This window comes from Streptomyces sp. NPDC107546 (genome assembly GCF_055639175.1).
Window position 1 is genome coordinate 341730 of record NZ_JBVKBA010000001.1, and the last position, 112818, is coordinate 454547.

Here is a 112818-nt window from a genome sequence, read left to right on the forward strand (position 1 = left end):
GGGGCCGACGACCCGGCCGCCCTCCTCGCACACCGAGGCCATCATCTTCAGTTCCTCGTCGACCACCATGTACAGCTCGTCCGACTCCTTGGTGTCGGCGAGGAACTCGAGCGTTCCGGCGAGGCTCGGACCGTCCTCGGGGAACCGGTAGGTGCCGCTGATCGGATTCATGACGGCCGTACCGTCCCGCAGGCTGATGTGGCGTTCGGGGCTGGCGCCCACGAAGGTGTGCTCGCCCGTGTACACCGCGAACGTCCAGTAGGCGCCGCCCTCCTGGAGCAGCAGCCGGCGCAGCAGGGCGCAGGCGAGCCGGGGGGAGTAGCCGTCGATGCGGGCGGTGAAGGAGCGCCTGACGACGAAGTTGGCGCCCTCGCCGCGCCCTATCTCCTGCGCGATCAGCCGGCGGACGGTGTCGGCGTACGTGTCGTCGTCGACGTCGAACCCGGCGTCCGTCAACGTGATCGGCTCGTCGGGGAGTCCGCGCAGCGCCTCCTGGAGGGGCAGCGTCCACTGCTCGTCCACGGCCAGGGCGAGCAGCGGCGCGTGGTCCTCCGGGAACGCGAAGCCCCGCTCGCCGATCTGACGGTACGGCAGCACCGCGAGCGTCTGGTGACGGCCTCCACGGGGGTCGGGTGCGGGCAGTCGGTCAAGGCTCCGCAGTTCGCTGACGTCGCCGGTGAGCACCTCGACGACTCCGGGGGCGGACTCCGGACGGTGGAGCAGCGCGAAGGGACGGACGTCCGGCCCCTGCCACAGGGTCTGAAGCGGCCTCATTCCGCCCCCTCCCCGCGCAGCAGGGCCTCGACGACCTGCTTGGTGGTCGGTGTCGCCGCGCAGGCGTGGCCCGCGTACGACACGGCCAGGCGGTGGTCCTCGGCGCTGAAGTCGGCCACCGCGTCGGTCACCAGGAACGGCTGGATGTCGTGGCCGAAGGCGTCCACGGCGGTGATCAGACAGCCGAGGTGCGCGTAGACACCGCAGACGATGAGCTGGTCGCGGCCCGCGGCGCGCAGCAGGTCCAGGAGCGGGGTCCGCTGGAAGGCGCTGTAGCGCCACTTGGTCAGCACCCGGTCAGCCGCGGCCGGTGCGAGCTCGTCGACGACGAGCCGGTCCTCGGGGGCGGCGGCCATGCCGGGACCCCAGAACGCCCCGAGCAGCCCGCGCTGTTCCTCGGTCATGCCGCCGGGCTGAGCCGTGTAGAAGACGGGCACGCCGACCGAGGCGCACGTCTGACGCAGCAGCACCGCGTTGGGCAGCGCCACCGACAGCGGCGGGACGTCCTGGCGGAACGGGCGCAGGAAGTACCGCTGCATGTCGTGGACGAGCAGCGCGGCACGGCGCGGGTCGGGACGCCAACCGGTGCGGTCGGCTCCGGTGAGGGCCTCCACGGGCAGGTCGTAGGGGGCGATGGGGTCGATCGAGGTCATCGGACGTCCTCCTCGGTCCCGGGCGCGCCGGCGCACCGCCACGCCTCCACGGCGGCCAGCGCCTGGGCGCGGTTGAGGCGGGGATCGCACAGTGTCGTGTAGGCGGCGGGGTCGTCGGGCCGTGCCTCCGAGGCGTGCCACAGGCATTCGGCGACCGGTTCGGGGGTCGCCTCCAGGTGCAGGCCGCCGGCCACGCCGCCCGACGCCTGGACGGCGGCGCAGAAGGCCCGTATCTCGGCCACGGCCGTGGCGACGACGCGGGTCTTCAGACCGTCCGGCGCGGTGATCGTGTTGGCGTGCAGCGGGTCGCACAGCCACAGCACCGGGTGGCCGGCCGCGCGTACGGCGGCGACGAGTCCGGGCAGCCGGCGGGCCGCCTGGCCGGGCCCCATCCGGGCGATCAGGGTGAGCCGGCCCGGCGTGCGGTGCGGATCGAGCAGGGCGCACAGCCGCAGCAGCGCGGCGGTGGTCATGGTGGGGCCGACCTTGCACGCCACGGGGTTGGCCACCTCCGCGAGCAGCCGCACGTGGGCGCCCTCCGGGTCGCGGGTGCGCTCGCCCACCCAGGGCCAGTGGGTGGAGGTCAGCAGCAGCCGGCCGTCCGGGGTCCGGCGGGCGAGGGGCAGCTCGTAGTCGAGCACCAGGGCCTCGTGGCTGGTCCAGATCCTGCGGTGCGGCACACCCGGCGCGCCGTGCTCACGCAGGAACTCCACCGCGGTGCGGGCCGCCGCGTAGCAGGTGAGCAGCCGGCCGGGGTCCGGTCTGCGGGCCGCCGGGTCGGGGTCGGGGGCGTTGACCATCAGGCCGCGGAACGACGGCAGGGCGACACCGTCGACCACTTCGGTCGCCCGGGACCGCGGCTTGGCGAACTGGCCGGCGATGCGTCCGACCGCCACGGTCTCGCGGCCCGTCGCGGCGCTCAGCGCAGCCGCCAGGGTGCTCAGCAACTCCGCCTTGGCCGAGAGCCGTTCGGGTACGCAGTGTCCGGGGTCCTCGGCACAGTCCCCGGCCTGGACGACACCGAGGGCGCCGGAGGCCGCCTCGGCGAGCAGTGCGCCGAACGTGTCGGCCTCGTCCTCGTCGACAAGTCCGGGGAGTTCGGTCAGGGTCTTCACGGCGGGTTCCGCCGTCTGGTGCCACTCCGGCTGCTGGTGGGCCGGGAACCGCCGCCAGTGCCGGATCTCGTCGTCCGGCAGGGGCCTCAGGCCGACGCCGGAACCGGCGAGCGCCTGTCCATTCACCTCATGGTCTCCTCGATCGACCGGGCGGAATACGCACCGGAAGCCTACGGAGGGGTGATCCGAAAAGCACCTACTCACTTGGGTAGGTGGGCGGTGATCCGCCTTTCTCCCGACCTACCCGGTCGAGTAGTTGCTGGAATTCGAAGGGCCCCTGGATCCTGTCCTTCGGCGTCGGTCGCTCACAAGGCGGAACCTTACCCGGAGGCAAGCACGACAATGGCCAAAATCATCATCGGAAACCAGCTGACCGAGGAGACCGTCGAAGGCGACCGCGCTCTCCCGGCCGAGTACCTCACGTACCTCGCCGCGGTGACCCACCGCCTGGCCTGGTGCGCGGGGGCGAACGACATCATCGTGCTGCCCACCGAACCGGACCCGGAATTCCTCTCGTACGTGTGGCGGAGGCTCGGCATCGAGGATTCCCGCCCGGTTGTGCTGGTGCCGCCGCCGGGCCGCCAGGGAAGTGCACTGCTCTACGACGACCGGCTGCATCATCCGGAATTCATCGGGCAATTGCAGAAGCTCGCGGCCGAACGCGGCGCCGACCGGCTCTTTCCCTTCTATGTGGATGCCGCGACAACAGGCCTTGCGGAATCCCTGGAACTGAAGGATCCACTGCCCGCGGCCGCCTTCCTGCGAGCCGGCGGGAACGAACTCGTCAACAGCAAGACGTTCTTCCGTACGCTGGCCGCCGGGATCGGCATACCCGTGCCCCAGGGCCGCACCGTCGCCTCCGTCGACGAGGCGGCGGAGTTCGTCCGGCCGCTGCTGCGCGCAGGGCAGCCGGTGATCGTCAAACAGGACGTGCACGGCGGCGGATACGGCAACGAGATCCTGACACCGGCCGAGGGCCTTCAGGGGTACGGCGCCGAGCGCGTCACCGTGCTCGACCCCCTCGACGACACCGCCCTGCTCCGGCATCTGGCCGGGTCCTGGGACCGCTACAGCCACGACGGCCGCCGCCGGGTCGTCGTGGAGGGGTACATCGACGGCTCCGTCCCCATCTACATCGAGCTGTACATCACCGACGAGGACGTCACCACCGTCGGCTACGGCGAGATGCGCATGGCGCCCGTCAACAACGGCCTGGTCATCCCGCCGCCCTCGGCGGACCTGCCGTCCTTCCCGGGCTTCCTGGACCACGCCCGGCGCATCGGCGACACCGTGCGGGCCCTCGGCTACCGGGGGCCGATGAGCATCGACGCGATCGTCGTGCCCTCCGGGGAGATCCTCTTCAACGAGTTCAACGGACGCGTCGGCGGCTCCACGCACATCCACCGTATCGGCGCCCATCTGCTGGGCCCCGAGCACTGGCGCGACCGCGCCCTCATCGCCCGCAGCCGCTGCGGCTGGGACTCCCTGGCCCGGGCGGTGGCGACCCTCGAGGAGCACGGCCTGGCGTTCGACCCGGCGACCAGGACCGGGGTCGTCATCGCCGGTGACAGCCACGGCACGCCCGGCCCCTCCGGGCAGTGCCTGATCGTGGCGCCCGACCTGCCCGAGGCACAGGCCATGGAGGCCCGGCTGATCCGGGTCCTGGGCCTGGAGGACGACTGATGCGGACGGCCCTGGTGACCGGGGGTGGTTCCGGCATAGGACGGGCCACGGCCGTCGCCCTCGCGGCCCAGGGGGCGAAGGTGGTCGTGGCCGGCCGACGAGCACACACGCTGATCGAGACCGTCAAGGCGATCGAGGAGAACGGCGGCACCGCCTCCCACGTCCTCGCCGACATCACGCTCCCCGAGGAGGCGGCCCGCGCGGCCGGTGCGGCCGTCGACCGCTACGGCAGCCTGGACACCGCGGTCAACTGTGCCGGGCTGCCGTCCTGGGGCCTGGCGGCCGACATGGCGCCCGCCGAGTGGGAGGAGGTCGTCTCCGTCAACGTCAACGGCACCTGGCTGTGCATGAAGTACGAGATCGAGCACATGCTGCGCCAGGGCGGCGGCACCATCGTCAACGTCTCCTCACGGATCGGCCCGCACATGCGCGTGACCCACCAGTCCGCGTACGCGGCCAGCAAGTCCGCGCTCAGCACGCTCACCCGCTCCGCGGCCCGCGAGTACATCCCGCACGGCATCCGCATCAACGCGGTCAGCCCCGGCCCCACCGACACCGCGATGGCCGTCTGGCCCGGTGAGACCCCCGCCGACCGGGACGACCGGGTGGCCCGCGACATCCCCGCCGGCCGTCTGGCCCGCCCCGAGGAGATCGCCGCCGCGGTGCTGTGGCTGGCCTCGCCGGCCGCGGCCTTCGTCGTGGGCCACGACCTGGTGATCGACGGCGGACTGAGCGCCTAGGGCCGCTCGCCGGATCATGCCATGCCCCGGTCTGACGCACACGAAAGACCCTGGCCACCCACGTGCGCGTCACGGGGCGCGCCCCCGCCCGCGACCGGCCCGATCCACCGCACACCGCCCGGCCCGCACCAGAGAGGACGACCATCCATGTCCGCACTCCGTGTGGCCGTCGTCGACGGCTACTCCACCGGGGCGCAGCTCGTGAAGGAACTGCTCGACCGCGGCGCCGAGGTGCTGCACGTGCGCAGCGGCCCCACCGTCGCCCCGTACTACGCTCCCACCTTCCATCCCGCCGACTATGCCGAGGACCTCGGCTACGACCCCGACCCGCAGGCGGTCGCGGCCCGACTCACCGAGCGCGGCGTGCGGCACGTCGTCGCCGGCACCGAGAGCGGCGTCGTCCTGGCCGACCGGCTGGCGCAGCTGGCCGGCCTGCCGGGCAACGACGTCGGCCTGGCGCCCGCCCGGCGCAGCAAGTTCCGTATGGCCGAGGTGCTGCGCGCGGCCGGCCTGGACGCCCCGCTCAGCACGCTGGTGACGTCCGCCGACGAGGCGGCCCGGTGGTTCACCGGCAGCGGACTGGACGCCGTGGTGGTCAAGCCGGTCGACAGCGCCGGCTCCGATCACGTCCGCATCTGCCGTACGGCTGCCGAGGCGCGGCGGGCCGCCGCAGCCGTGCTGGACACGGCGAACCTCTTCGGCCACCGCAACGACACCGCCCTGGTCCAGGAGTTCCTTCAGGGACCGGAGTACTACGTCAACACGGTCTCCGTGGGGGGCCGGCACATCGAGGTGGAGACCTGGCGGTACACCAAGGACCGCACCCCCGAGGGCGCGCCGGTCTTCGACTTCGAGGAACCCGCCGACCCCGGGGCACCGGAGATCCGCGACCTCCACGCCTACCTGTGGCGGGCGCTGACCGCGCTCGGCATGCGCACCGGCGCCGCCCACAGCGAGGTGGTGCTCACCGCCCGCGGTCCGGTGCTGATCGACCCTGGCGCCCGGCTGGGCGGGGGAGTGCTGCCCTGGGTCTCCGCGAAGCTCGCGGGCCACTCCCACGCCGGCCTGCTCGCCGCCGCGATCGCCAACCCGGCGGAGCTGTCCGCGGCCCGGTTGCCGTTGCGCTGGGAGCAGCCCGTCCGCTACGTCTCCCTGATCAACCACTTCCCCGGCACGGTCCGCGACCTTCACTGGACGTCCCGCTTCAACGGGCTGCCTACCGCGGTGGCCGTCGCCGCCGTCGCCCGTCCCGGGGACGAACTGCCCCGCACCCGCGACCTGTTGACCTCACCCGGCTTCGTCTATCTCAGCGCCGCCACCCGGGAGCGGATCGAGGCGGACTACCAGACGATCCGCACCTGGGAGCGCAGCCCTCTGTACACGTCATGACGCAAGGAGGCGAGGAGCGGCATGGGGACGCTTGTGATCAGCAATCTGGGCAGGCTCATCACCGGCCATCCCGACGACGTCGGGGTCCTCGGGCCACCGGCGGCCTTCCAGCCGCCCTACCTGCGCTATCTCCAGGCGCAGTCCCATCGCACCGTGTGGTTCGCCCGTCCCGGTGACGTGCTGCTCGTCCCGACCCCCGTCGACGGCGCGTTCCTGAGCCATGCCACGGCACTGCGCGGCTTCACGCCCGACGATCTGGACGTGCTGGTGCACGAGCCGGGCGCCGGCTTCGCAGACCGGCTGCGGGAGGCGGTGCGGCGCCGGGGCGTGGACCGTGCCTGGCCGTACTACTACGACCGTACGGCGGCCGCGCTGATGCGTGGACTCGGCCTGCCCGTGGCCGACTTCGCGGCACAGGGCGGCGCCGAGCTGCTCAACAGCAAGGTGATGTTCCGCGCACTCGCCGCGGGCGCGGGCGTACCCGTCGCCGAGGGCCGGGTGCCCGTCTCCCGGGCCGACGCCGAGGAGTTCGTCCGGACACTGCTGGCGGACGGGCGCAGCGCCGTCGTGAAACAGGACTTCCACGTCGGCGGGCTCGGCAACGAGATCGCGAGCCCGGCCGCGGGGCTCCTCCCGATCGGCGCCAACCGGGTCGAGACCTGCACGGACGAGGAGGCCGTGGCGCGGTTCGTCGCCCGCCAGTGGGGTGCCGACGACACACCGGGCCGCCCCCCGATCGTCGTCGAGCACTACGTCCCCGACTGCCGGTCGGTCTACGCCGGCTACCGGATCGACGAGAGCGGGGTGTCCCTGTACGGGCACGGCGAGATGCGCATGACGCCCGTCATCAACGGGCTGATCACACCGGGCCCTTCGGCCGGCACGGCGGAGTTCGCCCGCTTCCTGCGCCACGCCGAGCGGCTGGCCGGTGCTGTGCGCGCCCTGGGCCACCGGGGGCAGCTCAGCGTGGACGGCGTGCTGACGCCCGACGGCGACACGTTCCTCACGGAGATCAACGCCCGCTCCGGCGGCGCCACGCACGACCACTGCATCCTGCGCACACTGGTCGGCCGGGACGACCGGGTGCTTCTGGACCGCCGTCGCTGCGACTTCCCTCCCCTCGGCACACTGCTGTCGGAGCTCCACGCGCAGGGCCTGGCCTTCGACCCGGTGAGCCGCACGGGTGTGGTCGTCACGGTCCACGACGGCGGCACCGGCTCGGAGACCGGCGAGTTCGCCGTGATCGCGGAGGACCTGGCGGCCGCCGAACAGGCGGAGAAGGCGGTCGAGGCCCTGCTGCACGGGTGGGACGGTGACGCGGCGGCGGGGAGTGCGGGCCGGGGCAAGGGCACGGGCACGGACACCGACACCGACACCGACACGGCGACAGGGGACACGGCATGAGGATCGGCATCTCCACCTTCGTGACCGACGAGGGCATCGGCCCCGTCGACCTCGGCAGGGCGCTGGAGGAGCGCGGATTCGAGTCGCTGTTCGTCGCCGAGCACACGCACATCCCGGTCAAGCGGGAGACCCCGTACGTCCCCAACCGCGAGATGTACTGGCCGGCGTACGGCGAACTGCCGAGGATCTACTACCGGACCATTGATCCCTTCGTCACGCTCACCGCCGTGGCCACCGTGACCCGGCGCCTGCTGGTGGCCACCGGCGTCGCTCTCGTCGTCGAGCGGGAACCGATCAACCTGGCCAAACAGGTGGCCTCCCTGGATCTGCTCTCGGGGGGACGGCTGCTCGTCGGCGTGGGCGCCGGCTGGAACCGCGAGGAGATGCGCAACCTCGGCACCGACCCGCGCACCCGCATGGCCCTGATGCGTGAGCGCGTCCTCGCGATGAGGGAGATCTGGATGCGGGAGGAGGCCGAGTTCCACGGCGAGTTCGTGGACTTCGACCCCATCAGGTCCTGGCCGAAGCCGGTGCAGCGGCCGCATCCGCCCGTCCTGGTCGGCGGCGACGGGCCCGGTGTCCTCGACCGTGTCCTGGAGTACGGCGACGGCTGGGTGCCGATCCTCGGCAAGTCGGTCGACGCACTGGCCGCCCGGATCGCGGAACTCGGGGTGCGCGCCGAGGAAACGGGCCGCGCCCCCGTTCCCGTGACCGTCTACGGCGTACCGCCCGACCGCGAGGTGCTGGCCGGCCTCGCCGAGGCGGGCGCGGACCGGGCGCTGCTGCAGCTGCCGACCGCACCCAGGGACGAGTCGCTGCGCGAACTCGACCGGTTCGCGGTGTTGAAGGACAACCTCTGAAACCGGTGCGACGGAGAGGAAGAAGACCGATGCTTCCACCGGTCGACTACAGCCGACGCCTCTTCGCGGGCTACGCCCGCGGACGCGCGCTGACCGAACGGACCGCGGCCGTGTGGCGGGCGGCGTTCACCCGCCACGCGCCCCCCGAACGCCCGCTCACCGTCCTCGACCTGGGCTGCGGAGTGGGCCGCTTCACCCCGCTGCTCGCCGAACTGTTCGGTGGCCCGGTGTACGGGGTGGAGCCCGCCGGCCGGATGCGCGCGGTCGCCGAGACCGACAACGCGCACCCCGCCGTCACCTATCTGGCCGGCGACGCGGGTGCCGTACCGCTCGGCACGGACACCTGCGATCTGGCGCTGCTCTTCCTGGTCTTCCATCACGTGCCGGACCGGGCCGCGGCCACCGCAGAACTCGCCCGCGTGCTGCGTCCCGGCGGCAGGGTGCTGTTGCAGAGCAGCTTCTCGGGCCGTCTGGAGGAGCGGACGTGGTTCCGCTACTTCCCCCGCGCCCGCGAGGTGGAGGACGCGATGTTCCCGACGTACGAGGAGGTCGTCGCGGTGTTCACGGCCGCCGGGTTCGCACTCGACGGCGTCGACCGCGTCGAGTGCGAGGTCGCGCCGTCCCTCGCTGCGTACGCGGACAAGCTGCGGCATCGCGCCGTCCCGACCTTCGAGTACCTCGACGAGGACGAGATCCGGGCCGGCTTCGCGGCCCTCGACGCGGACGTCGCCCGGGCCGGTGACACGGGCCCCGTCCGGGAACCGGCCGACCTCCTGGTGTTCCGCCTGGCATGAGGTGCTCCGCGCCCCGGCCCAGGCGCGGCTTGATCTCGGCAGCGGGTGCCGTTGCGGCCCGCCGCGATCAGGGTGACGTGGTGGCCTCGGGCGACCAGCGCGTCGGTGAGGTCGGCGCACATCGCCTCGATGCCCCCGTAGCCGCGCGGCGGGAGCTCGAACCACGGCGGCGCGACCATGGCGATACGAAGCGGCCGGTTGCTCACGTACGGCTCCTTTCGTCATGGGTGAGCCTTGGGGTCGCGCCCCTGCCGCTCACGGTCGCGCCCGGGCCTCCGCGCACGGCACGGCGACGCCTCGCCACGGCGTGCCATGTCATGCCCGGATGCGCGGGCGGCGGATGTGGGTGTCACCGGCCGCGGACGGCGTCGACCGCGGCGGCGGTTCGGGAGGAGGGAAAGTCGCCGGGGGAGTGCGCGGTAACGCCGCGGTGTGTCAGCGTGGCGGGTCCACCGCCGTGCAGGCGCACCGCTCCCGGGTCACCGCCACGCCGGACGGCAGCCCGGTGACCTCGGCGGTGCCGTCCTCGGTGTCCGTCACACCGACCCGTGCCGTGCCCAGCGGTACGTCGGTCAGGCGCAGGGCGCCGAAGCGGGTGGGCAGGTGCGGGTCGAGGCGGACCATGCCGTGCGGAACGCACACCTCGGTGCCCAGCAGCACGCGCAGCAGGTACAGGGGCGTGGCGGACGCCCATTCAACTTTCCTGCAAGTCCGTGCACTGCTTCCGCGGTTCGCCGGGATCGGGACCCGAGCAGCCGAACCCGCAGGCCACTTCCCGTAATGGTTTGACGAAGTCCTGTCGGATATCTTGACACCTCTGGCCGACTGCGGCGAGGCTCTCGCCCGAAAGGTGATCGTCCGAGCGTGACCGCACGTCAGGCTGCCATGGCTTCGGCTCCGTGCCTGCCGTGCCGCCCCAGGGCGCCGCAGGTTCTTCCTCCCCGGTCCGCGGTTTCGCGCGTCCGTACGCCGTCTCGCACCCCACCCGCACAGGAAGGTCCCCGCACATGTTCCGCTCCGCCCGCAGGGCCGCACAGCGCACCAGCAGGATCACCCGCACCGTCATCGCAGCGGCGGTCGCCCTGAGCAGCGGTGCCCTCATCGGCCTGGCCACCGTCCCGGCGTCGGGCGCCGACCGACCGGCCGCCTCCCTCAACCCCAGCCAGTTCAACGGCGTGAACTGGGCCGACCCCCGCGACAACTACGCCAACGACCCCGTGGTCCTGTCCGGTCTGAGCCTGTCCGACGACTACGCCACCACCTACGCCAAGGCCGGCGGCGTCATCAAGGGATTCCGCAAGAACCTCCAGGCCAACACGGTGCGGCTGCCGATCAACCCCTACACCGTGAACGGCTCGTACTGGAACTCCTACCGCGCCGTCATCGACGCGGCCACCGCCCATGGCTTCAAGGTCATCCTCAGCTACTGGGAGGGCACCGGGGCCCAGAAGGACGGGTTCGTCGACAACCTGCCGCACTTCTGGCGCATGTGGGGCACCGTCACCAGCGCCTACCAGCGCAACCCGCTGGTCTACTTCGAGCCGATGAACGAGCCGCACGGCTACACCGCGCAGGAGTGGGCCGACCTGGCGGCACAGTGGATCGGCACCTACCCGTCCGTCCCCAGGAACAGGATCTTCGTCAGCGGCAGCGGCTACAACGACAGCGTCGTCAGCGTCTGCGCGGACCACCGCCTCGACGGCACGTACCTGTCCCTGCACCACTACGGCTTCTGGAAGCAGAGCGCCACCTACTCGCAGTGGGTCAGCGACCTCAAGGCGCGCATCGGCTCGTGTGCCCCCCGCACGGTCGCGGACGAGTTCGGCGCTCCCATGACGACCGGCCTGGACTACAACCAGCCCGCCTCGGTCAGCACCGACCCGAACTCGGTGGCCTTCATCCAGGCCGACACGGACGTCTTCCGGGAGCTCCACATGGGCTCGGTCTACTGGCCCGGGCTGCGCACCGGCGACATCTACAGCATCCAGACCCTCACCGGCAGCGGCACCCACCTGGGCCTCGCCACCACCAACGCCTCCGGCGCGGACCGCCTGGCCTGGGCGTGGGGCAAGGGGCACCCGGCGACCGAGAACTGACGCGAGAACTGATCGAGAACCAGCGGGGCCAGTGTGTGAGCGCCACGTGCAGGGCATCCACGGCCTTGCCCCAGGACGCCTGTACGACACGTGGCGCTCGGAAGCCGCCGGTCGCCTCCAGGGCGCGGCAACCGCGCGAAGGCGGCCGGCGCTCCCCCCGGCGCGTCCGGCGACGGCGGCCGCGATGTGGTCGGTCATCTCGCCGCCTGCCGGCAAGGCGATGTGGGTGCGCAGGTCCTGCACATTCCTGACGTGCAGACAGAGGCCGGCGTCCTTCACGCCGAAGTGGCGGGCCACGCGCTACACGGCTGCCAGGAGTGCCCAGGCGGTCGTGCCATGCCGCGTGTGATGCACTCCGCAGCGCTGGGTCAGCGTCTCCACCATCCACAGGCCCCTGCCGCTCTCCGTCATGCTGCCGTCGCGGGCGGGCCGTGCGTTCGGCCGTCGCCACCGCCCGCTGTCGACGACCTCTATCCTCAGCTCGGAGGGGCCGCGGAAAAGGCGCAAGGTGAGTTCGGAGGCACCGCTGTGCACAACGGTGTTGGTGACGAATTCCGAGATGACGACGTCTGCCGACTCGGCCGTCGCTTCCCCGACGCCCCATGCCGCCAGCCGGCTGCGTGCGAAGGCCCTGGCCCGCGCCGGCGTACGCCGCTCGGCGGGCCAGGTGCAGCACGCGGTCGCCGACGCCCTGGCGTCCTCGGGGCGGCGCGGGGGAGTGGGCAGGGGTGACCCGCCGCCGCGGTTCGGCAGTCGGTCAAGCGCGGGCATCACTCTCACCTCCCTGGCGCACCGGCCCTGGACGCCGGTGGAGAGGTTCCCTGCACGACAAGGACCTCCAACGTGCGCGGGCCGTGCACGCCTTCGACCCGCTCGAGTTCGATGTCACTGGTCGCCGACGGGCCTGAGACGAACGTCAGCGGCCGTGTCGGGTCCAGCCCGGCGAGTGCTTCGGGCACGGATGCCACGACCTGCTCGGTGCGCACGATGCACAGGTGGTAGTCGGGCAGCAGGGTCAGCGCGCGCCGTCCCTGGCCCGCGCCGCCGTCCAGCACGAGCGTTCCGGTCGAGGCGATGGCGGAGGCCGCCGTGGTGACCACCCCACCGGTGCGCTCCAGGTCGGCCACCGGAAGCCGGGGAGTGTCGCTGAGCACCCGGTCCGGATCCAGCGCGGAGCGCCACGGACCGGGGAAGCCCTCGGGGACCACCACGCAGTCGGCCCCGCGTGCGGCGACGGCCTGACGCACGGCCCCGGCGACCTCGTCCGGGGCCACCCGCCGCACGACGGCCCCGTAGTCGCCCAGCCGCTCGGCCAGGAGGTCCACCGCGGCGGACGACCCGGGCGGCGGCATGCCGCCAAGGGAGTAGTCCCGCGGCACGGGGACGTCCTCGGGGCGTTCACCGGCCGGGACGTCCGCCAGTGCGCGGCGGATGCGGTCCAGCACCTCGGTGCGTGCGTTCATGGGGGTCTCCTCACGTACGGAGCGGCCTGGAGGCCGGCAGTCAGCGGTCTTCGCCCAACGGGGAGGGGCCCGCGGGTCCTTGGTCCTCGGGCCGGGAATGTCGGTGGGTTCTCCTCCACCAGGCCCGGAAGCTCTCGGCGGCCGGGGCCGGCGCGTCACGGGCGTCGGTCCACCCGGCCGCCGGGCCGGGCAGGCGTCCCACCTTTCCGCCACGGGTGACCAGCCGCCCGGCCACGGAGGCCGTGCGCTGCGCGGCCGCCAGGCGGGACGGGCCGGAGAGCACCCAGCGTGCGGCCGCCATCGCCATCCGCTCCGGGTTCGGCAACAGCCGCCCGCGCTGCTCGTCGACGACCCGGGCCCGCAGATGGACCAGCACCTCCGGGATGTCGATCTTGACGGGGCAGACCTCATAACACGCGCCGCACAAGGTGGAGGCGTACGGCAGCGAACGGTCCACCGCCGAGGCCGTGCCCCTCAGTTGCGGGCTGAGCACGGCACCGATCGGGCCGGGGTAGACGGACCCGTAGGCGTGACCGCCCACGCGCTCGTAGACGGGGCAGACGTTCAGGCAGGCCGAGCAGCGGATGCAGTTCAGTACCTGCCGGCCGATCGGGTCGGCGAGTGCGTCGGTCCGGCCGCCGTCCACAAGCACCAGATGGAAGGTGCGCGGTCCGTCGTCGGCAGTCGTTCCGGTCCAGGTGGAGGTGTACGGGTTCATCCGCTCCCCGGTGGAGGAGCGGGGCAGCAACTGCAGGAAGATCTCGAGGTCCTGCCAGGTGGGGACGACTTTCTCGATGCCGGCCACCGAAATCAGCGTCTCCGGCAGAGTCAGGCACATCCGCCCGTTGCCCTCCGATTCGACCACGACCGCGGTTCCGGTCTCGGCGACGAGGAAGTTCACGCCCGAGACGGCCACCTTCGCCCGCAGGAACTTCTCCCGCAGGTGCGACCGGGCGGCCGCTGCCAGCCGCTTGGGGTCGTCGTTCAGATCGGCGGGTGCGGCGGTGCCGTGCGTGCCCATCGTCTGAACGAAGATCTCCCGGATCTCCGCACGGTTGCGATGGATCGCGGGCACCAGGATGTGCGAGGGGCGGTCCTCACCGAGCTGGACGATCAGTTCAGCCAGATCCGTCTCGTATGCCGCGATACCCGCCTCGGCCAGCGCGGCGTTGAGGCCGATCTCCTGGGTGACCATCGACTTGACCTTGAGGACCTCCCGTTCACCGGTCGCGCGTACCAGGTCGACGACGATCCGGGAGGCCTCCTCGGCGTCCCGCGCCCAGTGCACCTGCCCGCCGGCCGCCGTGACCCGCTCCTCCACCTGCAGCAGATAGCGGTCCAGATGGCGCAGCGTGCGCTCCTTCACGGCCCGCCCCGCCTCGCGGAGCTCCTCCCAGTCGGCCAACTCGCCCACCGCCTCGGCCCGCTTGCCGCGGATGGCGGTGGTGGCGTGCGCGAGATTCCCGCGCAGCCGGGTGTCGGCCAGGGCAGTGCGGGCGGCGTCGGGGAACGCCGGCATGCCCAGGAACGTCGTGTCCTTCACCGGGCTTCCCTCCCTTCGGGGTTGTCGCAGGACGCCGGCGCGTGCGGCGCAGGCGTGCCGGCCGGTGCCGCCGCGGTCTCGGTGGCGGCCAGGATCTCCGCGAGGTGCAGGGTGCGGACCCCCGTGCGCAGTCGGGACAGCAGCCCGCCGATGTGCATCAGGCAGGAGTTGTCGCCCGCGCACACCACCTCGGCGCCGGTGTCGAGCACGTGCCGTACTTTGTCCGCGCCCATCGCCACGGAGGTGTCGGCGTTCTTCAGCGCGAACGTGCCGCCGAAGCCGCAGCACTCCTCGGCTGCCGGGAGTTCGACCAGATCGATGCCGCGGACAGCACGCAGCAGAGTGAGCGGCCGGTCGCCCACGCCGAGCATCCGCAGCGAGTGGCAGGTCGGGTGATAGGTGACCCGATGCGGGAAGTACGCCCCGACATCCGTCACCCTCAGCACGTCGACCAGGAACTCCGACAACTCATACACCCGCGGCATGCCCTGGACGGCCGCCGCGAGCCGGGCATCGCCCGCCGCCTGGGCCACACGCCCGTGGTACTCGCGCACCATGGCCGCGCACGAACCCGACGGGGTGACCACCGCGTCGTATCCGGCGAACACCTCGGTGAAGCGCTGCACAAGAGGCACGCACTCGCGCTGGTAGCCGGTGTTGAAGTGCATCTGGCCGCAGCAGGTCTGTCCCTCGGGGAAGTCCACTTCGCAGCCCAGACGCTGAAGCACCGTCACCACCGCCCGTCCGGTCGCGGGGAAGAGGGTGTCGTTGAAACAGGTGATGAACAGGGCGATCCGCATGTATTCCTCCTATGCGCGGCGGCGCGTTACGGCAGCATCCACGCCAGGACGTTGGACTGCAGGAAGACCAGCAGGCACAGAGCCAGCAGGAGCAGCAGGCTCCATCGGATGGCCGCTCTGAACAGCTCCGCCTCGCGGCCCGTCAGCCCCACGGCGGTGGCCGCGATGGTGAGGTTCTGCGGACTGATCATCTTGCCGACGACGCCGCCGGAGGTGTTGGCGGCCACCAGCAGCGTCGGATCGAGGCCGGCCTTGGTGGCGGCGGTCTGCTGCAGCGTCGCGAACAGCGCGTTGGCCGAGGTGTCCGATCCGGTCACCGCCGTACCGAGCCAGCCGAGGACCGGCGACAGGAACGCGAAGGCCGTACCCGCGCCGGCGATCCAGGTGCCGATGGTGATGGTCTGGCCCGACAGGTTCATCACGTACGCCAGCGCCAGGACGGCTGCCACGGTCAGCATCGCCCAGCGGAGTCTGGCGGCCGTGTCGGCGAACTCACGGCCCGCACGCGCCGGGCTCACCCGGTACAGCACGGCGACCACGATGCCCGACAGGACGAGCAGGGTGCCGGGTGAGGAGAGCCAGGGAAAGACGTAGACCGTGGCGGACGACGGCTTCCCGGCGGCGGTGAGGACCTGCCCGTCGAGTCCGGGCCAGGCGATCTTGAGGTCGGTGGAGGCGAGGAATTCCTTGACCGGGGCGACCAGCTTGGCCACCGAGAAGATCACGATGATGATCAGATAGGGAGCGAAGGCCATCGCGATCCGCTCGGCGTCCGGGTGCTGCGCTCCCGTCCGGCCGGGTGCGGGGAGGGCGTGGGTGGTGGCGGCGCCCCCGGTTCCCGGCCGGGCGGGAACCGCGGCCGGTCCGCCCGTGGCGTCGGCGGGCGAGCCAGGGCCGCCCGCTGCGCTCTCCGCGTCGCCGCCCTCGGCCTGGGCACGCAGATCGGCGCTCGCCCGAGCCCCGCCCTGCGGCCGCCAGACACGCAGGAAGAGGACGGCGGCGACCAGCCCGGCGAGCGAGGCGACGATGTCGGTCAGCTCCACGGACAGGTAATTGGAGCTGACGAACTGGGCCAGCCCGAACACCGCACCGCACACCAGCGCCGCCGGCCAGGTCTGCCGCACGCCGCGCCGACCGTCGACCAGAGCCACCAGCAGCAGCGGCACGAACAGCGCGAGCAGCGGCGTCTGGCGTCCCGCATAGGCGCCGATGTCCGTGTAGGGGATCTTGGTGAGGTTGCCGGCGGTGATGATCGGGATCGCGATCGCGCCGAATGCGACCGGGGCCGTGTTGGCGACCAGGACCGTCACGGCCGCCCGCATGGGGGCGAAGCCGAGCCCCATGAGCATCACTCCGGTGATCGCCACCGGTGCGCCGAATCCCGCCAGTGCCTCGAGGAGCCCTCCGAAACAGAAGGCGATGATGATCGCCTGAATGCGGGGGTCGTCGCTGATCAGGCCGAACGCTCGGTGCAGGTCCTCGAACCGGCCGCTGACTTCGGTCAGCTGATACACCCAGATCGCCGCCAGCACGATCCACATGATCGGAAACAGCCCGAAGGCCGCTCCCTCACTGGCCGACAGCAGGGCGAGACCTCCGGGCATGCGGTAGCCGAACACCGCGACGGCCACGGCCACGGCGAGCGACGCCAGGCCCGCCCAGTGGGCCTTCCAGCGCGCGCCTCCGAGCAGCGCGAACAGCGTGAGCAGGGGGAGCGCCGAAACGAGCGAGGACGCCGCGAGGCTGTCGGCGACCGGGGAGAGATCAGGCTGGAACATGCAGCACCTCACATGCGGCCTTGGTCGGACCGGCTTTGGTCAGACCATGCTTTGGACTTCCACGCTAAGCAGCGGTTTCCGGCCATGTCTAGATGTCGATCCAGGAAACTTACTTTGGTCAGACCAAATACTGGGCGCGCCAAGCTATGATCGGAGGCGGACGCGGCTGAGCATGCGAGCCGCCAACGCGCTGAGAGGGCATTCCATGGCTGAGACGACCGCGGCGTGGGAGCCGGTGCCGCGCTCCCGCACCTTCGAGCTCGTCCTCGCGCGGATCGAGGAGCAGATCCTCTCGGGCAACCTCCGCGTCGGCGACCGCCTCCCACCCGAGCGCGAGCTGGTCGATCTCCTGGGCGTCAGCCGTGCCGCGGTCCGCGAGGCGCTGCGTGTCCTGGAGGCTCAGGGCGTCCTGCGCTCGCGCGTGGGCACCGGCCCCACCTCGGGCAGCATCATCGCCGCCATGCCCAGCCACGGCCTCACGCAGTTGCTGCGCCTGCACATCGCGCTGGCCAACTTCCCCCTGGGCGACGTCGTCGAGGCCCGTGCCACCCTCGAGCGCAGCAGCGCCCGCCTCGCCGCCACCAAGGCCACCGAGGAGGACCTCGCCCGGATACGCGAGCCGCTGGAGCGCATGGACGCGATCGGCCTGTCGCGAGAAGAGTTCAACGACTACGACACCGATTTCCACGCCGCCATCGCCGAAGCCGGCGGCAACCGGCTCATGACCGACATGACCGTCGCCGTGCGCAGCGCCGTCCGCCACACCCTCCTGACCGTCTTCCACAAGATCGACGACTGGGAGGAGGTCGCCTCGCGGCTGCGTGCCGAGCACCACGCGGTGTACGACGCCATCGCGGCGGGAGACGCGGAAGCGGCCGGCGACCTGGTGGAGGCGCACGTGCGCGGCTTCCATCACGACATCGTCCGCGCGGTCGTGGAGGACCCGGAAGGCGGTATCGCCGGGGTGTGGTGAGGGCGCTACGCCTACGGACCCGGGCATGGGCTCGTTGGCCGCGTCTGCGGTTCCTGCGATCAGGTACCGGTGACGTCGGCGGCGGCCAGTGCGCCGATCAGAAGCCTCGCGAACTCCTCCGGGTGCTCCGCCATGCCCACATGGCCGCCCGGGAACTCCGGGAACGCCGCGCCGGTCAACCCGGCCGCCGACGTGGACGTGCGGTGGAGGAGCCCATGGCGGGAGTCGACTCCGGCGCCGAGGGTGAGACGTGCGGAGGCGGCCGTCTGGGCGGTGATGTCACGGCGAGGTGGTCCGTCATGCGGTCGAGCCCCATGGGGTGCCCGGCGCCACCGGGGACGACGAGCAGCACGGGACCGCTGCCGCGCACGTCGTAATGGAGGTCAGTCATGGTCCTCGGTCTCCTCACGGGGCCAGTTCTCCAATGCGACATGCAGGGCGTCGACGGCCTTGCTCCAGGACGCCTCCACGTCGCGGGGAGCACCGAATCCGCCGGTCGCCTCCAGGGCGCAGTAACCGTGGAAAGTGCTGCGCAGCAGGCGTACGGCGTCGGTGAGATCGGGCTCGTCAAGGCCGTAGGCGCGGAGCATGCCGTAGGTGATCTCGGCGGTGCGCTGCATGGCCGGGGAGTCGGCCGCGAGCGACTGGTCGATGCGGATCTGGGTGGCCGCGTACCGTCCCGGGTGCCGGTGGGCGTACTCCCGGTAGGCGCCGGCGAAGGCGGCCAGCGCCTCCTTGCCGGCGCGCCCGGCGACGGCGGCGGCGATGTCGTCGATCATCTCGCCGCCGGCGAGGAGCGCGACGCGGGTGCGCAGGTCCTGAACGTTTCTGACGTGCGAGTACAGGCTGGCGTCCTTCACCCCGAAGTGGCGGGCCAGTGCGGAGACGGTGACGTTCTCGAAGCCGGCCTCGTCCGCGAGGTCGGCTGCCGCCGCGACGATCCGCTCGACGGTGAGTCCGGCACGGGGCATGGCAAGTCCTTAAACCTAGGGGTCCTAGGCAGCAGCCTAGCCTAGGTAGGGCCCACTCGCGCGCGGATTGCGGTGCCAGGCCGAACGGCACTGGTCGCTCGCGCGGCATGGTGTTGTGATGGGTGGGTGGAACGGCGTGGACGTGCCGGCGGGGGCGGCGGGGGCGACGCGTCGTGCGCCGTCCGCTCCGGCGGTCCGACCGCTGCCGCCTCGTCGCATCGTGGAGGAGGCTGATGTCATGCTGCACCGCCGCACGGTCGGTGACGTGATGACCGAGGAGGTGGTCACCCTGCGCCCCGACGCATCGTTCCACGAGGTCGCCGCCCTGCTGGACGCGAACGACATCGCCGCGGCACCGGTCGTCGACGAGGACGGCGCTCCCATCGGTGTCGTGTCCGCCTCCGACGTGCTGCGGCACGAGACCGGGATGCCGGACCCGCGGGGGCGGGACGGGGACGACGAACGTGCCTGGGGAAAGGCGCGGGCCCGGGCGGCGGGCGCGCTCATGAGCAGTCCCGTTCACACCGCCCGCGCCGACTGGACGATCCCCCGGGCCGCGCGGGAACTCCGCAGGCGGCACGTGAAGCAACTGCCGGTCGTCGACGACAACGGCCTGCTCACCGGCATCGTCAGCCGCAGCGACCTGCTGGACGCCTTCATTCGCCCCGATGTCGAGATTCGCAACGAGGTCGAGCAGGATGTCCTGGGACGCATCCTCGGTCTGGACGAGGGGACCATCGCGGTCGAGGTCCGGGAGGGTGCCGTCACCCTGCGGGGCCAGGTGCCGGAGCCGCGCCTCGGACCGGTGATGGTGGGGTTGTGCCAGGGCGTCGACGGTGTCGTCGACGTGGACGCCCGTCTCGTCACCGCCCGGGCGCGTTAGGGTCCCTGCGGTCGGCGTGGGCGCTGCGTCATTCGCCTGTGGCGAACTCTATGAACTCCGACCAGGCGGTGGGGGAGAGGGTGAGCTGCGGGCCGGTGGCGTTCTTCGAGTCGCGGACGTGGATGGTGGTGGGGCGGGTGGCTACTTCGACGCAGTCGCCGTCACCGCTGCTGCTGTAGCTGCTCTTGAACCAGGCCAGTTCGGTGGTGCTCATAGCGCTCCTCGCATCCGCTCCAGCAGGCTCCGGGAGTCGCCCGGGGAAAGAGCCTGTGAGCGCAGTTTCGCATAACGCATGTGGAGCACACTGATCGATTTCGGGTCGGCGACGAACTGGCCGCTTCGCTGCCCTTCGCAATACCCGAACCATTCGTTCTCTGGGGTCTCGAGCAACTGGATCGGGCCCGCCATGCCCGCGTGGGCCCCCAGGCCCATAGGCAGCAACTGTGCCTCCACGTTTCGGCGTTTCGTGATCTCCAGGATGTGGTCGATGAGTTCACGAGTGACGTCCCGACCGCCGGTCTCCCGTTGGATGACGTACTCCTCGATGATGAAGCTGTACGCAGTGTTGGGCCGCTCGACAAGCAGGCGCTGGCGCTCCTCGCGGGCGGCGAGCTGAGCCTCGATCTGCGAGTCGGTCAGCACAGGCACCTGCTCGTCGAACAGTGTGCGCGCATACGCCTCCGTCTGTAGAAGCCCCGGCACCAACCGGCACTCGTACGTGTACAGACTGATCGCCTGCTCCTCCAGGTCCGCCCACTTGCGGAACCACGACGCCAGCCCTGCCTCGCGCCCCACATGCTTGTAGACCCCGCGCAGCGCCCCGAACGCGTCCAGTACCTCTTCCGCCCGCTCGACGAAGGCGCGCGGCGGGAAGCGTCGGCCCTGTTCGATGGACGCCACCGTCGCCGGTTGGTAGCCGACGAGTGGCGCGTACTCCTCCTGCGTGTAGCCCGCCCGCTTGCGGAACGCCTTGTGTGCCGCCCCGAACGCCTTCATGCTGTCGGACGGTTCGGGCTCGCTCGTGGGCGTGGTCGTGCTGCTGATGGTGCTTTCGGTCATTGGCGTAACCCCCCGTGCACTGGTGACAACCCCGCAAGTGCCCCCAGAGTCACGCACCGTGACTCCCACTGTCCACGCCGTGAACTCGTACGGTGTGCAGCGTACGAGTGCCGCGCCTGGTCATGCCCCTGTGACCTGCGGAACCGTCGGACCATGCACGCAGATCCCGAGCTTCAAGCACCCGTCACCGTACGTACGTTCACCCAGCTGTTCAGCTCTACACCGAGAGGTGCCCGGCTCGCGCGGCGGCTCGTGGCGCACCGCTTGGACGCGTGGGGGTTCCCGTACGACAGCGACGCCGGCCGGAACGTGGCCCTGGTCGTCGCCGAACTCGCCGCCAACGCCGTCCGGCACGGCCGCGTCCCCGGTCGTGACTTCCGGGTCCGGCTGCTGTGGCAGGGCACCGGTGTCGTACGTGTCGAGGTGGCCGACGCGCGGAGTGAACGGCTGCCCGTGCTGCGGGAACCGGACGGCGAAGGCGGGTACGGGCTCAGGCTCGTGGCCGCGGTCTGCGAGCGGTGGGGCACGGAACCGCGGCCGGGTTGCCCGTACAAGGTGGTCTGGGCGGAGGTGAGCGTCAGGCGTTCGGGTTGAGGCCGTTGGACTGGCCCGTGCAGGCGGAACACGATGCCGTTCGACGGCACGCCGTCGGCCACCGTCGCCCATGGCCGCCCCAACGGAAAGGTCGCCGTGTCGCAGACGGCACGAGCGTGGTGAGACGGCGCCAGGCCGCGGCCGGGTCGGCGTACGGTGGTACCTCTTGATCGTTCGTCACGCTCGAACGTGTGTGTGCGGGGGGAGCTGCCGGTGCGGGAGGCCGAAGGTGCGGGATCGCCGGGGCGGAACCGGGACTTCGGGATCTTCTGGGCCGCGCAGACCCTCTCCGTCCTCGGTGACTCCTTCGCCCTGATCGCGCTGCCGCTGTTGGTGTTGGAGGCGACCGGGTCCGTCGCTCGCATGGGGCTGTTGACGGCGGTCGGAGGTGCGGCGTCGGTGCTGGCCGGGGTGTTCGCCGGTGTGGTGGTGGACCGGTTGGACCGCAGGAAGCTGCTGATCGCCTGCGACCTGGTGCGGATGGTGCTGTACGGGCTGGTTCCCCTCGTGTGGCTCGCCGGACCGCGGGTCTGGCTGCTGTACGCGGTGCTGCCGCTGTGCGAGGCGGTCGGAATGGTGTTCTCGGTCGCGTACGTCACCGTGGTGCGGGGCCTGGTCGACGGCGAGCGGATCACCGCCGCGAACGGCCGGCTGAACGCGACGGCCGCGGCGGCGGGGGTGGTCGGCCCGCTCGGCGCGGGTGTCGTGGCCGCGTGGACGGGGCCGGCCGGAGCCGTCGCGGTGGACGCGGTGAGCTTCGGCGTGTCGGCGGTCTGCCTCACCCTTGTACGGCTCCGGCAGTCCCCGCCGCCCGATGCGGCAGCGACCCGGCGGGGACTGTGGAAGGACCTGCTGGCGGGGGCGTCCTTCCTGTGGCGCCACCCGGTGCTGCGCGCCCTGACCGTGCTGCTGTCCCTGTTCAGCTTTCTGGAGCTGGGCCTCAACGACGTGCTCATCTACCACCTCAAGCACGACCTCGGGCAGAGCGACGGCACCGTCGGCACCGTCCTCGCGGTCGGCGCTCTGGGAACCATCGCCGGGGCCCTGCTGGTGGCACGCGTACGGCAGGGGCTCGGTTTCGGGCCCACCTGGATCGGGGCCGTGACCGTCTGCGGCTGCGCGCTCGCCGGCATCGGCTGGGCCCGTCACGTACCGGCCGTCGCCTTCCTCATGGCGGCGTTCCTCGGATGCGTCAGCATCGCCGGGACCTGCTCCATGTCCCTGCGCCAGCAGGTGACCCCCGAGCACCTGCTGGGCCGGGTCACCTCCGCGTTCTGGACGCTCCACTACGCGGCGGCCCCGGTCGGCGCGGCCGTGCTCACCTGGGGGGCCCAGCACCACGGCACGGCGGCGGTGGGGGCGGTGGCCGGGTCCTGCTGCGTGGGCATCGCGGCCCTGGCCCTGCTCACACCCGTACGGACCCGGGACCCGGAGACGGCCGCCGAGGCCGCCTGAGCGGCCCCGGCGTCGTCAGAGCCTGTGACACCCACAGGCTCTCAGCCGTTCACCCCCGTGTAGTGCCCAAGGCTCCAGCGCCACAGCAGCCGCGACCCCAGATACGCCAGCAGCCCGAGCAGCGGTGAGGCCGCCGCCAGCCAGTACGGGGCGCCGGTGTCGTGGCCGTGGCCGGTCAGCACCGCCGCCGGGAAGTACGCCACGAACGCGAGCGGCAGGCCGAAGGTCAGAAAGCCCCCCACCGCCTTCGGCAGGACGTTCAGCGGATAGCTGCCGAAGGTGCCCAGGAGCTCCTCCAGCCAGCGACCCCAGTAGTCGGCGGCCGGGAACCGCAGTGACGCACAGGCCACCGCCGTGAACAGGGCAGCCTCCAGGAGCATGCCGCCGACGAGCGAGAGGATCAGGTAGGTGATCCTGCCCGCCGTCCAGTCCAGCTGGCTGCGGCCGAGCGCGCCCGCCATCAGGCCCGCCGCCACCGTCAGGTCACCGATGGCGTTGGTGGGGAAGAACTGCAGCTGGACCTGGCGGTACACGGGCATGGGGCGCAGCAGGTACGCGTCGATCCTGCCCTCCTGGATGTGCCGGCCCAGTCCGTGTACCCGGCCAAGGAACAGCACGAACAGGCCGTGCGCCAGCATCCGCGTCGCCGGGATGAGGAGCACGTCCGAACTGTCCCAGCCGCCCATCCCGGTGAACCGGGTCAGTAGCACCGTCGCGAACACGATCACCGAAACCTGCCAGACGGCACCGATGGCGATCATCATCAGGAACTCGGTTCGGTACTCCAGCTGGGCACGGAAGTTGAGACGGGTGATCCGCCATGCGATGCGCAACGCCTTCACCGACACGGTCAGCCTCCCTGCGAGATGACACGCCGGGCGGCCCGCCGCCACAGCAGCCGGGTGAACAGGGACAGGGCCACCACCCACCCCGCCTGGACGGCGAGTTGCGCACCCGCGTCGGACAGCGGGATGCGACCCACGTACAGGGACAGCGGCACGCTCAGCGTCGCCTGGAACGGAAGGAATCCGCTCATCGTGACGAACCAGTGCGGGAAGAACCACAGCGGCGCGTACACCCCGGACAGCAGGTTCTGCGCGAAGAGGAGGATCAGCATCGCCGCGGTGTTGCGCAGCGTCCAGAAGCACAGCTGATCGATGACCAGCGTGACGTAGTGCAGCACCCACTGGCCGAGCAGCAGGCTCAGCGCGAACACCCCGACAACGGACGCCGACTTAGGGGGTTCCACCACTCCCGCCGCGAGACAGACCGCGTATCCGGCCAGTGCCCACACCAGACCGTACAGCTGCTCGCCCATCGCCCGCAGCGCGTAGTAGCGCTGGGGCGGCAGCGGGCGCAGGTACCAGTACACGATCGTGCCGAAGTGCATGTGCTGGAGCACCGAGTCCCGGCCCGCGTACTGGTCCAGCTCCCGCAGCCGGGAGGCGAGAACCGCGAGCACCGCGTAGGTGACCGCCTGGTCGCGGTCCAGCCCGGCGGTCGTGCCGGTCGCCTGGTACAGGCCGCGCCACAGCGACGCCACGAGCACGACCTGCACGGTCAGCCGCAGCAGGGCGGCCGTGATGCGGGGCGGGGTGAGCAGCTCGCCGAGCGGGGTGACCCGGGCGGCGCGCCAGGCGTGCAGGACGGCCATCAGACCCCCTCGGCCTGGAACTCCGCCGGGTATGCCGCCTGGACGTAGGCCGCGCGCATCACGTCCTCCAGGTCCGCCTCGTCGATCCCGAGGTCCGTGACCTCGTACCGCTCGATGATCTGCTTCAGCGCCTGGTGGACCGTCGGCGCACCCGACCCGTCCGGGCCGAACACCGCCTGCGGTCCCTCCCGCCGCAGCAGTGCGATCCCCGGCAGCGGCTCGACCGTCGCGTGCGGATCGGCGAGGGTCGCCCGCACCTGCCACGTCGAGCCGAACCTCCGGCGGATCTCGTCCAGGGTGCCGTCCAGCACCAGCCGCCCGTGGTTGACCAGCACCACCCGCTCGGCCAGCCGCTCGACCTCCGTCATGTCGTGCGTGGTCAGCAGCACGGTCCGGCCGCGCTCCTCCACCTGGTGCCGCAGGAACTCCCGCACCTGTTCCTTGACCACCACGTCCATGCCGATCGTCGGCTCGTCGAGGAACACCACCGGCGGGTCGTGCAGCAGCGCCGCCGCCAGGTCGCAGCGCACCCGCTGGCCGAGCGAGAGATGCCGAACCCGCGTGTCCCAGAAGGAGGAGAGATCGAGCAGGTCGTCGAACTCCTTGAGTCGTGCCGCGTGGTCGGCCTTCGGCACCTCGTAGATGTCGCGCAGGATCGCGAACGACTCACGCACCGGCAGGTCCCACCACAGCTGGGTGCGCTGCCCGAACACCGCGCCGATGTTGCGCGCGTTGCGCTCGCGCTCCTCGTACGGCACCACGCCCGCGACCCGGGCCTGGCCGGCCGTGGGGGTGAGGATGCCGGTCAGCATCTTGATCGCGGTGGACTTGCCTGCGCCGTTGGGGCCGAGCAGGGCGAGCAGTTCGCCCGGCGCCACGTCGAAGGTGATGTCCGTGACGGCGTGTTTGGTCACCTTTTCCGGGTTGACCAGGGAACGCAGGGCGCCCGTGAAACCGGGGCGGCGGACGGTGGTGAGGAAGGTGCGGGTCAGTCCGCGGACCTCGATGCTCCCGCTCACTCGACGAACCTCCGGGTCAGTTGGATCAGCCGTACGGTCGCCGCGAGCGAGGCGGCCGACAACGCTGTCAGCAGCCAGGGAACGGCATGGATGCCAGAGGCCTCGATGCCCAGGCCCAGCAGGGGTGGCGCCGCCACCCCGCCGACCATCGACGCGGCGATGACCCAGGCGCCGGCGCGCTGTGCCTGGGGAAGAGCCCGGTTCAGCCAGGGCAGGCCGGTGGGGAAGACGGGCGCAATGAACAAGCCAACACCCGCATAGGCCACCGGCGCCACACCTTTTACGAGCGACATCAGCAGACACGCCGTCATCCCGGCCGCGCACACGGTGAGGATGCGCTCGGGGGCGTACCTCAGCGTGAGCGGGACGACGAGGAAGGCGGCGGCCAGGGCGAGCGGCCAGCTCGGGGCGAGCGCGAACGCCGCGCCGCCCGCCGCCGTCAGCCCGTAACTCGCCCCCAGCAGCGTCCGGTTGCTGATCCGGGAGTGGATGGCGTTGAAGGCGAGGACGCCGGCGACGCCGCCCGTGAAGTGCAGGCTCAGGCCGAGACCGGCGCCCGACGGCGACAGGCCGTACTCGGCGCGCAGGCCGGGGACCGCCGGACCGTAGAGCGCCTGGAGCATGCCGATGAGGACGAAACCCGCGCAGGACGCGGCCGCGGCCGGACGACTGAACAGCCGTCCGGCCGCGGAGGTCCTCAGGACCGTGTCCGTCAACTGACCTCCGAGAACACGAAGGAGAAATCCGCGGGCTCGGCCCGCAGGAAGTACTGCGGCAGCGGGCCGGGACCGCACGACTGGGAACCGATGCCGTGCTGGCCGTGGTCGAGGTTGACCCACACCGTGTCGCCGGGCGTGAGGTCGGTGCGGTGCCGGGCGGCGTCCAGCTGCTCTGTCGTCCAGCGCCGGGCGCTGAAGAAGAACTCCGGGTCGCCCTCGATGCGCAGCCCGCCGATCTCCGCCCAGCGGACGTCGGCCCGGGCGCCGTTCTCCTGCGGGCGCACGTACGGCGTCTGCAGGGCGTCGACCGTGGACTCCCAACGGCCCAGCTGAGCGGCCGACCTGGTGTCCGGGTAGGCCTCGCCGGGGCCGCCCCCGAACCAGGTGACCCGGTCCGCCGCGCCGGACAGCCCGAACCGGATGCCGAGCCGGGGCAGCGGCACCGTCCAGTCGCCCTCGGGTGTGACGGACACGGCCAGCCGCAGCCTCTCCCCGTCCGACGACCAGCGGTACACGGTGGCGAGGCCCACCTCCCAGGCGGCGGGCGCCACCCGGGTCCGCACGGTCAGTGCCCCGTCGCCGAGCTCCACCGCGTCCAGACGGTGCCGCATGCGGTGCAGGCCCAGCTTGCGCCACATGAAGCCGTGGCGGAGGTCGGTCTGCCACTCGGCGCCGTCGTCGTTGTCGGTGGTGGCCCGCCAGACGTCCAGGCGCAGGCCGGTCACGTCCACGCCGCCGACGGCCGTCAGCGCGCCCGTGCGAGCGTCGAAGGTGCCGGGGCCGAGGGTGATCCGGCCGTCGGTGAGCACGGGAGCCGTGCCCGCGGCGGCCGGGACCGGCACACGTCCGGTGACCGGGAACTGGCCCCACGCCACCTGGTGGCCCTTCGCGCCCCACGTGGTGTCCGACGCCAGCACCGCCCGCACCGTCCACTGCGTCTCACCGCGGCGCACTCCGGGCGGCTCGGGCAGCTTGACCTCCGCCGACTCTCCGGCCGCGAGCACCGGCACCGACAGCGAACCCGACTCCACGGTTTCGCCGTCGACCTGGAAGGACCACTCGAAGGCGAGTGCGGAGAGGTCCGCGAAGTCGTGGACGTTGCGGATCCGCACGGTACCGCCGTCGCCGTCGCCTTCCATGCGGACCGGCTCGATCACCTTCTTGTACTCGACGAGGCCCGGCGACGGCTCGCGGTCCGGGAACAGCAGACCGTCGCAGACGAAGTTCCCGTCGTGCAGCTCCTCGCCGAAGTCGCCGCCGTAGGCGTAGCCCAGCTCCGGGTGCTTGATGCCGTGGTCGATCCACTCCCAGATGAAGCCGCCCTGGAGCCGGTCGTAGGACTCGAACAGCCGCTGGTAGTCGGCCATGCCACCGGGGCCGTTGCCCATGGCGTGCCCGTACTCGCAGAGGATGAAGGGCAGCCCACGGCGCTTGTGGGTGCCCCCGTCCAGTCCGTGGCCGATCTGCTCCACCTCGGCGTGGCTCGCGTACATCCGCGAGTACACGTCCGTGTCACGGCAGTTGATGTCCCCCTCGTAGTGCACCAGCCGCGAGGAGTCCCGCCCGTGGATCCACTCGGCCATCGCGGTCAGCCCGCGCCCGGTGCCGGCCTCGTTGCCGAGGGACCAGATCACGACCGACGGGTGGTTCTTGTCGCGCTCGACCATACGGGCGGCACGGTCGAGCAGCGCCGGGGTCCAGCGGTCGTCGTCGACCGGGTTGTCCCGCCAGGCCTGCTCGACGAAGCCGTGGGTCTCCAGGTCGCACTCGTCGATGACCCACAGGCCGTACTCGTCGCACAGGTCCAGGAAGGCCGGGTGCGGCGGGTAGTGCGAGGTGCGCACCGCGTTGATGTTGTGCCGCTTCATCAGCAGCACGTCCTCGCGCATCGTCTCCAGGTCCAGCGCGCGGCCGTTCTCCGGGTGCCACTCGTGCCGGTTGACGCCCTTGAAGAGGACCGGCCTGCCGTTGACCTTGATCAGGCCGTCCTCGAGGACGACGGTCCGGAAACCGATCCTGAGCGGCACGTGCTCGCCGTCGGTGGCCAGCACGCCGTCGTACAGCGTCGGCGTCTCAGCGGTCCACGGCTCGACGGGCACGGTCACGGTCTCACCGGTGGCGACATCGATGTCCAGCGCGGGCACGGTCACCCGGCCGTCCACGTCCGAGTCGACCTTCAGCGTGCCCTCGCCGGTCGTGTGGTCGTAGGAGGCGTGCACGAAGAAGTCCAGGACACCGCCCGCCGGACGGTGCAACAGGGTGACGTCCCGGAAGATGCCCGGCAGCCACCACTGGTCCTGGTCCTCCAGGTACGAGCCCGCCGACCACTGGTGGACCCGGACGGCGAGCACGTTGCCGGCAGGCTTGAGCAGATGCCCGACGGCGAACTCGTGCGGCAGCCGGGAGCCCTTGAACTCCCCGATGTCCGTGCCGTTCAGCCACACCCGGGCACAGGACTCGACACCGTCGAAGCGGAGCACCGCCCCGCCGTCCGACGGCCAGTCGGACGGCAGGTCGAAGACGCGCAGATGGTCACCGGTCGGGTTCTCCGTCGGCACGCGCGGCGGGTCGACCGGGAAGGGGTAGAGGTGGTTGGTGTAGATGGGAGAGCCGTGCCCCTGGAGAACCCAGTGGCCGGGGACCGAGACCTCCGCCCAGTCCCCCGTGTCGTATCCGGGCTCGGCGAACGCGTCGTCCTCGGCGTCCGCCGTCGCCGACAGGCGGAACCGCCAGCTGCCGTTCAGCGAGAGGGACGCCGCGTCCGAGGACGCGTACCAGGCGCGGGGCGGCAGAGTACCGCTGCCCGGGGAGACGTCCTCGACGTATTCGGTGGAGGAATGGGTGCGGAAAGTCATCGGTCTCCAGGTCGTGAGAAGAGGGTGTCAGCCCTTGATACCGGTCTGTGCGATGCCCTGCACCAGCCAGCGCTGCAGGAACAGGAACACGAACACCAGCGGCAGGATGGAAATGGCCGTGGCCATGAAAATCAGATGGAAGTTGACGGTCTGGTTGGTCATGAACGACGAAAGCGCGACCTGCACGGTCCAGGCGCTCGGGTCCTGACCGATGACCAGCGGCCACAGGAAGGCGTTCCAGCCGCTGATGAAGGTGATGGTGGCGATCGCCGTGAAGAAGTTCAGCGAGTTGGGTACGACGATCCGCCAGTACGCGCCCCAGTAACCGAGTCCGTCCACGCGTCCCGCCTCCTCCAGTTCCTTCGGGAATCCGAGGAAGTACTGCCGGAAGAGGAAGCAGGTGAAACCACTGAACAGACCCGGGATGATCATGCCGCGGTAGGTGTCCACCCAGCCGAGGGAGGAGACCAGCACGAAACTGGGCACGAAGGTGACGGCCGTGGGGACCATCAGGGTCGCCAGAACGGCGTAGAAGACCTTGTTCGCGTGCTTGTACGGGATGCGGGCGAGGCCGTATCCCGCCATGGAGCAGAACAGGAGGGTGCCGATCGTGCTCAGCACGGCGATCACCGTGGAGTTCCACAAGGAGCGGCCGAACTCGACGGTGGGGTCGTTGAAGAGCTCGGAGATGTTGCCCCACTGGAAAGTGGGCAGCAGCTTCCAGTTCTCGCCCGTGATCTCCGGGTCGGTGGACAGGGAGTTGCGGATGATCAGGTAGAAGGGGATCAGGAAGAGGACGGCGGCGACACTGACGGCGATGTACAGGCCGGTGTTGCCGAGGACGCCTCCGCGCTTCTTGCGGTTCTTGCCGACGTGCGGTGTGCTGGTGGTCATTTTTCCTCCCCCCCTCCGAAGCCCATGATCTTGCCCTGAGCCAGCGTGACGATGCAGATCAGCAATGACAGGATGACCGCGCCCGCACTGCCGGCGCCGTAGTCCTGGCTTGTGCCGAGAGCCGCTTTGTAGAGCACCATGAGCGGTGTCTGGGCCCAGGTCGCCTTCTGCCCGATGAGGTTGAAGAACTCGTCGAACGCCTGGTAGGCAGCGATGAGCAGCAACAGGATCACCGCGGTCGAGGTGGCCCGCAGCTGCGGCAGCGTGATGTGGCGGAAGGTCTGCCAGCCCCGCTTGGCGCCGTCGATGGCGGCGGCCTCGTACAGCTCGGGCGGGATGTTCTGCAGCGCCGCCAGGAAGAGGATCATGTAGAAGCCGGCCTGGATCCACAGTCGCAGGGTCACGATGACCAGCCAGTACCAGGGCGGGGTCGGGTTGGACAGCCAGGCGATGTTGTCGGCGCCGAACCAGCTCAGGACGGTGTTGGCCAGTCCGAAGCGGACGCCGCTGAAGATGGACATCTTCCAGATCAGGGCGGCGGCGACGTAGGACACGGCGGTCGGCAGGAAGAACACCGACCGGAAGAACGCCCGCATGAACCGCAACCGGTTCACCAGCAGCGCCAGACCCAGCGACAGCGCCCAGGTGGTCGGCACGATGAACGCGGCGAACACCGTGAACGTCAGGAGCGAGCCGGGGAAGTCGCTGTTGGTGAGGATCTGCTTGTAGTTGTCGAAGCCGATGAAATGGCTCGGCGTGACGGTGTAGCGCGCGTCGAAGAAGCTGAGCCAGACGGACCAGATGATCGGCACGAAGACGAAGATCGCCAGGCCGATGAGGAACGGCCCGGTGAAGAGCCAGAAGTTGAGCGTCGGATTGCCCCGCAGGCCCCGCCGCGGCCGGACCTTGGAGGCCTTGGCCGGGGCGGGCTGGGCGACCCCGCGTGTGGTGGTGGTCGACATGGTCGTGGTCTTCCCGGCGGCCTATCCGAAGAGCTTCTTGAGCTCGACGTTGACCTTCTTGTCGCAGGTGTCGAGCGCGGCCTCGGGGTTGCCGTTCTTGCGGACGGAAGACGCGAGCACCTCGCTGAAGGCGTTCTGCATGGTCTGGTCGAAGGCGATGTTGTCGAAGCGGCCGTAGTCGGTGAAGAGCTTGACGCCCTCAGCCGGCAGACCGGACTTGAGCTTGGTGGCCTGGCCGGCTATCGAGGTGCGCGGCGGGATGTGGAAGCCGTACGAGGTGGCCCAGTCCTCCTGGTACTGCTTCTGGTCGATCCACAGCCACTTCACGTACTCCTTGGCCGCGTCCACGTTCTTGCCCTTGGCGTTGACGAACATCGACCAGCCGCCGTTGTAGACCGACTGCTTGCCGGCGCTGCCGATCTTCGGGAACGGGAAGATGCCCAGGTCGTCGCCGAGAGCCTGCTGCATGGCCGGCATGGACCACATGCCGCCCCACTGGATGGCGCACAGGCCCTGGTTGAGCGAGGACGGGTCCCAGAAGTCGGTCGGGGCGTCCAGCAGCACGTTGCCGCTCGTGAACAGGGTCCGCAGCTTCTTCAGACCCTCGACGACGCCGTCCGTGTGGTAGGCGATCTGGTTCTTGGCGTCGAGGGTGTCGGCGCCGGCCGACCAGATGAGGGTGTTCTGGATCGCTGTGAAGTCGTTGCCGAGGAAGAGGCCCTTGACCTTGCCCGTGGTGAGCTTGGCGGCGGCCTCGATCAGTTCGTCGAGGGTGGTGGGGACGTCGACTTTGGCCTTCTCCAGCATCGACTTGCGGTAGTAGAAGAACTGCGGGTCGTCGATCATCCGGAGCCCGTAGATCTTCCCGTCGACCGTGTGGGACTTGATGTCGTTCGGGTTGAAGTCGTCCTTGACCGGGTCGATGATGTCGCTCAGGTCCGCCACCTGGCCGCTCTTGACGAGCTGCAGCTGCGGGTGGAACTCGAAGACATCGGGCGCCTTGCTGCTGAGCAGGGCCGCGAAGAGCGCCGACTCGAAGTTGTTGCCGGTGATCCAGCTCGTGCTGACGTCGGCATTCTTGTACGCGGCGGCGTACCGCTTGATGGCCTGCTCCGTCCCCGCCTCACCGTAGGCGTGGAAGTACTGCACCAGCTGCTTGCCCGAACCGGACCCGCCGGACCCGCCCCGGCCGTTGTTGCTGCCGCACGCGGCAAGGGTGCCGGCGGCGGCAATGCCCGCGGCGGCCCGGAAGATTGATCGGCGGTCCCAGTTGCTGCTGCTCGTTGCCGACATGCTGACGTCCTTGTCTCGAAGCGCGGCTGCGGCTCTTGCGGCTCAGCGCGAGGTGGTTCGAAGGAGATGCGGTGCGGGGACGTTAGATCTTCGGCTAAGGCTTCAGCAAGGGGTTGGACGAAGCCTGCGCGAAACGTTGTGTCAGGTTCGGAATGACGAACAGGGGGGTGGGTCCCGGGGGTGAGGGCCGCCGGGTCAGGGTGCCGGCGGCCCTCGGTCCGAGGGGTGCTACCGCGGTGTCACTGTCCGGTCCAGGCCTCGTTGGAGCCGCCGTTGCAGCTGTACAGGATCACTTTGCTGCCGTCGGCGGTCGCCTGACCGCTGACGTCCAGGCACTTCCCGGACGCCTCGCTGACGATCCGGCCGCTCGCGTCGAGCAGCCACCGCTGGGTGGCGTCACCGGTGTGGTCGGTGGCGGTGGTGAGCCCCGAACTTCCGGCGGTCAGATAGCCGTTCGCGCCCTTCAGGGCGCCGTCCGCGCCGTACGACCAGGACTGCTCGGGCCCGCCCGTGCAGGTGCTGATCGCGGTACCCGCGGAGCTCGCCGTCAGGCACTTGCCGGACTGCGCGCCCTTCCAGGCGCCCGTCACGGCCGTCGTGGCGTGCCCGCGCTGGTCGAGGACGAAGGTCGTGATCGAGCGCGCGGCGAGCGTGGCGGAGACCGTGGAGCCGTTCACGGCCGGCTTGCCGACCGAGGCCCAGCTCTCCGTGGCCGACGTCCTGACCGCCTTCTCGGATCAGGGCGCCCGTGACAGCCAGTGCCGATGCGGCTGTCGCGAGGACCGGTCTGCGGAGGGAACGGATCGTGGATCTGTCGGTGCGCGTCAACGTGCATCCCTTCCGTCGTCATGAAGGTGGTGCGGTACGGCTCCTTGTGGGGGTGGCGCTTCTGGGCCTCTGGCTGACCGACTGAAGCGCGCCTTCGAGGGCGAAGGTCGCGGCTCCGAGGCAGACCGGGTCGGTGGGGATCGGGGACAGGACGATCTCCGTGGCCGTGAACGGCCGCTTCAGCGCGTGCCGGGCGACGGCCTCGCGCACCTCGTTCAGCAGCGGCTCGCCGAGCGTGGCCGCGACCCAGCTGCTGAGCACGACCACCTCCGGGTTCAGCAGGTTGACCAGGTCGGCGATCCCGGCGCCGAGGTAGCGGGCGGTGTCCCGCACGACCTTCAGCGCGACCGGGTCCTGCGCGGCGACCCCGCGCGCGAGGGCGTCGATCGTGGCGGTCTGGTCCTCGGGATGCAGCAGGGGGCTCTGCGGGCTCAGCTCCCGCAGGTTGAGCATGATGCCGGGCGCTCCGACGTACGTCTCCACACAGCCGTGGTTGCCGCAGTGGCACAGCCGCCCGTCCAGCACCAGCGTGGTGTGGCCCCACTCGCCGGCGCTGTTGCTGACCCCGCGGTGCAGGCCGCCGCCCAGCGCCAGGCCGGCGCCCACGCCCGTGCCCAGATTGACGACCACGGCGTCCCCGCGTCCGCGCGCCGCGCCGAACCACAGCTCGGCGACCGCGCAGGCGCGCAGCGGGTTGTCCAGGTAGAGCGGGTAGGCGATGTGCTCGGAGAGCAGGTCGAGCAGCGGCACGTCGTGCCAGTCCCAGTTCGGGGCGTACTCCGACACGCCCCGGTCGCGGTCGACCTGGCCCGGGACGCTCACGCCGACGCCGAGGACGCGGGCGCCCTCCACCCCGGCCTGGGTGACGACCGAGCCGACGGCCGCGGCGACATGGGCGACGACCTGCTCGGGGCGGTTCTCGCCGGGGCGCATGTCCTCGTCGGCGCGGGCGAGCATGTTCAGTGCCAGGTCGAACAGCTCGACCCGGACGTACGTCTCCGCGATGTCGACGCCGATCAACGCGCCCCCCGACGCGTTGACCGCGACCAGGCCGCGCGGCCGGCCGCCCGCCGAATCCTCGAAGCCGACCTCGGTGAGCATGCCGAGGTCCAGCAGCTCACCGACGAGGGTGGCGACCGTGGCCAGACTGAGCCCGGTCGCCGCAGCGAGCTCCTGACGGGACGTGGGGGAGCGGGCGATGATCTGGCGCAGCACCTCGTAACGGTTCGCTGTGCGAATGTCGCGTGAGGTGCGCTTGACCGGCACGTCCCCCATCCTCCCCAGGTCACGGCGAGGCCTCGTGCCTCGGCGCGGCAGGAGCCTATGCCGGAGCCGGACTTTCTACAAGGGGTTAGGAAAGGGGGTTTATGAAGTGGGACGCGCCCCTGGCTCAAAGGCCGAGCGCCTCCCGCACGAACGCGTTCCGGAACTTGCCCGCGGGGTCCAGCTCCGCCGTCAGGGCCATGAAGTCGTCCAGCCGCGGGTAGCGCTCGCGAAGCACCTGCGGAGGCACGGTGAAGATCTTGCCCCAGTGCGGCCGTGCCTCCAAACCGCCCAGCGCCTCCTCGACGCGCCGCACCACGGGCAGCACGGCCGCGGTGTCCTCGATCCACGTGAAGTGCAGCGCCACGGTGTCCCGCCCGTACGCCGGACTCAGCCACTGCGCGTCGGCGGCCACCGTCCGCACCTCGCAGGTCTGCAGCACGGGCGCGACCGTCGCCCGGATCGCGTCGAGGGCGTGCAGCGCGGCCGGCGCGTACGGGCGCGGCAGCAGATACTCGGACTGCAGCTCGGCGCCGCTGCTCGGGGTGAAGTCCGCCCGGAAGTGCGGCAGCCGTTCGTGCCAGGGGCCCGGGACGCCGAACTGCTCGGTGCAGTTGACGGCGGGCATGCCCGGCACCGGGTGCATCGCCTCGGTGGCGGGGGAGGCCCACGGGAAGTCGGGCAGCGGCTGGTCGGTGCGGCGCTTGAGCCACACCTGCCTGAAGCCCGGGGTGCGCCAGTCGGTGAACAGGCTCACGCTGTACGCGGTCGCCGCCACGGTCTCGAAGTCGAGGCCCTCCAGGGGCAGCTCGGTGAAGACGTGCTGTTCGACCTCGTACGACGGCTCCAGGTCGAGGGTGAGGGCCGTCACCACGCCGAGCGCGCCGAGGGAGGTCACGGCACCGTCGAAGCGGGGCTCACCCCGGGAGATCCGTACCGTGGACCCGTCCGCGGTGACCAGTTCCACCTCGCGCACGGCCGAGGCGAGCGAGCCGTTGGCGACGCCCGAGCCGTGGGTGCCGGTCGCCACCGAGCCCGCCACCGAGATGTGCGGCAGAGAGGCCATGTTGTGCAGCGCCAGTCCGTGCTCGTGGACCACCCGCGCGAGCTCGGCGTACCGGACCCCACCGCCGACGCGCACCGTGCGGGCCGCCGTGTCCACGTCGACCTCGTCCGGCAGGGCGGCGAGGGAGAGCAGGACGCCGTCGGCGCCCGGTTCGGCGATCGGGTTGAAGGAGTGCCCGCTGCCGAGCACCCGCACGGCCGCGCTGTCCGCGACGAGCGAGCGCAGCGCCTGAAGCGAGTGCGGGCGGTGCAGTTCCTTGGCGGCGTAGGTGATGTTGCCGGCCCAGTTGGTCACGGTCTCGGTCATGCCGTCGTCCCTCCCCGGGATATGCCAGTGGCTACCGGAATCCCAGCCGAACGGTACCGGGTGATCAAGACCCGTTCGCATGCTGAACCCGACCTGCGAACAGGATGAAAAGCGGCAGAAGTGGGCAACGTGCGCGTCGGACGGGGACCCGGCACGTCCGGCCGTCCGACGGAGGCATACCGTGAGGAGTCGAGCAATACACGCCGGGAGCGAGGAGAACGGGATGGGTGACAGTCGCACCGCGCTGGTCGAGGACCTGATGGAGCGTTTCCCGCACGTGCCGCGGGAGGCCGTCTTCAAGGAGGACCTGCTGCGGGGTGGAGTCGCCTTCGACCAGTCGGCGCTCAGCGACAACGAGGACGGTGACGTCAAGCCGAAGTCGTACTTCATCTTCTCCTTCGACCACGGCACCCTGCCGGAGCTGGGCGAGGCCGCGCTGCGCCGTCCGCCCGAGGAGATCATCCTCACCGGCGGCCCCTACGACCTGCGGCGGACCGTCGTCTCCGTACGGGTCAACCCCGCCTCGCCGTACCGGGTCGCCGCCGACGACGAGGGCCTGCTCGGGCTGTACCTCGACGGCAGGCGGATCGCTGACGTCGGCGTGCCGCCCATGCCGGAGTACTACCGGCACACCCTCTCCAACGGGAAGTCCGTGATGGAGGTGGCCCCCACCATCCAGTGGGGCTACCTGATCTACCTGACCGTCTTCCGGGTCTGCCAGTACTTCGGCGCCAAGGAGGAGTGCCAGTACTGCGACATCAACCACAACTGGCGCCAGCACAAGGCGGCCGGGCGGCCGTACACGGGTGTGAAGGACGTCGAGGAGGTGCTGGAGGCGCTCGAGATCATCGACCGCTACGACACCCAGAAGGCGTCCACGGCCTACACCCTCACCGGCGGCGCGATCACCTCCAAGGTGGCCGGCCGCGACGAGGCCGACTTCTACGGGCACTACGCCAAGGCCATCGAGGAGCGCTTCCCCGGACGCTGGATCGGCAAGGTCGTCGCGCAGGCGCTGCCGAAGGACGACGTGCAGCGGTTCAAGGACTACGGCGTCCAGATCTACCACCCCAACTTCGAGGTGTGGGACCGCCGCCTGTTCGAGCTGTACTGCCCCGGCAAGGAGCGGTACGTCGGCCGGGACGAGTGGCACCGGCGCATCCTCGACTCGGCGGAGGTCTTCGGCGCGCGCAACGTGATCCCCAACTTCGTCGCGGGCGTGGAGATGGCCGAGCCCTTCGGCTTCACCACGGTCGACGAGGCCATCGCCTCCACCACCGAGGGCCTGCGCTTCTTCATGTCGCACGGCATCACGCCCCGCTTCACCACCTGGTGCCCGGAGCCCACGACCCCGCTCGGCAAGGCCAACCCGCACGGCGCGCCGCTGGAGTACCACATCCGGCTGCTGGAGGCCTACCGCGCCACCATGGACGACTTCGGCCTCTCCTCGCCCCCCGGCTACGGCCCGCCCGGCCCGGGCCGGGCGGTGTTCTCCGTCAGTTCGTTCATGGACAGTCTCCCGGCGGAGGAAGTCGTGGGTGAAGGGGTCGAAGCGCCGACGCACGCGTAACGATGCGATCACGTGCCCCGCGCGCCGAGTCGCAGCGGGGCCGTGATCCGTACAACTCCACAGCGCGAACCACCGGCAACGGCATTTGAATACGCCGCTTGTCACTTGTGTGGGAGCCGTGAAAGGCTCTGGGTCTGTCGTTGAGAAGGCCCTCAACTCCCTTGTTTTCCATGCGAGTTGACCTTGCTTGCGGAAGCAGTTGACGCAGGAGCCCCCATGCCTGACCTGCCGACCCCCCAGGACGCCGCCGAGGCCGCACTGTTCTCGGAGTGCTGGGACGCGGTCCTGTCGTACGCCGACCTGTGCACGTCCGGTTCGGCCGTCGGCAGGCAGCTGGCCACCGATGCGTTCTCCCACGGCATCCAGGAGGTCCGCGCGGGCGACGCCCAGGGGAAGGCCACCGGGCGCCGCGTGCCACGCCTGCCCCGGATCCCCCTGCTGCTGACCGCGGTGCGCACCACCGCCGCGGCCTGGGAGACGGAGGGCCGGGGGCACCACCTCGACCCCGACCTGCGGCTGTGGCTCAACTCCGACAACGCCGCCCGCTACACCGGTCCGCCCCTCCAGCGCCCGCTCGCCCTGCGCGGTCTGAAGGACATGCAGGAGCCGGACGCGGCCCTGCTGTGGCTCGCGGAGGTCGAGGCGATGCCGCTGCCCGACGTGGCCCGCCGGCTCGGCCTGGATCCGGCGGCCGCGGCCGGGGAACTCGCCGAGGTGCGCGCCCTGTTCCGGGACCGTTGCCGGCGCAACCACCTCGACACGCCCATGGACCCCGATTGCCGCAGCTACGCCCGGCTGCTCGACGCGGTCACCCGCTCCTCGGGCGCGGAGACACCCGAGGACCTCTCCCGGCACCTCGCGACCTGCGTGGAGTGCGCGGAGGCGGCGGCCTGCCTCAGGCTGCACGGCGGCGGCACGCCCGCCGCACTCGCCAGCGGGGTGATCGGCTGGGGCGGGCTCGCCTATCTGGAGCGGCGCCGCCGGGCGGCGGAGGCCGGACTGAGCGGCGGGCGCGCGGACGCGGGCCCGGACCGGGGCATCACCGTGGGCGCCCAGACACGACCCCGGATCGGCCGCACCGGGATCCTCGCCGCCGCCGTGATCGTGTCCGCGCTCGCGCTCACCGTCTCGCTGCTGCAGCTGGGCAGCTCGGGCGGGGACGACACCACCGCGGGCAGCGCCGTGACCGGCCAGTCGGTCACCGCGCCCGGGCTGTCCTCGTCGCCCGGTGGCCCGTCGTCCGGCAACGGCACGGCCGGCGCCTCCGCCACCTCCCGTCCGGCGGGCTCCCACAATGCGACGAGGAGCGGGGACTCCGACACCGAACCGCAGGGCACGTCGACGAGCCCGGTCGCCGACCCGTCCACCGCCTCCGGCCCCGACAAGGCCACCCCGCCGACGTGCCGGGTGAAGTACGAGGTGGTCAACCAGTGGCCGGACGGGTTCCAGGCCACCGTCACGGTGACCTCGACCAGGGCGCTCGCCGACTGGCGCATCCGCTGGACGTTCCAGGACGGCCAGCACATCACGCAGATGTGGGACGGCACCTACACCCAGGACGGCCCCGAGGTCACCGCGAAGGCGGCCGACTACAACAAGCAGGTCGCCGCGAACGGCACGTTCGCGGTCGGCTTCCTCTCCTCCTGGCACGGCGGCAACGCGCAGCCGCGCGCCTTCACGGTGAACGGGGCGCGCTGCACTACGGTGAGCTGAGCCCGCCGGAAAAGGTGCTGCCGGGTTCGGTACTCGACTCCGCGGAGCGCCTCTCAGCGCACCTTGGACTCCACGAAGGCCGCGAGCCGCCCGAGGGTGTCGAAGGTGTCACCGACGATCTCTTCGGTCTCGATCTCGATCCCGAACCGTTTCTGCAATGCGACGATGAGCTTGACGACGGTGAGCGAGTCGAGCTCAGGAAGATTGCCGTACAGCCCCGTCTCCGGCCCGAGGTCATCGGCCCGGTCCTCGATGCCCAGCGTGACCACCACGACGGCCTTGACGTCCTCGAAAACCGCCTCAGAGATCTCTGGCGAGCGAGTCATATGGCTTCTCCTCATCGGTCGTGCAGACCCGGCGGCCTGCGATCCTCGACACGCCGGGTGAGGCCGGTGCGCTCGTAGATGGAGAACGGGGTGGCAGCGGCGCGCTCAGCGAGCGACCCGACCGGGAGGCCGCCGATGTGGAGCATGCCGTCGGCGATCGCGAACCGGCTGATCGTGGGGTGCGCGTAGGCGCCTGCGTTCATGCGGGGTCCTGAGGACGGGAGGCGGTGAGTTCGTGGCGAAGGAATGCCCGGTCGAGCTTGCCGTTCGGCGTTCGGGGCAGTGCACTGAGGACCACCACCTCGGCGGGCACCATGTAGCCGGGTAGTTCCTGCCGCAGGCGTGCGGTCACCGCGGCCGGGTCGAAGCCGGCGGGATCGCAGGGTGTCACGACGAGGACGATTCGGTGGCCGAGTGCCTCGTCCTCGAGGCCGAGCGCGACGGCATCGTGGACCAGGCCGGTCTCGTACGCCACTTCCTCGATCTCTTGCGGGCTGACCCGATATCCCCGTGTCTTGATCATGTCGTCACGCCGTCCGACGAAGTACAGGAAGCCCTCCTCGTCGCGGACGACGACATCGCCGGACCAGACCGCCAGCTCGGGCGTACACAGCTCGACCGGACGGTTCGGCGGCGGCCGGAACCGCTCGGCGGTGCGCTCCGCGTCATTCCAATAACCCAACGTGACAAGCGGGCCGCGGTGCACCAGCTCACCCGGCTCTCCCGGACCACACAGGCTGCCGTCCTCCCGGACCACGAGGATCTCGGCGTTCGGGATGGCCTTGCCGATCGAATCGGGCCGCCGGTCGACCTCCCGGGGATCGAGGTAGGTGGAGCGGAACGCCTCGGTGAGGCCGTACATCAGGTATGGCGTTGCGGTCGGGAAGATCGCTCGCAGTCGTTGCAGGGTGACGCGCGGGAGTCGCCCCCCGGTGTTTGCGAAGTAGCGCACCCCGGCCACGGCCTCGGACGGCCACGTCTGGGCTGCGAGCTGGATCCACAGCGGCGGTATGCCCACCAGCCCGGTGATGCGGTGCTTCGCGCACGGCCGGACGACATCCCCCGGCAACAGGTAGTTGGCGAGCACCACATGGGCGCCGACGCAGAAGCCGGTCGTCAATTGGCTCAGTCCGGCGTCGAAGCTCAGCGGGAGAACGGCCAGGATTCGGTCCTCTGCCGTGTTGTTCAGGTAAGTGCTGACGCTCTCCGCGCCGACGACGAGGTTGCGGTGCGACAGCACGACGCCCTTCGGGGCCCCGGTGCTCCCCGACGTGTAAAGGACCGCGGCCACATCCGTGTCGACACCGCCCGTCGGAGGGCACACGGCCTGGCTCGCGCGCTCGGCGACCTTCGACCAGGGGAGCACGCGGTAAGGGGCTTCCTCGTCCTCACCCAGCGAGTCGCCCAGCACGAGGACGTGGGAGAGTGACTTGCAGGCGGGGAGTTCGGCGCGCAGGGTCCCCAGCCGGTCCGTGGAGGTCACCAGTACCCGCACGGCGCAGTCGTCGAGGATGTGCCTCACTTGCCCGGCCCGCAGCGCGGGATTCACCGGGACGAACACGCCACCGGCCCGCGAGCAGGCGAGCAGCGCCACGACGGTCTCGATCCTCTTGTCGAGGAAGATCGCGACGCGCTCGCCACCATCGAGGCCGAGGTCGCGCAGGCCGGCGGCCGCGAGTTCCGTCCGCTCGTGCAGCTCGGTGTAAGAGATCGTGGTCGTCCGTGCGGTCAGGGCGGGCGCGCCGGAGTCGCGTTGGGCGGACCTGGCCACGAGGTCCGGCAATCGGGTGATCATCTCGGCGGATTCCTTTCGGTCGCCTTCGCCTGGCAGCCGACGAATCCCAGCCCTCCGCCCTGCGCCGGCTCGTCTCCGAGGGCAGGCGAGGGCAGGGCCGGGATCGCCTGCGCGCTGGACGCGGGGTTCGACAGCTCGCGCGGTGGACCTGGGCACCGAAGGGACGTGGTCATCCGGCGGTCACCTCGACGGTCGGTGAGCAGTCGGCCAGACGCACCGGGTCGACCATCCCGACCAGGACTTCACGCGGTCCGGTGAAGGGCTCCCTGCTGTGTGCGCTGCGGATGTTGTCGACGAGCATCAGATCGCCCGCCTGCCAGGGCTCCCGCGTGGTTGTGGCCTTGTACACCTCGTTGAGCAGCTGCACGACATCCTCGCCTATCGGGTCGCCACCCCCGAAGCGGGTGGTGAACGGCAGCCCCTCGGCGCCGTAGGTGTCGACCAGGAACTCGTGCACCTCGGGGTCGAGCGTCCACTCGTTGAGGAAGGCGAGCTGGTTGAACCAGCAGCGCTGCCCGGTGACCGGGTGCCGCACCACCGCGCTGCGGCGCTGCCAGGTGCACAGCCCCCCATCGGGTTGCCACTCGAACTCGATGGCATTGGCGCGGCAGTAGCTCTCGACCGCGCCACGGACCTCGGTGCCGAACGCCTCGGCGACCGACGTGCCGATCTCCTCGGTGTAGTTGCGGACGAGCATCCAGCCCTCCCGCTCGAGCCGTTCAACGAGGTCACCGGGCAGCGCGTCGAGCGTGGCCGTCGAGTCCGCCACACCGGTCGCCCCGCCCTCGGTGGGCGCGGACAGGCACGCGAAGAGCATCAGGCCGGGAAACTCGAGCCGGTAGCTCAGTTCGTGATGCATGCACATCGGCTGGTTCGGCGGCCACTTCGAGGAGGAGTACACGCCCTCCGCGTAGCTCCGCCGAGAGGCGAAGGCCTCTCTCTCGGTCATCAGACCGGTGCGGGCCAATTGGTGGAAGACGGCGACGGTCTCGGCCGCGTCGCGCAGCCCGAGGCCACGGACGAGGACCGATCCGTGCTCGGCGACCACCGCGCGCAGCGCCGGGCGGTGCTCGGCTGCCCAGCGCACCGCGTCGCCGGCAGACGTGGTGCGCAGGATCGGCGGTTTGCCAGGTTGCAGGTCCACCTCGAGCAGCGCCGCCTGGGAAGAGGACGACATCTCATTTCTCCTTGATTCCTCGGTGTCCACTCAGGAAGGAGCCACGGATTCGGTGACACATGGCACGCCCGGTGCTGTCTCGAGCCTGTCGTCGACCAGCACGGCCGGATCGGCGAGGACCGGGTGGAGGCTGATCCTGCGCACCTGAAAGGTCGACCGACTGCTCGCGCATCTTCTTGGCCGGGTTCCCGCCCCACAGTGCGTGCGGTGGCATTTCCTCGCCCTTCATGAGGAAGGAGCTGGTGGCAAGCACCGCGCCGTCGCCCATGGTCACCCCGTAGTGGACGAATGCGCCGACACCGAGCGTGCAGCCGGCACCGATCACGATGCGGTCCGACTTGAATCCTCCGTCCTCCTGCGAGTGGCACTGAATGACGGTGTCCGCATTGAGGGTGCAACCATCCCCGATCGTGGTGAACGTCCGCTCGGGCACGCGAAGGCCGTCGTCGAAGACCCGGCGGCCGATCCGCATACCCAGCAGCCGCCAGATCACGTTCTTGAGCGGGGTGCCGTTGAAGAGGAGGACATAGGCGAGGGAACTCACTTTCCAGAAGCGTTCGTGCCGCCAGAAGGCGCGGTCGTAGATCGAGCAGCCCTGCGGCCGCAAGGTCTGCAGCGGCCGGACCAGCCGGTCGACCAGGACGTTGTAGGCGACGGTGAAGACGAAGACCCCCGCGGTGGCCAGTGCAAACGCGAGTACACCCAGGGAGCCCCAGAGGTCGATGGCGGCCAGGTAGAGCACGGTGACGATGAAGATCAGGAGCCAGCGCACCAGTAGGAAAAGCGCCATGCTGATGGTGTTGTAGACGTTCTTGGCCCGGAGGCGGCGGCGCAGCTCCTCCTTGTCCCCCACGTCGAGCTGCTTGTCACGCTTGACCGACCGCGGGATCACGAAGCTCGGCGCGCCCAACAGGCCCACGCCTTCCCGCACCTGTCCGTCGACCGGAGCCATGACCTTCGTCGCGAGGAGGCAGTTGTCGCCCGTCTTGCCCTGCGCGGGATAGGCGATCATGTTCCCGAGGAAGTTCTCTGCCCCAATCGACACGCGGGACACCCGGAACGACGTGTTCGAGAAATCGGCATTGATGATGGACAGCCCATCCGCGACCATCGTTCCGCTGCCGACCGCGCTGAGGAACGGGGTGTCGTGCTTGACCATTTCGCCGAAGTTCGAACCGGTCTGCCGCACCCCGCGAAGGTCGTAGCCCAGCCAACGCAGGTAGTGGACGATGTAGGAGGTGCCACCGAAAAGAGTTATGTGGAACCTGCTGTTGCTAGCGCGGGCGATCGCGCGGTGGATCCAGTAGTGGAATCCGTACAGCGGGTAGACCCTGTCCGGCTTGATGAAGAGGTTCAGCACGCGCGGAACGGTTCCCACGAACACGAGGCCGACGAGCACGGCGCCGAAGAAGAGCACGGCGGATATCACCAGCGCGTCGTCGCGGTAGAACGCCCAGCTCGTGAAGGAGACCGGTCCCGCGTCCAACAGCGTGGCGAGCTGCGGGACCTTCGTGAGCGCGAGGACCACGACGACGAACGTCAGCGGCGTACCCACCAGAAGCAGGTTCACCAGCTGCACGGTCGCGAAGACGACCCGTCGCCGGGTGCCGACGTCCATCGTGGGGATCCGCCGGCAGTCGACGTCGGTCGGCTGCGCGGGGGAGCCGTGCCAGCGCTCCCCGTCGGGCGCGGTCTGTCCGGCGTGCAGCGAGGAGGAGTGCCCCAGCTGGGCCCCGTCACCCAGCGAGGTCCAGATGTCGAGCACCGTCATCTCGCCGACGAGCGCGTCCTTGCCGAGGCTGACCGCGCCCGTCTGGATGATGCCGTTGCGGGCCCGGTAGCCGTTGAAGAACGAATCCTTCCGGATCACCGCGCCGTCGCCGATGCTGAGCAGGTCGGTGCACACGGGCACGTTCCTGGAGAAGATGACGGCGCCGCGCCCGACCTTCGCGCCCAGTGCCCTCAGGTAGAGCACGTAGAGCGGTGAACCGACGAACAGCGCCATCGGGTTCCGCTGGACCAAGGTCTTGACGAGCCAGAAGCGGAAGTACGCCATGCTCCAGACCCGGATCTGCTGCGGCCTCCACCGGCCGATAAGCACCCACTTGAGCAGGATCGGAAGGGCGCAGAGGCCGAGGAACATCGCGCCGCCGTACGCGACCGCCCGCAGGTAGGTGTCGACCAGGTTCGGGCCGGCCGAGACCCATGCGTAGCCCTTCACCGCGACGATCGCGGTAAGGGCGGGGTAGCCGAGGAGAAACAGGAGCTGCAACGCCCCGCAGAGGAGGTACTCACCATTGCGTGCCCGCATCGGCGGCTCAATGAGAGCCACCGGAGTTGCAGGCTGCGAGGCAGGCCTGGTTCTGGTGTCGGTTCTGGTGTCGGCGACGGCGGCTGCGAGCTTTCGAATCGTCGGGTGCTTGTAGATGTCCGGCATCGACACGGGCGGCAGGTCGGCCTGCTTGCGCACTCGGGCGCAGAAACGGGCCATCGTCATCGAGTCTGCGCCGAGGTCGTTGAAGAAGTGGCTGTCAGCTGACAGGTTTTCGGTGCCCACGATATCGGCGAGCACCATCGCGAAGCGTTGCTCGCATGTGGCGAGGGTGGTCGGATTGTCAGCCGGATCGGTGGTCGAGGCGTCGTTGGCGAGGGCGGCTGCAAGGCTTCGAATGGTCGGGTGCTTGTAGATGTCCGGCATCGACACGGGCGGCAGGTCGGCCTGCTTGCGCACTCGGGCGCAGAAACGGGCCATCGTCATCGAGTCTGCGCCGAGGTCGTTGAAGAAGTGGCTGTCAGCTGACACGTGTTCGGTGCCCACGATATCGGCGAGCACCATCGCGAAGCGTTGCTCGCATGTGGCGAGGGTGGTCGGATTGTCAGCCGGACCAGCGGTCAAGACGTCGTGAGAGTTCCCCATCAGCTGGGTCCCTTGAAGGAAAACAGAGTGGTCGATGCAGGCGCTTACGCACTTGCCCGGACTGCTATGGGAGCTGGGGCCGGAACACCGCTAAGTGATCGCCCACCTTGACCGTGGCGGTTTTGACTGGCCTACTCAACGGTCTGATCCGGCCGACTGGATCGACTCTATTGCTTAGGCGCAACGCCTCCCTCGACCGCAGCGGCAATGGCTGGCCGATGGATTTCCGTCCCCATCAGCAACCGCCGCTGCCGTTCATCCAGGTGTGGAAAGACCACACCGGACTTCGCGGCCAGTCCCGCCTCGATCCCCTGCCCCGTCCCCTTGGAGCAATCCTGGTCTCCTGAACAGTGGCCGCCGGAACAGAAAATCACGGGTCTTTTCTCAGGGTACGACTGTGTGCGCAAGGGGGCGAGCTGACGCCCGCGGAGCCGGAGAGGCGGGAGCCAGGGCCCCGGCAATCCGTGTGCGCGCTGACTCTCCGGCGGGCCACGACTCGCTCACCGCGGCGGCGAAGTGGTGCTCAAGCTCGCCGGCTGCGCCGACATCGCCGCCACCCGACACGTCTCACGCCGACCGGCGCCGCGTCCTCGCGCTCTACGGACTCACATGATCACAACCCGGACATCCAACCTGAACGCCAGGGGCCCTGCACCAGCACGGCCTGAGCCTGCCGAAAATTCGGTGGCGCCCGAATCCGGGCGCCTCTAGAGTGAAGTCCGCTTCACGCGGTGGCCGTTGGCCGCTGCTGTCGGCCGAGTGAGAAACGGGAGGTGTGACCGATGGCTGTTTCTGTGATGGGCGCTGCCCGCAACCAGAAGTTCATCCACTCCACCTCCGTGGTCTCCGGCTGATCTTTCCTGTTTTCTTCGCGCCTGCGAGTGCGCGCGGCCGGGGCCGCCCTTGTGAAGGGTTCCCCTTGAATCTCTCTCCTCTTTCGGCTTCTTCCGCTTCGTCGCACCTTCTCCCTCTTGCCGCCTACGGCTGGGACGAGGGATGGGAAGCGGAGTTCGCTCCGTACGCCGAGCAGGGTCTGCTGCCCGGCCGTGTCGTACGCGTCGACCGCGGTCAGTGCGACGTCGTCACCCCGGTCGGCATCGTCCGTGCCGACACCGAGTTCGTCGTCCCCCGCGACCCGATGAAGGTCGTGTGCACGGGGGACTGGGTCGCCGTCGACCCGGAAGGCAGCGATCCGCGGTACGTGCGGACGCTGCTGCCGCGCCGCACCGCCTTTGTGCGCTCCACGTCCTCCAAGCGTTCCGAGGGCCAGGTGCTGGCCACCAACATCGATCACGTCGTCATCTGTGTGTCGCTCGCGGCCGAACTGGACCTCGGGCGGATCGAACGGTTCCTGGCGCTCGCCATGTCCAGCTCGGCGGACTCCTGGGAGTCCGGGGCGCAGCCGGTCGTGGTGCTCACCAAGGCCGACGTGGTGCCGGACGCGACGACGCTCTCGTACTTCGTCCAGGACGTGGAGACCACCGCGCCCGGCGTACCGGTGCTGCCGGTCAGCGCGCGGCAGGGCGAAGGGCTCGACGTGCTGACCGCGGTCCTGTCCGGCGGCACGTCCGTGCTGCTCGGGCAGTCCGGCGCCGGCAAGTCCACCCTGGCCAACGCACTCCTCGGCGAGGAGGTCATGCATGTCCAGGCCGCGCGGGAGGTGGACGAGAAGGGCCGCCATACGACGACCACGCGCAACCTGCTCGCGCTGCCGGGCGGGGGAGTGCTGATCGACACGCCGGGGCTGCGCGGGGTCGGTCTCTGGGATGCCGAGAGCGGGGTCGGGCAGGTCTTCTCCGAGATCGAGGAACTGGCCGGGCGGTGCCGCTTCCACGACTGCGCGCACGCGGCCGAGCCGGGCTGCGCGGTGCTGGCCGCGGTCGAGGCGGGAGAACTGCCGGAGCGGCGCCTGGAGAGCTACCGGAAGCTGCTGCGGGAGAACCAGTGGATCGTGGCGAAGACGGACGCGCGCGTACGGGTGGAGCTGCGGCGGGACTGGAAGAGGAAGGGAGCACAGGGCAGGGCGGCGATGGAGGCCAAGCGGGGGCGCTGGTCGTCCTAGCCGCGGCAACCACCCCTCCCCCCGGGCCTTGACGGCCTGGGGGGAGGGGCGACGCCCCCGCATGTGACCGGCCCTCAGGTCGGCATGCCCCAGCGGGGAGCCGTTCCGTTCGGCGTGACGGGCGCGATCGTCAGGTCCGGGCGGTTGCCCTTCGCGGTGACCAGCGCGGACTCGCCCTTGCGCAGCGGGATACGGATCGTGCCGTCGTCCACCGTCTCGTACCGCAGCGGGCGCCCCCGGCCGTCCCGCACCTCGATCGCGCCCGGCAGGCCGTGCCGTACGACGCAGGGCGCGCCCGCCTCGCTGACCAGCCGCACCCAGCGCGTCATTCCGCCCCGGCGCACCGCGGACAGCAGGAAGGCGCCCTGCGTGCGGAAGTCGTGCACGGTGACATCCGCCCAGGCGGCCGGCAGCGCGGGGAAGACACGGACGATCCCGCCCCAGGACTGGCACACCATGTCGTGCAGGGACTGGGCCGCCGACAGGGGCGTCTCGATGACCGGGCCCGACTCCTTGTACATGGTGTTGGCCTGGATGAAACGGGCCATGAGCTCGCCGAGGTACTTCAGTGCGTCCTCGCCCTTGCCGAGCAGTGCGGACATCGAGGCGGCCCCCGTGAAGGTGTAGCCCTGGAGGGCGCCCTCGAAGCCGACCCAGTGCGCCAGCGACGTCTCGATGAGGGCGCGTTCCTCGGGCGTGCGGCCGGTCAGCTCGTACAGCGGGTAGACCGCCAGCAGGTGCGAGTAGTGGCGGTGCGACTTCGCGAACGGGATGTCCGCACCGATCATGAAACCGTTCTCGTCGGTGGGATACGGCACCCGCCGGGCCAGCACCTCCTGCCAGCGCGGCGCCAGTTCGTCGTCGATGCCGAGGACTTCGGCCGACTCCAGCAGCGTGCGGCAGCCCCAGGTGAGCAGCATGAGGTCGTAGTTGCAGTCGCGGCTGTTGCCGCCGTACTCCGGTGAGAAGGTGGCCGGCAGGTGCAGCCTGCCGTCCGGGCCCGGCTGAAGGAAGTGCAGGTAGTAGTTGATCGCCTTGCGCAGCAGGGGATACAGGACGTCCCGCAGGACGGACTCGTCCATGGTGTGGCGGTAGCTCAGCCAGACGTTGTGCAGGGCCCAGGTGAGGTTGCCGACCTCGGGGGTCGGCGGGTCCTGGCCGGGGATGCCGACACCGTAGCCGGTGAGGGTGCCCGTCGCGCCGTTCACCAGGTGCGGGTCCGTGGTGCGCGGGATGCCGAGCGAGTCCGAGCGGTAGGGGGCCGCCACCTCCTTGGCCAGGTTGTCGCGGAACTCGCCGAGCGCCCGTGTCACGGCGTCGAGTTCCAGGTGGTTGGAGCCGTGGATCAGCCAGTACTCGAGCTGGACGTTGAGGTTCCACCAGGTGTTGGGCCAGGGCGTGGGCTCCAGCCAGGGGCCGCTCGTCGCCATCACGGGCGCGTCGCGCCGGGCCGCCGAGGCGACCTTGTAGAGCTGGATCCAGTAGAAGCGCTGGATGCGCGCGTCGGGCAGGGACAGGAAACTCTTGCGGTAGTAGGCGTGCCACCACGCGCGATGGGTCACCGCGAGGGCGTCGTACGGCAGCAGGGACCCGTCGCGGACCGCCCGCAGCGCCGCGCCCAGAGCCGTGGTCCGCGGGTAGGAGTGCGCGACGTGCGCGTACAGCGTGCGCCGCCCGCCCCGTTCCGTCTCCCGCCAGGCCGTCACATGCTGACCGTCCGACAGCAGCGGTTGTACACAGGCATGGACACCGTCGTGTTCGTCGACCTCCGGGGGCGGGTTGCCCTGGTAACCGTCCGGCAGGGGCTTGAAGGCGGCGCGCGGACTGATCGCGTCCGCCGGGTGGAAGACCCAGCGGAAGCCGCGTTCGCCCGCGCTGGGCGTGACCTCGACGGCGAGCAGCGAGCGTGAGGTGTGCACCAGGGCCCGCACGGTGAGCGTGCCCCGGTCGGTGGCGAGGATGCCGGTCAGTTCGGCGTCGTGCAGCCCGAGCCGCCAGTCCACGGCGGTGATCGTGCCCACCGGCTCCAGCGTGAAGTACCCGATCGGCAGCCGCGCAAGGCCGAACAGCGAGCCGAACTCCGGGCGGTGGTCCTGCACCTCGGAGTGCTGGACGTTGAAGCGGACGGCCCGTGTCTCGCTGCCGGGCTCGGCGTAGACGCCCGAGCCGAGGAAGCCGTTGCCCAGGAAGGGGCCCTCGTACCAGGTCGTCGGCATCCGCTGCCAGACGAGGTCGGCGTCGTCCAGGACGGTGCGCCAGGGGTCGGCGGTGCCGCCCGTGCCGCCCGAGCGGTCGGCTGCCGTCGCCTGCGCGGGCAGACCACCGGCGAACAGTGCGCCGCCGAGGGCGGATCCGGTGGCCAGGACGGTACGTCTGGACGGACTGGGCACGGTTGCCTCCCGGCGGCTCGACAGTCATCGGATCTGTCCCGCCAGAAAACGTAGGGATGAGGTCTCAGGCGGTCAATAGGGCGGAAGAGATCCGATGTGTCGAGGTGGGGGGCTGAGATGGCGAATTGAGAAGGCGAGGCCGCCGGGCGGTTCCCCTGTGGGGGTGAGACCCTCCGGAGGCACCCTTCGTTCGCGACTGGTTCGCATTACTGTTCGAGGCGTCGTCCGACACGCCGAGCACGGGACGGTCGCCCGGCCGGAATTTCCTGATGCCCCGTTTTCAACCGCCCCCGGCGGTGGACAATCGGGGGCATGAGTCAGCAGGGGGACAGGTCCACCGGCCACCAGGACGACTGGTGGGGGCAGTTGTACGACGACTCCACCGGGGACACGGGACCGGCCCCCGCGTCCGACACCCTCGATGACCGCTTCGCCTCCGCCGCGGGGACGGTGGGGCAGGATGCGGCCCGGGGAAGCGACCCCCAGGAGAAGGACGCCGCCCGCGCCGGCGCCCCGTCCCGCGCGCCCTGGGAGCCTCTGTCCACCCTCCCACCGGGCCCGGTGACGTTCCCGTCCACCTCGAAGCCACCGGCCGACACCCCGAAGCCACCGGCCGACACCCCGAAGCCACCGGCCGAAACCCCGCAGCCCGCGTCCGGCGACACCGCGCCGAAACCGCCGCCCCCTGACGCCCCGTCGGAGATCCCGCCTCCGCCGCCTCCGCCGCCTCTCCCGCGTACCCCGCCCCCCGTGGACTACATCGGCTCCGGTCCGCCCACCTACGACCCGGAGCCCACCGCCCTCCCGCCCGCCGACCCCGACCATCTCGCCGACCTCGTCCCCGACACCGCGCTGGACGGGGCCCGGTTCGGGTCCTGCACCCTGCGGGCGGTCTCCGCGCGGGGGGACTCGGCCCGCTTCCGGGGCGAGTCGCGACGGGACTGTCTGCTCACCGCCCGCTTCGGTACGGGGGACCAGGCCCTCGTGCTCGTCGCGATGGCCACCGGCCGACGTGGCACGCCCGGCGCCCACCGCGCCGCCGCCGAGGCCTGTCACTGGATCGCCCGTGCCGTCGGCCGCAGTCACCTCCGTCTCGGCGAGGACATCCGCTCCGCCCGGCGCGGCGAGCTGAAGTCCGGCCTGCAACGGCTCACCGACCGAAGCCTCGGCAAGCTCCGCACCGGCGCCACCGCCCAGGGCGCCGACCCGGAGGAGTACACCGCCGACCTGCGCTGTCTGCTGCTGCCCGCCGACCCCGCCTGCCGTGTCCGCGTCTTCTTCGGTGTGGGCGCCGGCGGCCTGTTCCGGCTGCGGGACGGTGAGTGGCAGGACATCGAGCCGCGCGCCGCCGACACCACCGGCGAGCCGGTGGTCGGGTTCGGCTCCCTGCCCTCCGAGACCCCCGAGGGCGACCGGCTCACCATGGACCTCGGCATCACCACACCCCCGAGCCCGTACGAACCGGCCCTTGAGCCGCCCCGTTCACCCTTTCTGTTCCGTGCCTCCGTAGCCCGGCCGGGGGACACGCTCCTGCTGTGCTCCGGCGGCCTCGCCGACCCGCTGCGCGACGAACCCGAACTCGCCGAACACCTCACGGCCCGCTGGTCCACGGGCGAGGTGCCGGGTCTGACGGCCTTCCTCGCGGACACGCTGGTGAGGGTGAAGGGCTACGCCGATGACCGTACGGCGGCCGCCGTCTGGGAGGCGTGATCGCGGTCCGTGTGGATACATGGATCCAGGGACAGCGAAGGGGTGCGTGGATTCATGGCCAAGCAGAACGTCGCCGACCAGTTCGTCGACATCCTCGTGCGGGCGGGGGTCAAGCGCCTGTACGGGGTGGTCGGCGACAGCCTCAACCCCATCGTGGACGCCGTGCGCCGCAACTCCGCGATCGACTGGGTGCATGTGCGGCACGAGGAGACCGCCGCCTTCGCGGCCGGCGCCGAGGCCCAGATATCCGGCGGGCTGACCGCCTGCGCCGGCTCCTGCGGGCCCGGCAACCTCCACCTCATCAACGGCCTGTACGACGCCCACCGCTCGATGGCCCCGGTGCTCGCCCTCGCCTCGCACATACCCTCCAGCGAGATCGGCCTCGGGTACTTCCAGGAGACCCATCCCGACCAGCTGTTCCGCGAGTGCTCCCACTACAGCGAGCTGATATCCAACCCGCAGCAGATGCCCCGCCTGCTGCAGACGGCCATCCAGCACGCGATCGGCCGCAGCGGCGTGAGCGTCGTCTCGCTCCCCGGTGACATCGCCGCCCAGCCCGCCCCCGACCGGTCCGCCGAGACCGCCCTCGTCACCTCCCGGCCCAGCGTCCGCCCGGGAGACGCCGAGATCGACCGGCTCGTGGAGATGATCGACGAGGCGGAGAAGGTCACCCTCTTCTGCGGCAGCGGCACCCGGGGCGCGCACGCCGAGGTGATGGAGTTCGCCGGGAAGATCAAGTCCCCGGTGGGCCACGCCCTGCGCGGCAAGGAGTGGATCCAGTACGACAACCCGTACGACGTCGGCATGAGCGGCCTGCTCGGCTACGGCGCCGCCTACGAGGCCACCCACGAGTGCGACCTGCTGATCCTGCTGGGCACCGACTTCCCGTACAACGCCTTCCTGCCGAAGGACGTGAAGATCGCACAGATCGACGTCCGTCCGGAGAACCTGGGCCGCCGCTCCAAGCTGGATCTCGCGGTGTGGGGCGATGTCAAGGAGACCCTGCGCTGTCTCGTCCCGCGCGTGCGGACCAAGGAGAACCGGCGCTTCCTGGACAAGATGCTCAAGAAGCACGCCGACGCGCTGGAAGGCGTCGTCAAGGCGTACACGCGCAAGGTCGACAAGCACGTTCCGATCCACCCGGAGTACGTGGCCTCCGTCCTGGACGAAGTGGCCGCTGACGACGCGGTGTTCACGATCGACACCGGGATGTGCAATGTGTGGGGCGCCCGCTACATCTCGCCCAACGGCCGCCGCCGTATCATCGGTTCGTTCTCCCACGGCTCGATGGCGAACGCGCTGCCGATGGCGATCGGGGCCCAGTTCACCGACCGGGGCCGGCAGGTGGTGTCGATGTCCGGTGACGGCGGGTTCTCCATGCTGATGGGCGACTTCCTCACCCTGGTGCAGTACGACCTGCCCGTGAAGGTGGTCGTGTTCAACAACTCCTCGCTCAGTATGGTGGAGTTGGAGATGATGGTCTCCGGACTCCCCTCGTACGGTACCGCCACCAAGAACCCCGACTTCGCGGCCGTGGCACGCGCGTGCGGCGCGTACGGCATACGGGTGGAGAAGCCCAAGCAGCTCGCGGGCGCCCTGAAGGACGCCTTCAGGCACAAGGGCCCGGCGCTGGTCGATGTCGTCACCGACCCGCACGCCCTGTCCATCCCGCCGAAGATCAGCGCGGAGATGGTGACGGGCTTCGCCCTGTCCGCCTCGAAGATCGTGCTGGAGGGCGGTGTCGGCCGCATGGTGCAGATGGCCCGCTCCAACCTGCGCAACGTGCCACGGCCCTGACACCGCGCGCCTCGCTGTGCGAGGCTCCAAGACCGGAACCCCGGCCCGATTCCGGCGGGCCGGGGTTCTCGCTGTGTGTGTCATGCGGACGGTTACGTCAGTCGCGGTCGCCGCGGTCGCCCTTTTCGTGGTCCTCGTGGTGGTGACGGATCACGCGGAAGCTGCCCACGACGCCGTGCTTGACCTTCACGCCGCCCCTGACGTGACGGGGGTGCACCCCGTCGCTCTGGCTCCAGGGGCCCACGACGGCGATGGGAGCGCCGTTGTCGCAGGTGGCCCCGGAGAAGACCTCGACGGTCTTCCGGCTGTCGTTGCGGATGTTGAGGCTCTTGGAACCGAGGCCGCTCACGATCGTGACGCAGCCGTCCGGGATGGCCGGGTACTCACGCTCGTTGATGCGGACCTTGCCGTAGAACTCGTGGCGGTAGCCACGCTCGTGGTCCTCCTCCTCGCCCCGCTCGTGGTCGCCGTGCTCCTCACGGCCCTCGTTGCCCTTGCTGTTGTTGTTGTCGCCGTTGCCGCCCTGCGGGAGGGCGGGGGCGGCAGCAGGGGCGGGGGCCGCGGCGACCGGAGCAGCGGGAGCCGCCTGGACCGGCTCGGAAGCCGCATTGGCGTAGGTGATGCCGGTGGCCGCCAGGGCCGCGGCAGCCGCGATCGCGGCGGTTACAACGGTGGAACGCGTTGCCATGTCACTTCTCCTGTCTGAGAGACGTCGGCTGAAAGCCGATGCGAGATTGAACGTACAGACCGTGACGTTCTCTGTCATATCCGACATACCGACAATATGAATAATAATTCGTTTGGAGTAACACGGGCTGATGTGGCGTCACCGAGGAACAGCTGCGTGTCCGGAAGTCGAGGAGAAACGCCGTCACCATGACTGCCGGTCCGTCGGCGGGGCATGCATGACCGTGGAGGTGTTCGAGCAGAGGGGAACCGGCATCCACCTACGGGGCGGGGGTCATGAAGAGGCGAGCACGAGGGGGCGGTCCCGTGATGGTCGGGGCCTCCTCGGCGAAGACGACGGAGGAAGCGACCGACACGCCGACGGACCGGTCGGCGGCCCCCCAGCTCAGGCGCCGGCTGGGACGGGCGGATCTGCGGGCGGTGCCCGAAGCGCGCAGGGCGCTCAGGGAGTTGCTGCGGCACTGGGGCAGGCCGGGACGCTCCGAGATAGCCGAACTGCTCACGAGTGAGCTGGTAACCAACGCGCTCATCCACACCGACCGCGACGCGGTCCTCACCGCCACCGTCTCATCGCGCGGACTCCACGTGGAGGTAAGGGACTTCGTGGGACGCAGGCCGAGGCTGCACGCACCGAGCGACGACGACGGCACGCACGGCAGAGGGCTGATCCTCGTCCAGTCGCTGGCGGACGCCTGGGGCGTGCGGGCGCACGGCGTGGGAAAAGCGGTGTGGTTCGACCTCGGTGCGGAAGCCGCCTGAGGCAGCGCCGCAGGAGCGGGACGAACGGGCTGTCGACAACGGGAAGGGGGCGCGGCATCGTGCCGCGCCCCCTTCCCGGGATGGTGTCCGGTCTCAGCCGAACTGCTGTTCAAGGTCCTTGAGTTTGCGCTCCAGGGAGTCGAGCCGCGGCAGCGCCATGGTGTCGTCCTCGGCGGTGAGGTCGACCGTGATCGGGTCAGCGGTGGAGTTCCGGACGGGCTGGAGCGAGGGGCGGGTACGCGAAGGCAGTTCCCCCGCGGGTATGGCAGGCTCCGAGGAGACCGGTGCGGGGGCCCGCTCGACGGTCTGCACCTCGACCTGACGGCCGCCGTTGCCGCCGGTGAGCGCGCGGTGGCCGCGGCTGAGCGCCTTCAACTGTGCCCGCTCGGCTCGCTGCTGCTCGCGGCGCCGCGCCTTGTTCAGCTGCTTCTGGCGCCGGTCCTCGCGCACTTCCTCCACGGCCTCGTCCAGACTGCGCACACCCTCGAGGAGCATCAGCGACCAGGCCTTGTACGTCTCAACGGGCGCCCGCAGCCAGCGGACGATGCGGATCTGCGGCAGCGGACGCGGCACCAGGCCCTGCTCGCGCAGTGCGGCGCGGCGGGTCTGCTTCAGTGCGCGGTCGAACAGCACCGCGGCGGACAGCGACATGCCGGCGAAGAACTGCGGGGCGCCCGCGTGGTCGATGCCCCTGGGGGCGTGCACCCAGTTGAACCAGGCGGACGCCGCCGCGAACGTCCACACCAGGATCCGGGAGCCAAGCGCCGCGTCGCCGTGGCTGGCCTCACGGACGGCGAGCACGGAGCAGAACATGGCCGCACCGTCCAGGCCGAACGGGACCAGGTACTCCCAGCCGTCGGTCAGGCCGAGGTTCTGCTGGCCGAAGCCGACCAGGCCGTGGAAGGAGAGTGCCGCGGCGACGGCCGCACAGCAGAAGAGGAGTACGTAGGAGGCCGTGGCGTAGATGGTCTCCTTGCGCCTGCGGCGCTCCTCGGCGCGCTCCCACGAGTCGTCCGCGCTCGCGTTCCCCCCGGAGGAGCGCTTGCCACGCGCGAGCACCGCCACCGCCACCAGCATTCCCAGGAGCAGTACGGCGCCCGGAAGCAGCCAGTTCAGCGATATGTCGGTCAATCTCATCTGGGGTCCCTTGCATTGGGATAGGGCGTAACGCCCGCCATAGTGGCCCAATCCCGCCGCCCCTCAGGGGGTTTCGGGGCAAGAGGCCGCCAAGGATGTGCAAGGGAATGCCCTGGACGGCGTTCTGCTCGAACTGCCGCTTGAGGGGCGGGAGTTGAGTTCGAACAAGACTACCCGTACGGGTGGTTCCACGGAAAGTTCCTGCGGCGAGTGAGGAACTTGTGAAACGCGTGTGGGTCGCGCGGGGCCTCATCCGTGGCTGGATCTTACGGTACCGGGACCACGGTCGGCCGCAGGGGTCCCTGGAGCGCGCTCACTCAACTCGCAGCAGAGCGCGTCAGCTTGGCGACGCGGTCGGCGTCGCAGGTGCCTGGGCAGGTGGCGCAGGTGTCTCGGTGTCCTCGCCGAGCCGGCTGTACCCGTCGTCGGCCGTGGAGAGGGAGAGGCGGACAAGGGTATGCGCGGACCACCGTTTCGCACTGCTGATAGGTAAGCCTCACCTTGCCTGGGGTGGTCTGTGGCGGAACCGGAGCGTAAGGTGCCTAACGTGCTTTACGAGCGGTAACAACCGTCGTGAAACGAATCGCAGAGGGCAGGACGCCGCAAGGACCGGAGGAGGAGCCCGTGGAGCAGGCCCGTTCCCGCCGTGCGGAGGCCTCTACCTCTACCGAGACGAGGGCCGCGGCACCCCGTACGCAGGCCGCACGGGTGCCGCACCAGCTGCGGCCGGGGGACGAGGTCCGCGAGCGGGCCGCCGCCGCGAGCGCCACGCGCGGTGAGCACACCCACAGCGAGCCGCCGATCCCGTATCCGCGCGTGCGGGAGGAGGGGGTGGCTGCCGGATGCCCCGTGCAGGACGGGCGTCCCGTCGTCCAGCGGGCCTCCGTCCGGGGGCAGATACTCGACGCCCTGCGCACCGCGCTGGTAAGGGGCGAGCTGACTCCCGGTGAGGTCTACTCGGCGCCCGCGCTCGCCGAGCGGTTCGGGGTGTCCGCCACACCGGTGCGCGAGGCGATGCAGCAGCTGGCCCAGGAGGGCGCGGTCGAGGTCGTGCCCAACCGGGGCTTCCGTGTAGTGGTGCGCGGCGCCCGGGAACTGGCCGAACTCGCCGAGATCCGGGCCCTGATCGAGATCCCGGTGATGCTGCGGCTCGCCCGCACGGTCCCCGCCGAACGCTGGGCGCAGCTGCGCCCACTGGCGGAGGCGACCGTCCGCGCCGCGTCCTCCGGGTGCCGGGCGACCTACGCCGAGTCGGACCGCGCCTTCCACCGCGCGGTCCTCGCCCTCGCCGGCAACGAGCAACTCCTGCGGATCGCCGACGACCTGCACCGCCGCGCCCAGTGGCCCCTGGTCGGGGCCCCCTCCTCCCGCGGCCGCGCCGACCTGCTCGCCGACGCCGCCGAACACACGGCGCTGCTCGACGCGCTGGCCGCCCAGGACCTGACGGTGGTGCAGTCACTCGTACGGGAGCACTTCACGGGGTCCTCCTGACGGGGGCCGCCCGGCGATCGCAGGATGAGGGAACCGCTCCGGCGTTCCCCTGCGTGTCGGCCGGAGAGGGGGCGACCGTCCCACGGGGGTGACCGATGGCGATGTTCGAAACAGGGCAGCGGGCGCGGCGGCGGTACCGGGACCGGCCGGGCGGGCGGACCCGGCGGGCGGGCCGGGGCGGCCTCGGCGGGCGGGCGGCGTTCGTCGCCCCCGCCGCCGCCGTCGTCCTCCTCGCCGCCGTCGTCCTCCTGGCCCGCGACCCCGCGTTCCACGACGCCCTGTGGACGTTCGTCCGGAGCCTGTGAGGGGCTGATCTCAGTCCCCGTGACCGGTGGCGGTCTTCGAGAAGGCGTCGTGCCAGGCCGCCTTCGCACCGGAGTCGCCTATGCGGTAGACGTCGACCACCGCGCCGACCGCCACGACCAGGGACAGCACGGCCGCAGCCACCCGGACGACAGCGCCGCCGCGAGGCCCGGCCGTGCCGCCCTGCGGCGCCGGCGTCCGGCGGGCCGTCCACCACACGGCCGTCGCCAGCAGGAACAGCCCCAGGGCCCACGGCAGCAGACCGTCCCCGAGCTCGGCGTGCTTGCGCACCAGGGGGTCGCTGTCGACGTGCCGCTCCAGCCACTCACCCGCGTGGGAGGTCAGAGGAACGGTCACCAGTGTCACGAAGGCGAGCACGGGAAGGATCGGCCCCAGCCGCCGCGCGGCCCTGGGCCACAGGGCGCTGACTACGAGCGCCAGTGCGCTCAGCGGGACGAGGACGACGACGAAGTGGACGAACAGCACGTGCGCGGGCAAGCCGTTGACGAGGGTCATCGGGGTGCTCCTCCAGGGGGGTGGCCAAGGGGTCGGCGCGCCAGCCTGGCACAGCAATTTCTCAGCTTCTTCTGAGGACAGAACGCAACGAACCGGGCAATCTCCTAGGGTGTGGCCGGCTTCACCGGCGCCAGCTGCCGCGCCAGCCACGTCGGCACGCCCCCCAGCAGCCGGAACAGCCGCCCCGCCTCCGCGCGCAGCCGGGACGCCTCCGGTTCGGACTCGGCGTCCGCGAGCGACGCCAGCGCCGGTGCCGTACCGACGAGGTACCCGAGCTCCTCGCGGATCCGCAGCGACTCGGCGAAGCCGTGCCGTGCCTCCGCCACCTCGCCGTCCCGAAGGGCGAGCCCCGCCAGGTGCCGCCAGGTGAAGGAGAGCAGCAGCGCGTCGCCGTGCGCGGCGGCGCCCGCGTGGGCGCGCCGGTAGGCCGCACGGGCCGCCTGCGGGGCGTCGGCGAGGTTCTGGGCCACCAGACCACGCCGGAAGTCCAGCAGGGCCCTGCCCGAGGTCCCCGGAGGGATCAGCGCCGCCGCCCGGCCGAGCGCGGCCCGCGCCTCGTCGGCCCGGTCGCGGACCCCGAGCAGCGTGGCGGAGTACGCCAAGTACCCGCGTTCACAAGCGGCCGCGCCCCGCTCCTCGTCGCTGTGGGCCTGCGCCTCGGCCGTGCGCAGCGCGTCCTCGGCCTCCTCCCAGCCCTGCTCCGTGTACAGGCACCGCTCGACCAGCAGCGCGGCCCGTTGGAGGGACGCCTCGGCCGTCTCCGGCCGGAGGAGGGCCGCCGCGTCGGCCCAGCAGGCGCGCGAGCGCAGCCGCCATACCGCGGTCTGGAGTGGATCGTCAGCTGCGGTCGTTCCGGTACCAGACATGGCGGTATGCGCCACGTTGCCCTCCCGAGCACGCCATCGAGCTTTAGGTGGTGGCGGCATTCCAGCACCAACAGCGGCGCGGGGCCAAGAGGGTGGGTGAAGGATTTCACAAAGTCGTGGGACAGCGGCGGCCGGTGGGGCCACCGGTGCACCACCGCCCTGACCTCAGCTCATGCGCAACGCGAGGAAGAAATCGAGCTTGTCCTCCAGGCGCGAGAGGTCCCGGCCCGTCAACTGCTCGATACGCCCCACCCGGTATCGCAGCGTGTTGACGTGCAGGTGGAGCCGGGTCGCGCAACGGGTCCAGGAGCCGTCGCACTCGAGGAACGCCTCCAGGGTCGGGATCAGCTCGGCGCGGTGCCGGCGGTCGTAGTCGCGCAGCGGATCCAGCAGACGGGCCGTGAAGGCGCGGCGCACGTCGTCCGGGACGAACGGCAGCAGCAGCACGTGCGAGGCCAGCTCCTGGTGGCCGGCCGCACACACCCGGCCCGGGCGGGCGGCGGCGACCCGGCGGGCGTGCCGCGCCTCCTCCAGGGCGCCGCGCAGTCCCTCCGCCGAGTGCACCGCGGCGCTGACGCCCAGCGTGAGCCGGCCGTCGTCGGCGAGGCCCGCGGACAGCGGGTCCCGTACGGCCTGAAGCAGGGCGTCGGCGAGGACGCCCGGCTCGGAACCGTCCTGCTCGGACGGCACGGACGGAAGCGGCACGAGCGCGATCGCCTCGTCCCCGGTGTGGGCCACCGCGATGCGGTCGGAGTGCTCCGGGCCGGTGGACCCGAGGTACCCCCTGTTCGAAGAGCCGGGGAGAGCGTCGACGAGGATCTCCTCCAGCAGCGCCTGGGCGACCGGCCCGCTCTCGACCTCCCCGCCGTCCCACTCGACCCGGGCGACCACCACCTGCCAGTGCGGCACCGACCCGAGCCCCGGCAGCAGCACGGGCGCGGCGACCCGCAGCCGGGCCGCGATCTCGGCGGGCGCGGCTCCCGTCTGCACCAGCTCCAGGACCTCCCGCGCGAGCCGCCGCCGCACGGTGCGCGCCGCGTCGCGCCGGTCCCGTTCGACCGCGATCAGCTGGGTGACGCCGTGCAGCAGGTCGAGCCGCTCCTCGGCCCAGTCCCCGGCGTCCGCCTCGACCGCGAGCAGCCAGTCGGACAGCACCGTCTCGCGCACGTCCCGCGAGGCGCCGTCGGTCCGACCTCCCCCGGCCACCGCTGGGCGGTGCCCCCAGCCGCGGATCGGGAAGAGGGAGTACGTCGTCGCATCCAGCGTCACCCGGTGCGGTCCCCGGCGGCCGGTGCGCGTCGCCGCCAGATGCTCGGCCGCCAGCCTGGCGCAGACGTCCGCGGCGAGACCCGGCGTCGGCCCGGCGATCGGCAGCCCGGTGGGGGAGAGCACCCAGGCCCGCAGGTCCAGGTCGGAGTGGAGCAGGTCCAGGACGACGTCCGGGCCGCCGCCCGCCGGGCCCGGCGTCATCATCCGCCGGTGCCGGTCCACCACGGCCGCCAGGTCCCCGGCCCGCTCACCGGAGACCTGCCGTACGACATGCTCGGTGATCGTGGCGAACGCCACCGACTCGTGGACGGCGAACAGCGGCAGCCGGTGCCGGGCGCAGGCCACGATCAGGTCGTCCGGGATGTCGCCCAGCTCCGCCTCGCCCGCGGCGAGCGCGGCCACGCCGGCGCCCGTCAGGATCCGCACGAAGGGCTCGGAGTCGGCGGGGTCGTGCCGCCACGCCAGGCCCGTGAGGACCAGTTCGCCGCCGGAGAGGTACCGGCTGGGGTCCTTCAGGTCCGTGGTCATCACCCCGCGCACGGTTCGGTCGAGCTCGTCCTCGCCGCCGAGCAGCCGCAGCCCCAGCGCGTCGGTGTTCAGCAGTGCGCGCAGCCGCATGTGTCGTTGCCGCCGTTCTTGTCCGGAAGATCCATGGTCGGTCGGCCAGGGCGTTGGCCTGGGCTTTTCGGAAGCCGTGCTCGCGGTTGCCGTCGCCGGTGCGTGGTGTTTCCAGGGCAAACCGGAGAGGTTACGGACGGCCTCCGTTCATATGAATCTACAAGATGGCCGCCCTCACCAGCCAACTCCTTCATGTTTTCGGTGACTGACCCCGTTGGAGTACCCGGCGGTGTACTGACTGCACTCCCCGTGAACAGCACTTGAACGAGCCGGGCCCGCCGCACCGGATATGGCTCGATCCGTACCGACCACGAGACGAAGAAGAGAGCCGGTCATGGACTTCCTTCGCCCCGCAAGCTGGGACGAGGCGCTCGCCGCCAAGGCCGAGCACCCCGGCGCCGTACCGATCGCGGGTGGCACCGATGTGATGGTCGAGATCAACTTCGACCACCGCCGGCCCGAGTATCTGATGGACCTCACCTGCATCGGCGATCTCTACGAGTGGGAGGTCGGCGAGGACAGCGTGCGGCTCGGCGCCTCGGTCCCCTACACCAAGATCATGGAGAACCTGCGGGCCGAGCTTCCGGGCCTGGCCCTCGCCTCCCACACGGTGGCCTCCCCGCAGATCCGCAACCGCGGCGGCGTCGGCGGCAACCTCGGCACCGCCTCCCCGGCCGGCGACGCACACCCCGCCCTGCTCGCGGCGGGCGCCGAGGTCGAGGCGGAGTCCGCGGCCCGCGGCACCCGTCTCATCCCGATCGACGCCTTCTACACCGGCGTCAAGCGCAACGCGCTCGCCCCCGACGAGCTGATCCGCGCCGTCCACATCAAGAAGGCCGACGGACCCCAGCAGTACGCGAAGGTCGGCACCCGCAACGCCATGGTGATCGCGGTGTGCGCCTTCGGGCTGGCCCTGCACCCCGAGTCCCGCACGGTCCGCACCGGTATCGGCTCCGCCGCGCCCACGCCCGTCCGGGCCAAGGCCGCCGAGGAGTTCCTGAACGCGGTTCTGGAGGAGGGCGGCTTCTGGGACAACGGCGAGATCATCACCCCTTCCGCGGCCCAGGAGTTCGCGCAGCTGTGCGCCGCCGCCTGCAACCCGATCGACGACGTCCGGGGCACCGCGAGCTACCGCCGCCACGCGGTCGGGGTCATGGCCCGCCGCACGCTGACCTGGACCTGGGAGTCGTACCGCGGCACCCGCCGCACCTCGAAGGGAGCTGCGTGATGCGCGTCAACTTCACGGTCAACGGACGCCCGCAGGAGGCCGACGACGTCTGGGAGGGCGAGTCCCTGCTGTACGTGCTGCGCGAACGGCTGGGCCTGCCGGGCTCCAAGAACGCCTGCGAGCAGGGCGAGTGCGGCTCGTGCACGGTCCGCCTGGACGGCGTGCCGGTGTGTTCGTGTCTGGTCGCGGCCGGGCAGGTGGAGGGCCGCGAGGTGGTCACGGTCGAGGGGCTCGCGGACTACGCCGAGCAGCGGTCCTGCGGGACCGGGGCGTGCGGAACGTCTCTGGACGAGGCCAAGCGGTGGCAGGCCAAGGGCACCGACTCGCAGACCGGCGAGGGCGCCCGGCTCGCGCCCGTCCAGCAGGCGTTCATCGACGCCGGCGCCGTCCAGTGCGGCTTCTGCACGCCCGGCCTGCTGGTCGCCGCCGACGAGATGCTGGAGCGCAACCCGAACCCGACCGACGCGGACATCCGCGAGGCCCTGTCCGGCAACCTGTGCCGCTGCACCGGCTACGAGAAGATCATGGACGCGGTGCGCCTGGCCGCCGCCCGGCAGTCCGAGGGGGTCTGACATGGCAGCCAACGGCGTTCCCACCAAGATCACGCAGGGCGCACGGACCAAGGGCGGCGTCGGCGAGTCCACGCTCCGCCCGGACGGCACGCTCAAGGTCACCGGCGAGTTCGCGTACTCGTCCGACATGTGGCACGAGGACATGCTCTGGGGCCACATCCTGCGCTCCACGGTCGCTCACGCCGAGATCGTGTCCATCGACACCGGCGAGGCCCTGGCCACACCCGGCGTCCACGCCGTCATGACCTACGACGACCTGCCGACCGACGTGAGGAACTACGGTCTGGAGATCCAGGACACCCCGGTCCTCGCCCACGGCAAGGTGCGCCACCACGGAGAGCCCGTCGCGATCGTCGCCGCCGACCACCCGGAGACCGCACGCCGCGCCGCCGCGAAGATCAAGGTCGACTACCGCGAACTTCCGGTCATCACGGACGAGGCGTCCGCGACGGCCCCGGACGCGATCCTCGTGCACGAGAACCGCACGGACCACCACGCGGCCCACGTCCCGCACCCGAACGTCGTCCACCGCCAGCCGATCGTCCGCGGCGACGTGGCGAAGGCGCGTGAGCAGGCCGACGTCATCGTGACGGGCGAGTACCACTTCGGCATGCAGGACCAGGCCTTCCTCGGCCCGGAGTCCGGTCTCGCCGTCCCCGCCGAGGACGGCGGCGTCGACCTGTACATCGCCACCCAGTGGCTGCACGCCGACCTCCGCCAGATCGCACCCGTGCTCGGCCTGCCGGAGGACAAGGTCCGGATGACCCTGGCCGGTGTCGGCGGCGCATTCGGCGGTCGTGAGGACCTGTCGATGCAGATCCACGCCTGTCTGCTCGCACTGCGCACCGGAAAGCCCGTCAAGATCGTCTACAACCGGTTCGAGTCCTTCTTCGGGCACGTCCACCGCCACCCGGCGAAGCTGTACTACGAGCACGGCGCGACGAAGGACGGCAGGCTCACCCATGTGAAGTGCCGGATCGTCCTCGACGGCGGCGCCTACGCCTCCTCGTCCCCGGCGGTGGTGGGCAACGCCTCCTCGCTCGGCGTGGGCCCCTACGTCGTCGACGACGTCGACGTCGAGGCCATCGCCCTCTACACCAACAACCCGCCCTGTGGCGCCATGCGCGGCTTCGGCGCGGTCCAGGCGTGCTTCGCCTACGAAGCGCAGATGGACAAGCTCGCCAAGAGGCTCGGCATGGACCCGGTGGAGTTCCGGCAGCGCAACGCGATGTCCCAGGGCGCGGTCATGCCCACCGGTCAGGTGGTCGACTCCCCGGCGCCGGTCGCCGAACTCCTGCGCCGCGTCAAGGCGATGCCCCTGCCACCGGAGCGCCAGTGGGAGAGCTCCGAGGGCGTGGACGTACGGCAACTGCCCGGCGGCCTGTCCAACACCACGCACGGCGAAGGCGTCGTACGCGGTGTGGGCTACGCGGTCGGCATCAAGAACGTCGGCTTCTCCGAGGGCTTCGACGACTACTCCACCGCCAGGGTCCGCATGGAGGTCGTCGCGGGTGAGCCCGTCGCCACCGTGCACACGGCGATGGCGGAGGTCGGCCAGGGCGGCGTCACCGTCCACGCGCAGATCGCCCGCACCGAGCTGGGCGTCGCCCAGGTGACGATCAACCCGGCGGACACACAGGTCGGGTCGGCGGGTTCGACGTCCGCGTCCCGCCAGACGTACGTCACCGGGGGCGCCGTGAAGCACGCCTGCGAGCTGGTCCGCGAGAAGGTCCTGGAACTCGGCCGGCGCAAGTTCGGCTCGTACCACCCGGCTTGGGCGACGGCGGAACTCCTGCTGGAGGGCGGCAAGGTCGTCACCGACGGGGGAGAGGTGCTCGCCGACCTGGCGGACGTCCTCGGCGACGAGGTGGTGGAGATCGAGCGCGAGTGGCGGCACCGCCCGACCGCGCCCTTCGACCTGCGCACCGGCCAGGGCAACGGCCACGTCCAGTACTCCTTCGCCGCGCACCGCGCCGTGGTGGAGGTCGACACCGAGCTGGGCCTGGTCAAGGTCATCGAACTGGCCTGCGCCCAGGACGTCGGCAAGGCGCTCAACCCGCTCTCCGTGACCGGCCAGATCCAGGGCGGTACGACCCAGGGTCTGGGCATCGCGGTCATGGAGGAGATCGTCGTCGACCCGAAGACGGCGAAGGTGAAGAACCCGTCGTTCACGGACTACCTGATCCCCACGATCCTGGACACGCCGACGATCCCGGTGGACGTCCTCGAACTGGCCGACGACCACGCCCCGTACGGCCTGCGCGGGGTCGGCGAGGCACCGACGCTGTCATCGACTCCGGCCGTGCTCGCGGCGATCCGCAACGCGACGGGGCTGGAGCTGAACAGGACCCCTGTACGGCCCGAACACCTCACGGGCACGGCGTAACCCCCGGCCGCAGTTGGGGGCAGCCGTGCCTCCCCAGTGCCTTGACGGCCTGGGGGACCCCATGGCGGCACGGGTGGGCGCTGGGGTCCCCTGCTCGAAGAGCTTGGGGGAGGCACCCCGCCGCCGGGCAACGTTCCACCCCACGGCCACCCCGGCCCCCGGTTCCACCACCGCATCACCGCAACACCCCCGTTCGTCTCGGGCCGTCCCCCGGGTCGTGCATCCCAACCCCCTCTGAAACTTGGGAGACGGCACCGTGACCCACCCCTCCGTCGAACCAAGGCCGACCGCCGAAGGCGCAGGCACGGAACCCCCGGTCCCGGCCGGCAGGCCCTGGCTCGACCGGTACTTCCACATATCCGCCCGCGGATCCACCCTCGCCCGCGAGGTGCGCGGCGGCATCACCACCTTCATGGCGATGGCGTACATCCTCCTGCTCAACCCGATCGTCCTGTCCGGCAAGGACGTCGCGGGGGACACCCTCGGACAGAGGGCCGTCATCACCGCGACGGCGGTCGCGGCAGCGGCCACCACGCTGCTGATGGGCTTCATCGGCAAGGCACCGCTCGCCCTCGCCGCCGGCCTCTCCGTCTCCGGCGTCCTCTCCTCCCAGGTCGTCCCGCAGATGACCTGGCCGCAGGCCATGGGCATGTGCGTGATCTACGGCACCGTCATCATGCTCCTGGTCGTCACCGGCCTCCGAGAGATGATCATGAACGCCATCCCGCCGGCGCTCAAGCACGGGATCACGATGGGCATCGGCCTGTTCATCGCCCTGATCGGCTTCTACAAGTCCGGCTTCGTGCACCAGGGCAGGGCCACCCCCGTCACCCTCGGCCCGGCGGGCCAGCTCACCGGCTGGCCGGTGCTCCTGTTCGCAGGCACCCTCCTCCTCGTCTTCGTGCTCCAGGCCCGGGGCGTCCCCGGTGCCATCCTCATCGGCATCGTCGGGGGCACGGCGGTGGCGGCCGTGCTGAACGCGGCAGGCGTCATCGAGGCCGACGCCTGGGCGAGCGGCGCCCCCGAACTGCACGGCGGTGCGGTGTCGATGCCCGACTTCTCACTCTTCGGGCACGTGGAGTTCGGCGGCTGGGGCAAGGTCGGCGCCATGACGGTCGGGATGATCGTCTTCACCCTCGTGCTGGCCGGCTTCTTCGACGCGATGGCCACCATCATCGGCGTCGGCACGGAGGCCGGGCTCGCCGACGACAGGGGCCGGATGCCGGGCCTGTCCAAGGCGCTGTTCATCGACGGCGCGGGCGGTGCGATCGGCGGCGTGGCGGGCGGCTCGGGCCAGACGGTGTTCATCGAGTCCGCGACGGGCGTGGGTGAGGGCGCCCGCACGGGCCTCGCCTCCGTCGTCACCGGCCTGCTCTTCGCGGCGTGCCTGTTCTTCACCCCGCTGACGGCGATCGTCCCCCAGGAGGTGGCCTCCGCCGCCCTGGTGGTGATCGGCGCCATGATGCTGATGAACGCCCGCCATGTGGACTGGGCCGACCGTGCCACCGCGATCCCGGTCTTCCTGACCGTGGTCCTCATGCCGTTCACGTACACCATCACCACCGGTGTCGCCGCGGGTGTCGTCTCGTACACGGCGATCAAGGCCGCCCAGGGCAGGGCGCGGGAGATCGGCGCCTTGATGTGGGGCCTGACGACGGTGTTCCTGATCTACTTCGCCCTCCACCCGATCGAGAGCCGGCTGGGCGTGCGCTAGCCGCCTCCCCGAGAGACCCTCTTCGCAACGGCTGTCAAGGAGACCGAGAGATGTTGGACATCGCCGAGGAGCTGACCCGGTGGGTCGAGCAGGGCCGCGACTTCGCCGTGGCCACCGTGGTGGCGGTCGACGGCAGCGCCCCCCGGCAGCCGGGTGCGGCCCTCGCGGTGGACGCCGAGGGCACGGCGATCGGCTCGGTCTCCGGCGGTTGTGTCGAGGGCGCGGTGTACGAGCTGTGCCGGCAGGCGCTCGAGGACGGCGGAACCGTCCTGGAGCGCTTCGGATACAGCGACGAGGACGCCTTCGTCGTGGGCCTGACCTGCGGCGGCGTCATCGACGTCCTGGTCACCCCGCTCCGGGCGGCCGACCCCGCCCGCCCGGTGCTCGCCGCCGCGCTGGCCGCCGCCGCGCGCGGTCGGGCGGCGGCGGTGGCCCGGGTCGTGTCGGGCCCGGCGGAACTGCTCGGCACGGCACTGCTCGTCCACCTCGACGGCACGTACGAGGGCGGCTTCGGCGCCCACCCGGAGCTGGACCGCACGGTGGCGGCCGAGGCGGGCGCCTTCCTCGACGCCGGACGCACCGGCACCCTGGAGATCGGGGAGCGGGGATCACGTTGTGGAGCACCGCTCGCGGTTCTGGTGGAATCGTCTGTTCCGCCGCCCCGGATGATCGTCTTCGGAGCGATCGACTTCGCCTCCGCGCTGGTCCGCGTCGGCACGTTCCTCGGCTACCGGGTCACCGTGTGCGACGCCCGGCCCGTCTTCGCCACCCGCACCCGCTTCCCGGAGGCCGACGAGATCGTCGTCGAGTGGCCGCACCGGTACCTGGAGCGCACGCAGGTCGACGCCCGCACGGTCCTGTGCGTCCTGACCCACGACGCCAAGTTCGACGTACCGCTGCTGAAACTGGCGCTGCGCCTCCCGGTCGCCTACGTCGGCGCGATGGGCTCCCGCCGCACCCATCTGGACCGCAACGAGCGCCTGCGCGCGGTCGGCGTCACCGAACTGGAGCTGGCGCGCCTGAGGTCCCCCATAGGCCTGGACCTCGGCGCCCGCACACCGGAGGAGACGGCCCTGTCGATAGCGGCGGAGATCGTCGCGAACCGGCGGGGCGGAAGCGGTGTCTCCCTCACCGGCGCCCACACCCCGATCCACCACGACACGGCACCGGCGCCCGTCTCGATGATCAACCGGAGGGTGCGCGCCGGGCGGTGAGCACGGGCTGGTAGTACCCGCTGAGGGCCGGGGTGTGCCAGGTGAGTCCGGTGAAACCGGCTTCGGCGGCGAACTCCGTGAGCTGTGCGCGGGTCAGCGCCCAATAAGTGGTCCGGCGGACTCGGACGTCCCAGGTGTTCCCCTCGGGGATCAGCTGGAAGTGCTCCAGGTCATAGTGCTCGCCGTCGTCGTGCCAGTGCCAGAGTTGAAAGGTGATCACCTGGCCGTCGGGGGTCTGCGTGACGCGGGCTGGTGTCGCCGTGGGTCTGTCCCTGCGGGCCTCGTCGTAGTCCCGGACCGTGATCACCAGCAGCCCGTCGTCGCGGAGCACCCGTCGCAGACCGAGGAGCGCGGCCTCGACGTCCCGTGCGGTGAGCAGGTGGGGGAGCGAGTTGTCGGCGCAGACGACGACGTCGAAGACCGATGACCTGAAGGGCAGCAGACGCATGTCCGCGGCAGCCGCCGCAAGGCCCGCCCCACGGGCGCTCGCCTCGGCGGCGGCGCGTGCGGCGGCGACGGGGCTCAGGTCGCTGCCGACGACCCGGTGCCCGGCCAGGGCGAGCCCGATCGCCTGGGTCCCGATCCCGCAGGAGCAGTCCAGGACCCGGTACGGCCCCGCCCCGAGGTGCCGACGGAGCAGCCCGCCCAGCACCTCGGACTGGTGGGCCATGCTCGTGTCCCAGTCCGCGAAGATCAGGTGGTAGTCGGGGGCCAAGTGGTCGTAGAAGTCCCGCACCGAGGAGTCCTGCATGCTTCCACCTCTTTCGGCTACTGGGTGCGCTTGCGGGCGAGGAGGTAGCCCTGCGGGGACTTCTCCCAGCCCTCGGCCGTGCGTACGAGCCGGGCGATCTCCTCGAAACCGGCGTCCGTCAGCAGCTCGGAGACGTGCTCGGGCCGGAAGCGGTAGACGTCGAGGGACAGGTCGTGCCCGTACGCGCGGTCCAGATGCCTGCGCTCGTCGCCGACCTTGAAGGCCATCAGGAGGAGCCCGCCGGACGCCAGCACCCGGTGGAACTCCCGGAACAGCACGGGCAGTTCGCGGGGCGGCGTGTGCACCGTGGAGTACCAGGCGAGGGCGCCCGCGAGCGTGCCGTCCGCGATGTCGAGGCCGGTCATCGACCCCACCTCGAACCGCAGCGCGGGATACGCGCGCCGGGCCACGGCCACCATTCCGGGAGACAGGTCGACCCCGAAAACGTCGAGCCCGAGCTTGTGCAGATGGGTCGTCACCCGGCCCGGCCCGCACCCGAGGTCTCCGACCGGCCCGCCCCCGGCGGCCAGCACCCGCTCGGCGAACACGCCCAGCATGGCCCGGTCGAAGGGACTGTCGTCCAAGGCGTTCCTGAGCAGCCGGTCGTAGTCCGCGGCGACGGTGTCGTACGACGCCCGGGTGGTCTCGAGGTGCGCGGCATCGGTCATGACGGGGGACTGTAGACGCCGCCACCGACACCGGGGTCCGGATCCGGCCTGAGCAGTCCGTCCATCACGCGCCCGAACATCCGTCGGGCCAGCCATCCGAGCGGCCGGTCGAAGAGCCCCGGCAGCAGCCGCACGGACAGTTCCTCCCGCCACATCACGCGCGAGCCCGTGTCGCCGTGCGGACGCACCTCGATCTCCGCCCAGCCGGTGACGACACCGCCCCGTTTGACCATGCGGCACCGGGTCGGCGGCCGCCAGTCGACCACTTCCATCGGGTCGTCGAAGCCCAGCGGTCCGACCCCGGAGCGGGCCACGAACACCGTGCCCACGCCCGCCGGCCCGGACGTCAGCACCGTGACGCGGGTCAGCGGCACCCTGTCGGCGTGGCGCGGCCAGTCCGTGAGCCGGAGCCAGGCCTGCTCGACCGGGAGCGGGGTGACGCGTTCGAGCCGGAAGAGGACCACCTGGGGATCGTACGCAGCCGGTGGCCCCGTTCACCTGAGCCACGCCCGGTGCCGGACCCTGCTGCGGGAGCGCGGCCCGGTCGCATTGGTCGAACTGCCCGCCGGCGTACGGGCCTGGGCGCCCACCGCATGGCCGAACTCCCCGATGGCCGGGCGGACTTACGGCGGCGTACGCGCATGCGCTGCCCATGCGCGTCATGTGTGAGATGTTCGGGCTCCCCGAGGACCGCCAGGCCGACATGGCGCGCCTCATCGAGGCCGACATGGACACCACCATCACCGCCGGGCCCGGCCGTCGGTGGATTCGGCTCAGACGTCCAGCAACTCCCGTGCCCGTACGGGCAGTCCCGTCTCGAACGAGCGGTTCGCGGCCAGCCCCGTCACCAGGGAGCGCGCCCCGTCCGTGGCGTCCGCCGCACGCCCCAGCGGGTCCTCGGCGCGCTCGCCGAACAGGTCCGCCAGCATGCGTACGTCCCCACCGCCGTGCCCGCCCTCACCGGTCGCCACCTCCACCTCGCGTGGCCGCTCCCAGAACCGGCGCAGCAGCAGCTCGGTCCGCCCCGCCCGCGCGTCGGTCCCGGCTCCGTGCAGCACCGGGCCGGTGGCGCCGTCGCCCGTCCGGCGCGGCGACCATGTGGACTCCTCGACCAGCAGCTCCAGCCGCCCCTCGCTGCCGTTGAAGGCGATGCGGTAGCCCTCCCAGGGCGCGTACGCGGTGAGGTGGTACGTCAGGGTCGCGCCGGACGCGTACCGCACCAGGACCGCCATGTCGTCCTCGATGGTCACACCCGGCCCGAACACGTTCTGGTCCCGGTGGTAGCCGTCCTCCCGCTCCGCGTCCAGATACAGCGCGCCGAGCACCGGCGAGTCCGCGAGGCGCAGCGCGAAGGGGTCGCCGTCGGCCGCCGGGGAGCCGTGCGCGCGCCGGTAGGGGCGGGCCAGGCCCCGCCGCCGACCGGCCTCGTCGCCGTAGAAGAAGAGACCGCCCTGCGCGAAGACGGTCTCGGGCCGGGAGTCCAGCCACCAGTTGACCAGGTCGAAGTGGTGTGTCGCCTTGTGCACCATCAGTCCCCCGGAGTTGGCCTTCTCCCGGTGCCAGCGGCGGAAGTAGTCGGCGCCGTGCCGCAGATCGAGCAGCCACTCGAAGTGCACCGAGCCGACCTCACCGATCTCCCCGGCCGCCAGCAGCTCCCGTACCGCCGAGTGCACCGGGTTGTAGCGGTAGTTGAAGGCGACCCGGACCTCGCGGCCGGTGCGGCGCCGGGTGTCCAGGATGCGGCGGGCCCGCTCGGCGTCCGTCGTCATCGGCTTCTCGGTGACCACGTCGCAGCCCGCCTCCAGAGCGGCCACGATGTAGTGGTCGTGCGTGCGGTCCACAGTGCACACCACCACCAGGTCGATGCGCTCACGGCGCAGCATCAGCTCGAAGTCCTCGGCGGCGTACGCCGGTACGGGCGGGCGGCCGGGGTGATCGGCGGTGATCCAGTCGTTGTGGACGGCCATGCGGTGGGCGTTGACGTCGCAGAAGCCGGCCAGTTCGATCCGGTCCGCGTACGGCCCTGACAGGGCCTCGGTGAAGAGCCGGGCGCGGGCGCCCAGACCCACGACGGCGGCGCGGCGGCGAGGTTCGGTGTCGGAAGACATGCTCGGGCTCCGTCCCACGGAAGCGGTGCAGAGGGCTTGTTGTGACATCCGGACCATACCTAGGGTCACTTGAAGCGTGTAAGCGCTTTCTGGCGAGAGGGGTGACCCATGCCCGGAAACAGGACGAGGGCGTCCTGCCCAGTGGCCGTGGTGCTGGCGCTGTGCGCGGCGCTGTCCGGCTGCGGGGGCACCGATGACGGCGGCTCAGGCGGAAAGGTGGTGCTCCGCTACACCTGGTGGGGCAACCCGGACCGCGCCGCGAGAACCGAGAAGGCCATCGCGCTCTTCGAGGTACGGCACCCCGGCGTCCGGGTGCAGACGTCGTTCTCCGGCTACGACGCCTACAAGCAGAAGCTGGCCACCCAGGCCGCCGGCGGTGACGCCCCCGACGTGATGCAACTCGACTACCGCATGATCGACCAGTACGCATCCGGCGGCGTCCTCCTCGACCTCGGCCCCCGGAAGGCGGCCCTGGACACCGGGGAGATCGACCCCGGACTCCTCGCCACCGGCAGGGTGAACGGCAAGCAGTACGCGATCCCGCAGGGGCGTGGCACCGAGACGATGGTGTACGACGTCAAGGAGTGGAAGGCGTCCGGTGTCGCCCTGCCCCGCGCGCGCTGGACATGGAGCCAGTGGGCCGAGGCCATGCGGCAGTTGGCGAAGAAGACCGGCAAGCCCGGCGGCACCGACCCGGGGCAGAGCGAGGACGCCTTCGAGGTGTGGCTGCGCGGCCAGGGCAAGTCCCTCTACACCAAGGACCGTCGGCTCGGCTTCACCGCCGAGGACCTGACCCGCTGGTGGACCTTCACCGACAGGCTGCGCCGCGAGGGCGCCGTCTCGCCCGCCGAGCAGACCACCCAGCTCGACGGGTCGGTGGAGAACACCCCGCTGGGCCGCGGCAAGGCGGTGTCCGACATCAACTGGGACGCACCCGCGAGCGGCTTCCTCGCCCTCGTCCCGGACGGCATCGCCCTCGCGCCCATGCCGTCGGGCGAGGACGGTACCCCGGGCCAGTACTTCAAACCGTCGATGTTCATGGGCGCCTCCGCGCACACCCCCCACCCCGAGGAGGCCGCCGAGCTGATCGACTTCTTGATCAACGACCCCGACGCCGGTGCCGTCCTCGGCGCGGCCCGCGGCATCCCCGTCAACGAGTCCCTGCGCGACAAACTCGCCCCCACCCTCAAGGACTTCGACAGGACCATCTCCGACTACCAGTCCTCGCTCGAAGGCGACCTCAAGGCCCCGCCGCAGGCGCCCCCCTCCGGTGACAACGCGCTGCAGACCACCTTCCAGCGCGACTACGACCAGGTGTCGTACGAGCGGATGTCGCCCCGCGAGGCGGCGAGGAACTACATCACCGAGGCGAAGGCGGAGCTGAGGTCATGACGGCAACCGACGTACAGGCCAGCGGAGTTCCACGAACGCGCCCTGCGACCCCGAGCCGGCCGAAGCGCCGCCGCGAGGGTGCCGCCTGGGTGTTCCTGTCCCCGTGGGTGCTCGGCGCGACCGTGCTCACCCTGCTCCCGATGGCCGTCTCGCTCTACCTCTCCTTCACCGACTACGACCTGTTCAACCCGCCGCACTGGGTGGGCCTGCGCAACTACACGCAGATGTTCACCGAGGACCCGCGCTACTGGCGCTCGGTCCTCGCCACGCTGACGTACGTCGTCATCGCCGTACCGCTGCAACTCGGGCTCGCCCTCGTCGTCGCCCTGGCGCTGAAGTCCATGCGCCGCGCCAAGGGCTTCTACCGCTCCGCCTTCTACGCGCCCTCCCTGCTCGGCGCCTCCATGTCGGTCGCCCTCGTCTGGCGGGCGATCTTCAACGACGGCGGCACGGTCGACCACCTTCTCCGCACCGGCGGCTGGGTCACCCGGCCCGGCTGGGCGCTGCTCGCGGTGGCGTTGCTGACGGTGTGGCAGTTCGGTGCGCCGATGGTCATCTTCCTCGCCGGACTCCAGCAGATCCCGGGGGAGTTGTACGAGGCCGCCGAGGTCGACGGCGCGAGCCGGTGGCGGCAGTTCCTGTCCATCACCGTGCCGATGCTGTCCCCGGTGATCTTCTTCAACCTGGTGCTCCAGACCATCCAGTCCTTCCAGGTCTTCACCCCCGCCTTCGCGGTCAGCGCCGGCAAGGGCGGGCCCGCCGACTCGACCCTGTTCTACACGCTCTACCTCTACGACCGCGGCTTCGTCGCCTCCCACATGGGCTACGCCTCCGCGATGGCCTGGGTGCTGCTGCTGGTGATCGGAGCGGTCACCGCGGTGCTGTTCCGCACCTCGCGGTCCTGGGTCTTCTACGCCTCTGACACCGATGGGGGAGCCCGATGAGTTCGACCGCCTCCGCCCTGCGCAAGCCGGTGGCCTCGCGCCGGGTGGCCCTCCACGCCGGCTGCCTGGCCGCGCTGCTGGTGATGCTCTACCCGCTGGCATGGCTGCTCGCGACCTCGCTGAAGCCCGCGAACGAGGTCATCGCCAGCCTGAACCTGCTGCCCAGCCACTTCGAGTGGTCGAACTACAAGACGGCGTTCGACGGGGTGAACGACGTCTCCGTCTGGCGGCTGCTCGGCAACTCCCTGCTGATCGCGGGCGGCGCGGTCCTCGGCAACGTCATCTCCTGCTCCCTGGCCGCGTACGCCTTCGCCCGGCTGCGGTTCCGCTTCCGCGGGCCGCTGTTCGCCTTCATGATCGCCACGATCATGTTGCCGCACCACGCCGTGCTGATCCCGCAGTACATCATCTTCAACAAGCTCGGCATGGTGAACACGTACTGGCCGTTGATCCTGCCCAAGTTCCTGGCCACGGAGGCGTTCTTCGTCTTCCTCATCGTGCAGTTCATGCGGGGGCTGCCGCGCAATCTGGAGGAGGCGGCCCGGATCGACGGCTGCGGGCCGTTTCGTTCCTTCTTCCTGGTCATCCTGCCGCTGACCCGCCCCGCCCTGATCACCACCGCGATCTTCACCTTCATCTGGACGTGGAACGACTTCTTCACCCAGCTGATCTACCTGTTCTCGCCCGAGAAGTTCACCCTCACGCTCGCGCTCAGGTCGTTCGTGGACGCCTCCAGCACCTCGGCGTTCGGGCCCATGTTCGCGATGTCGGTGATCGCGCTGCTGCCGATCGTGCTGTTCTTCCTCGCCTTCCAGCGGTTCCTGGTGGAGGGCATGGCGAGCTCGGGGCTCAAGGGATGAGCGGGCGTACGACCCGGGAGCCCGGGGAGGTCTTCGGCCCGCGGATGACGCTGTTCGCGGACGTGCTGAGCGTGGGACTGGCGACGGCGGTCGCGGCCCTGCCGCTGCTGACCGCGCCCGCGGCCCTGTCGACGGCGTGCGCGGTGCTGCGCGGGGCACGGGAGGACCGGCCGGTCACGGCGGGGCGGTACCTGAGGGTGCTGCGCGGCCGTCTGCGGGCCGGGGACCTGGCGGCCGGGGCGGTGGCCTTCGCGGGCGTTCTGCTGCTGGCGGCGGACCTGGCCCTGGCGGGCGTGGGCCTGCCGGGGGCGCCGGCGTTCACGGCCCTGGCCGCGGCGATCGGAGCGTGCGCCGCGGTGGTGGGCCTGAGGGCCTGTGCCCGCCCCGAGTCACTGAACGACTGGCCGACGGCACTGCGCACGGCGGCGCGCACCGCCGCCCGGGACGCGGCGGGCAGCGCCCTGACCCTGCTCGCCCTGGCGACGGCGGCGCTGTGCGCGTGGATGCTGCTGCCCCTGGCGTTCCTGGCTCCCGGCCCGCTGGCCATGGCCGTGACAGCGGTGGAGGGGAGGGGCCGGGGGGTGAGAGAGGCAGCCGGCTGAGGTGAGGGCGACCGCGGGCGCCGTTGCGCGGATGGCTCAACCCTGCCGGCGGGGCGTGCCGGTCAGCCAGGTCACGACACGGCTGATGTCGGCGAGCGTGACGATGCCGACCAGGCGCCCGTCGTCGAGCACGAGTGCCCTGCGTTCCCGGCTCTCCTGGAGGCGGGGCAGCAGATCCACGACCATGTCGCCGGGTGCGGCCGTCTCGATGTCCGAGAGCGGGCGCATCACCTCGCCGATCGTGGTGGTCGGCCGGGCCTGCGGCGGGACGTCGCGGACGGCGCCGGCGGTGACCAGCCCCGCCACGCCGCCGTCGGGCGCCAGAGCCGGGAAGGCGGAGTGACGGAACCGGTCGAAGGGCGTGTCCGCGAGGAACCGGTCGATGGTCGTCGCGGTGGGCACGGTGACCGGGTCCCAGGTCATCACCCGGCTCACCGGGATGCCGTGCAGGGCGCTGCGCAGCTCCGCCTGGCGGGCCTCCGCGGTCGCCGCGCTGATCAGGAACCAGCCGATCAACGCCGACCACAGCCCCGACAGGTTGCCCGCGAAGAGCACCGCCGCGAACCCGCCGGCCACGAGCAACCAGCCCAGAGCGCGGCCCGCGGCCGAGGCGCCCCGGGTCGCCCGCACCCGGTCACCGGTGCGGTGCCACAGGAACGACCGCAGCAGCCGTCCGCCGTCCAGCGGGGCGGCCGGCAGGGCGTTGAACACGGCCAGCACGATGTTGATGGCGGCGAGCCAGGCGACGGCCTCCACCACGAGACCCGAGGTGTGCAGCGCGTCGAGACCCACCGCGAGGCCGACGCACACCCCGCCCGCGACCAGACTGGTCAGCGGCCCCACCACGGCGATGCGCAGCTCCACACCGGGCGTCGGCGCCTCGGTGCGCAGCCGGGCGGCACCGCCCAGCATCCACAGTGTGATGCCGTCGACCTGGACGCCGTTGCGGCGTGCGACGACCGCGTGGGCGAGTTCGTGTGCGAGCAGCGACGTCAGGAACACCAGCGAGGTCACCAGCGCCGCCACCCAGTAGGCCCAGGCCGGGTGACCGGGGTGGGCCGCGGGCAGGCGCCCGCGGGCCAGGGCGACGGCGACCAGCGCGATGATGACCAGCACACTCCAGTGCAGTCCGACGCGCACGCCGGCGATGCGCCCGAGAGACAGTGTCTCCTTCATCGAACGCCTCACCTTCCCGGCGCACGGCCCGTCGGCCGCGATCCCGCCCGGGCGGCCGCCGGGTGCGCGCCGCTCTCGTCACGCGCTCTGCAGTGGATACGAATCCTCCGCACTCCCCATCGTGCGCCCGGTCCGCGGGAACGCCGAGCCGCACGGGGTTTCACCCGTCCGCCGGCCTCGTGTCATCGTGGCTCCCATGGGGACAGGACTGGACATGGCCGTGCTGGTCGGGCTGCAGGCGTCGGGGAAGTCCACCTTCTGCACGCAGCACCTGTCCGCTCGGTATGTGCTGGTCAGCAAGGACCTGTTCCCCCGGCGCGCCCGCAACAAGCAGCAGCGGCAGATGCGGCAGGTGCAGGAGGCCCTCGCTGCGGGTCGGCCGGTGGCGGTGGACAACACCAACCCCTCACCGCAGGAGTGGGGCCCGTTGGTGGAAGCGGGCCACGCCCACGGCGCGACGGTCACGGCGTACTGGTTCCCGCCGGACCTCACGGGCTCGCTCCACCGCAACGCTGCTCGCGAGGACCGCGCGCGCGTCCCGGACGTCGGCGTGTTCGCCACCCTGAAGCGGTTGCGCAAGCCGTCCCAGGCGGACGGTTTCGACGCGGTCCGGGAGGTGCGCTTCGACGGGCGTGGCGGCTTCGAGATCAGGCCCTAGGAGGCCAGGGCTCGGTGCGGCCGGCGTAGTCCTTCGATGAGGAGTTCGACCAGTCGGCGGGCGTCGTAGCGGGGGTCGTTGTCCGCGCCGACGCAGAGGTTGCCGACGCCGCGCATGAGTTCGTAGGCCTCGATGTCGGAGTCGATCTCGCCCGCGGCCGCCGCCGCTTGGAGCAGTTCGGTGCAGACGGGCACGAGGCGGTCGAGGAAGTAGGCGTGCAGCGTGTCGAAGCCGGCGTTGTCGGACTGCAGTACGGCGGCCAGTCCGTGCTTGGTGACCAGGAAGTCGACGAAGAGGGTGATCCATTCCCTCAGTGCCGCGTACGGGGTTGCGCTGCTCGCCAGCAGGGCCGGGCCCGCGTCGGCGCAGGCGTCGACCTGGTGCCGGTAGACGGCGATGATGAGGTCCGCCCGGGTCGGGAAGTGGCGGTAGATGGTGCCGAGCCCGACCCCGGCCTCGGCCGCGATGTCGCGTACCGGCGCGTCCACGCCCGACCGGACGAATACGGCGGCGGCCGCCTCGAGCAGTGCCTCCTTGTTGCGCCGGGCGTCCTTCCGCTTGGACGGGGCCGCCCGCCCCGCGCCCTCGTCGCTGTCGCTCACCGCGCCGCTCCTTCCCAGCCGCCCTTGCAAAAGCGGAACGCTGTTCCGTATCGTTCCGGAACGAGGTTCCGTTTACTCATCATGTCAGAGCGGGGACCCGGCACCAAGTCATGCCCTCTCGCCCTGCACCACCCTCGACGGAGGACCACAGTCATGCAGTACCGCACCTTGGGCCGTACCGGAGTGCAGGTCAGCTCCCTCGCGCTGGGCGCGATGAACTTCGGCCGGATCGGGCGCACCACCCAGGACGATGCCACTGCCATCGTCGACGCCGCCCTCGAGGCCGGGATCAACGTCATCGACACCGCCGACATGTACGGCGACGGCGAGTCGGAGGAGATGGTCGGCAAGGCCGTCGCCGGCCGCCGCGACGACATCGTGCTGGCCACGAAGGCCACCATGCCCATGGGTGACGAGCGCAACCACCGGGGCAGTTCGCGCCGCTGGCTGGTCACCGCGCTGGACGACAGTCTGCGCCGCCTCGGTGTCGACCATGTCGACCTCTACCAGATCCACCGGTGGGACCCGAGCACCAGCGACGAGGAGACGCTGTCGGCCCTGACCGATCTGCAACGCGCGGGAAAGATCCGGTACTTCGGCTCCTCCACCTTCCCCGCGTACCGCATCGTGCAGGCGCAGTGGGCCGCCCGGGAGAACCGCCTGAGCCGTTACGTCACCGAGCAGCCCAGCTACTCGATCCTGCAGCGCGGCATCGAGAGCCACGTCCTGCCCGTGACCGAGGAGTACGGGCTCGGCGTGCTCGTGTGGAGCCCGCTGGCCTCGGGCTGGCTGTCGGGTGCGGTCCGCGCGGGCCGGGACGTCGCCACCCACCGCTCGGCGTTCATGCCGGAACGCTTCGACACCGCTCTCCCCGCCAACCGTGCCAGGCTCGACGCCGTAGAGCGGCTGGCCGAGGTCGCCGACGAGGCCGGACTGACGATGATCCAGCTCGCACTCGGCTTTGTGACCGCGCACCCCGCCGTGACCAGTGCGCTCGTCGGCCCCCGCACGCCGGAACACCTGCACGCGCAGCTCGCCGCCGCGGACACCGTGCTCTCCGCCGACGTGCTCGACGCGATCGACGGGATCGTCGCCCCCGGCACCGACCTGGCCCCGCACGAGAAGCACGACACTCCGCCCGCGCTCCTCGACCCGTCACTGCGGCGCCGCTGATCGCTCGAAGTCGCGGGCATCCGGGGAGGAGGTGTGACGAGCCGCGCTGTGCGCAACGCGTCACCACCTTGACAGGTGACGATGCGGGGTGTGAGTCTGACATCCGCAAGGTGGGAAGCCACCGACTGAGCGGAGGATGGCCATGGAAAGCCAGAGCGCCGTGGACAGTGCTGCTGCGGCACGTCACGCACGGTTCGGCAAGTTGCCGGAGCGCATTCGCTTCGAGGACATGGTCGAAGAAAAGCAGGCGACGTCGAACGACCCGGCGAGGGACGCCTACGACCCCGAAGGATCGTGGATGTCCTTCTCCTGTCTGGCCGCCGACCTGGGCCTCTGAGCCGGTCTTCGACCGAGTGTCTTGCATGGCCGTCAAGTTCACCGAGCGCCGCCGGTCGCCCTCGCGAAGGGGAGGGCGACCGGCGGCGGTGCGGTTCAGGCGGAGATGCCGGATTCGGTCTCAGAACGCGTGGAACTCCTCGAAGGGCGGCTCGAACGAGGGATTGGGCAGGCGAAGAGCCCTGCAGCGAGTCGTCGGTTCGGACCGGGAGTCGGCGGCGCCCGTCGTCACGGTTTCGCCGGGGAAGGCGTCCGGAATCACCGTCCACCCCAGGTTCCGCTCGTAGTAGCGCACGGCGGTTCGCACGGACGGCGCCCAGGAGTCGTCGACCACGATCAGTCCGCCGGGCCGAACGATCTTTCGCAGGAAGTAGAGATCGACGAAGACTTCATGGAACCGGTGACTGCCGTCCACGAACGCCGCGTCGGCGCGGAGACCCTCGGTGAGCAGTCGGGGGAGCGCGATCGATGAAGGGGTGGGCATGAGCGAGGCGATCGAATCCAGCCCGGCAGAGCGCAGCAGATCCCAGCCTGCGTTGGACCAGTCACGTTCTTGAAACGGGTCGATGATGATGTGCCGGGGCTGCGGCGGATTCACAGTGATCAGCGCCTCACCGATCGCGAGCGCGGAACTGGCGTACGCGAGACCGACCTCGACGACCGTCTGCGCGCCTTCGCGGACCAGCAGGTCGCGCAGTTGATCACACTCGCGCTCGGGCACGGTGACCGTCTCGAAGTCCGCCTCGCGGTCCCGCGTCCACGCAGGCCCCTCCTGTGCGAGCCGACGGCGTACCTCGCGGACCCGCGTCCTGCGTTCACGCATCGAACCGTCCCTCCCCCCGACGCCGATGCCCCGGCTTCGCAGCCTAGCCGCTTGCCGTGGATCGCTCGGGGCCGATCCCGCCGGCGACGCTCATGATGTGCTCCGGGCCCAGATCTCCGTGAACTCGTCGAGCAGTGCGGCCGCCGCCGTCACGTCGTCCGTGAGCGGCCGGTCGGTCGGGTCCTCGTCGAGTACCGACTCGGCGAGCGCCAGGGCCCGGCCCACCGGAAGATCCGGGTCGGGCCTGAGGTCGCGCAGGCGCAGCGCGCGTACGGCGGCGACGAGTTCGCAGCCGACGACGAGACGGTACGCGCCGCACGCCCGCAGGGTCTGACGTGCGGCGAGCGAGGCGAAGCTGGCCTGTTCCTCGACGCCCCGGGAGAGCACCGCGTGCCCGAGCGAGGCCGGGGCCGAGAAGGCCCGCACGTCACCGAGGGCGGCCCCGGCGGCGTACTCGAGGATCATCACTCCGGAGGAGGCGGGCTCCTGGTCGGCGAGGAAAGGGCGCAGGCGGGTGTAGGCGGGCTCGTTGAGGGTGGACAGGCGGGACGTGGACAGGCGGGCCACCTGGGTGACCGCCAGCCGGAAGTGGTCCAGTGCCAGGGCGAGTTGGGTCAGGTAGAAACCGCCGTGGTGGTAGGCGGCCATGTCCTCGGGAGAGATGAGCGGGTTCTCGGCGGCCGCGTTGATCTCGACGGCGAGGACCTGTTCCAGGGCGTCCGCCGCGTCCTGCGCGGGGCCGTGGATCTGGGGCAGGCAGCGGAAGCCGTACGGGTCCTGGATCCGGCCGAGCGGCGGGGACGGCCGTTCCGCCGCGCCGATCAGCTCCCGCATCCGCCGGGCGACCTCGGCGCTGCCCCGGTGCGGGCGGGCCGCGTGCACGGGGGCGGCGTAGGGCTCGTGCGACCCGTCGACCGCGAGCAGTGACAGTGCGGCGACGACCTGGGTGGCACCGATGAGCCCGCGTAGTTCGTGCAGGGCCAGGGCGGCCTGGCCGAGAGTGAGAGCGTTGCTGCTGATGAGCGCGAGCGCGTCGTTGTTGTCGAGGGGTTGCGGCTCGGGGGCGCGGACCACGGCCGCCTCAGCCGACGAACCCGCCCAGGACGTTCCCGGCCCCCGCCAGGGCCGCTCCCCGGCCAGCGCCAGGCCCACCTGTGCCAGCGCGGCTATGTCGCCCGTTCCCACCGAGCCGAACTCGTTGACGACCGGGTGCACTCCGGCCTCCAGCGCCACGCACAGCGCGGTGATCACGCCGGGCCTCAGGCCTGCGCCTCCGGCCAACAGCTGGTTGGCGCGTATCGCGAGCATGGCGCGGACCTGGCGGGCCGGAAGTTCCTCGCCGATGGCGCCGGCGTGGCTGCGCAGCAGGCGCAGGCCGTGTCCGGCGGCGTCCTCGGTGGGCACGTCCTCGCTCCGGTTGGCACCGACACCGGTGGAGCGGCCGTAGACGCGCCCGGTCGCCGCGATCTGCCGGGCGGCGTCCCATGACTCGGTCACGCGTTTCATCGCCTCGGCACCGGGGACCGGCCGCGCAGCCCCGTCGGCCAGGCGCACGACGTCCTCGACCTCGAGACCGATTCCGTTGAGGACCACCGATCCGGAGTGTACGAATCCGGGTGTGTCCACCATGCGAGACGACATAAATCCCAAACTCCCCTCAAACCGGACGATTGATCTTGCCTGCCGGTCATCCGTTACGTCGGATTAACGCTGACCTGTTGACAAGCTATTCACATACCGAGAACTCTGCATGACGTTATACAGCCGGGCAAGGGACATCTCATGATCCAGTTCGACGCGGTCCACAAGCGCTTCCCCAACGGCACGACAGCAGTCCATGATCTCTCCCTGGAGATGCCGGAGGGCGGCGTCACCGTTCTCGTCGGCTCTTCCGGTTGCGGCAAGACGACCACCCTGCGGATGATCAACCGGATGGTCGAGCCGACCTCCGGCACCATCAGGGTCGGGGGCAAGGACGTCACCCGGCAGGACGCCGCCGAGCTACGCCGGTCCATCGGCTATGTCATCCAGCAGGCCGGTCTCTTCCCGCACCGCACGGTGCTCGACAACATCGCCACCGTCCCGCTGCTGCTCGGCTGGAACCGCCGGAAGGCACGGGCCCGCGCCGCCGAACTCCTGGAGACGGTCGGTCTCGCCGCCGACGCCGGCAAGCGCTACCCGCACCAGCTCTCCGGTGGCCAGCAGCAGCGGGTCGGCGTCGCCCGCGCGCTGGCCGCCGATCCGCCGGTGCTGCTGATGGACGAGCCGTTCGGTGCGGTCGACCCCGTCGTGCGCACCCAGCTCCAGGACGAACTGCTGCGGCTGCAGAAGGAGTTGAGCAAGACCATCGTCTTCGTCACCCACGACATCGACGAGGCCGTCCGCCTTGGCGACCAGATCGCGGTCTTTCGCACCGGCGGCCACCTCGTCCAGTGCGCCTCCCCCGCGGAACTGCTCGCGCGCCCCGCCGACGACTTCGTCGCCGACTTCCTGGGCGCCGAGCGCGGGCTGAAGCTGCTCTCGCTGAAGACCCTGGCGGACGTCCCGCAGGGCCCGGCCCCGGAGGGCGGCACCTGGGCCCTCGTCCTCGACGCGGCCCGCAGGCCCCTGCACTGGGCCTCCAAGGACGCCGGGGACGCCGTACTCCCCGTCCGCCCGCTCAAGGACACCGACTCCCTGCTGTCGGCCCTCAACGAGTCGGTCGCCTCCCCCACCGGCCTGGTCGTCCGCGTCGACGCGGACGGCGTCCTCACCGGCGTCTCGTCACGGGACGACATCCACGCGCACGCCAGCCGTGTGCACGCCGAAGTGAGCGTGGCCGCATGACGACCGACTGGTCCTGGATATCCGGCCACACCGGCGACCTCGTGAGTCTCACCCTCTCCCACCTCCAGGCCGCCCTGACCGCCGTCTTCCTCGGCCTGCTGATCTCGCTGCCGCTCGCGGTGGTCGCCCACCGGATCCGCCCCCTGCGCGGTTTCCTCCTCGGCGTCTCCAACGTGCTGTTCACGATCCCGTCGATCGCGATCTTCGTCCTGTTGCTCCCGGTCAGCGGGCTGACCCGCACCACGACCGTGATCGGCCTGACGGTCTACACGCTGGTCGTGCTGCTGCGGAACACGGTCGAGGGCCTCGACTCGGTGCCCGCGAGGACGAAGGAGGCCGCGAAGGCGATGGGCACGCGCCCGCTGCGGACACTGCTCACGGTCGAGTTCCCGCTCGCACTGCCCGTGATCATGGCGGGTGTCCGCATCGCGACGGTGATGTCGATCTCTCTGGTGTCCGTCGCGACCTACATCGGCGACGGCGGTCTCGGCCAGCTGTTCACCGACGGCTTCCAGCGCAACTTCCCGACCCCGGTGATCGTCGGAGTGGTCCTCACCCTCCTGCTCGCCGTCGTCGGGGACGCCCTGCTGGTCGCCCTCCAGTACGTCCTGACCCCGTGGCGGAGGCGGCGAGCCTGACATGTACGAACTCTTCAAGAACCTCGGCACCTGGCTGACCAGCGCCTCCCAGTGGTCCGGCCCCGACGGCATCGCCCACCGCCTTGCCGAGCACCTCCAGTACTCCCTGCTGGCCACGCTCATCGCGGCCGCCATCGGCCTCCCGCTCGGCCTGCTCATCGGCCACACCGGCAAGGGCGCGTTCATCGCCATCAACCTGGCGTCCTTCGGTCGGGCGCTGCCGACCGTCGGCCTGGTCGTCCTGGTCTTCCTGGCCGGCGGCCTGTCGATGCTGCCGGTGTACGTGGCGCTGGTCGCCCTCGCCGTCCCGGCCATCGTCACCAACACCTACGCCGGCATGACGGCCGTCGACCCGGAGGTGAGGGACGCGGCGCGCGGGCAGGGCATGCGCGGCCACCAGGTGCTGTTCCAGGTGGAGTTGCCGCTGGCGCTCCCGCTGATCACGACGGGCCTGCGCCTGGCCCTGATCCAGGTCGTCGCCACGGCGACCATCGCCGCCTACGTCTCCTTCGGCGGCCTGGGCCGCTACGTCTTCGACGGGCTCGCCCAGCGCGACCTCGTGCAGGTGCTGGGCGGCGCGGTGCTGGTCGCCGTGGTCGCCGTCGTCCTGGACATCGCCCTCGCCGGCCTCCAGCGCTTCCTCTTCCGCCACCGCACTGCCTAGGAACCCGAACCATGAATCGTCGTGCTCTCCTCGGCGGCCTCTTCGCTGCTGCCTCCGTCCCCGCCCTCTCCGCGTGCGCGAGCGGCATCACCTCCCTCGACGGCCAGGGCGCCACCAGCTCCGGCGGCGGCTCCAGCAAGGGCGGGGTCACCATCGGCACCGCCAACTTCACCGAGAACCAGGTCCTCGGCTACCTCTACGCGGCCGTCCTGGAGGCGGCCGGCGTCACGACCAAGGTCCGCCCCAACCTCGGCACGCGCGAGATCGTCATCCCCGCCCTGAAGGCCGGCGACATCGACCTGCTCCCCGAGTACCAGGGCGCCCTGCTCAACTACCTCGACCCGAAGGCCACGCCCACCGAGGAGGGCGCGATGCAGAACGCCCTCACCCTCGCGCTACCGGCCGGCCTCCAGGTCCTGCCGTACGGCATGGCGGAGGACTCGGACGCCTTCGTCGTCACCCGCGAGACCGCGGACAAGTACGGCCTGGCCTCCCTCGCCGACCTGAGGAAGCAGAACGGCAAACTTGTCATCGGCGCCGCCCCCGAGGTGAAGAAGCGCCAGGTCGGCGCGGTCGGCCTGAAGGACGTGTACGGCGTGGAGTTCAAGGAGTTCAAGTCGCTGGACTCCGACGGCCCGCTGGTCAAGGGCGCCCTGAAGAAGGGGGACGTGGACGTGGCGAACCTCTTCACCACCGACACCGACATCAAGGCCAACGACTGGGTGGTGCTGTCCGACCCCCAGCATCTGATCCCCAGCCAGCACATCGTCCCGCTCATCGCCGACCGCAAGGCCGACGACACCGTCCGCAAGGCCCTCGCCCGGCTCGGCAACGTCCTGACCACCGCCGACCTCACCGAACTCAACAGTCTGGTCGACAACGACAAGAAGGACCCCGAGGACGTGGCAAACGCATACGCGAAGCGGCATGGACTGGTGAAATAGCCCGTCGGCGACTTTCCGGAACGGTCCGCACCAGGAGTGGAACCAGTGGGCGGCGACTTTGCAGAGTATCTGGCCACAGCACTAGCTCGCCGAACGGATCCACGCGATGCAGTCGGAGCCGGTGCCGCCCGCCGAGGCGGCTGACCGTGTGCGCGGCCATGTCGCCGCCCGATGACAGGCCCGGGACACGGTCCGGGTCCGCACGGTGTGGAGTGGGCCCGGAACCCGGCCGAACAGGCCCGCGCTATGTCGATCAGTCGCGCTGACGACAGTGGTTGGCCGGTGAGCCGGCCGTTGACGCGAGGGCGGCCATCCGTTGATCGAGCCTGCGGAGCGCCATGTCCCCCCACTGGAGGTTCTCCCGTTCGAAAGACATCCCGCGCAGCAGGGTGAGGTACGGGCCGATGCGCTCGGCCTCGGAGAAGTACGCCTCCTCCGAGCGTCCGGCGAGGAGGCGCTGCCGGAGCCTCTCGTAGCGGGCGAGCTTGGCGGTGGCCCACTCCATGCGCTCGGTGATGGCCCTTCGCACCGCCTCGATGTCGCCGGCGTCCACGCACTGCACCTTGACCAGCAACTCGTCCCGGATCACCGCCGGCTTGCCCGGGGGTTCGGCCGTGTAGGCGCGGACGGCCTCCCGCCCGGTCTCCGTCAACGAGAACAGTCGCTTGTTGGGGCGGCGCTCCTGCTCGACGACACGGGCCGTGACCAGTCCTTCGGCCTCCATGCGCTCCAGCTCCCGGTAGAGCTGCTGAGGCGTCGACATCCAGAAGTTGGCGACCGTCGCGTCGAACGCCTTTGCGAGGTCGTAACCGGATGCCTCACCCTCCAACAGCGCGGCCATCACCGCGTTCCGCAACGCCATGGGAAACAAGCTAGCACCTGTGCGACTAGTCAACATGGTGACTGACAGTCGCCCCGGTCCCGGGAACCCATCCCGTGGACAGAGCATGCCCTGCAGGTCTAACGTCCACTACACCTAGTCAAATTATTGAGTATGTGAGGCGAGGCCCATGCATCCCTTCCGCAAGGCCGTCGAGAGCGGTGACATGGACGCCGTGGCCGCCCTGCTGGCCGACGACGTCGTCTTCACCAGCCCGGTCGCCTTCAAGCCGTACCCGGGCAAGGCGATCACCGCCGCGATCCTGCGTGGCGTGGCCCGGGTGTTCGAGGACCTCACCTATGTCCGGGAGATCGCCAATCCCGACGGTCGCGACCACGCCTTCGTCTTCACCGCCACCGTCGGCGGCAAGAAGCTACAGGGCTGCGACTTCCTGCACTTCGATGAGGACGGCAGGATCGACGAGTTCACGGTGATGGTGCGCCCGCTCTCGGCCGCCCAGGCGCTGTCCGAGGCCATGGGCGCCCAGTTCGAACGGATCGCCCGGGAGGCCGCCGAGCACTGACCGCGACGACCGGTTCCGGCGCGGTCGCCGAGCGGCCTCAGGCATGGGTCTTCCGGGGTCGAGGCGACAGGACACCTGGTCTACGCACACGACAACGGTGGCCGGGTACGGCTTCTCGATCCCCAGGCGGGTCGGCCGGCGCGTCTTGAGCACACCGGTATCCGTCGGCTGACAGGCAACGATGCCCGGCTGCCGTCGCCGGGTAGGTCGCCCTGGCCGGTGATCTGCGTGAACTGGTTCCAGCCGGGGGCGGCCGTAGATCACAACACGGACACAGCGTCACTCGGAGATCACTCAAAGTGCGTGTTGGGGTGCATGATTTCGGCCACCACTCGGCTTCCAAGGAGACCCATGCGCCGCAACACCATCTCCCTGCTCGCCGCAGCCGTGCTCATGCTGACCGGATGCTCCCCCTTCGGCTCGGGCAGCGACAAACCCTCGGCCCCGAGTCCTTCCGCGCCGGCCGGAGCGGCCGCCGACGCGGAGCAGATCGCCGCGTGCGCCAAGGCGATCGTCGCCGCGAAGAACGACACCGCGGACAACGGCCTGCCCGAGTGCGCGAAACTGTCGCCGGACGACTACCTGAAGGCGATCGAGGACGCGAAGAAACAGGGAGGCGATCGGTGATACCCCCGCGTCGTCCGCCGAGCGGCAGGGGGACAGGGGGCCGTTCCGCCGGGGGCACGGTGGACGCGCCGCTCGGTCCGGGCCCGGTCCTCCACGGGCCGGGAGTCGCGGACACTCCCTGTCCGCGAGGCCCGTTAGCGTCCCTGGCATGACGAAGTCGATCCCGGCGGCTCGGAGGGTCGGCCGGACCCTCACGGGCACCGTTCCGGTCCTCCGCAACCGCGCCCTCAACCGCGCCACCCTCGCCCGTCAGCTGCTGCTCCGCCGCTCGCCGCTGTCCGCGAAGGCGGCCGTCGCGCACCTGGCCGGCCTCCAGGCGCAGAACGTCAGGCCGCCGTACTACGCGCTCGCGGCACGAATGGGCATGCCGTACGACATCCGGTTCGGCACCGTCGTCCCCCCACGCCCCTGACGCCCGGTCCGTGAAGCGGTCCCGCGGCGCCTCGATCCGCCCGCCCGGTCACCGCCACCGACAGCCCAGCCTCAGCCCCAGCAGGAGAATCTGCCACGGCACACCATGTGCGGCCCTCCCAACCTCGCCCATCCGACCGGCGCGTGGGAGCCGGGCCATGGAAGTGACGTGGAAAGGGGGCGTTGCGGGCCGCTCGTGGAGGCCCGCAACGCCCCCTGGTATCTACCTGGGGTGTACCCCAGGGGCCTTCTGGGACTTACGTGTCGACCTGCGCGGTCACCACATTCTCCGCACAGCCGTCGCCCCGGGAAGTCATCCCTGCCAGGACGCCCCCGGTGAGCGGGGGGCCGCCGCTGTCGCCCTGGCAGGTGTCCATGTCGCCGGAGGGAGTGAGCCTGCCCGTGGCGGCGGCAGCGGTCGCCACGGCGGCAGTGGCGGCCTTTCTGACGCGTCTCGGCCCGGACATGGGTCTCCTCGTGGGGTTGCCGGTGGGGGTTCGAGCGAGTGGGGACCGGCCCCGGTGTGCCCGGCGAGCGGCACACCTTTACGCTAGAAGCCGGAGTGGGCCCCTCCCAATGAGGGAACGCCCTAGGCGAGTTGGGCAGGGAAAACCCTCGGTCTACGCGCGTGAACCAGCCAACGGGCGTGCCGTGTGCGCTGGTTCAGCTCGCGCGGTGCCCGGCTGCCAGACGCACGATGTCCACCCGTGAGCGGATGCCCAGCTTGCGGTAGACCCGGGTCAGCGTGGCCTCCACGGTCTTGACGCTGATGAACAGCCGGGCCGCGATCTCCCGGTTCGTCGCGCCCTCCATGACCAGCGCGGCGACCTGCCGTTCCGTCGCGGCCAGGCCGTCGAGGGCGGCCGTCGCGACCGGCGCCGGCCCCGCCGGGTGAGGCTCCGGCCTCCCCGGGTCCGTGGCCGTGGCCGTCCCCACCAGGCGCAGCCACGGCATCGCCCGGCAACGGCGGAAGAGACGGGTCGCCTCGTCGTACGACGCCGGTCCCGGCCGCCCGGCGCGCAGCCCTGCCAGCGCATAGGCCGCCCGGGCCTCCTCGAGGCCGTAGCCGAGCGTCGCGAGCCGGTCCCGCGCCGCTGTCAACTGACGTTCCGCCGCGTCCACTTCGCCGCGTGCCGCCCGGGCCAGGGCCTCCGCCCGGTCCAGCACCGCGAGCACGCTCTCCCGCCGGAGTCTGAGCGCGTGGGCGCGGGCGGCGTCGATGACGTCCTGCGCCTCGGCCGGCTCCCCGACGCGTACGAGGGCCTCCGCGAGGTCGCCGTGCCAGCGGCCCCGGGCCGGATCGGTGACCCCGAGCCCCTCCTCCAGCTCCCTCACCCGGCGCAGGGACCGGACGCTCCCCGCCGCGTCCCCGGCCACCAGCTGGGCGTGTCCCAGCGCGGCCAGTGCCCGCGACAGGTAGATCACGTCGCCGTCCTCCTCGGCCCGCGCCACGGCCTCCTGGGCCAGCGTCAGCGCCCGGTCGGCCTCGCCGCCCGCCGCCTCCGCCAGTGAGGTGAGCATGGCGCTGGCGGCCTCCCCGATCCCGGTGTCCCGCGCCAGCCTGAGGCTCTCCCGCGCGAGGTCGAGGGCCCGCCCGCAGTGTCCGGCCCGCAGTTCGGTCTCGGCGAGCCCGCGCAGGAAGTGCACCTCGGCCTCGACCATGCCGCGCCGCCGCACCTCACGCAGCAGCGCGCTGACCGTCTTGCGCGCCTCGGAGAGCTGGTCGCTCATGATCAGCCAGCGGAACCGCACGGCACCGACGCCGTTGTGGTCGCACGCCACCCGGGCGTCCTGCGGTTCCCTCATCGCCCGCTTGATGGTGCGCGGTGCGTCCGGGTGCCCCATCAGGGTCTCGGCCTGCGCCTGGAAGGCCAGGGCCAGCAGTTCGTTGCGCCGGTCGCCGACCCGTGCCGCCAGTTCCGCGGCGAGGGCGCCCTCCTGCCGGGCCCGGGCGAAGTCGCCCTCCACCAGCAGCGCCCGCCAGGCGAGCTGGTAGTGCACCAGGGTGAGCAGCCGGGGGTCGTCGCCCGCGTCCGCAAGCGCCTGGGGGAAAACCGCGTCGACCTCGGCCATCGCGTGCCCTGCGGCGTCGATCACCACCATCCAGGCCCGCACCCTGTCCGCCGGTTCCGTCGCCTGGGCCAGCACCTCGCGGGCGATGTCCCGGGCGAGGTCGGTCTCCCCTGCGGTCAACGCGTCCTCGGCGGCCTGCAGCCGCCGCTCGTCCGGGCCCGGCACCGCGTCCGCGGGGGTGTGCCGGGCGGCGAGCAGCCCGAGCCCGGCCGCCACCGAGGGCGCGCCCCGGTCCCGGGCGGCGGACGCGGCCTCGGCGAGCCGCTGCGCCACCCGTGGATCCGTGCCGGTGGTCGCCAGCGCCAGGTGCCGGGCCCGTTCGATCGGGTCGGAGGCCGCCGTCGACAGCGCCGTGTGCACGGCCCGCCGCTCCTGGGCGCTCGCCTGCGCGTACAGCGCGGCCGATATCAGCGGATGCGCGAACCGTACGAACGGTGCGTCCCGCTCCGTCACCAGCAGCCCGAGCGCGGCGGCCTGCGCGGTCTCCGCCTCCGCGTTGTCCCGGCCCGCGGCGCGCAGCAGGGCCAGTGTGGGCCGGGCCCCCGCGCTCGCCACGAGCAGGGTGCGGCGGGCCTCGTCGGACAGCGCCTCGAGCCGGTTGAGCACCAGCGTCCTGAGCGAGGTCGGCACCGGCAGCGGCTCGCCCGGCCTCGGCGGAGTCGGGCTCTCGGCGAGGGCGCGGCCGAGCTCCAGAGCGAACAGCGGGTTGCCGCCGCTGGTGCGGTGGATGTCCCGCACGGTGGAACGGGGCAGTCCCGTGTAGCCGCGGTGGTCGAGGAGCGTGGCGATCCGCGCGCGCGAGAGCGGTCCCACCCGCAGGGCGAGGGTGTCCGGCGGGGACGCGCCCAGATAGCGGTCGTACTCCTGACCCTGCTCGGCGTGGGTGCGCACCGCGCACAGCATCTGCACCGGTGTGCCGCCGAGGCGCCGCGCGGCGAAGCCGAGAAGTTCGGTGCTGGCCGGATCCAGCCACTGCAGGTCGTCGGCGACGATCAGCACGGGACCGCGGGCGGCGAGCACACGGAGGGTGGACAGGACGGCGAGTCGCAGCGCGAGTCCGTCCCGTTGCAGCGTGGACTCGCCGCGGCCGGTGAGCGCGGACTCCAGGGCGGTGCGCTGGGGGGCGGGGAGCCGGTCGGCGACCTCGTCCATGACGAGCCCGAGCAGGTCGGCGAGGGCCAGGAAGGGAAGGTGGGATTCGGACTCGGTCGCCGAGCAGCGCAACACGGTGCGCACCGTTTCGCCGTATTCCGCGGCCAGCGTCCGCAGGACCGTCGACTTTCCTATTCCGGCGGGGCCGTGCAGGAGCACACTTCCCCCGTCGGTGAGCCGGCGGCGCGCCGCCGTGCACAGCTCCTCCCGGCCGATGACCAGGTCATGGTGGGGTCTCGCAGGCTCCTGGAAGTCCCGTCGCACGGTGCCGCTCCCCTCCGGGTGTCGTGTCCTGGCCAATATTAGGCGTCCCGTCATTGAAAATTCGGACGGCGGCATGGTGAGGGAAACAACAAGCGGTGACACAAGGGAATTCATCGGAGTACCGAATGAATCGTGAACTACAGATCTACGGGAGCAGCCCGGCCCGCCGCGCCGCCACCACCGCCTCCCATCTGCTGTGCGCGCCGAGCTTCCGCATCGCCGAGCGCAGATACCCCTTCACCGTCTCCGGGCGCAGCCCCAGCCGCTCGGCGGCCGCCGCGTTGGTCGACCCGACCGCCACACACGCCAGGACGTCCACCTCCCGCGGGGACAGCCCCACGTTCCCCACCGCCGATCCCGGGGAGGCCGCCCCGGCCAGCCGCCCGCACACCTCCAGGAGCTCCGTCCGCAGCGCCGCGTCCTCCACCCGCTGGGCGAGCGCCCGCAGCGCGCCGTGCGCCTCCCGCACCTGCTCCCAGGCCGCCCCGGCCGGGCCCGAGGGCTCCCGCACCGCCGTCAGCAGGGTGCGCGCCTCGTCCCGGGCGACCAGCGCCTGTTCCACGTCCCGCGCCGCCTCCACCGCCGCGCTCAGCGTGCGGTCGCCCAGCGGCTGCGCCGTCCGCAGGGCGCCGTAGAGCACGCCGCGCACCCGGCGCCGTACGACGACCGGCACCGCGAGCACCGACCTCAGGCCCTCCGCCGCCACCGCCGCGTCGTACTCGTGGCTGATCTGCCGGGACGCCGAGTAGTCGGTCACCGCGCACGGCCGGGCCAGAGCCGTCACCTTGCCGCCCAGGCCGCTGCCGGAGACGACGGCGAGCGAGCTGAGCGCCGTCGTCGCGGTGCCGCTCAGTTCGCTGATGCGTATCTGGGGCCGCCCGGACTCCACCAGTCCGCCGAAGGCGACCGGCAGCCCCGTGACCCGCCGCAGCCGCACCAGCGCGCTCCGCACCTGAACCGTCTCGGCTGCGTCAACTGCCACGTGCTCGCCCCTCCGTCGCGGCGCACCCCCGTTCGGGGGTGGTGAGACCTGCGTCACCGATTACACGATGTGAGATGGCTGTCCGGCAATGAGGAGGACACATGACGGCGAACACCGACGCGACGGAGGCGTTCCGGACCGCGCGGGACTTCCTTCTGAAGCACCGGGAGGACTACGCGACGGCGTACGAGGGCTTCCGCTGGCCGCGCCCGGCGTACTTCAACTGGGCGCTCGACTGGTTCGACGTCATCGCGGACGGCAACGACCGCACCGCACTGCACATCGTGGAGGAGGACGGCTCCGAGGAACGCCGCACCTTCGCCGAGATGTCCGAGCGCTCCGACCGGGTCGCCGGCTGGCTGCGGGAGCGGGGCGTGCGCGCGGAGGACCGCGTCCTGGTCATGCTGGGCAACCAGACCGAGCTGTGGGAGACGGCGCTCGCGGCGATGAAGCTGCGGGCCGTGGTCATCCCGGCCACCCCGCTGCTGGGCCCCGCGGACCTGCGCGACCGGGTCGACCGGGGACGGGTCCGGCACGTGATCGTGCGTGCGCAGGACACGGGCAAGTTCGCCGAGGTGCCGGGTGACTGCACCCGGATCGCGGTCGGCGGCGCGCCGGAGGGCTGGCGGGCCTACGAGGACGCGTACGCGGCCGACGCGGGCTTCGAGCCGGACGGGCCGACCCACGCCGACGACCCGTTGATGCTGTACTTCACCTCGGGCACCACCGCCCGGCCCAAGCTGGTCGAGCACACCCATGTGTCGTATCCGATCGGTCATCTGGCGACGATGTACTGGATCGGCCTGGGGCCCGGGGACGTCCACCTGAACATCTCCTCGCCGGGCTGGGCCAAGCACGCCTGGTCGAACCTGTTCGCCCCGTGGAACGCGGAGGCGACCGTCTTCATCCACAACTACACACGCTTCGACGCGGCCCGGCTGATGGCGGAGATGGACCGCGTGGGCGTGACGACGTTCTGCGCGCCGCCGACCGTGTGGCGCATGCTGATCCAGGCCGACCTCACCCAGCTCGCCACCCCGCCGCGCGAGGCGGTCGCCGCCGGCGAGCCACTGAACCCCGAGGTGATCGAACAGGTACGCAGGGCCTGGGGGGTGACCATCCGGGACGGCTTCGGGCAGACCGAGACGGCCGTGCAGGTCTCCAACAGCCCCGGCCAGCCGCTGAAGACGGGCTCCATGGGGCGGCCGAGCCCCGGCTTCCGCGTGGAGCTGCTGGATCCGGTGAGCGGCGCGCCGGGCGCGGACGAGGGCGAGATCGCGCTCGACCTGTCCGTACGGCCGGTCGGCGTGATGACCGGCTACCACGGCGACCCCGACCGTACGGCCGAGGCCATGGCGGGCGGCTACTACCGCACCGGCGACATCGGCTCCCGGGACGCGGACGGGTACATCACCTACGTCGGGCGGGCCGACGACGTCTTCAAGGCGTCCGACTACAAGATCTCCCCCTTCGAGCTGGAGAGCGCTCTCCTGGAGCACGAGGCGGTGGCCGAGGCGGCCGTCGTGCCGGCGCCGGACGAACTGCGCCTCGCCGTGCCGAAGGCGTACGTGGTGCTCGCCGCCGGCTGGGAGCCGGGCCCCGAGACCGCCAAGGTCATCTTCGAGCACTCCCGTGAGGTGCTCGCCCCCTACAAGCGCATCCGTCGCCTGGAGTTCGGCGACCTGCCCAAGACCGTCTCCGGCAAGATCCGCCGGATCGAGCTGCGCGAGGCCACGGCCGCGGGCTCGCAGAACGAGTACCGCGAGGAGGACTTCAGGTGAGCGCCCTGTCGTACACGCACGGGACCAGCACGACGCCGCTCCTCGGTGACACCATCGGCGCCGACCTCGACCGTGCCATCGCCGCGTACCCGGACCGGGAGGCCCTGGTCGACGTGCCGTCCGGGCGGCGCTGGACCTACGCCGAGTTCGGCGCCGCGGTCGACGAGGTGGCGCTCGGGCTGCTCGCCAAGGGTGTGCACAAGGGCGACCGGGTCGGCATCTGGGCGGTCAACTGCCCCGAGTGGGTGCTGGTGCAGTACGCCACCGCGCGGATCGGCGCGATCATGGTGAACATCAACCCCGCCTACCGCGCCCACGAGCTTCAGTACGTGCTGAAGCAGGCCGGGATCTCGCTCCTGGTCGCCTCCCTGGCCCACAAGACGAGTGACTACCGGGCCCTGGTCGACCAAGTGCGCGGCAGCTGCCCGGAGTTGCGTGAGACCGTCTACATCGGCGACCCCACGTGGGGCGCGCTCACAGCCGGCGCGGTGTCGGTCCCGCGCGAGCGACTGGCCGCCATCGCGGGCGAGTTGAGCTGCGACGACCCGGTCAACATCCAGTACACCTCGGGCACCACCGGCTTCCCGAAGGGCGCCACCCTCTCCCACCACAACATCCTCAACAACGGCTACTGGGTGGGCCGCACGGTCGGCTACACGGAGCAGGACCGGGTGTGTCTTCCGGTGCCCTTCTACCACTGCTTCGGCATGGTCATGGGCAACCTGGGCGCCACCTCCCACGGGGCCTGCATCGTCATCCCGGCGCCGTCCTTCGAACCCCGTGCCACCCTCGAGGCCGTCCAGCAGGAGCGCTGCACCTCCCTGTACGGCGTGCCGACGATGTTCATCGCCGAGCTGAACCTGCCCGGCTTCGCGGAGTACGACCTGTCGTCCCTCAGGACCGGCATCATGGCGGGCTCGCCGTGCCCGGTGGAGGTGATGAAGCGGGTGGTCGGCGAGATGCACATGGAGCAGGTGTCCATCTGCTACGGCATGACGGAGACCTCCCCGGTCTCGCTGCAGACCCGGATGGACGACGACCTGGAGCACCGCACGGGCACGGTGGGCCGGGTCCTCCCGCACATCGAGGTCAAGATCGTCGATCCGGCGACCGGGGTGACCCTGCCGCGCGGCGCGGCGGGCGAGCTGTGCACCCGCGGCTACAGCGTGATGCTCGGCTACTGGAACGAGCCCGAGAAGACCGCGGAGGCCGTCGACCCCGGCCGCTGGATGCACACCGGCGACCTCGCCATGATGCGCGAGGACGGTTACGTCGAGATCGTCGGCCGCATCAAGGACATGATCATCCGCGGGGGCGAGAACATCTACCCGAGGGAGATCGAGGAGTTCCTGTACGCGCATCCGAAGATCGCCGACGTGCAGGTGGTCGGGGTCCCGCACGAGCGGTACGGCGAGGAGGTGCTGGCCTGCGTGATCCCGCGCGACCCGGCCGCCCCGCCGACCCTCGAGGAGGTGCGGGCCTTCTGCGAGGGGCAGCTCGCCCACTACAAGATCCCGAGCCGGCTGCAGATCCTGGACGCCTTCCCGATGACGGTCTCGGGGAAGGTCCGCAAGATCGAGCTGCGGGAGAGGTATGCGGAACCGGCGTAGGGCTCCCGCGCGAGGGAGGGTTCAGGCCAGGCCGGCGGCCAGATCGTCGGCCTGCCTGTTCACCGGCTCGGGGGTGCCGGTGAGATCGAGGACGAAGAGCGGGACGCCGAGGCGGTCGGCGGCGGCACGGGCGGCGTCGGCGTATCCCGCCAGTGAGAAGCACACGCAGCGTGCGGACTCCGACAGGGCGGTGAGCCACAGGCACTCCACGTCCCGCAGCGACGCCGGGCGCATGGTCGGCTCCACCAGCGCCCGCATCCCCTGCGCCGTGAGCAGGACCCCGCTGGGCGGACGCTCCTGGGCACGCCGGACGTCGTGGTGGCCGAGCCGGCGCAGACAGAGCGCGGCTGCGCCGATGGCGTCGGCGGCCGTGCGGATGGTGACGGGCTGGAAGAGGGGGCTCTGAGCACGCGGACCGCCCGCACCGTCCCCGGCGGAAGCGGGGCGTGGCGTCCCGCTCACCGGAGCCCCACTCACCGGGACACGGAGGACGGTCCCGCACGGGCAGTCCAGCTCCGGGCAGGGCCATTGACCCTCCCGGCCGCAACTCCCGCAGCGAACCGCGACCCAGCCGTCGTCCCAGGTGCGGTGGGTGACCACGGAGGGCCGCGAGAAGCGGTCCAGCGGCGGGGCGACGGGCCCGCCGCACACGCACGGATACGACGGCGCGGCGTAGACGTGTTCGCGCCGGCAGACCGGACAGGACACCGGCACGCTCTCGGGCATGGCTCCCATGGTGCTTCCACGGATGCCCACTTGTCCCCGACTTCGGCGATCGCGCCCCCCCTGACAGGCCGTCTCTTGACGGCTCTCCCTGCCATGCCTACATTGCTTCCAGATAGCAGAAAAAATATTCCGCTATACGGAAAGAAGAAGTCGAAAGGCGCATTGGTGCTCACCGCGGGGCGCGACGGGAGCGCGAGTCCGACAGCCGAAGCAGGAGTACTCCATGGCTCGTATGACCGCTGCCCGCGCGGCAGTCGAGATCCTCAAACGTGAGGGCGTCCGGGACGCGTTCGGGGTTCCGGGTGCGGCGATCAACCCCTTCTACGCCGCCCTGAAAGCGTCCGGCGGCATCCACCACACTCTGGCCCGCCATGTCGAGGGCGCGTCCCACATGGCGGAGGGATACACCCGTACCCACCCCGGCAACATCGGCGTGTGCATCGGAACCTCCGGCCCGGCCGGTACCGACATGATCACCGGGCTCTACTCGGCGACCGGCGACTCGATCCCGATCCTCTGCATCACCGGCCAGGCCCCGACCGCGGTGCTCCACAAGGAGGACTTCCAGGCCGTCGACATCGCGTCGATCGCCGCGCCGGTGACGAAGATGGCCGTCACCGTGCTTCAGGCCGCGCAGGTGCCGGGCGTCTTCCAGCAGGCCTTCCACCTGATGCGCTCCGGTCGCCCCGGGCCCGTCCTCATCGACCTGCCGGTCGACGTCCAGCTCACCGAGATCGAGTTCGACCCGGAGACGTACGAGCCGCTGCCGGTCCACAGGCCCGCCGCGACCCGCGCCCAGATCGAGAAGGCCCTCGCACTGCTGAACGCCTCCGAACGCCCGCTGATCGTCGCCGGCGGCGGGATCATCAATGCCGACGCAGCCGAACTCCTCGTCCAATTCGCCGAACTGACGGGCACGCCGGTCGTCCCCACTCTGATGGGCTGGGGAGCCATCCCCGACGACCACCGGCTGCACGCCGGCATGGTCGGCCTGCAGACCTCGCACCGGTACGGCAACGCGACCTTCCTGGAGTCCGACTTCGTCCTCGGCATCGGCAACCGCTGGGCCAACCGCCACACCGGGCGCATCGACGTCTACACGGCCGGGCGGACATTCGTTCACGTCGACGTCGAACCCACCCAGATCGGCAGGATCTTCGCCCCCGACTACGGCATCGCCTCCGACGCGAAGGCGGCCCTGGACCTGTTCGTCGAGGTGGCCGAGGAGCTGAAACGGGCCGGCAGGCTCCCCGACCGCTCGGCCTGGGCCGCCGCCGTGCGGGAGAAGAAGGCCCGTCTGAAGCGCCGTACGCACTTCGACGACATCCCGATCAAACCGCAGCGCGTCTACGAGGAGATGAACAAGGCATTCGGCCCCGAGACGCGGTATGTCACGGCCATCGGCCTCTCCCAGATCGGCGGCGCCCAGATGCTGCGGGTGTACCGCCCGCGGCACTGGATCAACTGCGGCCAGGCGGGCCCCCTCGGCTGGACGATCCCGGCCGCGCTCGGGGTGGCGAAGGCCGACCCGGAGGCGTTCGTGGTCGCGCTGTCCGGCGACTACGACTTCCAGTTCATGATCGAGGAGTTGGCGGTCGGTGCCCAGCACCGGATCCCGTACATCCATGTCCTCGTGAACAACTCCTACCTCGGCCTGATCCGTCAGGCACAGCGGGCCTTCGACATGGACTTCCAGGTCAAGCTGGAGTTCGAGAACATCAACTCACCGGAACTGGGCGTCTACGGCGTCGACCACGTCAAGGTCGCCGAGGGCCTCGGCTGCAAGGCGCTCCGGGTGACGGACCCCGACGACCTGGCCCAGGCCTTCGAACAGGCCAAGAAGCTCGCCGCCGAGTACCGGGTGCCCGTGGTCGTCGAGGTGATTCTGGAGCGCGTCACCGACATCTCGATGTCGACCACCAACGACATCAGCCAGGTGGTGGAGTTCGAGGAGAGCGTCTAGTTGCGCTTTCGAACGCGGACGGGGCCGCGGTTGCCCGCGGCCCCGTGCTGAATGTGCGTCAGGATGTGGTCACCGTGCCGTCGTCGTGGTGCCGCTGGCCCAGAGGGCGCCGCCCTTGCCGGTGCCCCCGGTGCTCCTGTAGACGACCAGGTTGCCGTCGTTCTGCACGACCGCGTAGGCGCCCGTGTTGTGGTAGGTGCCGGTGGACCACAGGGAGCCGCCCTTGCCGGGACCCCCGGTGCTCGTGTAGACGACGAGGTTGCCGTCCGTCTGCATCACCGCGTACGCGCCCGGGTGGCCGTAGGTCCGGCTGGACCAGAGGGCGGCGCCGTCACGCCGGCGGTACATCACCAGGTTGCCGTCCGTCTGCATGACCAGTCGGGTGTAGGTGCCCTGGGTCCACCAGCCGGGTTTGAGGGTGGTGCCCGAGGCGATGGTCTGCGGCCGGGCGTAGGTGCCGCTCGACCACAGGGGCGAGGTGCTCGCCTTCGCGTAGACGACGACGTTGCCGTCGTCCTGCACGGTGGTGTACGCGCCCGGGTTGCCGTAGGTCCGGGTCGACCACAGGGCGCCGCCCGCGCCGGGGCCCCCGGTGCTCCTGTAGACGACGAGGTTGCCGTCCGTCTGCATCACCGCGTACGCACCCGAGCTGCCGCTCGTCCCGGTCGACCACACCACCTGACCGGCGCCCTTGCCGGTGTTCAGGCGGGCCACGAGGTTGCCGTCGGTCTGCATGGTCAGCGTCATCGCGGTGCTGCTCAGGCTGTGTCCCGGGGACAGTCGCTGTCCGGGGTACATGAAGGTGCCTGCGGCCGGGGCGGGGGCCGAGGCGGGGATGTGCGGGTCGAGGAGGTGGATGTTCTTCCCGCCGTCCACGTAGGCGACGCCGCCCTGGTACTTGTCGACGGCCCAGGACACCCTGCGGTCGTCGGCGACCGGTCCGCCGGGCAGGTCGGCCAGGTCGCCGGTGGCGGCCGTGTCGCTGTGCACGTCGGTGAGCGTCAGCTTGCCCGCCGCCGTGTCGTGCTCGACGACGAACCCGTCCCCGAGCTGGGCGGGATGGGCGGGCACGGCAACGTCCTTGCCGGTGGCCAGGTCCCACACGCCCGCCGGACCCGACGGTCCGCACGACCAGTACACCCAGTGCTGGGCGGCCGCCTGCAGCTCGCCGGGCACGCACGGCGCGCCGGTCGCCACCGTCTGCACGGTGCGCCGGGTGGTGAGATCGATCTGGGTCAGTGCCCCCGCGGTGGCTCCGGGGACCCACACCGTGGAGCCCGACAGCGCGGCGGCGGAGACCGGGCGGCTGAAGAGCACGTGACTGTTGCCGCCCGCGTCCGCGTCACCGACGTACTGCTTGTCCGTGGAGCCGCCGTTGTAGACCACGTAGCGGCCCTCGGCGTCGACGAGGGTGCCGCCGGTGGCGCCGGGTGTGATCAGATTCGCGCTGTCGCCGGGAGACTGCACGGTGACGGCGTCGCCCTGGCTGTTGGCATTGGCCCACAGCTGCGAGATGTTGCCGTCGCCGGTGGCGATGGGCGGGTTGCAGGTGGCCGCGGTGTCGCAGTGGGTGGGCGCGAAGGGCTGGCCGAAGCTCTGCTCGGGACCGTAGGAGGGCGGCGAACCGAGCTGGACGCTCCGGTCGTAGACGGCGTCTCCGCCGTTCGACAGGCGCCTGACCGGGTACAGCTTCCCGCCGCCGAAGGCCAGGCCGTCCAGGGGGGCGGGCACCGGGGGGTCGGAGTCCACGGCGGTCCCTGCCGGGGTGCCGTCCGGCCCGGCGGTGAACAGACGGGCCGCCCAGTCGGTGACGGACGAGCCGCCCACGACGACCGCACCGTCCGGCGCCTGCCTGATGGTGTTGGAGTTGGCGTGGTCCAGGACCGGGGTGACGGTCTGGGAGCCGGACAGCGGCATGGCGTAGAGCGGGTAACCGAGTGTGTCGTCCGTGCTCGAGGCACCGTTGTGCGACACCGAGTAGGTCATCAGCAGGGAGTCGCCCGCGATCCCCAGGAAGCGCAGGGCGCTGCTGTACTCGGTGCCCAGCGGTGCTGCTGGGACCTGCACGGTGCTCACGGTGCCGCCGGGAACGGAGCGCGACACGAACTGGACCTCTCCCGCCGAGCCGGTTCCGGCGGCTCTCGTCGAGGTGTACCAGGCGATGTGATCCTTGGACAGGACGACGCGGGAGCCGTTGACCAGCGGCCCGGAGACGGGGGTGACCGCGCCGGTCGTCAGGTCCACCAGGGCCGCCCGGGCCGCGGTCGTGCCGTCGGTGTCCTGAATGTAGCGGATCACCACGGAGTCGGCGTCGCCCGCCAGCACCAGAGCCTGGGGCGTGGCGCCTGCGGGCCAGCCGGTGACCGGTGTGTCGGTCTGCTGCCCGTCCGCCGTGCCGAGGACATGAAAGCCCGTCACGGATCCGTCCGCGGCCTTGGTCACCGTCAGCACGCGGGAACCGAAGGTGCCCAGGTACGTCTGTCCGGCGCCCGGCCTGATGGTGGTGGTCGTGCCGGAGTCCATGTCGTGCAGCAGGTACCCGGCGGCCGACGGCGTGGCCACGATGTCGGAACCCGCTCCCGAGTACCCGGGCATCTGCAGGTTGCTCTGGACACCGGGCACCGGGGTGTCCGATCCGCCCGCGTAGGGCGTCCAGACGTACCCGGAGTGGCTGTCGGTCTGGTGCAGGAAGCCACCGGTGCCGGCGAAGACGACGATGTCCTTGGGCGGGTTGTTCAACAGAGCGGCCGGTATGACCGTCTCGGTGGGGGTGTCGGCCGAGGCCGTCGCCGCGGTCAGCGGCAGGGCCCCCGAAGCGAGGGCGAACGTCGCGGCGACCGCGACGGATCCGCTCCTCAGGGTGTGTTGGGCCACCCATTCCTCCTTCAAGTGGGAAGGCACGGGTGACATGCAGCCGACGGCCGACCGCCCAAGGGCCAGGACGGCTCTGGTTGTTGAAGCCCCCCAGTCGCCACGGTGCCCGAGCCCTCGGTCACCACGCCCCCCATGCGAGGGCGAGGCTAACGGACTCGGCCCCTTCGGGAACAGGCGCCCCACCCGCTGCGTGCTCCACCAGAGGTGTTCGGGCGTACCTGGAGTCATCCGCCACCGTGGTGCACCGCGGCCCGTCCCGCCGGTCCGCGCCTCCCGGGGCGCCCTCCGTACGGAGCGGGGCACCACCGCGGCCCGCCCCCACGGGCCGCGGTCCCCCGGCTGACACCCCCCTGCGGGGCCCGCCGCCCCCGTGTCGGCGGGCCCCGTGTGCCGAGAATCTCCCCATGGCCAGGGCCAGTTGAAGCCCCCTGACCGGTCTTCAGAGGTTCATTTGAGGGTTGCGTAGAGGGAGTACGCCTGCTTGCGTAGACGCCCTCACTCGATCTCGTGCTCCGACAGCCCCGGCCAGTCCTCGGGGCCGCCGCCCTGCCACTCGACGATGTCGCTCTCCTCCACCTCGATCCGGTCCAGATCGGCCAGGCGCAGGATCTCGATGACGTCGTCCAGGTGGGAGGCGATCCCGAGGGTCACGTCGCCCTCGGTGACCCGCCGGGATCCGTCCAGCGCCGGGGCGTGCACCACGATGTGCGGATGCTGCGGTGACTGTTCCATGGGTTCAGCCTCCTGCGGCCGCGCCGGATCCGCACCCCGGGGGCCACGGCGGACGCGACGGCTGCGGGGCGTTCCTCTCCCGGCTCCGCCGCCGGGGCCGCGCAGCGGGGTGACCACGGGACGGCCCTCGGTGTCCGTGGTCACCGACACCCGTGCCGCGTACACACGGGCTATCACGTCCTCGGTGATGACCTCGGCGGGCGTGCCGCCCGCCGCGACGCGTCCCCTGTCGAGGAGGACCAACCGGTCCGCGTACTGGGCGGCGGTGGTCAGGTCGTGCAGGGTGGTGACCACCGCCAAGCGCCGAGTTCTGCGTAGTTCGTCCACAAGGTCGAGAACGTGCTGCTGGTGTCCGAGGTCGAGCGCGGAGGTGGGTTCGTCGAGCAGCAGCAGCCGGGGTTCCTGGGTCAGGGCCCGGGCGAGCGCGGCGCGTTGGCGCTCGCCACCGGAGAGCTCGGACAGGCGGCGAGCGGCATGGTGGGTCAGGTCGAGCGCGGCCAGCGTGCGCGCGGTGGCCGTGCGGTCCCGTTCGCCGGGGCTTGCGAGGTAGCCGAGGTGTGGCGTGCGCCCCAGCAGCACGTACTCCTGGACCGTCATGTCCGGCGGCAGTACGGGTGCCTGCGGCACGTAGGCGATCAACCGGGCCCTCTCCCGGGCGCGCAGGCGCCCGACGACGGTGCCGCCGACGACGACCGTGCCGCGATGGGGCAGCAGACCGGCGATGGCGCGGAGCAGCGTCGACTTTCCCGCGCCGTTGGGGCCGATCAGCGCCAGCCAGCCGCCCGACGGGACGGAGAAGGACACCGCGCGCACGACCGGGGCGCGGTCCAGGTCGACCTCCACCCCGGCCACGTCGAGCCCGTCCGAGGCGGGTGCGCTCATGTGCGCACCGACCGGGTGGAGCGCAGGATCCATATGAATGCCGGTGAGCCGATCAGTGCTGTGACGACGCCGATGGGCAGTTCGGCCGGTGCCACAACGGTGCGGGCCAGAGCGTCGGCGAGGACCAGGAAGCCCGCGCCGAACAGCAGTGACAGCGGAAGGACGAGCCGGTAGGAGGCGCCGGCCAGCCGACGCACCGCATGCGGCACGATGATCCCGACGAAGCCGATCAGCCCGCTCACCGCCACGGCGCTCGCCGCGGCCAGCGCGCACGCGGCCACGACGGCCAGCCTGATGCGGCCGGGGTGCATGCCGAGGGAGCGGCTCTCCTCGTCGCCGACGGACAGCACGTCGAGATGGCGGCCGTGCAACAGCACGACCACGACGGCGATCGCCGTGTAGGGCAGGATCTCCGTCGTCTGGCGCCAGGTGGCGGCGGACAGGGAGCCCAGCAGCCAGGAGTAGACCTGCTGGATGTCCTGGCTGGAACGCTGGAGGACGTACGTCTGAACAGCGGTCAGGAACATCGACACCGCCAGCCCGGCCAGCAGCAGTGTCGAGGTACCCGGCCCGCCCGCCACGCCGGCCAGGTAGGCGATGGTGACCCCGGCCAGCGACCCGATGAACGCGGCCACAGGCACCGCCGCCGGTACCGAACCGTCCAGGCAGACGATGGCGGCCGTCGCGCCCAGGCCGGCCCCCGCCGACGCCCCCAGCAGCGACGAGTCGACCAGGGGGTTGCGGAACACGCCCTGGTACCCCGCGCCGGCGAGTGAGAGTGCCCCACCGACCACCGCTCCCAGCACCACGCGCGGCAGCCGGATCTGGAAGAGCACGGCATTCTGCAGCGGGCTGAGCTCGGACTGCAGACGTACCAACGGCAACCGGTCCAGCAACGCGACGGCCGTCGCGAGCGGGTTGACGGCCGCTGCCCCGGCCATCGCACCGACAAGCAGCGCGGCGGCCAGGAACGCCACCGCGATCGCGTAGACGCCCACGGTGCGAGAGCGCATTCCGGCGCGCATTGCGACCCTGCTCACAGCCACAGCCCGCCAGGAGTCACCGGCCGGAGGCCTTCTCGACAGCCTGCGCGATCTGCGCGACCAGCTGGGGCAGACGCGGGCCCCAGCGGGAGGCGACGTCATCGTTCAGGCCGGTGATCTCCTTGTTCCTCACCGCCGGAATCCCTGACCAGCCGGGCCGGGCGGCGACGATCGCAGGGGTCTGCCCGCCGTCGGACGACTCGTTGTCCGAGAGGAATATCAGCTGCGGCTGTGCCGAGACGATGTACTCCTGGGCCAGCTGGGGATATCCGCCGTCGGAGGCCTTGTCCGCCTTGTCGGCGATGTTCTTCAGGCCGAACAGGGACGCTATCTGCCCGACGAAGGTCGAGGAGGTCGCCGAGTAGTAAGGGCTGGCACCCAGCTCCCAGTAATAGGTCAGGTTCGCATGGGCGGTGCCGGCCTGCTTGACCGTGGAGGCTATCGCGGACTTCATACCGGCAACGGTCCGTGCGGCCTGGGCGGCGTGACCGGTGGCCCGGCCGATCTGCTCGATCTGCGTGTAGGCGTCGTCGACCGTCGCCGCCGCGGGCTCGATCAGTACCGGCACGCCCAGCCTGCGCAGTCCGGCGACCAGTCCGCCGGAATCCTGCGAGGCGACGACCAGGTCCGGGTCGTACTTCACGATCGCCTCGATGTTCGGGGTCAGTCCGCTGAGGCTGGTGACGGGCGCGCCGGCCGGATGGTCGGAGTTCGAGTCCACCGCGACGACCTGCTTGCCCGCGCCGACCGCGTACAGGTCCTCGGTCGCGGTCGGTGAGAGCGACACGATGTGCTGCGGACGGCTCTGGATGGTGATCCTGCCGTTGGCGGGAGTCACCGTGACAGGGAACGACGCGGCGGCGGAGGGTCCGGGTGCCGAAGCGGACGACGTGGCGGCGCCGGAGCTCTTGGAGCTGCAGCCGGTGACGACGGCCACGGCCGCGATCACGGCGGTCGCCGCCGACAGAGCGCGGACGAGCGGCTCACGCCGACGATGCCGAAGCCGGACAGGTTGGGGTGCCATGCGGCACTTCCTCCCGTGAGGACGGGAAGAAGCAATCCGTCGACGGGTCGCGTCGAACGCGCGCCGACGGAGACGGATCGCCCTTCCCACGAGGGTCGATGTCGTAGCGCGGCAGGAGGCGACCTGGCTTGGGCCCCGGTTGAGGCGACCCTCACAGTTGCGGGACAGCGCCGGACTGGCCCGCGGGAGGCGGGCGTCACCGGCTTCGCTGCCTGACGCGCTGTCAGAAATCTGCATGACCATGCAGATTTCCGACCGCCGCACATTAGCACGCCGGCCACTTCGCGGACCGACGTGCTCCCCGAAGCCTTGGCCCACTGCGGAACGCCCTGGTCCGCGGGAGGGGTTCCGGGCCGCGGCGACGCCTGGGCGCGACAGGACAAGTGTCGGCGCCGACGCGGCCCGGAGGTCTCGGCGTCAGACCTGGGCGCCGGACAGGCGCTCCACGCCCCGCAGCAGGGCCGAGTGGTCCAGGCCGCCGTCGCCCTGCGCGCGCAGACTCGCGACGAGTTGGGCGACCACCGCGCCCACCGGCAGGGCGGCGCCGACCGCGCGGGCCGCGTCCGTGACGATGCCCATGTCCTTGTGATGCAGGTCGATACGGAAGCCCGGCCTGAAGTCGCGGCGGAGGAAGTTCTCCCTCTTGCGGGTCAGCACGGTGGAGCCGGCGAGTCCGCCGCCCAGGACGTCGAGGGCCGCTCCGAGGTCCACGCCCGACTTCTCCAGGAAGACCACGGCCTCGGCGCACGCCTGGATGTTGACGGCGACGATGAGCTGGTTGGCGGCCTTCACGGTCTGGCCCGAGCCGTGCGGGCCGCACCGCACGACGGTCCGGCCCAGCGTCTCGAAGATCGGCTGTGCGTACTCGAAGTCGGCCCGGTCGCCGCCGACCATGATCGACAGCACCGCCTCGACCGCACCGGCCTCGCCGCCGGACACCGGCGCGTCGAGCACCCGGATGCCCTTCGCCCGCCCGGCCGCGGCCAGGTCGATCGAAGTCTGCGGGGTGATGGAGGACATGTCGATCAGCAGGGCGCCGGGCCGGGCGTTCCCGAGGATGCCGTCCGGGCCGTACGCCACCGCCTCGACCTGAGCAGACGCCGGCACCATCGTGATGATCACGTCGGCGTCCCGCACCGCCTCGGCGACCGAGCCGGCCACGGTGCCTCCGGCGGCGGCCAGGCGGTCCAGCTTCGCCTGCTCCAGGGTGTGGCCGGTGACGTCGTAGCCCGCCTTGATCAGGTTCTCGGACATGGGGGAGCCCATGATGCCGAGGCCTATCCAGGCGATCTTGGGAAGTGCGGTCATCAAGGGTGCCTTTCTCGCTGCTGCGGTACGTCCGGGGGTTGCCGTTCAGCGGGCGGCGCGGGCCTGGACCGGCAGCCAGTCGAAGGTCTCCGCGCTCGGGCGGTCCCCCGGCTTGTACTCCAGGCCGACGCGGCCCTCGTAGCCCGCCTTCCGCAACCGGTCGAGCAGATCCTCCAGCGGCAGCGTCCCCGTGCCCGGCGCGCCGCGGCCAGGGGTGTCGGCGATCTGGACGTGGCCCGTCCGGCCCGTGTACCGGTCGATCACCTGCGGCAGGTCCTCGCCGTTCATGGACAGGTGGTAGAGGTCCATCAGGAAGCGCGCATTGCCCAGTCCCGTCGCCTGGTTGACCTTGTCGACCACCTCGACGGCGGCCGGCGCGGACACCAGCGGGTACAGCGGCGACTCCGGCTTGTTCAGGGCCTCGATGAGGAGCGTCGCGCCGATCCGGTCCGCCGCCCGCGCCGCGAGGGCCAGGTTCTCCAGCGCGAGCGCGTCCTGCTCGGCCGGGTCGACGCCGTCGACGCGGTTGCCGTACAGCGCGTTGAGCGACCTGCAGCCCAGCGACTCGGCGAACTCGGCCGCCACCTCGACGTTGGCGCGGAACCTCTCCGACTCCTCGCCGGGGACCGACAGGGCGCCGCGGTCCGGGCCCGGCAACCGACCGGCGTAGAAGTTCAGCCCCGTGAGCCGCACGCCCGCGTCCTCGATCGCCTTCTTCAGGCTGTCCGGTTCGGGCCGCTCGGGGGTGGGAGCGTCGACCCAGGGCCACCACAGCTCGACCGCGGTGAAGCCCGCCGCCGCTGCGGCCGTGGGGCGGTCCAGGAGCGGGAGTTCCGTGAAGAGGATCGACAGGTTGACGGTGTAGCGCTGGTCTGCGAATCCCATCGTGTGGCGCTCCCTGGATCTCGCTCTCATCGAACGGCCCTTGAATTCCGTATAGCGGAATTAAGTTTCTGCTTATTGGAAAGCGTGCCTGTGTGTGGTGGACACTGTCAAGAGCGCGCACGAAAAGTGCCCCCGCGCGGTCCGCGCGGGGGCACAGGGGAGGCGTGGGTCAGAGGGCGTCGACGGCGCTCACCTTCCAGCCCGTGGACGTGCGGCTGAGCGTCATGCGCACCCGGTTCAGATCAAGACGCGATCCCGACACCTGGGTGCTCTGCGTGCTCTGGTTGACGAACAGCAGGACGACCGCCTTGTCGGGCGCGGCCGACACCACCGAGGCCGCCGCCACCGTCGCCCTCACCACGCCGTGGTACTTCGCCGCCGTCGGACCGACCACCGTCTTCGTGGTCTTCAGGTACTGGTCACGGAAGCCGCCGGTCAGATGGCCACGGGCCCGGGCGAAGTCCTGGTCCAGGTGCCGGTAGTCGTACGACAGCACGACAGGCGCGGCCTTCCTGGCGGCCGTCAGCGCCTGACTCCCTGCCTGGTCCGCCCGCCGGCCCTCCCGGTACTGCCATCCGAGGACGGCGACCGCGACCAGGCCCGCCACGAGCACGACGCACAGCGCCGCGGTCAGCAGTCTGCGTCCGCGTACGGGCCCCGGTGCGGGCTGCTCCGGCTCCTCCTCGGCGCTCGGCTCGGGCGGGTCGTCCCAGCCGTCCGGGCGTTCGATCAGCAGCGTGCGCGAGGAGCGCCGCTCCTCGCGGTCCTCGGCCACCTCGCGTTCCGACCGTGCGGAGCGCTTGGCCGCCGCTCGTGCGGCAGCCGTCAGGGTGCGTCGGGTGGCGGTACCGGCGCCGCGGACCTTGGTGGTCTGGTTCGCCACGGTCACTCTCCTCAACTCTGGTGGCGTGGGTCAGCCCACGAACTCGACGTCGGAGGTCAGCCAGCGCCCGTGCTCGCGCACGAGGTCGAGCTGCAACCGGTAGGTGCGCGCCTGCCCCTGGGGCGCGGCGGTGTTGGTCACCTTGCTGTCGGCGACGACCAGGACCCGGGCCGAGTCGGCGTCGGAGCGGACGAGGCCCGCCTCGAGGACCTGCCCCTCGGACACCGACTTGTTCTGGGCGACGAGCTTTGTCAACTCCGCGGTCTGCGCGGCGAACTCCTTCTTGAACTCGCCGGTCGCGCCCTTCAGCACGTTCCCGCTGTCGCGGTCGTAGTGCCGGTAGTCGAGCGAGGTGAAGTTCAGCGCCGACTGCCGGGCCGCCGCCAGGATGTCCTGCCGGCGCTGCTCGGCCGCGCGCTGGTCGGCGAGGCGCAGGCCCAGCCAGACGGACAGCACGGTCGTCAGCACGGTGGCGGCGACGAGCCCGGCGGAGAGCACCCGGGGGCGTCCCCATCTCATGACATCGGTCCGACCAGCAGCCATTGCCACGACTCCTTTCCGAAGACGGTCTGTTCGCCGCCCGCCGAGCCGATCTCGACGGGCGTGCCGTCCGGGCCGGTCGCGGTGCCGGTCTCCGGGTCGTACGGGGTGACGTACGCGGTCCGGTTCGCGCTGCCCGAACCGGACGCCGCGCCGGGCGCGTTCTGCGCGCCGCGTACCGAGGTGGCGCTGCCGCGCGGCGCCGTGCAGTGGGCGCCGGTGTTCGCTGCGCGGGTTCCGGTGTCCGAGGGGTCGCGCCGCCGGGTTCCGTACCCCTGGGTGCACGCGGGCGGGTCGTTCGCGTTCACGGTGAGCCCGAAGTGGGTGGTGCCGTCGCCGGGGATGACGGTGTAGCTGCCCGCGACCACGACGGGGAGGGTGACAAGGGCCTGCTCCACCCCGGGCAGCCGGGCGACGGTGACCTGACCGCCGCTGATCAGGTTGGCCAACAGCACCGGCAGGGTCGGCCGGGTGGACCTCAACAGGGAGTCGACCTCCTGAGCGGCGGGCGCCGCGTTGCCGACGACCCGGCGCAGGTCCCCGTCGCTCGACTTCAACTGCGCGGTGAGGGTGGCCAGATCGTGGGAGAACGACTTGATCGCCGATCCCTTGTCGGCCTGGGTCTTGAGCACCTTCCGCGAGTCCTCGATCAGGGACACCGTCTGCGGGAGCGAGTCGGACGCCGACTGAACGAGCTGGTTGCCGGAGTCCACCAGGCGGCTCAGGTTCGGTCCGGTGCCGGCGAACGCCTTGCCCAACTCGTCGACGGTGGTGCGGAGATCGTCCTTGCCGACGGAGTTCACCAGCCGGTCCAGACTGAGGACGAGGTCGGTGACCGGTAGCGGCGTCCGGGTGCGGCTGCGCGGGATCGGGCTGCCGTCCGTCAGATACGGGCCGCCGGAGCGCCGGGGCTGCAGATCGACGTACTGCTCGCCCACCGCCGAGCGGTCCGCGACCACCGCCAGGGTGTCGGCCGGGATCCTCGGGGCGCCGTCCTCGATGTCCAGGGCCACCGAGACCCCCGAGCCGTTCAGCCGCAGGGCGCCCACACGGCCCACCGGCACCCCGCGGTAGGTGACCTCGGCGCCGGTGAAGATGCCGCCCGACTCGGCGAAGTCGGCGGTGACGGCGTAGCCCCGGCCGAGCACGTCGTCCGCCAGGCCGGTGTACTCGGCGCCGACGTACGACACCCCGACGGCGGTGACCGCGGCGAAGGCGACCAGCTGGGCCTTGACCATACGGGTGATCACGGCTGTATCCCCTTCAGCATCAGCTCGGCGAGCGCGAGGTCGATGCCCGGCGGCAGGCGGTGCGTTCCGTCGGACGTGCCGTAGCTCGCGGTGCACACCGGCGGGCACAGCGGACCGCCGCCGCCCGAGGGGGCGGAGGGGGTGACCGACGGCTTCGGCACCTTCGGCAGCCCCGGGGCGCTGGGCAGCGCGGTGGGCACCGGCACCGGGACGCTGGGCAGGCCGGGAAGGGACGGCGTCGGAACCGGCTGCTTCCCGGACCCGCCGCCCTTGCCGCCCTTGCCGGGCTCGTCGGCGAGGTTGCCGTACAGGTCCGCCAGGTCGAGGTCGGCGGTGATCTTGAGGTTGACGTAGTCGCCCTTCACGGCGTCGGCCACGTTGCGCGGGAACGGGTACGTCGTCAGCAGCTCCAGGGAGTTCGGCAGGTCGTCGCCCGCCTTGTTCAGCTGTTGGAGGATCGGCCGGAGTTCCTTCAGGTTGGCGACGGTGTCGTCGCGCGAGGCGTTGACGACCCGGGTGCCGGTCGTGCCGAGCTCGGACAGCGCGGTGAGCATCTTCGTCAGGTCGCGCCGCTGGTCGGCCAGTACCTTCAGGGCGGGCGGGATCGTGTCGACGGCCTGGGCGATCGTCTCCTTCTCCGTCCCGAGCCGCTTGGCCAGCCGGTCGATGCCCTCGAGCGCCCGGACGATCTCCGAGCGCTGCCGGTCCAGGCCGCCCAGGAACGTGTCGAGTTGCTCCAGCAGCGACCGGACCCTCGTCTCGCGGCCGTTCAGGGCCTTGTTCAGCTCCACGGTGATGGTCTTGAGCTGGGCCACGCCGCCGCCGTTGAGGAGCGCGGACAGCGCGGACAGCACCTCCTCGATCTCCGGGTTGCGGCCGCTGCGGGACAGCGGGATCACGTCGCCGTCGTGGAGCCGGCCCACGGAGGCGGTACCGGTCGGCGCGGACAGCGCGACGTACTTCTCACCGAGGATGCTGGTCTGCCTGAGGTCGGCGACCGCGTTGGCCGGCAGTTTCACCGAGTCGGCCACCCGCAGCCGCACCCGCGCGTGCCAGCCGTCCAGCTCGACCTTCTCTACGGCGCCCACGGTGACGTCGTCGACCTTGACCGCCGACTGCGGCACCAGGTCGAGGACGTCTCGGAACTCCACCGTGACGTGGTAGGCGTGGCCGCCGGAGGCGGCGCCGCCGGGCAGCGGGATGTCGTACCAGCCGTTGAACCCGCACCCGGACAGCAGCAGCGAACCGGCCGCCGTCCACGCGACCGTCCGGCCCGTGCGCCGCGCGCTCATGCCGCGCCCCCGAGGATTCCGCCGAGGGTCCGGTCGACCGTGCCCGTGCCCGTGGGGGCGGCGGGAAGCTCGGGCAGCGAGTCGAAGAGTTTCCGCAGCTGTGCGCAGTCGGGGTTCTTGCCGCCCGCGTCGCCGGTGGTCTTCAGCAGGGAGCACAGCAGGGACGCCGGGTCCTGCGGAGCCTGGGCGTTGTTGCGGGTGTCGAGGGTGCCGGCGGACGGATTGTAGGCGTTCTGCAGGTTCGACAGGCCGGTCGGGGCGACGTCCAACAGCTCCTCCAGTGCGGCCCGTTGCGTGACCAGGACCTGGGTGACCTCGCTGAGGCCCTCGATGTCCGAGGTCAGTGCCGTCTTGTTGTGCTTCACGAAGTCGGAGACGTCGGCGAGCGCCGTCCCCAGGTACTTGAGCGCGGCCGCCAGGTCCGTGCGCTCCCCGGCGAGCTGCCCTGCCACCTCGGCGAGGCTGTCGTTGAACGAGCGCACGCTCTGGTCGTCGGCGGCCAGCGCCGCCGTGAACACCTGGAGGTTGCGCACGGTGCCGAACAGGTCGCCCCGGCCGTCGGACAACGTGGTGACCGCCTGGGAGAGGTCCTCGACGGACTGGTTGAGGTTCGTGCCCTGGCCCTTGAGGTTGTCCGCGCTCACCCCGAGCAGCCGCGACAGCGAGCCGTCCTTGTTGGCGCCCTTCGGGCCGAGGGCGTCGGCCGTGGTGTGCAGGCTGTCGAAGATCCGGTCCAGCTCGACGGGCACGGCCGTGCGCGACTCGGGGATGACGGCGCCGTCGCGCAGCACCGGGCCCCTGCGGTACACCGGCAGCAGCTGCACATAACGGTCGCTGACCACCGACGAGTTGATGATCGCGGCCTGGGCGCCCGCGGGGACCTTCCGTCCCGCGTCGTACTCCAGGTCCACCCGTACCCGGTCGCCCTGAGGCGTGATCTTCCGTACCTGGCCGATACGGACGCCGAGGACGCGGACGTCGGAACCGGGGTAGATGCCGACGGTGCGCGGGAAGTACGCGGTGACGCGGACCGTACGCGGGTGCGGCCACAGCACGACGGCGACGACGGCGGCCACCGCGAGCACGGTGAGCAGGGCCAGGGCCTGCCGGAAGCGTTTGTTCACTGGGAGCCTCCCGTGCGCGGCACCACCGGGGCGGCGACCAGGTTCTGGACGTAGGAGTCGAACCAGCGGCCGTTGCCGAGGGTGTTGGTGAACAGCCGGACGTAGGGCGCGAGCAGGCTGACGCTGCGGTCCAGGCTCGCCTGGTTGCGCTCCAGCATCCGGACGAACGTGTTGAGGTTCTGCAGCGCGGGTCCGATCTCCCTCTGGTTGTCGTCCACCAGGCCCGACAGCTCGATGCCCAGGGCCGCCGAAGTCTTGAGCAGCGTGTGGATCGCCTCGCGCCGCTCGCTGATCTCCTGGAAGAGCTTGTCGCCGTCCTTCACCAGGGCGGAGAAGTCCTTCGTGTGCTCCGCCAGCACGCCGGTGACCCCGTTCGCGTGCTTGAGGAGGTCGCCCAGGGCCTGGTCGCGCGAGGCGATCGTCCGGGAGATCCGGGACAGCCCCTGGATGGAGGCCTTCACCTCGGCGGGGGAGTCCTGGAAGGTGGTGGAGATGGTGTCCATGGCCTTCGCCAGCCGCTGGGTGTCCACCTTCTCCGTCGTGGTGGTCAGATCGCTGAACGCCTGCACCACGTCGTACGCCGACACCGTCCGCCCGATCGGGATCTCGCCGCCCGGCTTCAGCCGGCCGGGCCCCTTCGGGTACAGCGCCAGGTACTTGGCGCCGAGGATCGTCTTCACCCGGATCGCCGCGCTCGTCGCGGTGCCCATCGCCGGGTCGC

At 71.1% G+C, this 112818-nt stretch carries 99 protein-coding genes and 3 pseudogenes (2 of these 102 running past the window's edge); 41 read left to right on the plus strand and 61 right to left on the minus strand.

Annotated elements, in window-relative coordinates:
• The 3 genes in view from ACZ7L1_RS01440 to ACZ7L1_RS01450 are tightly spaced (each overlapping or abutting the next) and all read right to left on the minus strand, a layout consistent with a single transcriptional unit that may run on beyond the window.
• Positions 1–774, minus strand: the beginning of a protein-coding gene (locus ACZ7L1_RS01440; RefSeq protein ID WP_471433206.1) for an anthranilate synthase family protein. Its footprint begins 1161 nt before the window's first position; only the first 774 of its 1935 coding nucleotides appear in the window; its start codon is at positions 772–774; its stop codon lies off the left edge, out of view.
• Positions 771–1427, minus strand: coding sequence for an isochorismatase family protein (locus tag ACZ7L1_RS01445; protein WP_471433208.1), 657 nt, complete (start codon positions 1425–1427; stop codon positions 771–773). The genes ACZ7L1_RS01440 and ACZ7L1_RS01445 overlap by 4 nt, the downstream gene beginning before the upstream one ends.
• Positions 1424–2668 (minus strand): 3-deoxy-7-phosphoheptulonate synthase, encoded by a 1245-nt coding sequence (locus ACZ7L1_RS01450; protein ID WP_471433209.1) that lies wholly within the window; start codon positions 2666–2668, stop codon positions 1424–1426. The genes ACZ7L1_RS01445 and ACZ7L1_RS01450 overlap by 4 nt, the downstream gene beginning before the upstream one ends.
• A 216-nt stretch (positions 2669–2884) precedes the next feature.
• On the opposite strand from ACZ7L1_RS01450, the gene ACZ7L1_RS01455 reads away from it, so the two are divergent.
• The 6 genes from ACZ7L1_RS01455 (at position 2885) to ACZ7L1_RS01480 (ending at position 9412) form a co-directional block, all read left to right on the plus strand.
• Positions 2885–4225 carry a preATP grasp domain-containing protein gene (locus ACZ7L1_RS01455; RefSeq protein ID WP_471433211.1) on the plus strand — a complete coding sequence of 447 codons (1341 nt, stop codon included), beginning with the start codon at positions 2885–2887 and terminating at the stop codon, positions 4223–4225.
• Positions 4225–4965, plus strand: coding sequence for an SDR family NAD(P)-dependent oxidoreductase (locus ACZ7L1_RS01460; RefSeq protein WP_471433213.1), 741 nt, complete (start codon positions 4225–4227; stop codon positions 4963–4965). The genes ACZ7L1_RS01455 and ACZ7L1_RS01460 overlap by 1 nt, the downstream gene beginning before the upstream one ends.
• 147 nt (positions 4966–5112) lie before the next feature.
• Entirely contained in the window at positions 5113–6354 is a 1242-nt protein-coding gene (locus tag ACZ7L1_RS01465) for an ATP-grasp domain-containing protein (protein ID WP_471433214.1), read from the plus strand.
• Positions 6355–6375: 21 nt separating this feature from the next.
• On the plus strand, positions 6376–7758 hold the full coding sequence (locus ACZ7L1_RS01470; protein WP_471433215.1) for a preATP grasp domain-containing protein: 1383 nt from the start codon (positions 6376–6378) through the stop codon (positions 7756–7758).
• Complete coding sequence (locus ACZ7L1_RS01475; RefSeq protein ID WP_471433217.1) at positions 7755–8618, plus strand: LLM class F420-dependent oxidoreductase; 864 nt, start codon at positions 7755–7757, stop codon at positions 8616–8618. Before ACZ7L1_RS01470 ends, ACZ7L1_RS01475 begins: the two co-directional genes overlap by 4 nt.
• Before the next feature lie 29 nt (positions 8619–8647).
• Entirely contained in the window at positions 8648–9412 is a 765-nt protein-coding gene (locus ACZ7L1_RS01480; RefSeq protein WP_471433219.1) for a class I SAM-dependent methyltransferase, read from the plus strand.
• A 435-nt stretch (positions 9413–9847) separates the two neighbouring features.
• Here ACZ7L1_RS01480 and ACZ7L1_RS01485 read toward each other — a convergent pair whose 3' ends face one another.
• Positions 9848–10072 carry a hypothetical protein gene (locus ACZ7L1_RS01485; protein ID WP_471433221.1) on the minus strand — a complete coding sequence of 75 codons (225 nt, stop codon included), beginning with the start codon at positions 10070–10072 and terminating at the stop codon, positions 9848–9850.
• A gap of 347 nt (positions 10073–10419) precedes the next feature.
• Between ACZ7L1_RS01485 and ACZ7L1_RS01490 the strand changes: the two genes are divergently transcribed.
• Positions 10420–11508 (plus strand): glycoside hydrolase family 5 protein, encoded by a 1089-nt coding sequence (locus tag ACZ7L1_RS01490; protein ID WP_471433223.1) that lies wholly within the window; start codon positions 10420–10422, stop codon positions 11506–11508.
• A gap of 22 nt (positions 11509–11530) precedes the next feature.
• Here the strand turns inward: ACZ7L1_RS01490 and ACZ7L1_RS01495 are convergent.
• The 6 genes and pseudogenes from ACZ7L1_RS01495 to ACZ7L1_RS01520 form a co-directional block, all read right to left on the minus strand.
• Positions 11531–11805 (minus strand): annotated as a pseudogene (locus tag ACZ7L1_RS01495) (hypothetical protein); the annotation flags it as partial.
• A gap of 3 nt (positions 11806–11808) precedes the next feature.
• Positions 11809–12279: an ATP-binding protein gene (locus ACZ7L1_RS01500; RefSeq protein WP_471433225.1), complete on the minus strand. Its 471-nt coding sequence runs from the start codon at positions 12277–12279 to the stop codon at positions 11809–11811.
• A 5-nt stretch (positions 12280–12284) separates the two neighbouring features.
• Complete coding sequence (locus ACZ7L1_RS01505) at positions 12285–12971, minus strand: LutC/YkgG family protein (protein ID WP_471433226.1); 687 nt, start codon at positions 12969–12971, stop codon at positions 12285–12287.
• Between the two features lie 40 nt (positions 12972–13011).
• Positions 13012–14490, minus strand: a complete 1479-nt coding sequence (locus ACZ7L1_RS01510) for a LutB/LldF family L-lactate oxidation iron-sulfur protein (protein ID WP_471433524.1) — start codon at positions 14488–14490, stop codon at positions 13012–13014.
• A 20-nt stretch (positions 14491–14510) separates the two neighbouring features.
• Positions 14511–15314, minus strand: coding sequence for a (Fe-S)-binding protein (locus ACZ7L1_RS01515; protein WP_471433227.1), 804 nt, complete (start codon positions 15312–15314; stop codon positions 14511–14513).
• A 26-nt stretch (positions 15315–15340) separates the two neighbouring features.
• Positions 15341–17092: an L-lactate permease gene (locus tag ACZ7L1_RS01520; protein ID WP_471433230.1), complete on the minus strand. Its 1752-nt coding sequence runs from the start codon at positions 17090–17092 to the stop codon at positions 15341–15343.
• A 205-nt stretch (positions 17093–17297) separates the two neighbouring features.
• Between ACZ7L1_RS01520 and ACZ7L1_RS01525 the strand changes: the two genes are divergently transcribed.
• Positions 17298–18065, plus strand: a complete 768-nt coding sequence (locus tag ACZ7L1_RS01525; RefSeq protein ID WP_471433232.1) for a FadR/GntR family transcriptional regulator — start codon at positions 17298–17300, stop codon at positions 18063–18065.
• 175 nt (positions 18066–18240) lie between these two features.
• Here ACZ7L1_RS01525 and ACZ7L1_RS01530 read toward each other — a convergent pair whose 3' ends face one another.
• Together ACZ7L1_RS01530 and ACZ7L1_RS01535 are read right to left on the minus strand one after the other, a co-directional pair.
• A complete protein-coding gene (locus ACZ7L1_RS01530) occupies positions 18241–18456 on the minus strand; it encodes a hypothetical protein (RefSeq protein ID WP_471433233.1) in 216 nt (71 codons plus the stop codon).
• The gene (locus tag ACZ7L1_RS01535) at positions 18449–19036 is read right to left on the minus strand and encodes a TetR/AcrR family transcriptional regulator (RefSeq protein WP_471433234.1); all 588 of its coding nucleotides are present in this window, start codon (positions 19034–19036) and stop codon (positions 18449–18451) included. Before ACZ7L1_RS01535 ends, ACZ7L1_RS01530 begins: the two co-directional genes overlap by 8 nt.
• A 238-nt stretch (positions 19037–19274) precedes the next feature.
• Between ACZ7L1_RS01535 and ACZ7L1_RS01540 the strand changes: the two genes are divergently transcribed.
• On the plus strand, positions 19275–19919 hold the full coding sequence (locus tag ACZ7L1_RS01540; protein ID WP_471433236.1) for a CBS domain-containing protein: 645 nt from the start codon (positions 19275–19277) through the stop codon (positions 19917–19919).
• A 28-nt stretch (positions 19920–19947) separates the two neighbouring features.
• On the opposite strand, the gene ACZ7L1_RS01545 is transcribed toward ACZ7L1_RS01540, so the two are convergent.
• Both ACZ7L1_RS01545 and ACZ7L1_RS01550 read right to left on the minus strand, forming a co-directional pair.
• On the minus strand, positions 19948–20133 hold the full coding sequence (locus ACZ7L1_RS01545; protein WP_471433237.1) for a DUF397 domain-containing protein: 186 nt from the start codon (positions 20131–20133) through the stop codon (positions 19948–19950).
• Positions 20130–20978 carry a helix-turn-helix domain-containing protein gene (locus ACZ7L1_RS01550; RefSeq protein ID WP_471433239.1) on the minus strand — a complete coding sequence of 283 codons (849 nt, stop codon included), beginning with the start codon at positions 20976–20978 and terminating at the stop codon, positions 20130–20132. The genes ACZ7L1_RS01545 and ACZ7L1_RS01550 overlap by 4 nt, the downstream gene beginning before the upstream one ends.
• 153 nt (positions 20979–21131) lie before the next feature.
• Here ACZ7L1_RS01550 and ACZ7L1_RS01555 point away from each other — a divergent pair, with 153 nt between their 5' ends.
• Positions 21132–21572, plus strand: a complete 441-nt coding sequence (locus tag ACZ7L1_RS01555) for an ATP-binding protein (RefSeq protein ID WP_471433242.1) — start codon at positions 21132–21134, stop codon at positions 21570–21572.
• Between the two features lie 213 nt (positions 21573–21785).
• Entirely contained in the window at positions 21786–23027 is a 1242-nt protein-coding gene (locus tag ACZ7L1_RS01560; protein ID WP_471433244.1) for an MFS transporter, read from the plus strand.
• Positions 23028–23068: 41 nt separating this feature from the next.
• Here ACZ7L1_RS01560 and ACZ7L1_RS01565 read toward each other — a convergent pair whose 3' ends face one another.
• The 11 genes from ACZ7L1_RS01565 to ACZ7L1_RS01615 form a co-directional block, all read right to left on the minus strand.
• Positions 23069–23869, minus strand: coding sequence for an ABC transporter permease (locus tag ACZ7L1_RS01565; protein ID WP_471433526.1), 801 nt, complete (start codon positions 23867–23869; stop codon positions 23069–23071).
• 8 nt (positions 23870–23877) lie between these two features.
• Positions 23878–24681, minus strand: a complete 804-nt coding sequence (locus ACZ7L1_RS01570) for an ABC-2 family transporter protein (protein ID WP_471433246.1) — start codon at positions 24679–24681, stop codon at positions 23878–23880.
• Entirely contained in the window at positions 24681–25700 is a 1020-nt protein-coding gene (locus tag ACZ7L1_RS01575) for an ABC transporter ATP-binding protein (RefSeq protein WP_471433248.1), read from the minus strand. Before ACZ7L1_RS01575 ends, ACZ7L1_RS01570 begins: the two co-directional genes overlap by 1 nt.
• Positions 25697–26416 carry a hypothetical protein gene (locus ACZ7L1_RS01580; RefSeq protein ID WP_471433249.1) on the minus strand — a complete coding sequence of 240 codons (720 nt, stop codon included), beginning with the start codon at positions 26414–26416 and terminating at the stop codon, positions 25697–25699. The genes ACZ7L1_RS01575 and ACZ7L1_RS01580 overlap by 4 nt, the downstream gene beginning before the upstream one ends.
• A complete protein-coding gene (locus ACZ7L1_RS01585; RefSeq protein ID WP_471433251.1) occupies positions 26413–29274 on the minus strand; it encodes a glycoside hydrolase family 2 TIM barrel-domain containing protein in 2862 nt (953 codons plus the stop codon). Before ACZ7L1_RS01585 ends, ACZ7L1_RS01580 begins: the two co-directional genes overlap by 4 nt.
• Positions 29275–29301: 27 nt before the next feature.
• Complete coding sequence (locus tag ACZ7L1_RS01590) at positions 29302–30168, minus strand: carbohydrate ABC transporter permease (RefSeq protein ID WP_471433252.1); 867 nt, start codon at positions 30166–30168, stop codon at positions 29302–29304.
• Positions 30165–31130, minus strand: a complete 966-nt coding sequence (locus tag ACZ7L1_RS01595; protein WP_471433253.1) for a carbohydrate ABC transporter permease — start codon at positions 31128–31130, stop codon at positions 30165–30167. Before ACZ7L1_RS01595 ends, ACZ7L1_RS01590 begins: the two co-directional genes overlap by 4 nt.
• Before the next feature lie 21 nt (positions 31131–31151).
• Positions 31152–32423: an ABC transporter substrate-binding protein gene (locus ACZ7L1_RS01600; protein WP_471433254.1), complete on the minus strand. Its 1272-nt coding sequence runs from the start codon at positions 32421–32423 to the stop codon at positions 31152–31154.
• 239 nt (positions 32424–32662) lie between these two features.
• Positions 32663–33100, minus strand: a complete 438-nt coding sequence (locus ACZ7L1_RS01605; RefSeq protein ID WP_471433255.1) for an RICIN domain-containing protein — start codon at positions 33098–33100, stop codon at positions 32663–32665.
• Positions 33101–33269: 169 nt separating this feature from the next.
• The gene (locus tag ACZ7L1_RS01610; protein WP_471433256.1) at positions 33270–34526 is read right to left on the minus strand and encodes an ROK family transcriptional regulator; all 1257 of its coding nucleotides are present in this window, start codon (positions 34524–34526) and stop codon (positions 33270–33272) included.
• A 115-nt stretch (positions 34527–34641) separates the two neighbouring features.
• Positions 34642–35886, minus strand: a complete 1245-nt coding sequence (locus tag ACZ7L1_RS01615) for an FAD-binding protein (RefSeq protein WP_471433257.1) — start codon at positions 35884–35886, stop codon at positions 34642–34644.
• Between the two features lie 223 nt (positions 35887–36109).
• Between ACZ7L1_RS01615 and ACZ7L1_RS01620 the strand changes: the two genes are divergently transcribed.
• Together ACZ7L1_RS01620 and ACZ7L1_RS01625 are read left to right on the plus strand one after the other, a co-directional pair.
• Complete coding sequence (locus tag ACZ7L1_RS01620) at positions 36110–37456, plus strand: radical SAM protein (protein ID WP_471433258.1); 1347 nt, start codon at positions 36110–36112, stop codon at positions 37454–37456.
• 216 nt (positions 37457–37672) lie between these two features.
• Positions 37673–39169, plus strand: coding sequence for a cellulose binding domain-containing protein (locus tag ACZ7L1_RS01625; protein ID WP_471433260.1), 1497 nt, complete (start codon positions 37673–37675; stop codon positions 39167–39169).
• A gap of 53 nt (positions 39170–39222) precedes the next feature.
• On the opposite strand, the gene ACZ7L1_RS01630 is transcribed toward ACZ7L1_RS01625, so the two are convergent.
• The 5 genes from ACZ7L1_RS01630 to ACZ7L1_RS01650 all read right to left on the minus strand — a co-directional run bounded on the left by ACZ7L1_RS01630 (position 39223) and on the right by ACZ7L1_RS01650 (position 45303).
• Complete coding sequence (locus ACZ7L1_RS01630) at positions 39223–39495, minus strand: acyl carrier protein (protein WP_471433261.1); 273 nt, start codon at positions 39493–39495, stop codon at positions 39223–39225.
• Between the two features lie 11 nt (positions 39496–39506).
• Positions 39507–39698: a hypothetical protein gene (locus tag ACZ7L1_RS01635; RefSeq protein WP_471433263.1), complete on the minus strand. Its 192-nt coding sequence runs from the start codon at positions 39696–39698 to the stop codon at positions 39507–39509.
• Entirely contained in the window at positions 39695–41290 is a 1596-nt protein-coding gene (locus ACZ7L1_RS01640; RefSeq protein WP_471433264.1) for an acyl-CoA ligase (AMP-forming), exosortase A system-associated, read from the minus strand. The genes ACZ7L1_RS01635 and ACZ7L1_RS01640 overlap by 4 nt, the downstream gene beginning before the upstream one ends.
• Positions 41291–41459: 169 nt before the next feature.
• Complete coding sequence (locus tag ACZ7L1_RS01645) at positions 41460–42467, minus strand: TauD/TfdA family dioxygenase (protein ID WP_471433265.1); 1008 nt, start codon at positions 42465–42467, stop codon at positions 41460–41462.
• 1 nt (position 42468) lies between these two features.
• On the minus strand, positions 42469–45303 hold the full coding sequence (locus tag ACZ7L1_RS01650; protein ID WP_471433527.1) for a Pls/PosA family non-ribosomal peptide synthetase: 2835 nt from the start codon (positions 45301–45303) through the stop codon (positions 42469–42471).
• Positions 45304–46303: 1000 nt separating this feature from the next.
• Between ACZ7L1_RS01650 and rsgA the strand changes: the two genes are divergently transcribed.
• Positions 46304–47446, plus strand: coding sequence for a ribosome small subunit-dependent GTPase A (rsgA, locus tag ACZ7L1_RS01655; RefSeq protein ID WP_471433267.1), 1143 nt, complete (start codon positions 46304–46306; stop codon positions 47444–47446).
• A 74-nt stretch (positions 47447–47520) separates the two neighbouring features.
• Here the strand turns inward: rsgA and ACZ7L1_RS01660 are convergent, their stop codons facing one another.
• Positions 47521–49836 carry a glycosyl hydrolase family 95 catalytic domain-containing protein gene (locus ACZ7L1_RS01660; RefSeq protein WP_471433268.1) on the minus strand — a complete coding sequence of 772 codons (2316 nt, stop codon included), beginning with the start codon at positions 49834–49836 and terminating at the stop codon, positions 47521–47523.
• A gap of 312 nt (positions 49837–50148) precedes the next feature.
• Here ACZ7L1_RS01660 and ACZ7L1_RS01665 point away from each other — a divergent pair, with 312 nt between their 5' ends.
• Together ACZ7L1_RS01665 and ACZ7L1_RS01670 are read left to right on the plus strand one after the other, a co-directional pair.
• Positions 50149–51546 (plus strand): protein phosphatase 2C domain-containing protein, encoded by a 1398-nt coding sequence (locus ACZ7L1_RS01665; RefSeq protein ID WP_471433269.1) that lies wholly within the window; start codon positions 50149–50151, stop codon positions 51544–51546.
• Between the two features lie 54 nt (positions 51547–51600).
• Entirely contained in the window at positions 51601–53343 is a 1743-nt protein-coding gene (locus ACZ7L1_RS01670; protein ID WP_471433271.1) for a pyruvate dehydrogenase, read from the plus strand.
• Between the two features lie 97 nt (positions 53344–53440).
• On the opposite strand, the gene ACZ7L1_RS01675 is transcribed toward ACZ7L1_RS01670, so the two are convergent.
• A complete protein-coding gene (locus ACZ7L1_RS01675; protein ID WP_471433272.1) occupies positions 53441–54031 on the minus strand; it encodes a hypothetical protein in 591 nt (196 codons plus the stop codon).
• Between the two features lie 308 nt (positions 54032–54339).
• On the opposite strand from ACZ7L1_RS01675, the gene ACZ7L1_RS01680 reads away from it, so the two are divergent.
• The gene (locus ACZ7L1_RS01680) at positions 54340–54789 is read left to right on the plus strand and encodes an ATP-binding protein (RefSeq protein WP_471433529.1); all 450 of its coding nucleotides are present in this window, start codon (positions 54340–54342) and stop codon (positions 54787–54789) included.
• Between the two features lie 93 nt (positions 54790–54882).
• Here the strand turns inward: ACZ7L1_RS01680 and ACZ7L1_RS01685 are convergent, their stop codons facing one another.
• A complete protein-coding gene (locus ACZ7L1_RS01685) occupies positions 54883–55926 on the minus strand; it encodes a DUF2637 domain-containing protein (protein WP_471433273.1) in 1044 nt (347 codons plus the stop codon).
• Positions 55927–56550: 624 nt separating this feature from the next.
• Between ACZ7L1_RS01685 and ACZ7L1_RS01690 the strand changes: the two genes are divergently transcribed.
• Together ACZ7L1_RS01690 and ACZ7L1_RS01695 are read left to right on the plus strand one after the other, a co-directional pair.
• Positions 56551–57417, plus strand: a complete 867-nt coding sequence (locus ACZ7L1_RS01690) for a GntR family transcriptional regulator (RefSeq protein WP_471433275.1) — start codon at positions 56551–56553, stop codon at positions 57415–57417.
• Positions 57418–57512: 95 nt separating this feature from the next.
• The gene (locus tag ACZ7L1_RS01695) at positions 57513–57722 is read left to right on the plus strand and encodes a hypothetical protein (protein ID WP_471433277.1); all 210 of its coding nucleotides are present in this window, start codon (positions 57513–57515) and stop codon (positions 57720–57722) included.
• A 10-nt stretch (positions 57723–57732) separates the two neighbouring features.
• On the opposite strand, the gene ACZ7L1_RS01700 is transcribed toward ACZ7L1_RS01695, so the two are convergent.
• From ACZ7L1_RS01700 to ACZ7L1_RS01710, 3 genes are all read right to left on the minus strand, one after another.
• Positions 57733–58236, minus strand: a complete 504-nt coding sequence (locus ACZ7L1_RS01700) for a DUF2231 domain-containing protein (RefSeq protein ID WP_471433278.1) — start codon at positions 58234–58236, stop codon at positions 57733–57735.
• A 104-nt stretch (positions 58237–58340) separates the two neighbouring features.
• Positions 58341–59117: a hypothetical protein gene (locus tag ACZ7L1_RS01705; RefSeq protein WP_471433280.1), complete on the minus strand. Its 777-nt coding sequence runs from the start codon at positions 59115–59117 to the stop codon at positions 58341–58343.
• A gap of 150 nt (positions 59118–59267) precedes the next feature.
• Positions 59268–60989 carry a PucR family transcriptional regulator gene (locus ACZ7L1_RS01710; RefSeq protein ID WP_471433282.1) on the minus strand — a complete coding sequence of 574 codons (1722 nt, stop codon included), beginning with the start codon at positions 60987–60989 and terminating at the stop codon, positions 59268–59270.
• A gap of 334 nt (positions 60990–61323) precedes the next feature.
• Between ACZ7L1_RS01710 and ACZ7L1_RS01715 the strand changes: the two genes are divergently transcribed.
• The 5 genes from ACZ7L1_RS01715 to ACZ7L1_RS01735 all read left to right on the plus strand — a co-directional run bounded on the left by ACZ7L1_RS01715 (position 61324) and on the right by ACZ7L1_RS01735 (position 68103).
• Complete coding sequence (locus tag ACZ7L1_RS01715; RefSeq protein WP_471433284.1) at positions 61324–62217, plus strand: FAD binding domain-containing protein; 894 nt, start codon at positions 61324–61326, stop codon at positions 62215–62217.
• Complete coding sequence (locus ACZ7L1_RS01720) at positions 62217–62789, plus strand: (2Fe-2S)-binding protein (protein WP_471433285.1); 573 nt, start codon at positions 62217–62219, stop codon at positions 62787–62789. The genes ACZ7L1_RS01715 and ACZ7L1_RS01720 overlap by 1 nt, the downstream gene beginning before the upstream one ends.
• Position 62790: 1 nt before the next feature.
• Positions 62791–65175 carry a xanthine dehydrogenase family protein molybdopterin-binding subunit gene (locus ACZ7L1_RS01725; protein ID WP_471433287.1) on the plus strand — a complete coding sequence of 795 codons (2385 nt, stop codon included), beginning with the start codon at positions 62791–62793 and terminating at the stop codon, positions 65173–65175.
• A gap of 256 nt (positions 65176–65431) precedes the next feature.
• Complete coding sequence (locus ACZ7L1_RS01730; protein WP_471433289.1) at positions 65432–66889, plus strand: NCS2 family permease; 1458 nt, start codon at positions 65432–65434, stop codon at positions 66887–66889.
• A gap of 50 nt (positions 66890–66939) precedes the next feature.
• On the plus strand, positions 66940–68103 hold the full coding sequence (locus ACZ7L1_RS01735) for an XdhC family protein (protein WP_471433290.1): 1164 nt from the start codon (positions 66940–66942) through the stop codon (positions 68101–68103).
• Here the strand turns inward: ACZ7L1_RS01735 and ACZ7L1_RS01740 are convergent.
• The 4 genes from ACZ7L1_RS01740 to ACZ7L1_RS01755 form a co-directional block, all read right to left on the minus strand.
• On the minus strand, positions 68075–68854 hold the full coding sequence (locus ACZ7L1_RS01740; protein WP_471433292.1) for a class I SAM-dependent methyltransferase: 780 nt from the start codon (positions 68852–68854) through the stop codon (positions 68075–68077). The two genes, ACZ7L1_RS01735 and ACZ7L1_RS01740, sit on opposite strands and share 29 nt — an antisense overlap.
• Positions 68855–68871: 17 nt before the next feature.
• Positions 68872–69522, minus strand: a complete 651-nt coding sequence (locus tag ACZ7L1_RS01745) for a class I SAM-dependent DNA methyltransferase (protein WP_471433293.1) — start codon at positions 69520–69522, stop codon at positions 68872–68874.
• Positions 69519–69986, minus strand: a complete 468-nt coding sequence (locus ACZ7L1_RS01750; RefSeq protein WP_471433294.1) for an SRPBCC family protein — start codon at positions 69984–69986, stop codon at positions 69519–69521. The genes ACZ7L1_RS01745 and ACZ7L1_RS01750 overlap by 4 nt, the downstream gene beginning before the upstream one ends.
• Before the next feature lie 309 nt (positions 69987–70295).
• A complete protein-coding gene (locus ACZ7L1_RS01755; protein WP_471433296.1) occupies positions 70296–71630 on the minus strand; it encodes a Gfo/Idh/MocA family protein in 1335 nt (444 codons plus the stop codon).
• Positions 71631–71738: 108 nt separating this feature from the next.
• On the opposite strand from ACZ7L1_RS01755, the gene ACZ7L1_RS01760 reads away from it, so the two are divergent.
• The 4 genes from ACZ7L1_RS01760 to ACZ7L1_RS01775 are packed head-to-tail and all read left to right on the plus strand — an operon-like array spanning position 71739 to position 75428.
• Positions 71739–73022, plus strand: a complete 1284-nt coding sequence (locus tag ACZ7L1_RS01760; protein ID WP_471433298.1) for an ABC transporter substrate-binding protein — start codon at positions 71739–71741, stop codon at positions 73020–73022.
• Entirely contained in the window at positions 73019–73966 is a 948-nt protein-coding gene (locus ACZ7L1_RS01765) for a carbohydrate ABC transporter permease (RefSeq protein ID WP_471433299.1), read from the plus strand. Before ACZ7L1_RS01760 ends, ACZ7L1_RS01765 begins: the two co-directional genes overlap by 4 nt.
• Positions 73963–74826 (plus strand): carbohydrate ABC transporter permease, encoded by an 864-nt coding sequence (locus ACZ7L1_RS01770; protein WP_471433300.1) that lies wholly within the window; start codon positions 73963–73965, stop codon positions 74824–74826. The genes ACZ7L1_RS01765 and ACZ7L1_RS01770 overlap by 4 nt, the downstream gene beginning before the upstream one ends.
• Positions 74823–75428 carry a hypothetical protein gene (locus tag ACZ7L1_RS01775; RefSeq protein ID WP_471433301.1) on the plus strand — a complete coding sequence of 202 codons (606 nt, stop codon included), beginning with the start codon at positions 74823–74825 and terminating at the stop codon, positions 75426–75428. The genes ACZ7L1_RS01770 and ACZ7L1_RS01775 overlap by 4 nt, the downstream gene beginning before the upstream one ends.
• A gap of 36 nt (positions 75429–75464) precedes the next feature.
• Here the strand turns inward: ACZ7L1_RS01775 and ACZ7L1_RS01780 are convergent, their stop codons facing one another.
• Positions 75465–76604 (minus strand): site-2 protease family protein, encoded by a 1140-nt coding sequence (locus ACZ7L1_RS01780; RefSeq protein ID WP_471433302.1) that lies wholly within the window; start codon positions 76602–76604, stop codon positions 75465–75467.
• Between the two features lie 196 nt (positions 76605–76800).
• Between ACZ7L1_RS01780 and ACZ7L1_RS01785 the strand changes: the two genes are divergently transcribed.
• Positions 76801–77262, plus strand: a complete 462-nt coding sequence (locus ACZ7L1_RS01785) for an AAA family ATPase (RefSeq protein WP_471433303.1) — start codon at positions 76801–76803, stop codon at positions 77260–77262.
• On the opposite strand, the gene ACZ7L1_RS01790 is transcribed toward ACZ7L1_RS01785, so the two are convergent.
• Positions 77259–77864 carry a TetR/AcrR family transcriptional regulator gene (locus ACZ7L1_RS01790; protein WP_471433304.1) on the minus strand — a complete coding sequence of 202 codons (606 nt, stop codon included), beginning with the start codon at positions 77862–77864 and terminating at the stop codon, positions 77259–77261. The genes ACZ7L1_RS01785 and ACZ7L1_RS01790 overlap by 4 nt on opposite strands.
• A gap of 153 nt (positions 77865–78017) precedes the next feature.
• Here ACZ7L1_RS01790 and ACZ7L1_RS01795 point away from each other — a divergent pair, with 153 nt between their 5' ends.
• Together ACZ7L1_RS01795 and ACZ7L1_RS01800 are read left to right on the plus strand one after the other, a co-directional pair.
• A complete protein-coding gene (locus ACZ7L1_RS01795; RefSeq protein ID WP_471433305.1) occupies positions 78018–79037 on the plus strand; it encodes an aldo/keto reductase in 1020 nt (339 codons plus the stop codon).
• Between the two features lie 142 nt (positions 79038–79179).
• Positions 79180–79374, plus strand: coding sequence for a hypothetical protein (locus ACZ7L1_RS01800; RefSeq protein WP_471433307.1), 195 nt, complete (start codon positions 79180–79182; stop codon positions 79372–79374).
• A 120-nt stretch (positions 79375–79494) separates the two neighbouring features.
• Here ACZ7L1_RS01800 and ACZ7L1_RS01805 read toward each other — a convergent pair whose 3' ends face one another.
• Both ACZ7L1_RS01805 and ACZ7L1_RS01810 read right to left on the minus strand, forming a co-directional pair.
• Positions 79495–80196 (minus strand): class I SAM-dependent methyltransferase, encoded by a 702-nt coding sequence (locus tag ACZ7L1_RS01805; protein ID WP_471433309.1) that lies wholly within the window; start codon positions 80194–80196, stop codon positions 79495–79497.
• Between the two features lie 90 nt (positions 80197–80286).
• Positions 80287–81837, minus strand: a complete 1551-nt coding sequence (locus tag ACZ7L1_RS01810; RefSeq protein WP_471433311.1) for an aromatic amino acid ammonia-lyase — start codon at positions 81835–81837, stop codon at positions 80287–80289.
• A gap of 141 nt (positions 81838–81978) precedes the next feature.
• Between ACZ7L1_RS01810 and ACZ7L1_RS01815 the strand changes: the two genes are divergently transcribed.
• The 4 genes from ACZ7L1_RS01815 to ACZ7L1_RS01830 are packed head-to-tail and all read left to right on the plus strand — an operon-like array spanning position 81979 to position 85268.
• Positions 81979–83022 carry an ABC transporter ATP-binding protein gene (locus ACZ7L1_RS01815; protein ID WP_471433313.1) on the plus strand — a complete coding sequence of 348 codons (1044 nt, stop codon included), beginning with the start codon at positions 81979–81981 and terminating at the stop codon, positions 83020–83022.
• Entirely contained in the window at positions 83019–83660 is a 642-nt protein-coding gene (locus tag ACZ7L1_RS01820) for an ABC transporter permease (RefSeq protein WP_471433315.1), read from the plus strand. Before ACZ7L1_RS01815 ends, ACZ7L1_RS01820 begins: the two co-directional genes overlap by 4 nt.
• Before the next feature lies 1 nt (position 83661).
• A complete protein-coding gene (locus ACZ7L1_RS01825; protein ID WP_471433317.1) occupies positions 83662–84324 on the plus strand; it encodes an ABC transporter permease in 663 nt (220 codons plus the stop codon).
• Positions 84325–84335: 11 nt separating this feature from the next.
• A complete protein-coding gene (locus ACZ7L1_RS01830) occupies positions 84336–85268 on the plus strand; it encodes an ABC transporter substrate-binding protein (RefSeq protein WP_471433319.1) in 933 nt (310 codons plus the stop codon).
• 253 nt (positions 85269–85521) lie between these two features.
• On the opposite strand, the gene ACZ7L1_RS01835 is transcribed toward ACZ7L1_RS01830, so the two are convergent.
• A complete protein-coding gene (locus ACZ7L1_RS01835; protein ID WP_471433321.1) occupies positions 85522–86130 on the minus strand; it encodes a PadR family transcriptional regulator in 609 nt (202 codons plus the stop codon).
• Positions 86131–86278: 148 nt separating this feature from the next.
• Between ACZ7L1_RS01835 and ACZ7L1_RS01840 the strand changes: the two genes are divergently transcribed.
• The 3 genes and pseudogenes from ACZ7L1_RS01840 to ACZ7L1_RS01850 all read left to right on the plus strand — a co-directional run.
• Complete coding sequence (locus tag ACZ7L1_RS01840) at positions 86279–86671, plus strand: nuclear transport factor 2 family protein (protein ID WP_471433322.1); 393 nt, start codon at positions 86279–86281, stop codon at positions 86669–86671.
• A 351-nt stretch (positions 86672–87022) separates the two neighbouring features.
• A complete protein-coding gene (locus tag ACZ7L1_RS01845) occupies positions 87023–87298 on the plus strand; it encodes a hypothetical protein (protein WP_471433324.1) in 276 nt (91 codons plus the stop codon).
• Between the two features lie 148 nt (positions 87299–87446).
• Positions 87447–87659, plus strand: a pseudogene (locus ACZ7L1_RS01850) (winged helix DNA-binding domain-containing protein); the annotation flags it as partial.
• A 307-nt stretch (positions 87660–87966) separates the two neighbouring features.
• Here the strand turns inward: ACZ7L1_RS01850 and ACZ7L1_RS01855 are convergent.
• The 3 genes and pseudogenes from ACZ7L1_RS01855 to ACZ7L1_RS01865 all read right to left on the minus strand — a co-directional run.
• Positions 87967–88095: pseudogene (locus ACZ7L1_RS01855) on the minus strand (trypsin-like serine protease); the annotation flags it as partial.
• A 277-nt stretch (positions 88096–88372) separates the two neighbouring features.
• Positions 88373–91252 (minus strand): helix-turn-helix transcriptional regulator, encoded by a 2880-nt coding sequence (locus ACZ7L1_RS01860; protein ID WP_471433325.1) that lies wholly within the window; start codon positions 91250–91252, stop codon positions 88373–88375.
• Between the two features lie 91 nt (positions 91253–91343).
• Positions 91344–92180: a helix-turn-helix transcriptional regulator gene (locus tag ACZ7L1_RS01865; RefSeq protein ID WP_471433327.1), complete on the minus strand. Its 837-nt coding sequence runs from the start codon at positions 92178–92180 to the stop codon at positions 91344–91346.
• A 101-nt stretch (positions 92181–92281) separates the two neighbouring features.
• Between ACZ7L1_RS01865 and ACZ7L1_RS01870 the strand changes: the two genes are divergently transcribed.
• Both ACZ7L1_RS01870 and ACZ7L1_RS01875 read left to right on the plus strand, forming a co-directional pair.
• Positions 92282–93961: an AMP-binding protein gene (locus ACZ7L1_RS01870; RefSeq protein ID WP_471433329.1), complete on the plus strand. Its 1680-nt coding sequence runs from the start codon at positions 92282–92284 to the stop codon at positions 93959–93961.
• Positions 93958–95571, plus strand: coding sequence for an AMP-binding protein (locus ACZ7L1_RS01875; protein WP_471433330.1), 1614 nt, complete (start codon positions 93958–93960; stop codon positions 95569–95571). The genes ACZ7L1_RS01870 and ACZ7L1_RS01875 overlap by 4 nt, the downstream gene beginning before the upstream one ends.
• A 21-nt stretch (positions 95572–95592) precedes the next feature.
• Here the strand turns inward: ACZ7L1_RS01875 and ACZ7L1_RS01880 are convergent, their stop codons facing one another.
• Positions 95593–96306 (minus strand): hypothetical protein, encoded by a 714-nt coding sequence (locus ACZ7L1_RS01880; RefSeq protein ID WP_471433332.1) that lies wholly within the window; start codon positions 96304–96306, stop codon positions 95593–95595.
• A gap of 214 nt (positions 96307–96520) precedes the next feature.
• On the opposite strand from ACZ7L1_RS01880, the gene gcl reads away from it, so the two are divergent.
• Positions 96521–98260, plus strand: a complete 1740-nt coding sequence (gene gcl, locus ACZ7L1_RS01885) for a glyoxylate carboligase (protein WP_471433334.1) — start codon at positions 96521–96523, stop codon at positions 98258–98260.
• 69 nt (positions 98261–98329) lie between these two features.
• Here the strand turns inward: gcl and ACZ7L1_RS01890 are convergent, their stop codons facing one another.
• The 12 genes from ACZ7L1_RS01890 to ACZ7L1_RS01945 form a co-directional block, all read right to left on the minus strand.
• On the minus strand, positions 98330–101134 hold the full coding sequence (locus tag ACZ7L1_RS01890) for a hypothetical protein (RefSeq protein ID WP_471433336.1): 2805 nt from the start codon (positions 101132–101134) through the stop codon (positions 98330–98332).
• 495 nt (positions 101135–101629) lie between these two features.
• Positions 101630–102748, minus strand: a complete 1119-nt coding sequence (locus tag ACZ7L1_RS01895) for an ABC transporter ATP-binding protein (protein ID WP_471433338.1) — start codon at positions 102746–102748, stop codon at positions 101630–101632.
• Positions 102745–103761, minus strand: a complete 1017-nt coding sequence (locus tag ACZ7L1_RS01900; RefSeq protein WP_471433340.1) for a FecCD family ABC transporter permease — start codon at positions 103759–103761, stop codon at positions 102745–102747. Before ACZ7L1_RS01900 ends, ACZ7L1_RS01895 begins: the two co-directional genes overlap by 4 nt.
• A gap of 46 nt (positions 103762–103807) precedes the next feature.
• The gene (locus tag ACZ7L1_RS01905) at positions 103808–104815 is read right to left on the minus strand and encodes an ABC transporter substrate-binding protein (protein WP_471433342.1); all 1008 of its coding nucleotides are present in this window, start codon (positions 104813–104815) and stop codon (positions 103808–103810) included.
• A gap of 417 nt (positions 104816–105232) precedes the next feature.
• Positions 105233–106123 (minus strand): 2-hydroxy-3-oxopropionate reductase, encoded by an 891-nt coding sequence (locus ACZ7L1_RS01910; RefSeq protein WP_471433343.1) that lies wholly within the window; start codon positions 106121–106123, stop codon positions 105233–105235.
• A gap of 45 nt (positions 106124–106168) precedes the next feature.
• The gene (locus tag ACZ7L1_RS01915; protein WP_471433345.1) at positions 106169–107008 is read right to left on the minus strand and encodes a TIM barrel protein; all 840 of its coding nucleotides are present in this window, start codon (positions 107006–107008) and stop codon (positions 106169–106171) included.
• Between the two features lie 169 nt (positions 107009–107177).
• On the minus strand, positions 107178–107891 hold the full coding sequence (locus tag ACZ7L1_RS01920) for a hypothetical protein (RefSeq protein WP_471433347.1): 714 nt from the start codon (positions 107889–107891) through the stop codon (positions 107178–107180).
• 30 nt (positions 107892–107921) lie between these two features.
• Positions 107922–108410, minus strand: coding sequence for a hypothetical protein (locus ACZ7L1_RS01925; RefSeq protein WP_471433349.1), 489 nt, complete (start codon positions 108408–108410; stop codon positions 107922–107924).
• Positions 108407–109681 (minus strand): MCE family protein, encoded by a 1275-nt coding sequence (locus ACZ7L1_RS01930; protein WP_471433351.1) that lies wholly within the window; start codon positions 109679–109681, stop codon positions 108407–108409. Before ACZ7L1_RS01930 ends, ACZ7L1_RS01925 begins: the two co-directional genes overlap by 4 nt.
• A complete protein-coding gene (locus ACZ7L1_RS01935; RefSeq protein ID WP_471433352.1) occupies positions 109678–110973 on the minus strand; it encodes an MCE family protein in 1296 nt (431 codons plus the stop codon). The genes ACZ7L1_RS01930 and ACZ7L1_RS01935 overlap by 4 nt, the downstream gene beginning before the upstream one ends.
• Positions 110970–112073, minus strand: a complete 1104-nt coding sequence (locus tag ACZ7L1_RS01940) for an MCE family protein (RefSeq protein WP_471433530.1) — start codon at positions 112071–112073, stop codon at positions 110970–110972. The genes ACZ7L1_RS01935 and ACZ7L1_RS01940 overlap by 4 nt, the downstream gene beginning before the upstream one ends.
• 20 nt (positions 112074–112093) lie before the next feature.
• Positions 112094–112818, minus strand: the 3' portion of a protein-coding gene (locus ACZ7L1_RS01945; protein ID WP_471433531.1) for an MCE family protein. Its footprint extends 256 nt past the window's final position; 725 of the gene's 981 nt are visible here — the last part of the coding sequence; its start codon lies beyond the right edge, outside the window — the gene reads right to left on this strand; its stop codon occupies positions 112094–112096.

What these genes read in the sequence shown, in the direction of transcription:
- ACZ7L1_RS01445 (WP_471433208.1), bottom strand. Translation starts at nt 1,427, where the DNA reads ATGACCTCGATCGACCCCATCGCCCCCTACGACCTGCCCGTGGAGGCC.
- ACZ7L1_RS01455 (WP_471433211.1), top strand. Translation starts at nt 2,885, where the DNA reads ATGGCCAAAATCATCATCGGAAACCAGCTGACCGAGGAGACCGTCGAA.
- ACZ7L1_RS01460 (WP_471433213.1), top strand. Translation starts at nt 4,225, where the DNA reads ATGCGGACGGCCCTGGTGACCGGGGGTGGTTCCGGCATAGGACGGGCC.
- ACZ7L1_RS01465 (WP_471433214.1), top strand. Translation starts at nt 5,113, where the DNA reads ATGTCCGCACTCCGTGTGGCCGTCGTCGACGGCTACTCCACCGGGGCG.
- ACZ7L1_RS01470 (WP_471433215.1), top strand. Translation starts at nt 6,376, where the DNA reads ATGGGGACGCTTGTGATCAGCAATCTGGGCAGGCTCATCACCGGCCAT.
- ACZ7L1_RS01475 (WP_471433217.1), top strand. Translation starts at nt 7,755, where the DNA reads ATGAGGATCGGCATCTCCACCTTCGTGACCGACGAGGGCATCGGCCCC.
- ACZ7L1_RS01480 (WP_471433219.1), top strand. Translation starts at nt 8,648, where the DNA reads ATGCTTCCACCGGTCGACTACAGCCGACGCCTCTTCGCGGGCTACGCC.
- ACZ7L1_RS01490 (WP_471433223.1), top strand. Translation starts at nt 10,420, where the DNA reads ATGTTCCGCTCCGCCCGCAGGGCCGCACAGCGCACCAGCAGGATCACC.
- ACZ7L1_RS01500 (WP_471433225.1), bottom strand. Translation starts at nt 12,279, where the DNA reads ATGCCCGCGCTTGACCGACTGCCGAACCGCGGCGGCGGGTCACCCCTG.
- ACZ7L1_RS01505 (WP_471433226.1), bottom strand. Translation starts at nt 12,971, where the DNA reads ATGAACGCACGCACCGAGGTGCTGGACCGCATCCGCCGCGCACTGGCG.
- ACZ7L1_RS01510 (WP_471433524.1), bottom strand. Translation starts at nt 14,490, where the DNA reads ATGCCGGCGTTCCCCGACGCCGCCCGCACTGCCCTGGCCGACACCCGG.
- ACZ7L1_RS01515 (WP_471433227.1), bottom strand. Translation starts at nt 15,314, where the DNA reads ATGCGGATCGCCCTGTTCATCACCTGTTTCAACGACACCCTCTTCCCC.
- ACZ7L1_RS01520 (WP_471433230.1), bottom strand. Translation starts at nt 17,092, where the DNA reads ATGTTCCAGCCTGATCTCTCCCCGGTCGCCGACAGCCTCGCGGCGTCC.
- ACZ7L1_RS01525 (WP_471433232.1), top strand. Translation starts at nt 17,298, where the DNA reads ATGGCTGAGACGACCGCGGCGTGGGAGCCGGTGCCGCGCTCCCGCACC.
- ACZ7L1_RS01530 (WP_471433233.1), bottom strand. Translation starts at nt 18,456, where the DNA reads ATGACTGACCTCCATTACGACGTGCGCGGCAGCGGTCCCGTGCTGCTC.
- ACZ7L1_RS01535 (WP_471433234.1), bottom strand. Translation starts at nt 19,036, where the DNA reads ATGCCCCGTGCCGGACTCACCGTCGAGCGGATCGTCGCGGCGGCAGCC.
- ACZ7L1_RS01540 (WP_471433236.1), top strand. Translation starts at nt 19,275, where the DNA reads ATGCTGCACCGCCGCACGGTCGGTGACGTGATGACCGAGGAGGTGGTC.
- ACZ7L1_RS01545 (WP_471433237.1), bottom strand. Translation starts at nt 20,133, where the DNA reads ATGAGCACCACCGAACTGGCCTGGTTCAAGAGCAGCTACAGCAGCAGC.
- ACZ7L1_RS01550 (WP_471433239.1), bottom strand. Translation starts at nt 20,978, where the DNA reads ATGACCGAAAGCACCATCAGCAGCACGACCACGCCCACGAGCGAGCCC.
- ACZ7L1_RS01555 (WP_471433242.1), top strand. Translation starts at nt 21,132, where the DNA reads ATGCACGCAGATCCCGAGCTTCAAGCACCCGTCACCGTACGTACGTTC.
- ACZ7L1_RS01570 (WP_471433246.1), bottom strand. Translation starts at nt 24,681, where the DNA reads ATGGCCGTCCTGCACGCCTGGCGCGCCGCCCGGGTCACCCCGCTCGGC.
- ACZ7L1_RS01585 (WP_471433251.1), bottom strand. Translation starts at nt 29,274, where the DNA reads ATGACTTTCCGCACCCATTCCTCCACCGAATACGTCGAGGACGTCTCC.
- ACZ7L1_RS01590 (WP_471433252.1), bottom strand. Translation starts at nt 30,168, where the DNA reads ATGACCACCAGCACACCGCACGTCGGCAAGAACCGCAAGAAGCGCGGA.
- ACZ7L1_RS01595 (WP_471433253.1), bottom strand. Translation starts at nt 31,130, where the DNA reads ATGTCGACCACCACCACACGCGGGGTCGCCCAGCCCGCCCCGGCCAAG.
- ACZ7L1_RS01600 (WP_471433254.1), bottom strand. Translation starts at nt 32,423, where the DNA reads ATGTCGGCAACGAGCAGCAGCAACTGGGACCGCCGATCAATCTTCCGG.
- ACZ7L1_RS01610 (WP_471433256.1), bottom strand. Translation starts at nt 34,526, where the DNA reads ATGGGGGACGTGCCGGTCAAGCGCACCTCACGCGACATTCGCACAGCG.
- ACZ7L1_RS01615 (WP_471433257.1), bottom strand. Translation starts at nt 35,886, where the DNA reads ATGACCGAGACCGTGACCAACTGGGCCGGCAACATCACCTACGCCGCC.
- ACZ7L1_RS01620 (WP_471433258.1), top strand. Translation starts at nt 36,110, where the DNA reads ATGGGTGACAGTCGCACCGCGCTGGTCGAGGACCTGATGGAGCGTTTC.
- ACZ7L1_RS01625 (WP_471433260.1), top strand. Translation starts at nt 37,673, where the DNA reads ATGCCTGACCTGCCGACCCCCCAGGACGCCGCCGAGGCCGCACTGTTC.
- ACZ7L1_RS01630 (WP_471433261.1), bottom strand. Translation starts at nt 39,495, where the DNA reads ATGACTCGCTCGCCAGAGATCTCTGAGGCGGTTTTCGAGGACGTCAAG.
- ACZ7L1_RS01635 (WP_471433263.1), bottom strand. Translation starts at nt 39,698, where the DNA reads ATGAACGCAGGCGCCTACGCGCACCCCACGATCAGCCGGTTCGCGATC.
- ACZ7L1_RS01640 (WP_471433264.1), bottom strand. Translation starts at nt 41,290, where the DNA reads ATGATCACCCGATTGCCGGACCTCGTGGCCAGGTCCGCCCAACGCGAC.
- ACZ7L1_RS01645 (WP_471433265.1), bottom strand. Translation starts at nt 42,467, where the DNA reads ATGTCGTCCTCTTCCCAGGCGGCGCTGCTCGAGGTGGACCTGCAACCT.
- ACZ7L1_RS01650 (WP_471433527.1), bottom strand. Translation starts at nt 45,303, where the DNA reads ATGGTGCTCGCCGATATCGTGGGCACCGAACACGTGTCAGCTGACAGC.
- ACZ7L1_RS01665 (WP_471433269.1), top strand. Translation starts at nt 50,149, where the DNA reads ATGAGTCAGCAGGGGGACAGGTCCACCGGCCACCAGGACGACTGGTGG.
- ACZ7L1_RS01670 (WP_471433271.1), top strand. Translation starts at nt 51,601, where the DNA reads ATGGCCAAGCAGAACGTCGCCGACCAGTTCGTCGACATCCTCGTGCGG.
- ACZ7L1_RS01675 (WP_471433272.1), bottom strand. Translation starts at nt 54,031, where the DNA reads ATGGCAACGCGTTCCACCGTTGTAACCGCCGCGATCGCGGCTGCCGCG.
- ACZ7L1_RS01680 (WP_471433529.1), top strand. Translation starts at nt 54,340, where the DNA reads ATGGTCGGGGCCTCCTCGGCGAAGACGACGGAGGAAGCGACCGACACG.
- ACZ7L1_RS01685 (WP_471433273.1), bottom strand. Translation starts at nt 55,926, where the DNA reads ATGAGATTGACCGACATATCGCTGAACTGGCTGCTTCCGGGCGCCGTA.
- ACZ7L1_RS01695 (WP_471433277.1), top strand. Translation starts at nt 57,513, where the DNA reads ATGGCGATGTTCGAAACAGGGCAGCGGGCGCGGCGGCGGTACCGGGAC.
- ACZ7L1_RS01700 (WP_471433278.1), bottom strand. Translation starts at nt 58,236, where the DNA reads ATGACCCTCGTCAACGGCTTGCCCGCGCACGTGCTGTTCGTCCACTTC.
- ACZ7L1_RS01710 (WP_471433282.1), bottom strand. Translation starts at nt 60,989, where the DNA reads ATGCGGCTGCGCGCACTGCTGAACACCGACGCGCTGGGGCTGCGGCTG.
- ACZ7L1_RS01715 (WP_471433284.1), top strand. Translation starts at nt 61,324, where the DNA reads ATGGACTTCCTTCGCCCCGCAAGCTGGGACGAGGCGCTCGCCGCCAAG.
- ACZ7L1_RS01720 (WP_471433285.1), top strand. Translation starts at nt 62,217, where the DNA reads ATGCGCGTCAACTTCACGGTCAACGGACGCCCGCAGGAGGCCGACGAC.
- ACZ7L1_RS01725 (WP_471433287.1), top strand. Translation starts at nt 62,791, where the DNA reads ATGGCAGCCAACGGCGTTCCCACCAAGATCACGCAGGGCGCACGGACC.
- ACZ7L1_RS01735 (WP_471433290.1), top strand. Translation starts at nt 66,940, where the DNA reads ATGTTGGACATCGCCGAGGAGCTGACCCGGTGGGTCGAGCAGGGCCGC.
- ACZ7L1_RS01740 (WP_471433292.1), bottom strand. Translation starts at nt 68,854, where the DNA reads ATGCAGGACTCCTCGGTGCGGGACTTCTACGACCACTTGGCCCCCGAC.
- ACZ7L1_RS01745 (WP_471433293.1), bottom strand. Translation starts at nt 69,522, where the DNA reads ATGACCGATGCCGCGCACCTCGAGACCACCCGGGCGTCGTACGACACC.
- ACZ7L1_RS01755 (WP_471433296.1), bottom strand. Translation starts at nt 71,630, where the DNA reads ATGTCTTCCGACACCGAACCTCGCCGCCGCGCCGCCGTCGTGGGTCTG.
- ACZ7L1_RS01760 (WP_471433298.1), top strand. Translation starts at nt 71,739, where the DNA reads ATGCCCGGAAACAGGACGAGGGCGTCCTGCCCAGTGGCCGTGGTGCTG.
- ACZ7L1_RS01765 (WP_471433299.1), top strand. Translation starts at nt 73,019, where the DNA reads ATGACGGCAACCGACGTACAGGCCAGCGGAGTTCCACGAACGCGCCCT.
- ACZ7L1_RS01770 (WP_471433300.1), top strand. Translation starts at nt 73,963, where the DNA reads ATGAGTTCGACCGCCTCCGCCCTGCGCAAGCCGGTGGCCTCGCGCCGG.
- ACZ7L1_RS01775 (WP_471433301.1), top strand. Translation starts at nt 74,823, where the DNA reads ATGAGCGGGCGTACGACCCGGGAGCCCGGGGAGGTCTTCGGCCCGCGG.
- ACZ7L1_RS01780 (WP_471433302.1), bottom strand. Translation starts at nt 76,604, where the DNA reads ATGAAGGAGACACTGTCTCTCGGGCGCATCGCCGGCGTGCGCGTCGGA.
- ACZ7L1_RS01785 (WP_471433303.1), top strand. Translation starts at nt 76,801, where the DNA reads ATGGGGACAGGACTGGACATGGCCGTGCTGGTCGGGCTGCAGGCGTCG.
- ACZ7L1_RS01795 (WP_471433305.1), top strand. Translation starts at nt 78,018, where the DNA reads ATGCAGTACCGCACCTTGGGCCGTACCGGAGTGCAGGTCAGCTCCCTC.
- ACZ7L1_RS01800 (WP_471433307.1), top strand. Translation starts at nt 79,180, where the DNA reads ATGGAAAGCCAGAGCGCCGTGGACAGTGCTGCTGCGGCACGTCACGCA.
- ACZ7L1_RS01805 (WP_471433309.1), bottom strand. Translation starts at nt 80,196, where the DNA reads ATGCGTGAACGCAGGACGCGGGTCCGCGAGGTACGCCGTCGGCTCGCA.
- ACZ7L1_RS01810 (WP_471433311.1), bottom strand. Translation starts at nt 81,837, where the DNA reads ATGTCGTCTCGCATGGTGGACACACCCGGATTCGTACACTCCGGATCG.
- ACZ7L1_RS01815 (WP_471433313.1), top strand. Translation starts at nt 81,979, where the DNA reads ATGATCCAGTTCGACGCGGTCCACAAGCGCTTCCCCAACGGCACGACA.
- ACZ7L1_RS01820 (WP_471433315.1), top strand. Translation starts at nt 83,019, where the DNA reads ATGACGACCGACTGGTCCTGGATATCCGGCCACACCGGCGACCTCGTG.
- ACZ7L1_RS01825 (WP_471433317.1), top strand. Translation starts at nt 83,662, where the DNA reads ATGTACGAACTCTTCAAGAACCTCGGCACCTGGCTGACCAGCGCCTCC.
- ACZ7L1_RS01830 (WP_471433319.1), top strand. Translation starts at nt 84,336, where the DNA reads ATGAATCGTCGTGCTCTCCTCGGCGGCCTCTTCGCTGCTGCCTCCGTC.
- ACZ7L1_RS01835 (WP_471433321.1), bottom strand. Translation starts at nt 86,130, where the DNA reads ATGGCGTTGCGGAACGCGGTGATGGCCGCGCTGTTGGAGGGTGAGGCA.
- ACZ7L1_RS01840 (WP_471433322.1), top strand. Translation starts at nt 86,279, where the DNA reads ATGCATCCCTTCCGCAAGGCCGTCGAGAGCGGTGACATGGACGCCGTG.
- ACZ7L1_RS01845 (WP_471433324.1), top strand. Translation starts at nt 87,023, where the DNA reads ATGCGCCGCAACACCATCTCCCTGCTCGCCGCAGCCGTGCTCATGCTG.
- ACZ7L1_RS01860 (WP_471433325.1), bottom strand. Translation starts at nt 91,252, where the DNA reads ATGACGGGACGCCTAATATTGGCCAGGACACGACACCCGGAGGGGAGC.
- ACZ7L1_RS01870 (WP_471433329.1), top strand. Translation starts at nt 92,282, where the DNA reads ATGACGGCGAACACCGACGCGACGGAGGCGTTCCGGACCGCGCGGGAC.
- ACZ7L1_RS01880 (WP_471433332.1), bottom strand. Translation starts at nt 96,306, where the DNA reads ATGGGAGCCATGCCCGAGAGCGTGCCGGTGTCCTGTCCGGTCTGCCGG.
- gcl (WP_471433334.1), top strand. Translation starts at nt 96,521, where the DNA reads ATGGCTCGTATGACCGCTGCCCGCGCGGCAGTCGAGATCCTCAAACGT.
- ACZ7L1_RS01895 (WP_471433338.1), bottom strand. Translation starts at nt 102,748, where the DNA reads ATGAGCGCACCCGCCTCGGACGGGCTCGACGTGGCCGGGGTGGAGGTC.
- ACZ7L1_RS01900 (WP_471433340.1), bottom strand. Translation starts at nt 103,761, where the DNA reads ATGCGCTCTCGCACCGTGGGCGTCTACGCGATCGCGGTGGCGTTCCTG.
- ACZ7L1_RS01905 (WP_471433342.1), bottom strand. Translation starts at nt 104,815, where the DNA reads ATGGCACCCCAACCTGTCCGGCTTCGGCATCGTCGGCGTGAGCCGCTC.
- ACZ7L1_RS01910 (WP_471433343.1), bottom strand. Translation starts at nt 106,123, where the DNA reads ATGACCGCACTTCCCAAGATCGCCTGGATAGGCCTCGGCATCATGGGC.
- ACZ7L1_RS01915 (WP_471433345.1), bottom strand. Translation starts at nt 107,008, where the DNA reads ATGGGATTCGCAGACCAGCGCTACACCGTCAACCTGTCGATCCTCTTC.
- ACZ7L1_RS01925 (WP_471433349.1), bottom strand. Translation starts at nt 108,410, where the DNA reads ATGAGATGGGGACGCCCCCGGGTGCTCTCCGCCGGGCTCGTCGCCGCC.
- ACZ7L1_RS01935 (WP_471433352.1), bottom strand. Translation starts at nt 110,973, where the DNA reads ATGAGCGCGCGGCGCACGGGCCGGACGGTCGCGTGGACGGCGGCCGGT.